The sequence below is a fragment of the Paraburkholderia sp. genome, from assembly GCF_004298475.1.
In the GTDB taxonomy this organism is placed as follows: Bacteria; Pseudomonadota; Gammaproteobacteria; order Burkholderiales; family Burkholderiaceae; genus Paraburkholderia; species Paraburkholderia denitrificans.
On the sequence record NZ_SCRP01000002.1, the window covers coordinates 230,536 to 340,874 of the forward strand.

The 110,339-nt window shown below is 64.6% G+C and carries 119 protein-coding genes, 1 tRNA gene and 1 pseudogene (1 of these 121 running past the window's edge); 40 read left to right on the plus strand and 81 right to left on the minus strand.

Annotation, left to right across the window (positions count from 1 at the left end; translation table 11 throughout):
- The 5 genes from hisS to ndk all read right to left on the minus strand — a co-directional run.
- A protein-coding gene (hisS, locus tag EPN59_RS01175) for a histidine--tRNA ligase (RefSeq protein WP_293034085.1) crosses the window boundary here: on the minus strand, positions 1 to 1,126 show its 5' portion. It extends 212 nt beyond the left edge of the window; the window shows 1,126 of its 1,338 coding nt (coding positions 1-1,126); the start codon lies at positions 1,124 to 1,126; its stop codon lies off the left edge, out of view.
- Between the two features lie 68 nt (positions 1,127 to 1,194).
- Complete coding sequence (gene ispG / locus EPN59_RS01180; protein WP_293034097.1) at positions 1,195 to 2,502, minus strand: flavodoxin-dependent (E)-4-hydroxy-3-methylbut-2-enyl-diphosphate synthase; 1,308 nt, start codon at positions 2,500 to 2,502, stop codon at positions 1,195 to 1,197.
- A 104-nt stretch (positions 2,503 to 2,606) separates the two neighbouring features.
- Positions 2,607 to 3,788 carry a helix-turn-helix domain-containing protein gene (locus tag EPN59_RS01185; RefSeq protein ID WP_293034086.1) on the minus strand — a complete coding sequence of 394 codons (1,182 nt, stop codon included), beginning with the start codon at positions 3,786 to 3,788 and terminating at the stop codon, positions 2,607 to 2,609.
- 212 nt (positions 3,789 to 4,000) lie between these two features.
- Complete coding sequence (gene rlmN / locus EPN59_RS01190; protein WP_293034087.1) at positions 4,001 to 5,155, minus strand: 23S rRNA (adenine(2503)-C(2))-methyltransferase RlmN; 1,155 nt, start codon at positions 5,153 to 5,155, stop codon at positions 4,001 to 4,003.
- Positions 5,156 to 5,294: 139 nt separating this feature from the next.
- Entirely contained in the window at positions 5,295 to 5,720 is a 426-nt protein-coding gene (gene ndk, locus EPN59_RS01195; protein ID WP_293034088.1) for a nucleoside-diphosphate kinase, read from the minus strand.
- Positions 5,721 to 6,091: 371 nt separating this feature from the next.
- Here ndk and EPN59_RS01200 point away from each other — a divergent pair, with 371 nt between their 5' ends.
- A complete protein-coding gene (locus tag EPN59_RS01200; protein WP_293034089.1) occupies positions 6,092 to 6,790 on the plus strand; it encodes a Bax inhibitor-1/YccA family protein in 699 nt (232 codons plus the stop codon).
- Between the two features lie 137 nt (positions 6,791 to 6,927).
- On the opposite strand, the gene EPN59_RS01205 is transcribed toward EPN59_RS01200, so the two are convergent.
- From EPN59_RS01205 to EPN59_RS01250, 10 genes are all read right to left on the minus strand, one after another.
- Entirely contained in the window at positions 6,928 to 7,701 is a 774-nt protein-coding gene (locus tag EPN59_RS01205; RefSeq protein WP_293034090.1) for an MBL fold metallo-hydrolase, read from the minus strand.
- Positions 7,702 to 7,711: 10 nt separating this feature from the next.
- Positions 7,712 to 8,854 carry an outer membrane protein assembly factor BamC gene (bamC, locus tag EPN59_RS01210; protein WP_293034091.1) on the minus strand — a complete coding sequence of 381 codons (1,143 nt, stop codon included), beginning with the start codon at positions 8,852 to 8,854 and terminating at the stop codon, positions 7,712 to 7,714.
- 117 nt (positions 8,855 to 8,971) lie between these two features.
- Positions 8,972 to 9,877, minus strand: a complete 906-nt coding sequence (gene dapA / locus EPN59_RS01215; RefSeq protein ID WP_293034092.1) for a 4-hydroxy-tetrahydrodipicolinate synthase — start codon at positions 9,875 to 9,877, stop codon at positions 8,972 to 8,974.
- Between the two features lie 43 nt (positions 9,878 to 9,920).
- Positions 9,921 to 10,556, minus strand: a complete 636-nt coding sequence (locus EPN59_RS01220) for a methyltransferase domain-containing protein (protein WP_293034093.1) — start codon at positions 10,554 to 10,556, stop codon at positions 9,921 to 9,923.
- Positions 10,557 to 10,566: 10 nt separating this feature from the next.
- Positions 10,567 to 11,769 (minus strand): tryptophan--tRNA ligase, encoded by a 1,203-nt coding sequence (locus tag EPN59_RS01225; RefSeq protein WP_293034094.1) that lies wholly within the window; start codon positions 11,767 to 11,769, stop codon positions 10,567 to 10,569.
- 4 nt (positions 11,770 to 11,773) lie between these two features.
- Complete coding sequence (locus EPN59_RS01230; protein ID WP_293034095.1) at positions 11,774 to 12,439, minus strand: site-2 protease family protein; 666 nt, start codon at positions 12,437 to 12,439, stop codon at positions 11,774 to 11,776.
- A gap of 126 nt (positions 12,440 to 12,565) precedes the next feature.
- Entirely contained in the window at positions 12,566 to 13,201 is a 636-nt protein-coding gene (locus tag EPN59_RS01235) for an L-threonylcarbamoyladenylate synthase (protein ID WP_293037341.1), read from the minus strand.
- Between the two features lie 141 nt (positions 13,202 to 13,342).
- Positions 13,343 to 14,173, minus strand: coding sequence for a PHP domain-containing protein (locus EPN59_RS01240; RefSeq protein ID WP_293037339.1), 831 nt, complete (start codon positions 14,171 to 14,173; stop codon positions 13,343 to 13,345).
- A gap of 137 nt (positions 14,174 to 14,310) precedes the next feature.
- Complete coding sequence (locus EPN59_RS01245; RefSeq protein ID WP_293045374.1) at positions 14,311 to 15,195, minus strand: alpha/beta hydrolase; 885 nt, start codon at positions 15,193 to 15,195, stop codon at positions 14,311 to 14,313.
- Between the two features lie 81 nt (positions 15,196 to 15,276).
- A complete protein-coding gene (locus EPN59_RS01250; protein WP_293045377.1) occupies positions 15,277 to 16,209 on the minus strand; it encodes a ferritin-like domain-containing protein in 933 nt (310 codons plus the stop codon).
- 172 nt (positions 16,210 to 16,381) lie between these two features.
- Between EPN59_RS01250 and EPN59_RS01255 the strand changes: the two genes are divergently transcribed.
- The 3 genes from EPN59_RS01255 (at position 16,382) to EPN59_RS01265 (ending at position 18,474) form a co-directional block, all read left to right on the plus strand.
- Positions 16,382 to 16,906: a gamma carbonic anhydrase family protein gene (locus EPN59_RS01255; RefSeq protein WP_293042480.1), complete on the plus strand. Its 525-nt coding sequence runs from the start codon at positions 16,382 to 16,384 to the stop codon at positions 16,904 to 16,906.
- Between the two features lie 53 nt (positions 16,907 to 16,959).
- A complete protein-coding gene (locus tag EPN59_RS01260) occupies positions 16,960 to 17,922 on the plus strand; it encodes an Hsp33 family molecular chaperone HslO (protein WP_293042483.1) in 963 nt (320 codons plus the stop codon).
- A 213-nt stretch (positions 17,923 to 18,135) separates the two neighbouring features.
- On the plus strand, positions 18,136 to 18,474 hold the full coding sequence (locus tag EPN59_RS01265) for a hypothetical protein (protein ID WP_293042491.1): 339 nt from the start codon (positions 18,136 to 18,138) through the stop codon (positions 18,472 to 18,474).
- A 91-nt stretch (positions 18,475 to 18,565) separates the two neighbouring features.
- On the opposite strand, the gene ftsB is transcribed toward EPN59_RS01265, so the two are convergent.
- The 9 genes from ftsB to EPN59_RS01310 form a co-directional block, all read right to left on the minus strand.
- Positions 18,566 to 19,039, minus strand: coding sequence for a cell division protein FtsB (gene ftsB / locus EPN59_RS01270; protein ID WP_293042486.1), 474 nt, complete (start codon positions 19,037 to 19,039; stop codon positions 18,566 to 18,568).
- A gap of 113 nt (positions 19,040 to 19,152) precedes the next feature.
- Entirely contained in the window at positions 19,153 to 20,436 is a 1,284-nt protein-coding gene (gene eno, locus EPN59_RS01275) for a phosphopyruvate hydratase (RefSeq protein ID WP_293045379.1), read from the minus strand.
- Positions 20,437 to 20,773: 337 nt separating this feature from the next.
- A complete protein-coding gene (gene kdsA / locus EPN59_RS01280) occupies positions 20,774 to 21,628 on the minus strand; it encodes a 3-deoxy-8-phosphooctulonate synthase (protein ID WP_293042393.1) in 855 nt (284 codons plus the stop codon).
- The gene (locus EPN59_RS01285; protein WP_293042390.1) at positions 21,625 to 23,286 is read right to left on the minus strand and encodes a CTP synthase; all 1,662 of its coding nucleotides are present in this window, start codon (positions 23,284 to 23,286) and stop codon (positions 21,625 to 21,627) included. Before EPN59_RS01285 ends, kdsA begins: the two co-directional genes overlap by 4 nt.
- Before the next feature lie 245 nt (positions 23,287 to 23,531).
- Complete coding sequence (locus EPN59_RS01290) at positions 23,532 to 24,335, minus strand: alpha/beta hydrolase (protein ID WP_293042387.1); 804 nt, start codon at positions 24,333 to 24,335, stop codon at positions 23,532 to 23,534.
- A gap of 33 nt (positions 24,336 to 24,368) precedes the next feature.
- Positions 24,369 to 27,047, minus strand: coding sequence for a DNA internalization-related competence protein ComEC/Rec2 (locus EPN59_RS01295; protein ID WP_293042384.1), 2,679 nt, complete (start codon positions 27,045 to 27,047; stop codon positions 24,369 to 24,371).
- 110 nt (positions 27,048 to 27,157) lie between these two features.
- Positions 27,158 to 27,946: a TatD family hydrolase gene (locus EPN59_RS01300; protein ID WP_293042381.1), complete on the minus strand. Its 789-nt coding sequence runs from the start codon at positions 27,944 to 27,946 to the stop codon at positions 27,158 to 27,160.
- Between the two features lie 7 nt (positions 27,947 to 27,953).
- On the minus strand, positions 27,954 to 28,685 hold the full coding sequence (lolD, locus tag EPN59_RS01305) for a lipoprotein-releasing ABC transporter ATP-binding protein LolD (protein WP_293042378.1): 732 nt from the start codon (positions 28,683 to 28,685) through the stop codon (positions 27,954 to 27,956).
- The gene (locus tag EPN59_RS01310; RefSeq protein WP_293042375.1) at positions 28,678 to 29,931 is read right to left on the minus strand and encodes a lipoprotein-releasing ABC transporter permease subunit; all 1,254 of its coding nucleotides are present in this window, start codon (positions 29,929 to 29,931) and stop codon (positions 28,678 to 28,680) included. The genes lolD and EPN59_RS01310 overlap by 8 nt, the downstream gene beginning before the upstream one ends.
- A gap of 366 nt (positions 29,932 to 30,297) precedes the next feature.
- Here EPN59_RS01310 and EPN59_RS01315 point away from each other — a divergent pair, with 366 nt between their 5' ends.
- From EPN59_RS01315 to EPN59_RS01335, 5 genes are all read left to right on the plus strand, one after another.
- Positions 30,298 to 31,413 carry a regulator gene (locus tag EPN59_RS01315; RefSeq protein WP_293042399.1) on the plus strand — a complete coding sequence of 372 codons (1,116 nt, stop codon included), beginning with the start codon at positions 30,298 to 30,300 and terminating at the stop codon, positions 31,411 to 31,413.
- A 22-nt stretch (positions 31,414 to 31,435) separates the two neighbouring features.
- A complete protein-coding gene (gene recJ, locus EPN59_RS01320) occupies positions 31,436 to 33,166 on the plus strand; it encodes a single-stranded-DNA-specific exonuclease RecJ (protein ID WP_293042372.1) in 1,731 nt (576 codons plus the stop codon).
- A 141-nt stretch (positions 33,167 to 33,307) separates the two neighbouring features.
- Positions 33,308 to 34,412 (plus strand): peptide chain release factor 2 gene (gene prfB / locus EPN59_RS01325; protein ID WP_293042369.1). Its coding sequence is split into 2 segments (ribosomal slippage): positions 33,308 to 33,388 and positions 33,390 to 34,412, totalling 1,104 coding nucleotides; the frame shifts between segments, so codons are not numbered across the junction.
- A 110-nt stretch (positions 34,413 to 34,522) separates the two neighbouring features.
- Complete coding sequence (gene lysS / locus EPN59_RS01330; protein ID WP_293042367.1) at positions 34,523 to 36,058, plus strand: lysine--tRNA ligase; 1,536 nt, start codon at positions 34,523 to 34,525, stop codon at positions 36,056 to 36,058.
- A 313-nt stretch (positions 36,059 to 36,371) separates the two neighbouring features.
- Positions 36,372 to 37,169: a glycine zipper 2TM domain-containing protein gene (locus EPN59_RS01335; protein WP_293042364.1), complete on the plus strand. Its 798-nt coding sequence runs from the start codon at positions 36,372 to 36,374 to the stop codon at positions 37,167 to 37,169.
- Between the two features lie 101 nt (positions 37,170 to 37,270).
- Here the strand turns inward: EPN59_RS01335 and iscX are convergent, their stop codons facing one another.
- The 12 genes from iscX to EPN59_RS01395 all read right to left on the minus strand — a co-directional run bounded on the left by iscX (position 37,271) and on the right by EPN59_RS01395 (position 46,811).
- On the minus strand, positions 37,271 to 37,468 hold the full coding sequence (gene iscX, locus EPN59_RS01340; RefSeq protein WP_293042362.1) for a Fe-S cluster assembly protein IscX: 198 nt from the start codon (positions 37,466 to 37,468) through the stop codon (positions 37,271 to 37,273).
- Between the two features lie 22 nt (positions 37,469 to 37,490).
- Complete coding sequence (gene fdx, locus EPN59_RS01345; protein WP_293042359.1) at positions 37,491 to 37,832, minus strand: ISC system 2Fe-2S type ferredoxin; 342 nt, start codon at positions 37,830 to 37,832, stop codon at positions 37,491 to 37,493.
- 208 nt (positions 37,833 to 38,040) lie between these two features.
- A complete protein-coding gene (gene hscA / locus EPN59_RS01350; protein ID WP_293042356.1) occupies positions 38,041 to 39,912 on the minus strand; it encodes a Fe-S protein assembly chaperone HscA in 1,872 nt (623 codons plus the stop codon).
- Positions 39,913 to 40,003: 91 nt separating this feature from the next.
- Positions 40,004 to 40,540, minus strand: coding sequence for a Fe-S protein assembly co-chaperone HscB (gene hscB / locus EPN59_RS01355; protein WP_293042353.1), 537 nt, complete (start codon positions 40,538 to 40,540; stop codon positions 40,004 to 40,006).
- A 114-nt stretch (positions 40,541 to 40,654) separates the two neighbouring features.
- A complete protein-coding gene (gene iscA / locus EPN59_RS01360; protein ID WP_293042350.1) occupies positions 40,655 to 40,978 on the minus strand; it encodes an iron-sulfur cluster assembly protein IscA in 324 nt (107 codons plus the stop codon).
- A 154-nt stretch (positions 40,979 to 41,132) separates the two neighbouring features.
- Positions 41,133 to 41,537, minus strand: coding sequence for a Fe-S cluster assembly scaffold IscU (gene iscU / locus EPN59_RS01365; RefSeq protein ID WP_293042347.1), 405 nt, complete (start codon positions 41,535 to 41,537; stop codon positions 41,133 to 41,135).
- Positions 41,538 to 41,621: 84 nt separating this feature from the next.
- Entirely contained in the window at positions 41,622 to 42,845 is a 1,224-nt protein-coding gene (locus EPN59_RS01370) for an IscS subfamily cysteine desulfurase (RefSeq protein ID WP_293042344.1), read from the minus strand.
- Between the two features lie 59 nt (positions 42,846 to 42,904).
- A complete protein-coding gene (gene iscR, locus EPN59_RS01375) occupies positions 42,905 to 43,438 on the minus strand; it encodes a Fe-S cluster assembly transcriptional regulator IscR (RefSeq protein ID WP_293042341.1) in 534 nt (177 codons plus the stop codon).
- Positions 43,439 to 43,601: 163 nt separating this feature from the next.
- A complete protein-coding gene (locus EPN59_RS01380; RefSeq protein WP_293042338.1) occupies positions 43,602 to 44,084 on the minus strand; it encodes a low molecular weight protein-tyrosine-phosphatase in 483 nt (160 codons plus the stop codon).
- A 92-nt stretch (positions 44,085 to 44,176) separates the two neighbouring features.
- Complete coding sequence (locus EPN59_RS01385) at positions 44,177 to 44,395, minus strand: hypothetical protein (RefSeq protein WP_293042336.1); 219 nt, start codon at positions 44,393 to 44,395, stop codon at positions 44,177 to 44,179.
- A 153-nt stretch (positions 44,396 to 44,548) separates the two neighbouring features.
- Entirely contained in the window at positions 44,549 to 45,988 is a 1,440-nt protein-coding gene (locus EPN59_RS01390; RefSeq protein ID WP_293042334.1) for a lactate utilization protein B, read from the minus strand.
- Between the two features lie 100 nt (positions 45,989 to 46,088).
- Positions 46,089 to 46,811 carry a (Fe-S)-binding protein gene (locus EPN59_RS01395; RefSeq protein ID WP_293042332.1) on the minus strand — a complete coding sequence of 241 codons (723 nt, stop codon included), beginning with the start codon at positions 46,809 to 46,811 and terminating at the stop codon, positions 46,089 to 46,091.
- Between the two features lie 176 nt (positions 46,812 to 46,987).
- Between EPN59_RS01395 and EPN59_RS01400 the strand changes: the two genes are divergently transcribed.
- On the plus strand, positions 46,988 to 47,794 hold the full coding sequence (locus tag EPN59_RS01400) for an IclR family transcriptional regulator (RefSeq protein ID WP_293042329.1): 807 nt from the start codon (positions 46,988 to 46,990) through the stop codon (positions 47,792 to 47,794).
- 108 nt (positions 47,795 to 47,902) lie between these two features.
- Here EPN59_RS01400 and pbpG read toward each other — a convergent pair whose 3' ends face one another.
- Positions 47,903 to 49,132 (minus strand): D-alanyl-D-alanine endopeptidase, encoded by a 1,230-nt coding sequence (gene pbpG, locus EPN59_RS01405; RefSeq protein ID WP_293042326.1) that lies wholly within the window; start codon positions 49,130 to 49,132, stop codon positions 47,903 to 47,905.
- Positions 49,133 to 49,806: 674 nt separating this feature from the next.
- On the opposite strand from pbpG, the gene EPN59_RS01410 reads away from it, so the two are divergent.
- Positions 49,807 to 50,382 (plus strand): phasin family protein, encoded by a 576-nt coding sequence (locus EPN59_RS01410; protein ID WP_293042324.1) that lies wholly within the window; start codon positions 49,807 to 49,809, stop codon positions 50,380 to 50,382.
- 276 nt (positions 50,383 to 50,658) lie between these two features.
- On the opposite strand, the gene lpdA is transcribed toward EPN59_RS01410, so the two are convergent.
- From lpdA to aceE, 3 genes are all read right to left on the minus strand, one after another.
- Entirely contained in the window at positions 50,659 to 52,428 is a 1,770-nt protein-coding gene (gene lpdA / locus EPN59_RS01415) for a dihydrolipoyl dehydrogenase (RefSeq protein WP_293045383.1), read from the minus strand.
- A 106-nt stretch (positions 52,429 to 52,534) separates the two neighbouring features.
- A complete protein-coding gene (aceF, locus tag EPN59_RS01420) occupies positions 52,535 to 54,199 on the minus strand; it encodes a dihydrolipoyllysine-residue acetyltransferase (RefSeq protein ID WP_293042318.1) in 1,665 nt (554 codons plus the stop codon).
- Positions 54,200 to 54,280: 81 nt separating this feature from the next.
- On the minus strand, positions 54,281 to 56,977 hold the full coding sequence (gene aceE / locus EPN59_RS01425) for a pyruvate dehydrogenase (acetyl-transferring), homodimeric type (protein WP_293042315.1): 2,697 nt from the start codon (positions 56,975 to 56,977) through the stop codon (positions 54,281 to 54,283).
- A 292-nt stretch (positions 56,978 to 57,269) separates the two neighbouring features.
- Here aceE and fixL point away from each other — a divergent pair, with 292 nt between their 5' ends.
- The 4 genes from fixL to EPN59_RS01445 all read left to right on the plus strand — a co-directional run bounded on the left by fixL (position 57,270) and on the right by EPN59_RS01445 (position 63,990).
- Complete coding sequence (gene fixL / locus EPN59_RS01430; RefSeq protein ID WP_293042311.1) at positions 57,270 to 59,795, plus strand: oxygen sensor histidine kinase FixL; 2,526 nt, start codon at positions 57,270 to 57,272, stop codon at positions 59,793 to 59,795.
- Positions 59,792 to 60,439 carry an oxygen response regulator transcription factor FixJ gene (fixJ, locus tag EPN59_RS01435; protein WP_293042308.1) on the plus strand — a complete coding sequence of 216 codons (648 nt, stop codon included), beginning with the start codon at positions 59,792 to 59,794 and terminating at the stop codon, positions 60,437 to 60,439. The genes fixL and fixJ overlap by 4 nt, the downstream gene beginning before the upstream one ends.
- 258 nt (positions 60,440 to 60,697) lie before the next feature.
- Positions 60,698 to 61,555, plus strand: a complete 858-nt coding sequence (folD, locus tag EPN59_RS01440) for a bifunctional methylenetetrahydrofolate dehydrogenase/methenyltetrahydrofolate cyclohydrolase FolD (protein WP_293042305.1) — start codon at positions 60,698 to 60,700, stop codon at positions 61,553 to 61,555.
- Between the two features lie 335 nt (positions 61,556 to 61,890).
- Positions 61,891 to 63,990, plus strand: coding sequence for a M3 family metallopeptidase (locus tag EPN59_RS01445; protein WP_293042302.1), 2,100 nt, complete (start codon positions 61,891 to 61,893; stop codon positions 63,988 to 63,990).
- Between the two features lie 172 nt (positions 63,991 to 64,162).
- On the opposite strand, the gene dinB is transcribed toward EPN59_RS01445, so the two are convergent.
- Positions 64,163 to 65,389: a DNA polymerase IV gene (dinB, locus tag EPN59_RS01450; RefSeq protein WP_293042299.1), complete on the minus strand. Its 1,227-nt coding sequence runs from the start codon at positions 65,387 to 65,389 to the stop codon at positions 64,163 to 64,165.
- Between the two features lie 123 nt (positions 65,390 to 65,512).
- Between dinB and EPN59_RS01455 the strand changes: the two genes are divergently transcribed.
- A complete protein-coding gene (locus EPN59_RS01455; protein WP_293042396.1) occupies positions 65,513 to 65,833 on the plus strand; it encodes an aspartate/glutamate racemase family protein in 321 nt (106 codons plus the stop codon).
- A gap of 86 nt (positions 65,834 to 65,919) precedes the next feature.
- Here EPN59_RS01455 and EPN59_RS01460 read toward each other — a convergent pair.
- Positions 65,920 to 65,996: transfer RNA gene (locus EPN59_RS01460), tRNA-Met, on the minus strand.
- Positions 65,997 to 66,120: 124 nt separating this feature from the next.
- Positions 66,121 to 66,702, minus strand: coding sequence for a PadR family transcriptional regulator (locus EPN59_RS01465; RefSeq protein WP_293042296.1), 582 nt, complete (start codon positions 66,700 to 66,702; stop codon positions 66,121 to 66,123).
- A 224-nt stretch (positions 66,703 to 66,926) separates the two neighbouring features.
- Between EPN59_RS01465 and EPN59_RS01470 the strand changes: the two genes are divergently transcribed.
- Positions 66,927 to 67,937 carry a nitronate monooxygenase family protein gene (locus EPN59_RS01470; protein WP_293042293.1) on the plus strand — a complete coding sequence of 337 codons (1,011 nt, stop codon included), beginning with the start codon at positions 66,927 to 66,929 and terminating at the stop codon, positions 67,935 to 67,937.
- A 49-nt stretch (positions 67,938 to 67,986) separates the two neighbouring features.
- Here the strand turns inward: EPN59_RS01470 and EPN59_RS01475 are convergent, their stop codons facing one another.
- Positions 67,987 to 68,166, minus strand: a complete 180-nt coding sequence (locus EPN59_RS01475; RefSeq protein ID WP_293042290.1) for a hypothetical protein — start codon at positions 68,164 to 68,166, stop codon at positions 67,987 to 67,989.
- A gap of 259 nt (positions 68,167 to 68,425) precedes the next feature.
- On the opposite strand from EPN59_RS01475, the gene EPN59_RS01480 reads away from it, so the two are divergent.
- Positions 68,426 to 69,685 carry a site-specific integrase gene (locus EPN59_RS01480; protein WP_293042287.1) on the plus strand — a complete coding sequence of 420 codons (1,260 nt, stop codon included), beginning with the start codon at positions 68,426 to 68,428 and terminating at the stop codon, positions 69,683 to 69,685.
- A 4-nt stretch (positions 69,686 to 69,689) separates the two neighbouring features.
- Here EPN59_RS01480 and EPN59_RS01485 read toward each other — a convergent pair whose 3' ends face one another.
- The 6 genes from EPN59_RS01485 to EPN59_RS01510 are packed head-to-tail and all read right to left on the minus strand — an operon-like array spanning position 69,690 to position 77,179.
- Complete coding sequence (locus EPN59_RS01485; RefSeq protein ID WP_293045386.1) at positions 69,690 to 70,271, minus strand: hypothetical protein; 582 nt, start codon at positions 70,269 to 70,271, stop codon at positions 69,690 to 69,692.
- Between the two features lies 1 nt (position 70,272).
- Complete coding sequence (locus EPN59_RS01490) at positions 70,273 to 70,755, minus strand: glycosyl hydrolase 108 family protein (RefSeq protein ID WP_293042281.1); 483 nt, start codon at positions 70,753 to 70,755, stop codon at positions 70,273 to 70,275.
- A complete protein-coding gene (locus EPN59_RS01495) occupies positions 70,752 to 70,955 on the minus strand; it encodes a hypothetical protein (protein ID WP_293042278.1) in 204 nt (67 codons plus the stop codon). Before EPN59_RS01495 ends, EPN59_RS01490 begins: the two co-directional genes overlap by 4 nt.
- A 21-nt stretch (positions 70,956 to 70,976) precedes the next feature.
- On the minus strand, positions 70,977 to 71,198 hold the full coding sequence (locus EPN59_RS01500; protein ID WP_293042276.1) for a hypothetical protein: 222 nt from the start codon (positions 71,196 to 71,198) through the stop codon (positions 70,977 to 70,979).
- Positions 71,198 to 73,318: a phage tailspike protein gene (locus EPN59_RS01505; protein WP_293042273.1), complete on the minus strand. Its 2,121-nt coding sequence runs from the start codon at positions 73,316 to 73,318 to the stop codon at positions 71,198 to 71,200. The genes EPN59_RS01500 and EPN59_RS01505 overlap by 1 nt, the downstream gene beginning before the upstream one ends.
- Before the next feature lie 3 nt (positions 73,319 to 73,321).
- On the minus strand, positions 73,322 to 77,179 hold the full coding sequence (locus EPN59_RS01510) for a transglycosylase SLT domain-containing protein (protein ID WP_363928526.1): 3,858 nt from the start codon (positions 77,177 to 77,179) through the stop codon (positions 73,322 to 73,324).
- A gap of 13 nt (positions 77,180 to 77,192) precedes the next feature.
- On the opposite strand from EPN59_RS01510, the gene EPN59_RS01515 reads away from it, so the two are divergent.
- On the plus strand, positions 77,193 to 77,561 hold the full coding sequence (locus EPN59_RS01515; protein WP_293034018.1) for an NUMOD4 domain-containing protein: 369 nt from the start codon (positions 77,193 to 77,195) through the stop codon (positions 77,559 to 77,561).
- Between the two features lie 32 nt (positions 77,562 to 77,593).
- Here the strand turns inward: EPN59_RS01515 and EPN59_RS01520 are convergent, their stop codons facing one another.
- The 30 genes from EPN59_RS01520 to EPN59_RS01665 form a co-directional block, all read right to left on the minus strand.
- Entirely contained in the window at positions 77,594 to 79,051 is a 1,458-nt protein-coding gene (locus tag EPN59_RS01520) for a hypothetical protein (RefSeq protein ID WP_293034017.1), read from the minus strand.
- 10 nt (positions 79,052 to 79,061) lie between these two features.
- Positions 79,062 to 79,943 carry a hypothetical protein gene (locus EPN59_RS01525; protein ID WP_293034016.1) on the minus strand — a complete coding sequence of 294 codons (882 nt, stop codon included), beginning with the start codon at positions 79,941 to 79,943 and terminating at the stop codon, positions 79,062 to 79,064.
- A 2-nt stretch (positions 79,944 to 79,945) separates the two neighbouring features.
- On the minus strand, positions 79,946 to 80,443 hold the full coding sequence (locus EPN59_RS01530; RefSeq protein WP_293034015.1) for a hypothetical protein: 498 nt from the start codon (positions 80,441 to 80,443) through the stop codon (positions 79,946 to 79,948).
- 153 nt (positions 80,444 to 80,596) lie between these two features.
- Positions 80,597 to 80,926 carry a hypothetical protein gene (locus tag EPN59_RS01535; RefSeq protein ID WP_293034014.1) on the minus strand — a complete coding sequence of 110 codons (330 nt, stop codon included), beginning with the start codon at positions 80,924 to 80,926 and terminating at the stop codon, positions 80,597 to 80,599.
- A gap of 9 nt (positions 80,927 to 80,935) precedes the next feature.
- Positions 80,936 to 81,775 carry a hypothetical protein gene (locus EPN59_RS01540; RefSeq protein ID WP_293034013.1) on the minus strand — a complete coding sequence of 280 codons (840 nt, stop codon included), beginning with the start codon at positions 81,773 to 81,775 and terminating at the stop codon, positions 80,936 to 80,938.
- Positions 81,772 to 83,229, minus strand: a complete 1,458-nt coding sequence (locus EPN59_RS01545) for a packaged DNA stabilization protein (protein WP_293034012.1) — start codon at positions 83,227 to 83,229, stop codon at positions 81,772 to 81,774. Before EPN59_RS01545 ends, EPN59_RS01540 begins: the two co-directional genes overlap by 4 nt.
- A gap of 1 nt (position 83,230) precedes the next feature.
- Positions 83,231 to 83,569, minus strand: a complete 339-nt coding sequence (locus EPN59_RS01550) for a hypothetical protein (protein WP_293034011.1) — start codon at positions 83,567 to 83,569, stop codon at positions 83,231 to 83,233.
- A gap of 3 nt (positions 83,570 to 83,572) precedes the next feature.
- Positions 83,573 to 84,202: a hypothetical protein gene (locus EPN59_RS01555; protein ID WP_293034010.1), complete on the minus strand. Its 630-nt coding sequence runs from the start codon at positions 84,200 to 84,202 to the stop codon at positions 83,573 to 83,575.
- Between the two features lie 9 nt (positions 84,203 to 84,211).
- Positions 84,212 to 84,706: a packaged DNA stabilization gp4 family protein gene (locus EPN59_RS01560; RefSeq protein ID WP_293034009.1), complete on the minus strand. Its 495-nt coding sequence runs from the start codon at positions 84,704 to 84,706 to the stop codon at positions 84,212 to 84,214.
- Between the two features lie 3 nt (positions 84,707 to 84,709).
- Positions 84,710 to 85,114: a hypothetical protein gene (locus EPN59_RS01565; protein WP_293034008.1), complete on the minus strand. Its 405-nt coding sequence runs from the start codon at positions 85,112 to 85,114 to the stop codon at positions 84,710 to 84,712.
- A 48-nt stretch (positions 85,115 to 85,162) separates the two neighbouring features.
- Positions 85,163 to 85,855, minus strand: coding sequence for a hypothetical protein (locus EPN59_RS01570; protein ID WP_293034007.1), 693 nt, complete (start codon positions 85,853 to 85,855; stop codon positions 85,163 to 85,165).
- A gap of 15 nt (positions 85,856 to 85,870) precedes the next feature.
- The gene (locus EPN59_RS01575) at positions 85,871 to 87,124 is read right to left on the minus strand and encodes a P22 phage major capsid protein family protein (RefSeq protein WP_293034006.1); all 1,254 of its coding nucleotides are present in this window, start codon (positions 87,122 to 87,124) and stop codon (positions 85,871 to 85,873) included.
- A 43-nt stretch (positions 87,125 to 87,167) separates the two neighbouring features.
- Positions 87,168 to 88,103, minus strand: coding sequence for a hypothetical protein (locus EPN59_RS01580; protein ID WP_293034005.1), 936 nt, complete (start codon positions 88,101 to 88,103; stop codon positions 87,168 to 87,170).
- A gap of 89 nt (positions 88,104 to 88,192) precedes the next feature.
- The gene (locus EPN59_RS01585; RefSeq protein WP_293034004.1) at positions 88,193 to 88,372 is read right to left on the minus strand and encodes a hypothetical protein; all 180 of its coding nucleotides are present in this window, start codon (positions 88,370 to 88,372) and stop codon (positions 88,193 to 88,195) included.
- A 1-nt stretch (position 88,373) separates the two neighbouring features.
- Entirely contained in the window at positions 88,374 to 90,491 is a 2,118-nt protein-coding gene (locus tag EPN59_RS01590; protein ID WP_293034003.1) for a portal protein, read from the minus strand.
- A 12-nt stretch (positions 90,492 to 90,503) separates the two neighbouring features.
- A complete protein-coding gene (locus tag EPN59_RS01595; RefSeq protein ID WP_293034002.1) occupies positions 90,504 to 92,015 on the minus strand; it encodes a terminase in 1,512 nt (503 codons plus the stop codon).
- The gene (locus EPN59_RS01600; protein WP_293034001.1) at positions 92,015 to 92,386 is read right to left on the minus strand and encodes a hypothetical protein; all 372 of its coding nucleotides are present in this window, start codon (positions 92,384 to 92,386) and stop codon (positions 92,015 to 92,017) included. The genes EPN59_RS01595 and EPN59_RS01600 overlap by 1 nt, the downstream gene beginning before the upstream one ends.
- Positions 92,386 to 92,568, minus strand: a complete 183-nt coding sequence (locus tag EPN59_RS01605) for a hypothetical protein (RefSeq protein WP_293034000.1) — start codon at positions 92,566 to 92,568, stop codon at positions 92,386 to 92,388. The genes EPN59_RS01600 and EPN59_RS01605 overlap by 1 nt, the downstream gene beginning before the upstream one ends.
- The gene (locus EPN59_RS01610; protein ID WP_293033999.1) at positions 92,537 to 92,791 is read right to left on the minus strand and encodes a hypothetical protein; all 255 of its coding nucleotides are present in this window, start codon (positions 92,789 to 92,791) and stop codon (positions 92,537 to 92,539) included. Before EPN59_RS01610 ends, EPN59_RS01605 begins: the two co-directional genes overlap by 32 nt.
- Before the next feature lie 13 nt (positions 92,792 to 92,804).
- Positions 92,805 to 93,611, minus strand: coding sequence for a hypothetical protein (locus EPN59_RS01615; protein ID WP_293033998.1), 807 nt, complete (start codon positions 93,609 to 93,611; stop codon positions 92,805 to 92,807).
- Positions 93,612 to 93,652: 41 nt separating this feature from the next.
- Positions 93,653 to 94,039 carry a Gp49 family protein gene (locus tag EPN59_RS01620; RefSeq protein ID WP_363928527.1) on the minus strand — a complete coding sequence of 129 codons (387 nt, stop codon included), beginning with the start codon at positions 94,037 to 94,039 and terminating at the stop codon, positions 93,653 to 93,655.
- Between the two features lie 95 nt (positions 94,040 to 94,134).
- The gene (locus tag EPN59_RS01625; RefSeq protein WP_293033996.1) at positions 94,135 to 94,587 is read right to left on the minus strand and encodes a DUF2829 domain-containing protein; all 453 of its coding nucleotides are present in this window, start codon (positions 94,585 to 94,587) and stop codon (positions 94,135 to 94,137) included.
- Positions 94,588 to 94,596: 9 nt separating this feature from the next.
- Positions 94,597 to 94,842, minus strand: coding sequence for a hypothetical protein (locus tag EPN59_RS01630; protein ID WP_293033995.1), 246 nt, complete (start codon positions 94,840 to 94,842; stop codon positions 94,597 to 94,599).
- On the minus strand, positions 94,842 to 94,985 hold the full coding sequence (locus EPN59_RS01635; RefSeq protein WP_293033994.1) for a hypothetical protein: 144 nt from the start codon (positions 94,983 to 94,985) through the stop codon (positions 94,842 to 94,844). The genes EPN59_RS01630 and EPN59_RS01635 overlap by 1 nt, the downstream gene beginning before the upstream one ends.
- Positions 94,985 to 95,311 carry a hypothetical protein gene (locus EPN59_RS01640; RefSeq protein ID WP_293033993.1) on the minus strand — a complete coding sequence of 109 codons (327 nt, stop codon included), beginning with the start codon at positions 95,309 to 95,311 and terminating at the stop codon, positions 94,985 to 94,987. The genes EPN59_RS01635 and EPN59_RS01640 overlap by 1 nt, the downstream gene beginning before the upstream one ends.
- 1 nt (position 95,312) lies before the next feature.
- On the minus strand, positions 95,313 to 95,777 hold the full coding sequence (locus EPN59_RS01645; RefSeq protein WP_293033992.1) for a RusA family crossover junction endodeoxyribonuclease: 465 nt from the start codon (positions 95,775 to 95,777) through the stop codon (positions 95,313 to 95,315).
- Positions 95,771 to 96,097: a hypothetical protein gene (locus tag EPN59_RS01650; RefSeq protein ID WP_293033991.1), complete on the minus strand. Its 327-nt coding sequence runs from the start codon at positions 96,095 to 96,097 to the stop codon at positions 95,771 to 95,773. The genes EPN59_RS01645 and EPN59_RS01650 overlap by 7 nt, the downstream gene beginning before the upstream one ends.
- Positions 96,094 to 96,546, minus strand: coding sequence for a hypothetical protein (locus tag EPN59_RS01655; RefSeq protein WP_293033990.1), 453 nt, complete (start codon positions 96,544 to 96,546; stop codon positions 96,094 to 96,096). The genes EPN59_RS01650 and EPN59_RS01655 overlap by 4 nt, the downstream gene beginning before the upstream one ends.
- Positions 96,543 to 97,571, minus strand: a complete 1,029-nt coding sequence (locus tag EPN59_RS01660) for a YdaU family protein (RefSeq protein ID WP_293033989.1) — start codon at positions 97,569 to 97,571, stop codon at positions 96,543 to 96,545. The genes EPN59_RS01655 and EPN59_RS01660 overlap by 4 nt, the downstream gene beginning before the upstream one ends.
- A gap of 421 nt (positions 97,572 to 97,992) precedes the next feature.
- The gene (locus tag EPN59_RS01665) at positions 97,993 to 98,226 is read right to left on the minus strand and encodes a ribbon-helix-helix protein, CopG family (protein ID WP_293033988.1); all 234 of its coding nucleotides are present in this window, start codon (positions 98,224 to 98,226) and stop codon (positions 97,993 to 97,995) included.
- 170 nt (positions 98,227 to 98,396) lie between these two features.
- On the opposite strand from EPN59_RS01665, the gene EPN59_RS01670 reads away from it, so the two are divergent.
- The gene (locus EPN59_RS01670) at positions 98,397 to 98,714 is read left to right on the plus strand and encodes a hypothetical protein (protein WP_293033987.1); all 318 of its coding nucleotides are present in this window, start codon (positions 98,397 to 98,399) and stop codon (positions 98,712 to 98,714) included.
- Between the two features lie 7 nt (positions 98,715 to 98,721).
- On the opposite strand, the gene EPN59_RS01675 is transcribed toward EPN59_RS01670, so the two are convergent.
- Positions 98,722 to 98,961, minus strand: a complete 240-nt coding sequence (locus EPN59_RS01675) for a hypothetical protein (protein WP_293033986.1) — start codon at positions 98,959 to 98,961, stop codon at positions 98,722 to 98,724.
- Between the two features lie 117 nt (positions 98,962 to 99,078).
- Here EPN59_RS01675 and EPN59_RS01680 point away from each other — a divergent pair, with 117 nt between their 5' ends.
- From EPN59_RS01680 to xth, 20 genes and pseudogenes are all read left to right on the plus strand, one after another.
- Complete coding sequence (locus EPN59_RS01680; RefSeq protein ID WP_293033985.1) at positions 99,079 to 99,792, plus strand: LexA family transcriptional regulator; 714 nt, start codon at positions 99,079 to 99,081, stop codon at positions 99,790 to 99,792.
- Between the two features lie 443 nt (positions 99,793 to 100,235).
- Positions 100,236 to 100,430 carry a hypothetical protein gene (locus EPN59_RS01685; RefSeq protein WP_293033984.1) on the plus strand — a complete coding sequence of 65 codons (195 nt, stop codon included), beginning with the start codon at positions 100,236 to 100,238 and terminating at the stop codon, positions 100,428 to 100,430.
- A gap of 10 nt (positions 100,431 to 100,440) precedes the next feature.
- Positions 100,441 to 100,650 (plus strand): hypothetical protein, encoded by a 210-nt coding sequence (locus EPN59_RS01690; protein ID WP_293033983.1) that lies wholly within the window; start codon positions 100,441 to 100,443, stop codon positions 100,648 to 100,650.
- Positions 100,651 to 100,665: 15 nt separating this feature from the next.
- The gene (locus EPN59_RS01695; RefSeq protein ID WP_293033982.1) at positions 100,666 to 100,998 is read left to right on the plus strand and encodes a hypothetical protein; all 333 of its coding nucleotides are present in this window, start codon (positions 100,666 to 100,668) and stop codon (positions 100,996 to 100,998) included.
- A 135-nt stretch (positions 100,999 to 101,133) separates the two neighbouring features.
- A complete protein-coding gene (locus tag EPN59_RS01700; RefSeq protein WP_293033981.1) occupies positions 101,134 to 101,580 on the plus strand; it encodes a hypothetical protein in 447 nt (148 codons plus the stop codon).
- Entirely contained in the window at positions 101,577 to 101,882 is a 306-nt protein-coding gene (locus EPN59_RS01705) for a hypothetical protein (protein ID WP_293033980.1), read from the plus strand. Before EPN59_RS01700 ends, EPN59_RS01705 begins: the two co-directional genes overlap by 4 nt.
- A 109-nt stretch (positions 101,883 to 101,991) precedes the next feature.
- Positions 101,992 to 102,159, plus strand: a complete 168-nt coding sequence (locus EPN59_RS01710; RefSeq protein ID WP_293033979.1) for a hypothetical protein — start codon at positions 101,992 to 101,994, stop codon at positions 102,157 to 102,159.
- A complete protein-coding gene (locus EPN59_RS01715) occupies positions 102,156 to 103,532 on the plus strand; it encodes a hypothetical protein (protein WP_293033978.1) in 1,377 nt (458 codons plus the stop codon). The genes EPN59_RS01710 and EPN59_RS01715 overlap by 4 nt, the downstream gene beginning before the upstream one ends.
- Before the next feature lie 53 nt (positions 103,533 to 103,585).
- Entirely contained in the window at positions 103,586 to 104,428 is an 843-nt protein-coding gene (locus EPN59_RS01720; protein WP_293033977.1) for a hypothetical protein, read from the plus strand.
- Positions 104,421 to 104,624, plus strand: coding sequence for a hypothetical protein (locus EPN59_RS01725; RefSeq protein WP_293033976.1), 204 nt, complete (start codon positions 104,421 to 104,423; stop codon positions 104,622 to 104,624). The genes EPN59_RS01720 and EPN59_RS01725 overlap by 8 nt, the downstream gene beginning before the upstream one ends.
- The gene (locus EPN59_RS01730; protein ID WP_293033975.1) at positions 104,621 to 105,301 is read left to right on the plus strand and encodes a lambda exonuclease family protein; all 681 of its coding nucleotides are present in this window, start codon (positions 104,621 to 104,623) and stop codon (positions 105,299 to 105,301) included. Before EPN59_RS01725 ends, EPN59_RS01730 begins: the two co-directional genes overlap by 4 nt.
- Entirely contained in the window at positions 105,298 to 105,666 is a 369-nt protein-coding gene (locus tag EPN59_RS01735) for a hypothetical protein (protein ID WP_293033974.1), read from the plus strand. Before EPN59_RS01730 ends, EPN59_RS01735 begins: the two co-directional genes overlap by 4 nt.
- Before the next feature lie 26 nt (positions 105,667 to 105,692).
- Entirely contained in the window at positions 105,693 to 106,379 is a 687-nt protein-coding gene (locus EPN59_RS01740; protein WP_293033973.1) for a hypothetical protein, read from the plus strand.
- 36 nt (positions 106,380 to 106,415) lie between these two features.
- Positions 106,416 to 106,775, plus strand: coding sequence for a DUF1566 domain-containing protein (locus tag EPN59_RS01745; RefSeq protein WP_293033972.1), 360 nt, complete (start codon positions 106,416 to 106,418; stop codon positions 106,773 to 106,775).
- 27 nt (positions 106,776 to 106,802) lie between these two features.
- The gene (locus EPN59_RS01750; protein WP_293033971.1) at positions 106,803 to 107,264 is read left to right on the plus strand and encodes a DUF1566 domain-containing protein; all 462 of its coding nucleotides are present in this window, start codon (positions 106,803 to 106,805) and stop codon (positions 107,262 to 107,264) included.
- A gap of 20 nt (positions 107,265 to 107,284) precedes the next feature.
- On the plus strand, positions 107,285 to 107,659 hold the full coding sequence (locus EPN59_RS01755) for a four helix bundle protein (protein WP_293033970.1): 375 nt from the start codon (positions 107,285 to 107,287) through the stop codon (positions 107,657 to 107,659).
- A 328-nt stretch (positions 107,660 to 107,987) separates the two neighbouring features.
- Positions 107,988 to 108,745: pseudogene (locus tag EPN59_RS01760) on the plus strand (reverse transcriptase).
- Positions 108,745 to 109,194 carry a hypothetical protein gene (locus EPN59_RS01765; RefSeq protein WP_293033969.1) on the plus strand — a complete coding sequence of 150 codons (450 nt, stop codon included), beginning with the start codon at positions 108,745 to 108,747 and terminating at the stop codon, positions 109,192 to 109,194. Before EPN59_RS01760 ends, EPN59_RS01765 begins: the two are co-directional and overlap by 1 nt.
- Positions 109,194 to 109,439 carry a helix-turn-helix domain-containing protein gene (locus EPN59_RS01770; protein WP_293033968.1) on the plus strand — a complete coding sequence of 82 codons (246 nt, stop codon included), beginning with the start codon at positions 109,194 to 109,196 and terminating at the stop codon, positions 109,437 to 109,439. Before EPN59_RS01765 ends, EPN59_RS01770 begins: the two co-directional genes overlap by 1 nt.
- Positions 109,440 to 109,546: 107 nt before the next feature.
- The gene (xth, locus tag EPN59_RS01775) at positions 109,547 to 110,332 is read left to right on the plus strand and encodes an exodeoxyribonuclease III (protein ID WP_293033967.1); all 786 of its coding nucleotides are present in this window, start codon (positions 109,547 to 109,549) and stop codon (positions 110,330 to 110,332) included.
- Positions 110,333 to 110,339 lie beyond the last annotated feature (7 nt).

The window sequence follows — 110,339 nt, forward strand, 5'->3', positions numbered from 1 at the left end:
AGCTCGCTGCCTGGCCGTCGGCGCTGCAGTGCAGGATCACGTCGAGACCGGTGTCGCGCAGACGCTCCGCCACGATGAAGGCCTGCTCGCGCGCCGCGTCGCCCTGATGGACAACGTAGACATCGCAACCTTCTGCTTCCGACACGAGGTCGTCTTCCTTGAGCAGTTCGAGGATGCGCTCGACACCCATCGCCCAGCCGCAAGCCGCCGTCGGCTTGCCGCCCAGTTGCTCGATCAGCGGATCGTAGCGGCCACCCGCGGCAACCGTGCCCTGCGCGCCGAGCTTGTCAGTAACCCACTCGAACACGGTCAGATTGTAGTAATCGAGACCGCGCACGAGACGCGGGTTGACCGTGAAGGGAATGTTGTTCGCCTTGAGGATGCGCTGGAGCCCCTCGAAGTGAGCACGCGACTGCTCGCCGAGGTAATCGATCAGCTTCGGCGCGTTGTTCGCCACTTCCTGCAGCGCCGGGTTCTTCGTGTCGAGCACGCGCAGCGGGTTGGTGTAGAGACGACGCTTGCCGTCCTCGTCGAGCAGCTCGGCGTGTTGCTCCAGATACCTGATCAGCTCGACGCGATGCGCGGCACGCTCTTCGGCAAGGCCCAGCGAATTGAGTTCGAGCTTGATGCCGGTGAGACCGAGGTCGTCCCACAGGCGCTGGCACATCAGGATGATTTCCGCGTCGGCATCCGGGCCCGCGAAGCCGAGCGCCTCGACGCCGACCTGGTGAAACTGGCGATAGCGCCCGCGCTGCGGACGCTCATGGCGAAACATCGGGCCGATGTACCACAGGCGCTTCGGGCCGTCGTAGAGCATGTTGTGCTCGATCGACGCGCGCACCACCGCCGCCGTGTTCTCCGGGCGCAGCGTGAGATTTTCGCCGTTCAGCGCGTCGGTGAAGCTGTACATCTCCTTTTCGACGATGTCGGTCACTTCGCCGATGCCGCGCGTAAAGAGTTGCGTGTGCTCGAGGATCGGCGTGCGGATGTTCTGGTATCCGTACGAACGGAGCATCGACTTCACGGTTGCTTCGAAGAATTCCCACAGCCCGGCTTCCTGCGGCAGGATGTCGTTCATGCCCTTCACGCCGGCGAGCTTTTCGGGCTTACTTTTCTGTTCAGTCATCTGATTGCGATTGACGATGTTCGGTTGTGCGTCGCGTCGATGCCGTGCTGCGTGCACGCATCCGTGCTTTAAGCCGTGGCTTCGGAGTTGCCGTACTTGCGCACGACGTAGTCGCTCACGATCTTCTGGAACTCTTCGGCAATGTGTTCGCCGCGCAGCGTCTTGACCTTCTCGCCGTCGATGAACACCGGCGCCGCCGGGTTCTCGCCCGAGCCGGGCAGACTGATGCCGATGTTCGCGTGCTTCGACTCGCCCGGACCGTTCACGATGCAGCCCATCACGGCGACGTTCATCGTCTCGACGCCCGGATATTCGCTGCGCCATACCGGCATTTGCGCGCGCAGGTAGTTCTGGATCTGCGACGCGAGTTCCTGGAAGAGCGTGCTGGTCGTGCGGCCGCAACCCGGGCAGGCGATGACCATCGGCATGAACGAGCGCAGGCCCATGGTCTGCAGGATTTCCTGGCCGACGATCACTTCGCCCGTGCGCGATGCACCCGGCTCCGGCGTGAGCGAAATACGGATCGTGTCGCCGATGCCTTGCTGCAGCAGCACCGAAAGCGCAGCCGTCGAAGCGACGATGCCCTTCGAGCCCATGCCCGCCTCGGTCAGGCCGAGGTGCAGCGCGAACGCGCAACGCTTCGAGAGTTGCTGGTACACGGCGATCAGATCCTGCACGCCGCTGACCTTGCACGACAGGATGATCTTGTCGCGGCCGAGGCCCAGTTCGACGGCGCGCTCCGCGGAACCGATCGCCGACTGGATCAGCGCTTCGTACATCACGCTTTGCGCTTCCCACGGCTCGCTGCGCACGGCGTTCTCGTCCATCATCTTCGCGAGCAGATCCTGGTCGAGACTGCCCCAGTTCACGCCGATGCGCACCGGCTTGTCGTATTTGATGGCCGCTTCGATCATCTGCGCGAACTGCGTATCGCGCTTGGCGCCCTGGCCGACATTGCCCGGATTGATCCGGTACTTCGAGAGCGACTCGGCACAGCCCGGATAGTCGCGCAGCAGCAGATGGCCGTTGTAGTGGAAGTCGCCGATGAGCGGCACCGACACGCCCATGCGGTCGAGCTGCTCGCGGACCGCCGGAACCGCAGCGGCCGCTTCCGGCGTGTTCACGGTGATGCGCACCAGCTCGGAACCGGCCTGGGCGAGTTCCTTGATCTGGATGGCGGTGCCGATCGCGTCGGCGGTATCGGTGTTCGTCATCGACTGCACGCGCACGGGCGCGTCGCCGCCGATCGTCACGAGGTTGCCGCCCCAGCGCACATGAACACCATGCGACTTGCGGCGCGGCGCGTGACCGCCAAGGATCGGCTCGTTCGAACAGATCTGGCTGATGCTGGACGGGGATTGCTGTTCGGTTTGCATCGGGAAACCCATTTACATCTCACGCGCACCGCAGATGCAGCCACGCGCGAATTGAAAAAGCGCCGCCGCCGGTATAGCCGGCCGCGACGCATGCCATATCTCTATCAGGGCAGCACGAAGCGCGCGACATTCCCGCGCGCCGACGCGTATTTCGACGCGTCGACCGGCTGGCCGTCGATCGTCATCGATTCGATGCCGGCCTTGTTGCCCACCGTAATCTTCAACGGTCCGGTGCCCGCGATCTCGCGCGCGTCGCTGCCGTGGATCAGGCCGGAGAATACCTCCTTGCCGTCCTTCTGGCGCACGCTGACCCAGGTGTCCTGCGTCACGCGGATCGCGAACGTCGATGTGTCCGCGCCCGAGGCTTGTGTCGTTGCTGCCGGCGTCGTTGCTGCGGCCGGTGCAGCCGGTGCGCTCGCGGCCGGTGCGTGCGCCGCAGGCGCCGCGCTAGCGGGCGCTGCGTTTGCACGTGCTGCACTAGCCGGAGCTGCATTCGCCGGAGCCGCATTTACCGGAGCCGCATTGGCCGGTGCTGCGTTAGTCGGTGCTGCATTCGCCGGAGCCGCCGGAGCTGCCACAGCCGCCTGCGGCGCGCTGCCCGCAGCAGCAGGCGCGGCGCTGGCCGGAGCGGCGTCGCTCGCCTGGGCATCCGCCGGAGCCTGCGCCTGATCGCCCTGCGCCGCCGATGCGCCAGTCGTCTGGCCTTCGGTCACCGTCGCGGCGTTGGGTTGCACATGCGCGTCGTTCGCCATCGACTTCAGGCGCGCAAACCACGCCGACGATTCACCGCTGTTCGTATGCCACATGGCGATCGCGATCACCGCAACGATCACCGCCGCCACGCCCCACAGCCACGAACCGCGGCGCGATGGGCCGCTGCCGCCGAGCGAGACCGAGACGCGGCCGCGCGGCAGTCCGCCGCCCGCCGAAGCCGGCATCGACAGATCCTGCTGCAGCACGCCGCGCTCGCGGCGCAGCGCCTGCGTGAACGGGGTCGGATCCGCGTCGAGCATCTTCGCGTAGCTGCGCACGACGCCCAGCGCGAACGTCGTATCCGGCAACTGGGTCAAATCGCCTGCTTCGAGCGCGCGCAGCTTGCTGATCGACACCTTCAGCCGCGCCGACACGTCCTCGACCGCCCATCCCTTTGCCTCGCGAAGCTGCGCAAAGCGCGCACCCGCTGCGGCCAACGTGTCGGGCACGGCCTGCACCGGCGATGGCGCACTGCCAGGCGTCGGACGGTCTGCATTGGACTCTGTCCCGAAAGGGTGCTGCGGCTCGCTCATCCCTAAATCCTTGCGTCGATTCTTTTCATTCCTGGAATCTGCCGGGTGCTTCGTGCCCCACCCCGATTCGCAGACCGTTTATATCAAAATGCACGGCTTCTGTGCCGCTTCCGATCGCTTCTGCAACTGTCCTTCACTACCTGTCTTTCACTACTACCGATGATGGCCTGTGCCCCCGGGCAACCGCACGGGCCTCATCCCTGCCGGTGCGCTCAATGCGGCACCGGCCTCACTTCAATGACCCTGCGCGCGCTGCGTTCGGCAAGGTGCGTGCGGTCCTTCACTTCGCCTGCAAGCTGCCCGCAGGCCGCATCGATGTCGTCGCCGCGCGTCTTGCGCACGGTCGTGACGACGCCCGCATCCATCAGGATCTGCGCAAAGCGCTTGATCTGCTCCGGTTTCGAGCGCAGCAGGCCCGATTCGGGGAACGGATTGAACGGGATCAGATTGAGTTTGCACGGCACGTCCCGCGTCAGCGCGAGCAATTCGCGCGCGTGCTGTTCCGTGTCGTTGACGCCGTCGAGCATGCAGTACTCGAACGTGATGAAGTCGCGCGGCGCGACTTTCAGATACCGCTGGCACGCGGCCATCAGGTCGCGCAGCGGATGCTTGCGGTTGAGCGGCACGAGTTCGTCGCGCAGCGCGTCGTTCGGCGCGTGCAGCGAAACGGCGAGCGCCACCGGCAACTCCGCGCCGAGACGGTCCATCATCGGCACGACGCCCGAAGTCGACAGCGTGACGCGCCGGCGCGACAAGCCGTAGGCGTTGTCGTCGAGCATCAGCCGCATCGCGGGCACGACTGCTTCGTAGTTCAGGAGCGGCTCGCCCATGCCCATCATCACGACGTTCGTGATGACGCGCTCGCCCTTGCCTTCACCGCCGGTCGCCTTGCCGCCCGCTTCGCCCAGAAGGGACGCGCGCAGCGCGAACTCCGCCATGCGAAGCTGGCCGATGATTTCGGCGGTGGTGAGATTGCGGGAGAATCCTTGCTTGCCGGTGGAGCAGAACCGGCAGTTGACCGCGCATCCCGCCTGCGAGGACACGCACAGCGTGCCGCGCGTCTCTTCGGGGATGAACACGGTTTCGACGGCGTTGCCGTTGCCCACGTCGACGAGCCACTTGCGCGTGCCGTCGGCGGAGACGTGATCGCTGATGATGCCGGGCATGCCGATGACGGCACGGCCTTTGAGCTTTTCGCGCAGCGATTTCGCCAGATCCGTCATGCCGTCGAAGTCGGCGGCGTTGTACTGATGGATCCAGCGTTGCAGCTGTTTGGCGCGAAACGGCTTCTCGCCGAGGCTTTCGCAGTATGCGACGAGGCCTTGGGCGTCGAGATCGAGAAGGTTGACGGTGGAACTGCTCGTCATGGTCAATCCTGCCATTTCAGTGCGAACCGAGTGAACCCGCGGGCTCACCGGCCGGCCATGCGGCTCGTCTTGCGAGCCTTCGGACGGACGGTGAACGCCATTGCCGTTCGCGCAACCTGGTGCTGCTTCGTCGGCTCGCTTAGCGCGAGTAGACGTTGACCTGCGGGAAGAAGAACGCGACTTCGACAGCAGCCGTTTCAGCGGCGTCCGAGCCGTGCACGGCGTTGGCGTCGATGCTGTCGGCGAAGTCGGCGCGGATCGTGCCCTTTTCCGCCTTCTTCGGGTCCGTAGCGCCCATCAGTTCGCGGTTCTTCAGGATGGCGTCCTCGCCTTCCAGCGCCTGCACCATCACCGGACCCGAGATCATGAATTCGACGAGGTCCTTGAAGAACGGACGCTCTGCGTGAACAGCATAGAACTTCTCAGCGTCGGCGCGCGAGAGGTGGACCATGCGGGCGGCAATGATCTTCAGGCCAGCGTTTTCGAAGCGGCTGTAGATCTGGCCGATCACGTTCTTTGCCACTGCGTCCGGCTTGATAATCGACAGGGTGCGTTCGATCGCCATAAAAACTCCAGAAAATTAATAGGTTACAGGTCCAAACGAATCGTCAATTGTAGCATGTTCCCATGTATGATTGCGATTGGACCCCGTTACCGGGGTGCGAAGTCCGGTCACAGGGCCGAGCAAGGGACCTGGAAAAGGGCAAGAATGGGCAAAAACCGGTGAAAAACCGGTGAAAAGCGCCCTGACAGCCCCCCAGACGGGCGCCCACGCCCACCGCCCGTGACGCGGCGGCCCGTGTACGCGGGCCCGCAAAGAAGTGCGCCGACCCGTTGAAACTCCAGGGCTGCGCGCATATCTTACGAGGGAGCGGATCGCAGGATCCGCCCCTGGCGCCTCCATCAAAACCGGCGCCTCTCACGCAAGGAGAAAGCATGAACCAGTATCCGTATAACTTCGGCCGCGGCGGATCCGTCATCACGGCCGAGGCCCGCAACCGCGTACTGCGCAACACCTACTGGCTGCTCGCGCTGTCGATGGTGCCAACGGTGCTCGGCGCGTGGGTGGGCGTCGTCACCGGTTTCACGCTGTTTTCGGCCACGAGCCCGGCCATGAGCCTGCTTGCGTTCTTCGCAATCGCCTTCGGCTTCATGTTCGCGATCGAGCGCACCAAGGACAGCGCCGTCGGCGTATTCGTGCTGCTCGGCTTCACGTTCTTCATGGGCCTGATGCTCTCGCGGCTCCTGACGGTCATCCTGCACTTTTCGAACGGCCCGTCGCTCATCATGCTCGCCTTCGGCGGCACCGGCATCATCTTCGCCGCCATGGCCACCGTCGCGACGGTCAGCAAGCGCGATTTCGCGGGCCTCGGCCGTTGGCTGTTCATGGGCGTGATCGTGCTGCTGCTCGCCGGCGTCGCGAATATCTTCCTGCAACTGCCCGCGCTGATGCTCACCTTCTCGGTGATGGCCATCGTCATTTTCTCGGCCTACATGCTGGTCGACGTGCAACGCGTGGTGAACGGCGGCGAGACCAACTACATCACGGCCACGCTTGCAATCTATCTGGATCTCTATAACGTCTTCACGAACCTGCTCGCCCTGCTCGGCATCTTCGGCGGTAACCGCAACTGAGCGTAACTGAGCGCAGCCAGGCGCGCAGACCTGCCCCGCTTGCTGGCCCTCTCGGCCCGCAAGCGATTCATGAAAAAGCCCATGACACTCCTGTCATGGGCTTTTTTGTTCCTGATCGCTCAGCAAAGATCGGCGGCTCAGAGTGCCACCCAGTCGAACCCCTCGTCCTGCGACGCCACCCCAATTTCTGTCGCCGCGTTGCCCAGCACGCCGTCCATCGCCGCGCGCGCCAGTTCGGGCGTGTTGTTTTGCTGACTCAGGTGGGCGGCGACGAGATAGCGCAGCTTCGAGCGGTCGAGTCCGGCCAGAATCCGCGCAGCGGCCTCGTTGTTCAGGTGCCCGTGCGAGCCGCCGATGCGCGCCTTCAGCGACGGCGGATAGCGGCTCGCCGCGAGCAGCGCGACATCGTGGTTGCATTCGAGGACGAGCGCATCGCAGCCTCCGAGCACCGCGCCGATGTGCGGCGTCGATTCGCCGACGTCGGTCAGCACGCCGAGCCGGCTCGCCCCGTCGTTGAAGACAAACTGCAGCGGCTCGCGCGCATCGTGCGGGACCGTATAAGGCAGGACGCCCACAGCGCCGATCTCGACCGCTTCGTCGCTCCACAGGACGTGCAGATCGACGCCCGCAGTGTCCGCGCCGACGGCCTGCGCCGTGCCCCAGCTCGTGTAGAGCGGAATCGACCAGCGGCGCGCGAGCGTGAGCGCGCCGCCGATATGGTCGCTGTGTTCGTGGGTGATGAGGATGGCGTGGAGCGTATCGGCGGCCAGGCCCGCTCGCGCGAGCCGCCGCTCGACTTCCTTCGCCGAGAAACCGCAGTCGAGCAGCACGCGCGTGGGGCTCGCGCCGCCGCCTGCTTCTACGACCAGCGCGTTGCCCTCGCTCCCGCTGCCGAGGCTTGCAAAGCGCACGGCGGCTGCGTCAGTTGAGCTGGGCGTGCAGCGCCGTCACGATGCGCTGCGCTTGCGTCGACGTGTCCACCTGACCGTTCTGGTCGAGCACGGCGATCTGCGTTTGCACATCGCTCTTGGCGCGAACGGCGATGAGGAACTCCGCCCCCTGATTCTTCGCAGCCGACTTCGGGCTGTAGAACAGCTTGCCGAGCAGACCGTCGCCCTTTAGTTCCTGCATCGAATCGGCGTAGCGGACGTAGTAGATGCCCTTCGCGCGGTCGCGGTTGTCGACCGTGAAGTTGGTGCGGTCGAGCGCGAGGCCGACGCGCAGCCACGCGCGGTCGAACGACTCGGGCAGATCGAGCGTGGCGCCGCCCGCAGTGTTGTCGATTTTCGCGACGACCGTCGACGTGCGTGCGTCCGTCAGCAATTGCTTCGACTGTGCGTCTGTGAGGCCGAACTTCTGCATCAGCTTCGAGAGGAACAGCGCTTCGAGAGCGGGATCGCGCGGGCGCTCGACCCACTTCGACCCCGTCTTCTCCTGCCCCGTCAGCATTTCTTCCATCGCGGAATGCGTGATGGAGATGTCGGTCTGGCCGTCTGCGCCGCGCGTCACGAGCGTGCGGAAGCGGTCGCGCGTGCCCGACGAATACGCGAAGTCGATCACGCGGCCGATCGTGCGGCGGAACCAGTCATCCGGAATGTTGGCGCGGTTTTCCGCCCAGCCGGTCGTCATGATGCCGGTGGACGACGAGTCGGTCGCCAGCGCGAAGCCGTTTTCCTGCCAGAAGGTCTGCAGGATCGGCCAGACGTCGTCCGGCGTGCGGCCGTCGATCACGAGCCAGCGGCGGTCGCCGTCGCGCTCGATGTGCATGCCGAGCGGATCCTGCGCGGTCGGCGTACCGAGCGTGGTATTGCCCGCGCTCGTCACCGTGCCCTTCGGCGCATTGCCGAGCCCGGCCTGCGGCGGCGGTGCGACGTACTTCTGCTCGGTCGGCGCCGACGAGAGATCCTGCGGCACGGTGAGCGGCGGCGCGCTCGGCGTGTCCTTGTAGTTGACATGATCCGGCGCGAGCACGTCGTTCAGCGACTCGCAGCCTGCGAGCGAACCAATAGCCAGCGCCAGCACCGCCATTCGGGTGGCGTGAAGGGAGAGAGCGGAACGTTTCATGGAGACCTTCGTGATACTGGTGCGCAAAGCCGGGATCTGTCGTGGATACGGGCGGTGGCGGCGTCGGTTAATAATCGGGCTTGGCCGGGCTCTTGATCGGGCTTGTTTACCGGCAAATCAGCCGATCAGACCGGCTTCGCGCAATGCCGTGCGCACCACGTCGTGGTAGCGGGCGTCGAGCGGCGTGAGCGGCAGGCGAATGCCGCCTTCGATGCGGCCGAGTTCCTGCAGCGCCCACTTCACGGGAATCGGGTTCGATTCGATGAACAGATTCTTGTGCAGCGACAAAAGCTTCATGTGGATCGCACGCGCGGTCTTCACGTCGCCTTCGAGCGCTGCCTTGCACAGGTCGCTCATCTGGCGCGGCGCAACGTTCGCAGTCACCGAAATATTGCCGTGGCCGCCGAGCAGCATCAGCGCAATCGCCGTAGGATCGTCACCGCTGAAAATGCTGAAACCCTCGGGCGCGTGCTTGATGAGGTGTGCGGCACGGTCGATGTTGCCCGTCGCTTCCTTCACGCCCACGATGCCCGGCACCTGCGCAAGGCGCAGGATCGTCTCGTTCGACATGTCCGCAACGGTGCGGCCCGGCACGTTGTACAGCACGACCGGCAGATCGACCGTCTCGGCGATCTTCGAGAAGTGGCGGTACATGCCTTCCTGGGTCGGCTTGTTGTAATACGGCACGACCTGGAGCGAAGCGTGCGCGCCAACGGCCCTGGCCTGGCGCGTCAGTTCGATCGCTTCAGCAGTGGAATTGCCGCCTGAACCGGCGATGATCGGCATGCGGCCAGCGGCGTGCTCAACCGCCGTCTTGACCATCAGGATGTGCTCTTCGACGTCGAGCGTGGCGGACTCCCCGCTCGTGCCGACGACGACGAGGGCATCCGTCCCCTCTTCGACATGCCAGTCGATCAGTTTGCGGAACGCCGGCAGGTCGAGACTGCCGTCCTCGTGCATGGGGGTGACGATCGCGGGGATACTGCCGCGCAACGTGATGCCGTCCTGGGTGCCGTTAGCCATGAAACGTCTAAAAATGAGTACGTTAAATTGCGATTGTAGCGGATTAGCCGGTCAGATCGTACCGCCGTACGGGAAGTACCTGAGCCGCGCCTCTACTACCGGCCGTTACAGCAGGGCTCGTCGCATGCGTCTCGCGCACCGCGCAGATCCGCTGGATGAACGCCTCGCGCGGCTCGGCGAGAAAGCCGTCCTGATACGCGATCACCCGCAGCGCGGGCGTGCACGCCGCCAGCAGTTCGCCCGGCGCGAGCAGGAAAGCGGGATTGGACGGCTTGCCGACAGTCTCGTTGCCTTGCGCAAAAGTCTCGTAGATCAGCACGCCGCCCGGCGCCAGTGCGTCGATTAAACGCGGCATGAGCGGCCGGTGCAGATAGTGGGTCACGACCACCGCCGTAAATTGCCGCTGTGGCGCGAGCGGCCAGGGCGCGCCTTCGAGGTCGCATTCGAGCGTCTCGATTCCCGCCACGCCGGCCATCGTCGCCAGTGCGGCGGCGTCGCGATCGAGCGCCAATACCGGGTGGCCGCGCTGCGCGAAGAACCGGGCGTTGCGCCCCATCCCCGACGCCACCTCGAGCACCGCCTGCCCCGGCGCGACGAGATGCGCCCACTGGCGCACCCAGCGCGACGGTTCGGCGAGCGCGCCGTGCGGCGCGCCGGCAGCGGATACGGGCGTCGTCACGCGAGCGCCCTCAGTTGTACGAGAGGCCCATCGCCTCGCGCACGTCGCGCATGGCCTCGCTCGCGAACTTGCGCGCCTTGTCGCAGCCGTCGGCGACGATTGCACGCAGGAGCGACGGGTCGTCCATGTACTTCTGCGCCCGCTCCAGCATCGGCTGCTGCTCGCGCAGGATGCCGTCGATCACGGGCTGCTTGCACTCGAGGCAGCCAATCCCCGCCGAACGGCAACCCTTTTGCACCCAGTCGTGCGTCGCTTCGTCCGTGTAGACCTGGTGCAGCTGCCACACCGGGCACTTGTCCGGATCGCCCGGATCGGTGCGGCGCACGCGCGCCGGGTCGGTCGGCATCGTGCGGACTTTCTTCGTGATCGACTCGGCGTCTTCGCGCAGGCCGATCGTGTTGCCGTACGACTTCGACATCTTCTGGCCGTCGAGGCCCGGCATGCGCGACGCTTCCGTGAGCAGCACCTGCGGCTCCGGCAGAATGATCTTGCGCGAGCCTTCGAGGTAGCCGAAGAGGCGTTCGCGGTCGCTCATCGACAGGCTCTGCGACTCCGACAGCATCGCGCGCGCCTGTTCGAGCGCCTCTTCGTCGCCCTCCTGCTGATACGCGTTGCGCAGCTCGTGGTAGAGCTTCGAGCGCTTGCCGCCGAGCTTCTTCGCGGCTTCATTCGCCTTGTCCTCGAAGCCGGGCTCGCGGCCGTACATGTAATTGAAGCGGCGCGCCATCTCGCGCGCCATCTCGACGTGCGGCACCTGGTCCTCGCCGACCGGCACGAGCGACGCGCGGTACAGCAGGATGTCGGCGGCCATGAGCACCGGATAGCCGAGGAAGCCGTAGGTGCCGAGATCCTTGTCGCGCAGCTTCTCGATCTGCTCCTTGTAGGTCGGCACGCGTTCGAGCCAGGACAGCGGCGTGCTCATGCCGAGCAGCAGCGCCAGTTCGGCGTGCTCGGGCACGCGGCTCTGGATGAACAGCGTCGCCTGGTTCGGATCGATGCCGGACGCCAGCCAGTCGATCAGCACGTCCCAGACGTTTTTCTCGATGACCTCGGGCGTTTCGTAGTGCGTCGTGAGCGCATGCCAGTCGACCACGCAGAAAAAGCACGGGTACTCGGACTGCAGCCGCACCCAGTTTTTCAGCACGCCGTGATAGTGGCCGAGGTGCAGCGACCCGGTGGGCCGCATGCCGGAGAAGATACGGTCAGGGAACATGATGTTATGAAAAGAGCGACATAAGTGGAGTAAGGATGACCGTGACCACGTCGTAGCCGAAGCTCACGAGCGGACGCAGCCAGAATCGTGTAAATACGCCTGTCACGAGCAGCGCCATCACGATGATGAAACCATAGGGCTCGAGCCGCGAGAGCGCAATGCTCGCGCGCGTCGGCAAAAGTGCCGCGAGAACGCGGCCGCCGTCGAGCGGCGGCAGCGGAAAGAGGTTGAGCACGCCGAGCACGAGATTCACGCCGACGCCGGCCTGCGCCATGCGCGTGAAGAACGGCTCGTCGATGCCGAACGCCAGTAGCGCGACAGTGACGAGCCCCCACACGAGCGCCTGGACGAAATTGCAGCCCGGCCCGGCCGCCGCGACCCAGAGCGTGCCCCAGCGCGGATTGCGCAGATTGCCGAACGAAATCGGCACGGGCTTCGCGTAGCCGAACACGAACGCGCCGCTCGTGAGGAAATAAAGGATGAGCGGCATCGCGATCGTTCCGACCGGATCGATATGGCGCATCGGATTGAGCGAGACGCGGCCGAGAACATATGCCGTGTTGTCGCCGAGCGCGCGCGCGACATAGCCGTGCGCGGCCTCGTGCAGCGTGATGGCGAAGATGACCGGAAGGGCGTAGACGGCGATCGTCTGTATCAGTGAAGCATCCATGGCGCGGTATTGTATCAATGCCCCGGGGCGCGGCCCGGGCGGTCAAGCGATGGCGTAACGATCGCGGAAGCGGCGGATGGTGGCGAATGGCGGCGCGTGGCGGCCGAAGAGTGACAAAGGCGTGCCTCATGCCTCCTGTTCGAGGCCGAACGGCGCGAGGCTGCCGCGCCCCGCGCGCACGAGCACCGGCTCGCGGCCCGTAAGATCGATGACCGTCGAAGGCTCGCACGGGCATGCGCCGCCGTCGATCACCAGATCGAGCTGTTTTTCGAGCCGCTCGCGGATCTCTTCGGGTTCGTTGAGCGGTTCGGTGTCGGGCGGCAGGATCAGCGTCGTCGCGAGCAGCGGCTCGCCAAGCTCTTCGAGAATCCCGAGCGGAATCGCATGACCCGGCACACGCAGCCCGATCGTCTTGCGTGACGGATGCGAGAGCCGCCGCGGCACTTCTTTCGTGGCCTGGAGCACGAACACGTACGGCCCCGGCGTCACCGACTTGATGAGCCGGTACTGCTGGTTGTCCACCATCGCGAAATTGGCCAGCTCGGACAGGTCCCGCACCATCAACGAGAGCAGCGCCCGCTCGTCCAGAGCGCGAATCCGGCGCAGACGCTCGGCAGCGTGCTTGTCGTCGATGCGGGCCGCCAGCGCGTAGCTCGAATCGGTGGGCAGCGCGATCAGGCCGCCCTCGCGGACGATCTGCGCGGCCTGCTTGAGCAGGCGCGGCTGCGGATTATCGGGGTGAAGCCGAAAGTACTGGGACATGGGCTCGATCAGCTATCAGGGGGCAAAACGCCGAAGCAGCGCCGACATATCGTACGACACTGCGGTACAACACTGCGGTACGACGCCGCGACACGTTCCGGCGCGACGGTAGGCCAGGGTTGCGGGCCGCGCAAGCGCGGCCTACAGCCATCGTTCCCAGACTGGCTTGAGATCGGAGGGAAGCGGCGGCAGGCTGCCGGGCGCGATCGAATCGGGTCCGGGCGCATGGAAGTCCGATCCGCGCGACGCCTCGAAGCCGAAACGGCGCGCGACGGCGGCGTACTCGGCGTATTGATCCGGCGTATGGCTGCCGGTGACGACCTCGATGGCCTTGCCGCCCCGGTCGATGAACTCACCGAAGAACGTGTCGAATTCGAGCGGCGTGTAGAGGTAGCGGCCCGGATGCGCGACGACGGCCTCGCCGCCCGCGGCCTTGATCCATGCGACCGCGTCGCCGAGCTTCGCCCAGCGGTGCCCGATATAGCCGGGCTTGCCCTCGCCGAGCCAGCGCGAAAACGCGTCCTGGGTGTTCTTCGCACGGCCCGACTCGACGAGAAAACGTGCGAAGTGGGTGCGCGAGATCAGATCGGGATTGGAGACGTAGCGCAGCGCGCCGTCATAGGCGTCGGCAATGCCGAGTTCGCCGAGCCGCTCGCCGATCGCAACCGCACGCGCGGCGCGGCCGTTACGCGTCTGCACGAGCCCTTCCACGAGCGCGGGGCATTCGGGATCGACGTTCAAACCGACGATGTGCACGGTGCGCGACGCCCACGTCACCGAGATCTCGACGCCGCACAGATAGCGCATGCCGAGCGCCTCGGCCGCTGCGCGCGCCTCGCGCTGGCCGCCGACCTCATCGTGATCGGTGAGCGCCCACAGCGTGACGCCGCCCGACTGCGCCAGCCGCGCGACAGCGGCGGGGGCCATCTGGCCGTCCGAAACGGTGGAGTGACAGTGCAGATCGGCGTTCATCGCTAGCGTGAAAAAGTCAGGCGTCGATTCTACTGCAATGCAGTGACGCCGTCCGGGCGCGGCCGACGCGGTGCGCGCCACCGGCCTGCGATGTCATCGGCAAAGCATCGGCAACGATGCCCGACTCGGTCTCGCCGCTACGCGCAGAAGGCTTCGATCAGCCGGGCGATTTGCTCGGGCTGGTCGTGGTGGATCATGTGCCCGGCATCGTCGACGATGCGCTCGCGCCAGTCGGGGAACGCCTCGAATCGCGTCTTGAATTCGCCGATCGGCACGGCGCCCGCCAGCCGCGCAAGCGTTTCGGAGTGGGCCGCCTCGACGTGCAGCACCTTGGCGCTTACGTGCGACCAGATCGCCATCACCTCGTCGATGCGGTAAAGCAGCGGGCTGCGCATTTTGTGAGCCGCATCGGCGAGCAGCAGGTAGCCGCCTTCGCCGTCCGGTTTCGACCAGTGCTGCGCGAGAAAGCGCGCACGCAGTGCGGCGAGCCGCGGATTCGTCTTCACGAGGCGCGCGGCCACGTCGTCGAGCGACGCATAACGACGCATCGCGGGCGGCTCGCGCAATTCGTCGAGCCACGCGCGCACGCGCCTCGGCGCTTCGGCGGCGGCCGGCGCAGGCATGCCGAATCCTTCCAGATCGACCACGCGGCGCACGCGCTGTGGCCGCACGCCCGCATAGAGACACGCGATGTTCGCGCCCATGCTGTGGCCGACGAGGTTGACCGCACCGGTCGGCGCGTAACGATCGAGCAGCACATCCAGATCGGCGAGGTAGTCGTAAAACCAGTAACTGCCGCCGCCCTGCTCCGCAACCGGCCAGTCCGAGAGACCGAAGCCGCGCATGTCCGGCGCGATGACCTGCCAGTCGCCGCCCAGCGCATCGACGACGAACTGAAACGACGCCGCGACATCCATCCAGCCGTGCAGCATGAAGAGGACCGGCGCGTCGGCGGCGCCCCAGCACCGCACGTGCAGCCGGATGCCATTGACTTCAACGAATTCGGATCGGGAAACGTTCATGCGTGAAGGTGGAAAATACAGGTAGAAAAGAATGGTCGTTCGATTATATCGACAGATGCTGACCCGCATCTGACTGCGCCCTTATTCATCTTTGTCGTCGTCACGCAGCCGCGCATCCGCTGCGGCCTGTTCCGGCGCATCCTGGGACGCGAGTGTGTCGAGTTCCGCGTCGTCGAAGCCCGCCGAGCGGCGCGCCTCGAAGTTGAACGGCCCGCGCATCTTCGGCGCGCGGTACTGCTGTGCGAGCGTGAGCCACGCCGCGTGCGGATCCAGTCCGCGCGCTTCGCACAGGAAGCGGAACCAGCGATTGCCGATGCGCACATGCCCTACCTCATCACGCAGGATCACATCGAGCACTGCTGCAGACTGGTCGTCGCCCGCCTGCTTCAGGCGCGCGCGGATCGGCGGCGCAGCATCGAGCCCGCGCGCCTCCAGCACGCGCGGCACGAGCGCCATGCGCGCGAGGACATCGTCGCGCGTGCGCTCGCACATCTCCCACAGGCCGTTGTGGGCCGGAAAATCGCCGTAGGCGTGACCGTAGTCCGCGAGGCGCGCGCCGAGCAGCGAGAAGTGAAAGGCTTCTTCGGCAGCGACCGTCAGCCAGTCGGCGTAGAACGCGTCGGGCATGCCGGGGAAACGCCAGACGGCGTCGAGTGCGAGATTGATCGCGTTGAATTCGATGTGCGCGAGCGCGTGCAGCAGGACCACGCGGCCTTGCGGCGTGCTCATGCTGCGCCGCTCCAGCTGGCGCGGCTCGACCAGCACAGGACGAGCCGGCCGCCCCGGCAGATCCGCGGGCGCGTCGATTTCGCGCTGCGCATCCCAGCACGATATGTGATTCGACATGCCATTCGATATGCCGTCCTGCACGAGCGCATGGAGCGCCTGCACGGCTTCGGCTTTCGCGCCGGGATCGCGCTCACGCAGCGCATCGAGCGCGGCAAGACGCCAGTTACCGGGCACGCCGATACGTTGGGCACACAGCTTGGAATCGACTGAAGCAATGGAAGTCATCGGGAACGAACGAGAAAGCGCAGAAATAGTCCAGGTCGCGGCACCGCGCGGCACGCCAGGCGGTCCGCGCGCGACCGTTTACAATACGCGATTCACCTGCCGTGCGCCCTGCCCTGACGCAACGACGCCGCATCCGCACCGCAGCCCCCCCGACCTCAGGAGACGCAACACCGTGGCCATCTACAAGCTTGGCGAAGCCGCACCCACTATTCACGAAAGCGTGTTCGTCGCGGACAACGCAACCGTCATCGGCACGGTGACCCTGGCCGAGGACGCGAGCGTCTGGTTCGGCGCGACGCTGCGCGGCGACAACGAGCCGATCACGGTCGGCGAGCGCACCAATATCCAGGAAGGCGCGGTGCTGCACACGGATCCCGGCTACCCGCTCACGCTCGAAGCGAACGTGACGGTGGGCCACCAGGCCATGCTGCACGGCTGCACGGTGAAGGAAGGCGCGCTCATCGGGATTCAGGCCGTGGTCTTGAACGGCGCGGTGATCGGCCGCAACTGTCTGGTCGGCGCGGGCGCGGTGGTCACCGAGGGCAAGGTGTTCCCCGACAACTCGCTGATTCTCGGCGCACCGGCGAAAGTGGTGCGCGAACTCACCGAGGCCGACATCGCGGGACTCAAGCGCAACGCGGATGTCTACGCGAAGCGTCGCGAATATTTCAAGGCGCAGCTCGTGCGCATCGGCTAGGCCTGTCTGCCCATGCGCGCCGCGCCGTATGAATCGAAACGAAGGAAAAGATTGTGAACGACCAGTTGCAGAAATTCTTGTTCAGCGCCGCCCCGGTGCGTGGTGAGATCGTCTCCCTGCGCAGTACGTGGCAAGAGGTGCTCACGCGCCGTCAATATCCCGCGCCGGTGCAGACCGTGCTCGGCGAGATGATGGCGGCGTGCGCGCTGCTGTCGGCCAATCTGAAGTTCGACGGCACGCTGATCATGCAGATTTTCGGCGACGGTCCCGTGCGCATGCTGGTCGTGCAGTGCGCCTCGGATCTCTCGATGCGCGCGACCGCGCGGCTCGCCGACGGTCTCACGGCCGACGACGCCGCGGCGCTGCCCGATGACATGACGATCGCCGGCCTCATCAACGTGAGCGGCAATGCGCGCTGCGTCATCACGCTTGACCCGGCCAGCAAGCAGCCGGGCCAGCAGCCGTATCAGGGCATCGTGCCGCTGAACGGCACGGACGGCCCGCTCCATTCGATTTCCGAGGTCCTCGAGCACTACATGCATCACTCGGAGCAGCTCGACACGCGCATGTGGCTCGCGGCCAACGGCGAGCGCGCGGTCGGCGTGATGCTGCAGAAGCTGCCCGGCGACGGCGGGATCGTGCCGCACGCAGGCGAACTCGACACCGATACGTGGGACCGCGTCTGCACGCTCGGCGGCACGCTGTCTCGCGCGGAACTGCTCGAACAGGAACCCGAGGTGCTGTTCCGCCGCCTCTTCTGGCAGGAGAACGTGCACCACTTCGAACCCGCGCAGACGCGCTTTCAGTGCAGCTGCTCGCGCGAGAAGGTCGGCGCGATGCTGAAGATGCTGGGGCGCGGCGAAGTGGACGGCGTGATCGAGGAACGCGGCCACGTCGAAATCCACTGCGACTACTGCAACCAGCGCTACGAGTTCGATCCCGTGGACGTGGCGCAACTTTTCGCGGCGCCCGGCCTCTCGGAAGGCATTGCGCCCGCAGCGGACCGGCGCCACTGAGCGCTGCGACGATCATCGGGGAACGCGCTGCCGTGCCGGCGGCAGCGCGTGTGATTGCGGCGAGATTGAGCCGAAATTCAGGCTGACATTCGGATGCCCGGCATGCGTATGATTTGCTTAGGCATCCGACGGATGGAGAAGAGCATGAGCGGGAAAAACAGCCGCGAAAGTCTGCGGCGCAACGTGCAGCCGCGCCTTTCGGCAATCGCGACGATGATGGTGCTCGGCGCGGGCATCGCATTGACAAGCGGCTGCGTGATGGCCCCGCCAGGTCCGTCACCGATCCTGAGCCGGCTCAGCCCCGAGCAGTCGGGCGTGTCCGCGAACGCACATCCGCTCACGCCCGCGGAACGCGCGCGCTACGACGCCATCGACCGCCAGGCGCTCGCCGACCAGGAGCGCGCGATAGCCGCCGAAGCAGCCGCGCAGGCCTGGGCACGCACCGTTGCGCCGCCCGTCACGACGTTCGGCAGCTACTACGGTGGCAACTACGGCGGCTACTACGGCGGAGGCTGGGGCTATGGCTACCCGGGCTGGGGATGGGGCTGGTGAACCGATAGCAGAAAGTAAAAAAGCGCGGCTGACTGCCGCGCTTTTTCATTGAATCCAGCCGTGCCGAACAGTCCGGCGAATCTGGCAACCGTCAGGTCCGCCCGGCCTTTTTCTTCGCTTCCGACTTCTTCGCGTCGACCTTCTTCGTATCCGTCTTCTTCGCGTCCTTCGCGCGCCCACGCTTCCTTTCGGGCACGCGCGACACCGGGTTCGGCACGACCTTCACGGGCGCATCCGACATCACGCCGCGCGTCGACGTGTTCGACGACGCGCTGGGCGCGGGCGGCGGCTGGTTCGGCGAGACGAACTGCACGAACACCTCGCCGTCCTTCACCATGCCCATTTCGTAGCGCGCGCGCTCTTCAACGGCGGCAGTCCCGTTCTGGAGATCCTGCACTTCGCCCGCAATGCGGTCGTTGCGCGTTTTCTCGTCCTCGTTCTGCTTGAGCTGCTGGGCGAGTTGCCCCTGAATTTCGTGCACGCGCAGCCACCCGCCCCGTCCCCACCAGAGCGGGTACTGGACCAGCGCCAGCAGAATGATCAGGACGACAGTGACAAGCCGCATGAAGGATGCCGGATAAATACACGCCGCCCCGCGCAGAACGCGGGGCGGCGAAGACACGAGCCGAAGGAGGACAGCAAGGCTGTTACCAGCGTGCTCTGCGTATCAATACACCATCAGCGCAGATTGTAGAACGCCGACTTGCCCGGATAGGTTGCGATATCGCCGAGATCTTCCTCGATTCGCAGCAGCTGGTTGTACTTCGAGATGCGGTCGCTGCGCGAGAGCGAGCCGGTCTTGATCTGTCCCGCGTTCAGGCCGACGGCGATGTCCGCGATCGTCGAGTCTTCGGTTTCGCCCGAGCGGTGCGAGATCACGGCCGTGTAGCCCGCGCGCTTGGCCATTTCGATTGCCGCGAAGGTTTCCGTCAGCGTGCCGATCTGGTTGATCTTGATGAGGATCGAGTTCGCGATGCCCTTCTCGATGCCCTCTTTCAGGATGCGCGTGTTCGTGACGAACAGGTCGTCGCCGACGAGCTGGATCTTCTTGCCGAGCTTGTCGGTCAGCAGCTTCCAGCCGGCCCAGTCGCTCTCGTGCATGCCGTCTTCGATCGAGACGATCGGGAACTTGTCGGCGAGCGTCGCGAGGTAGTCGCTGAATTCCGCCGACGACAGTTGCAGGCCTTCGCCCGCCAGCTGGTACTTGCCGTCGTGGTAGAACTCGCTGGCCGCGCAGTCGAGCGCGAGCAGCACGTCTTCGCCCGCGCGGTAGCCGGCCTTCTCGATGGCTTGCAGGATGGTCGACAGGCATTCGTCATTGCTGCCGAAGTTCGGCGCGAAGCCGCCTTCGTCGCCGACTGCCGTGCTCATGCCGCGATCCGAGAGGATCTTCTTGAGCGCGTGGAACACTTCCGCGCCGCAACGCAGCGCTTCGCGGAAGGTCGGCTGGCTCACCGGCACGATCATGAATTCCTGGATGTCGAGGCTGTTGTTCGCGTGCGCGCCGCCGTTGACGATGTTCATCATCGGCACCGGCAGTTGCATCGCGCCCGAGCCGCCGAAGTAGCGGTACAGCGGCAGGCCGGCTTCTTCAGCGGCGGCCTTCGCGACGGCCATCGAAACGGCCAGCATCGCGTTCGCGCCGAGGCGCGACTTGTTGTCGGTGCCGTCGAGCTCGAGCAGGGTCTTGTCGAGGAAAGCCTGTTCCGAAGCGTCGAGGCCCATGATCGCCTCGGAGATTTCCGTATTGATGTGCTCGACCGCCTTCAGCACGCCCTTACCGTTGTAGCGGCCGGCTTCGCCGTCGCGCAGCTCGATCGCTTCGCGCGAGCCCGTCGACGCGCCCGACGGCACAGCCGCGCGGCCCATCGTGCCCGATTCGAGCAGCACGTCGCATTCGACGGTGGGGTTGCCGCGAGAATCGAGAATCTCTCGACCGATGATATCTACGATTGCACTCATGGTTTCCTCAGGAAATGACAGTAATTCTTGCGCGACCGGCGCCGCCTGCATGGATCCGCAAGGCGCAGCTTCTGCACGTACGGAATGCCCTGTCGCGTGGGACAGGCGGCGCGTGGGTCGGGTTCAACTTGTGCAGCGCGGCGCACGCTTCGGCGCCGCTGCGCGGCCGATCGTGCGCCGCGTTTCTACTTCCGCGTTTCTCCTCCATCACGCCGCTCGTGCATCCAAAGCGGCGCGCACTACGTCACTGCAGCCAATTACTCAAATGCTGTCGCAAAACCACACGCAACCGGGCGCAATTACAAGTGACCACAAGTAACTGCGCCCGGCTGCGTAATCAGTTGAAATCGCTTTCGAGGAACGGTGCGCGCTTGACCGCCTGGTCGAGCGTCACGAGCGTTTCGAGCAAGTCTGCCATGCGGTTGAGCGGCACGGCGTTCGGACCATCCGATTTCGCCTCGGAAGGCTTCGGATGCGTTTCCATGAAGAGACCCGCCACGCCCGTCGCCACGGCCGCGCGCGCGAGCACCGGCACGAATTCGCGCTGGCCGCCCGAGCTCGTGCCCTGTCCGCCCGGCAGTTGCACCGAGTGAGTCGCATCGAACACGACCGGCGCGCCGGTCTCGCGCATGATCGCAAGCGAGCGCATATCCGAGACGAGATTGTTGTAACCGAACGAAACGCCGCGTTCGCACGCCATGAAGCGGTCTTCGGAGAGACCCGCTTCACGCGCGGCGTCGCGCGCCTTGTCGATGACATTCTTCATGTCGTGCGGCGCGAGAAACTGGCCTTTCTTGATGTTGACCGGCTTGCCCGAGCGCGCGCACGCGTGGATGAAGTCGGTCTGGCGGCACAGGAACGCAGGCGTTTGCAGCACGTCCACGACCGAGGCAACGGGTCCGATCTCTTCTTCGGTGTGCACGTCGGTCAGCACGGGCAGACCGAGCTGGCGCTTCACTTCGGACAGGATGCGCAGGCCCTCGTCCATCCCGAGGCCGCGAAACGACTTGCCGCTCGAGCGATTGGCCTTGTCGTACGACGACTTGTAGATGAACGGAATGCCGAGCTTCTCCGTGATTTCCTTCAGGCGGCCGGCGGTGTCGATCGTCATCTGCTCCGATTCGACGACACACGTGCCCGCGATCAGGAAAAACGGGCGGGAGAGCCCGACCTCGAAACCGCACAGATTCATGCTTTCTCCTCGGCACGCGAGAGCTGGTGCGCGAGCGCCGCTTCCACATACGCCTTGAAGAGCGGATGGCCGTCGCGCGGCGTGGACGTGAATTCGGGGTGGAACTGGACGCCGACAAACCACGGGTGCATCTCGCGCGACAGTTCCATCATCTCCGGCAGATCTTCGGTCGGCGTGCGGGCGCTGATGACGAGGCCGCCTGCTTCGAGCTTGGGCACGTAACCGTTGTTGACCTCATAACGGTGGCGGTGACGCTCGTTCACGTCCTTGCCGTAGATCTGCGATGCGAGCGTGCCGGGCTTGATCGGGCAGCGCTGCGAACCGAGGCGCATCGTGCCGCCGAGATCCGAGTTTTCGCTGCGCTTTTCGACCTTGCCTTCGCGGTCGGCCCATTCGGTGATGAGAGCGACCACGCGGTCGGGCGTATCCGGGTTGAATTCCGTGCTGTTCGCTTGCGCGAGGCCCACCACGTCGCGCGCGAACTCGATCACCGCGAGCTGCATGCCGAGGCAGATGCCGAGATACGGCACCTTCGCCTCGCGGGCGTAGCGGATCGCCTTGATCTTGCCTTCGGTGCCGCGACGGCCGAAGCCGCCCGGCACGAGGATCGCGTCGAGGTGCTTGAGGCTGTCCACGCCCTCTTCGTCGATCTGCTCGGAATCGATGTACTCGATGTTCACCTTCGTCGACGTCTTGATCGACGCGTGACGCAGCGCTTCGATGAGCGACTTGTACGACTCGGTCAGATCGACGTACTTGCCGACCATGCCGATCGTGACTTCGTGCTTCGGATGTTCGAGCTTCTCGACCATCTCCGCCCACATCGACAGGTCGGCGGGCTTCGGGGAGAGCTTGAGTTCTTCGCAGACGATCGAGTCGAGCCCCTGGTCGTGCAGCATCTGCGGGATCTTGTAGATGCTGTCCGCGTCCCAGACCGAGATCACGGCGTCCTGCGGCACGTTCGAGAAGAGCGAGATCTTCTGGCGCTCGTCGTCCGGAATCGGACGGTCGGCGCGGCACAGCAGCACGTTCGGATAGATACCGATTTCGCGCAGCTTCTGCACGCTGTGCTGGGTGGGCTTGGTCTTCAGCTCGCCCGCCGTCGCGATGAACGGCACGAGCGTGAGGTGCACGAAGCACGCACTGTTGCGGCCGAGGCGCAGGCTCATCTGACGCACGGCTTCGAGGAACGGCAGCGATTCGATGTCGCCCACCGTGCCGCCGATCTCGACGATCGCGACATCGGGCTCGCCGCACGTCGCGGATGCCGCGCCGCGCTCGACGAATGCCTGGATCTCGTTCGTGATGTGCGGGATGACCTGCACGGTCTTGCCCAGATAATCGCCGCGGCGCTCCTTGCGGATCACCGATTCGTAGATCTGGCCCGTGGTGAAGTTGTTGGCCTTGCGCATCTTCGTGCTGATGAAGCGCTCATAGTGGCCGAGGTCGAGGTCGGTTTCCGCTCCGTCTTCCGTCACGAACACTTCGCCGTGCTGAAACGGGCTCATCGTGCCGGGGTCGACGTTGATGTAGGGATCGAGCTTGAGGAGGGTGACTTTGAGACCGCGCGATTCGAGAATCGCGGCGAGGGAGGCGGCGGCAATACCCTTGCCAAGGGACGAAACTACGCCGCCGGTGACGAAAACATATTTGGTCATCGCTGAATGCTCGCGGGAAAAACGGATTATACCGTAAAGGCAGGGCTAACCCGGCTTTTCGCGCGAGCGGCGCAAGCCGCGATCAGGGCGCGATGTCGCACGCCCGTTCGGGAGCGGGAAGCGGCCTGAACCTCCCGTTGCCGCGTTGTGCGCGTGCACCCGCATACACCCGCATGCACCCGCGCGCGCCATGAACGCGCGGCCTCGGGCAGCGTCATGCAGCATCAGGCAGACGTCATACAGCATCAAGCGCCGTCGCCCATCGCGAACAGGAGCCGCTGCACGGCGCGGGCCGTTTCGATGGGCCGCTCCATCGGGTAAAGGTGGCTTCCCTCGATCCATTCGAAGCGCTCGCCCGCGACGCGTCGTGTCGCGTCGAGCCCGACCTGCCGGATCTCCCGCGACTTCGTGCCGGCGATGAACCCGACCGGCACGGGCGAGCCGTGGACGAGACGCGTGCCGAGCGTGTGCGGCAGCGTGCGATAGATCAAATACTCGGTGCGGCGATCGAACGCAAGCGTGCGCGTGCCGTCCGCCGAAGTCTGCGGAATGCCGAAGTCGACATAGTCGGACAGCACGCGCTCGTCCCAGCGCGCGAAGGCGGGCTTCGCATGGAAGTGCTGCCAGGCCTCGTCGCGGCTCTTCCAGGTCGTGCGGCGATTGCGCGTGACAGCCGCGGGCGAAAGGTGTTCGTCGAGCCCCGCCCACTGCGACATTCTGAGCATGCTGCTGCGCCATCCCGCGATCACCGGCGAATCGAGCATCACCACCCCGCGCACCCACTGCGGCCTCCTGAGCGCCGCCATCAGCGAAAGATAGCCGCCGAGCGAATGGCCCACGAGCCACACCGGATGCTCATAGTTGCGCTCGATGTCCTCCAGCAGCTGCTCGACGAGATGCGGCCAGTCGCGCGTGACCGGAAAGCGCGTGTCGTGCCCGATGCGCTCGATATAGCGCAACGCGTGGCCGTCGCCGAGTTCGGCGAACAGCGTGCGATAAGTCGAGGCCGGAAAGCCGTTAGCGTGGGAAAAGTGAATGACGTTCTTCAAAGGCTCGTTGTCTCCGTGTTGTTATAACCGCGGTTATATCGGCTCGACATCCGGTGCATCCATCCAGTAGCGGCGTTGCGTGTCGATGAAGCGCTCGACTGCGAGATCGCCCGGCCGGGCCTCGACGCGCACGGCGCCGTCGATATCGCTGCGCGCGAGGACGATGTCGCGCATGGCGTAGCGCGCGTACACGCCGGGATGCGGATGGTGAAAGCGGTTCAGGTAGCCTACCTGAAAAATGGCGACGAGCGGCCAGACAGAGTCGAGGAACGGCTCGGTCGACGACGTCCGGCTGCCGTGATGCGGCACGACGAGCACCTGGGCGCGCAGGCGATCGGGCGCACGGGAGACGAGCGTGCGTTCGGCGGCCGCTTCGATGTCGGCGGCAAGCAGCGCGGCGCTCGGCTCTCCGGGCGCGGTGGTCGAAACCCGCAGCACGCAGCTATGCGCATTCGGCTTGTGCACGAGCGGCCCGGCATCCGGCCAGAGCATTTCGAAGTCGACGCCGTCCCAGCGCCAGCGCTGGCCCGCCGCGCATTGCACGACTTGCGCGCCGGTTCGCCGTGCGCTTGTCAGTAACGGATGTTCCGGCCTGATGGCGGCGACGAACTGGTTCACCGCGATCTCGTCGAGCACGGCCTGCACGCCGCCCGAATGATCGGAGTCGTCGTGGCTGACGATCAGCATGTCGAGGCGCTCGACGCCGTGCGCGTGCAGATACGGCACCACGATGCGTTCACCGGCGTGAGTCGACTCCGGCCCCGGCCCGGCGTCGAAGAGCAGCGCGTGGCGGGCGGTTTGCACGAGCACCGATGTGCCCTGTCCGATATCGAGCGCAGTGAGGCGAAACGTGCCGGATGGCGGCCCCGCAGGCGCCGGAGCCAGGAGCGGCAGCCACATGAACGGCGCGATCCAGCGCAGCGGCCAGCCGCGCGGCGCGAGGCGCCACGCGACGCCCAATGCCGCGCAGGCGAGCGTCCATGCGTGCGGTTGCGGCAGGCGCAGCACGGCCCACGGCACGCTTTCGAACCGGCCCAGCACGACGGCAAGCACTTCGAGCAACGCGTGCGCCGCGCGCAACGCGAATGCATCGAGCGGCGGCGCAATCGCGACGCTCACAAGCACGGCGGGCGTCACGAGCGCGCTGACGATGGGAATGGCGAGCGCGTTCGCGAACGGGCCAACCAGCGGGATCTGCGCGAACCAGTATGCGGTGAGCGGCGCGAGCGCGATCGTCACGGCCCATTGCACGCGCGCGCCTCCCGTCAGTCGGCTCATCAACCGGTTCACCAGTCCGCGCGCGGCACCCGCAAGACCCGCGAGGAAACGGCGCTTGCGGGCGGCATCCGGCGGCGCATCCGGCGCATCGTCTGCCGGATAGACGAGTTCCGCCACATCGTCCGGACGGTTGTCCCAACGTGCGCCGGGCGCGCCTGTCACGACGAAGAGGATCGCCGCCACGGCGCAGAACGAGAGCCAGAACCCCGCCGCCGTCACAGCCCAAGGATCGCGGATCAGCACGAGCCCGAGCGCCCACGCGAGCACCTGCGAACGCGCCACATTGCGCCCGGTAAGCAGCGCGGCCGCAGCCACCGCCAGCATCCACAGCGCGCGCTGGACCGGCACGTTGAAGCCCGCGAGCGCGGCATGAACGGCCGCTGCGCACACCGCGCCCGCCACCGCGACTTTCTGGGCGGGGACGATCAGCGGCGCGTCGATTCCACGCCAGCGCGCACGCCGCCAGAGCGCACCCGCCGCCCAGCCCGCGAGCCCCGCGACGAATGCGAGATGCAGTCCCGAAATGGCCACGAGGTGGCTCGTGCCGGTATTGCGCAGCAGCCGCCAGTCGGCGGCGCTCACGGCGTCCTGTGCGCCAGTCGCCAGCGCGACGACGATGCCGCGATGCGGTTTGCCCGCCAGCACGGCGTCGATCCGTGCGCGCACCGCCGCGCGCCAGCGCTCGATCGCCGTGCCGATGCCACCCGCTTCGCCGGGCAATCGCAGCGCGCGCAGCGGTTCGCTCACATAGCCGGTCGCGCGGACACCGCGCGCGAGCAGCGCCGCTTCGGCGTCGCGCAAGCCGAAGTTACGCTCGCCGTGCGGACGTTTCAGGCGCACCGGCAAGCACCAGCGCGCGCCGGGCACGAGCGGCGGCAGCGGCGCGTCGCGCGCGACCCACGTGAGCTGGATCGTACGGGGAAGCACGGCGCCCGCATCAGGCGTGCCCCATGACTGCACCGCAAAGAGAAAACGTGCACGGCCTTCGGCGTAAGACGGCAGCCCGGCGACATAGCCCGTGACGTCGATATCGCGCTTCTCCCAGGCTGCGGGCAATGCGACGGCGAGGCGAAGTTGCGCACGGTACGCCGCGTATCCAAAGCCGATGCACGCCGCCGCGAGCCATACGGCCAGCCAGCCGCTCCAGCGCCGCCAGCGCCTCCTGCAACCGTAGTACCGGCCCGCCAGCGGGCGAGCACAGCACGCGCCCGCATCATCCGGACGACCACGCCCAAGCGAAACATCATGCAGATCGTTGTGCCTGCCGCACCCGCAGCCCGCCGCACCGGCCAACGCCCGTGCCGTCAATGCAGCCCAGGAGACGGCCGCCAGCGTCGCAACGACGAGCAAGAACCAGCCGTCTCGGCCTGGCAGCGCCGCCTGCCACTGAAGAAAGAGCACGCCGAGTGCAAATCCACCCCACACCGCCCGCATCCGGACTCCTCGCATCGAGGCGGCGCGAATCCTATGAACGATATGAACGGCGCGAACGACACGAACGCACCCTGCGCGGCCCCATCGCGCCGCATGCCGCCGTCGAACGATTATGCAGACGAAAGCGCAAGTCGCGGCAGCGCAGCCGCAACGTTAGCCGTTGTGCCAAGAGCGAGTTCTTCGGGCGTCAGGCCGCGCAGGCCTGCGAGCACCGCGCCGATACGCGGCACCTGGTCGGGCGTATTGCGCTCGCGATAAAGCCAGGCGGGCGCAATGTCCGGCGCATCGGTTTCCATCACGATCGCTTCGAGCGGCAATTGCTGTGCGAGCCGCCGGATCTGCAACGCGCGCTCGAACGTGACGTTGCCGCCGAAACCCAGATGGATCCCGTGATCGATGAAGGCATTCGCCTGCTGGAAGCTGCCGTTGAACGCGTGCGCGATGCCGCGATGCACGCCGTTGCGGCGCAGGCCTTTGAGCACCTGGTCCTGCGACTTGCGCACATGGCAGATCGCGGGCAGGTCGAATTCGCGCGCGAGCTTGAGTTGCGCGTCGTAGAAATGCTGCTGCCGGGCGTCGTCGAGTTCCGGCACGAAATAGTCGAGGCCAATCTCGCCGATGCCGACAAAGCGCGGATCGTCGAGACTCGCTTCGATCTCGCGGCGCAGCGCGTCGAGATCCTCGTCGCGCGCGCCGGGCGTATAGAGCGGATGAATGCCGAGCGCGTAGACCGCGCCCGGCACGCGATGCGCGAGCGCGCGCACCGTTGCGAACTTCTCGCGCGCAACCGCGGGAATCACGATGCGCGACACCCCCGCCGCGCGCGCCGCCGACACGACCGCATCGCGGTCCGCATCGAATTCGGCGGCGTCGAGATGGCAGTGCGTGTCGATCCACATGGCGCGCTCACACCGGGACGACCGGCTCCTCGTGCAGCACGCCGTCGCGCAGCCGCACGGTGCGGTCGCAGCGGGCTGCGAGATCCGGGTCGTGCGTGACGATCACGAAGCTCGTGTCGAACATATCGGACAGTTCGAGCATCAGGTTGAACACGGTGTCGGCGGTGCTGCCGTCGAGGTTGCCGGTCGGCTCGTCGGCCAGCACACACGCGGGCTTGGTCACGAGCGCGCGGGCAATCGCCACGCGCTGCCGCTCGCCGCCCGACAGTTGTCCGGGACGGTGCTTCGCGCGATGCGCGAGCCCCACGCGATCGAGCGTCGCGAGCGCCTCGCGGCGCGCGTCGTCCTGGGTCATGCGGCGAATCCGCAGCGGCATCGCGACGTTGTCGAGCGCCGTGAACTCCGGCAGCAGATGGTGGAACTGATAGACGAAGCCGAGCGCGCGGTTGCGCAGATCGTTGCGCTCGCGCTCGGAGAGTTCGGTAAACGGCTTGCCGAGCACCGAAACCTTGCCCGTGCCCGGCTCGTCGAGGCCGCCCAGCACGTGCAGCAGCGTGCTCTTGCCGGAGCCCGACGCGCCCACGATCGCGAGCTTCTCGCCGCGCCGCACCTTGAGTTCGGTGTGCCGGAGCACCTGCACTTCGAGCCCGCCCTGGCTGAACGTCTTCGAGATGCCATGCGCTTCGAGCACATAGGGATAATCGCCCGCAGCAGCGAGCAGCGATTGACGGTCATTCATAGCGCAGTGCCTCCGCAGGACGAACCTTGGCCGCGCGCCAGCTCGGATAGAGCGTCGCAAGCGCGGACAGCACGAACGCAATCAGGCCGATGCGGATCACGTCGGAGGCGACGAGTTCCGAAGGCAGCTCGCTGATGAAGTAGACGGAAGGCGGCAGGAACTGCACGCCGAGCACGTGCTCGATCATCGGCACGAGCCACGGAATGCTCCACGCGATCAGGCAGCCGAGCGCGATGCCGATGCCGGTCCCGACGAAGCCGATCGTCACGCCCTGCACGACGAAGATCTTCATGATCGACCCGGGCTGCGCGCCGAGCGTGCGCAAGATGGCGATGTCGGCCTGCTTGTTGGTGACGGTCATCACGAGCGACGACACGAGATTGAACGCGGCCACGGCAATGATGAGCGTGAGGATGATGAACATCATGCGCTTTTCGATCTGCACCGCCGAGAACCACGTCTTGTTCTGCTGGGTCCAGTCGCGGATGTACAGGTCGCCCGTCAGCGTGTGTACGAGCTGGCGCGCGACCGTGGGCGCGCGCTGCATGTCCTTCAGGCGCAGGCGCACGCCGGTCGGCGCGGGCAGGCGGTAGAGCACCTGGGCATCGCGGATATTCACGAGCGCGAGCGTGCTGTCGTACTCGTAGTGCCCCGATTCGAACACGCCGGCCACCGTGAACTGCTTCAGGCGCGGCAGCATGCCCGCAGGCGTGATCGATCCTTCGGGCGCGACGAGCGTGACCTTGTCGCCGGTCTGCACGCCGAGGCTCGACGCGAGATCGGCGCCCAGCACGATGCTGAAACTGCCCGGCGTCAGGTCGTTCAGGCTGCCCGCTTTCATTTCCTTGCCGATGTCGGAGACTTGCGGCTCCTCCGATGGCTCGACCCCGCGCAGCGCGACGCCGCTCACGCTGTCACCGCGCGTGAGCAGCGCCTGCGCATCCACGTAGGGCGCGGCGCCGATCACCTCGGGATTGGCCTTCGCCTCTTTCGCGGTCAGTTGCCAGTCGGGCATCGAACCGGCCGGGGAGAAAATCTCGATGTGCGCGAGCACGGAGAGCATGCGGTCGCGCACGTCGCGCTGGAACCCGTTCATCACCGAGAGCACGACGATCAGCGCCGCGACGCCGAGCGCGATCCCCGACATCGAAACGAGCGCGATGAACGAGATGAACCCGTTGCCGGACGTGCGCTTGCCGGCGCGGGTGTAGCGCCAGCCTATCTGCCATTCGTAGGGAAGTTTCAAGCGAATCCTTATCTGCGTCTTCATGATGCGGCCGAGGCGGCGCGTGCGTGCGCACCGCCGCTGCGCCTGGTCAAACCAAGTACCAACCAGGCACCAGCCAGGCACCGACCGCTGACTGCCACCCCGCTTGCGCGGCGCGGCGGCCAAACGCGAAGTTTGCCACATCGGCACACCAATACGCCCCATGAACCGGTGGCGCGCGAACCGCACGCACCTCTTTCGAGCAAAAATTCGCACACAAGTGCCGGATACATACGACGGGACGCATTCTGGACACGCACTGAACACACACTGGACACGCACAGCGGCGCGCGATCGGGCTACACGATGCCGCGGCATGCCCCGCAGCCGGAGCGCCGAAGTACAATTCCGCCCATCATGCCCGTTGACCGACTTCACCTTCTCATTCCGTTCGCGCTGCCGTCTGCGGCAGTGGCCTCAACCGCCCTCGCCGGTCTCGACACGCCCGCGCTCGACAAACTCATCGCTCGCGCCAGTTCGGGCGAAACCGTCATCGGCGAGGATTTTCAGCGCACCCTGCCGCACGAGCGCTGGGTGGCCAAGCAATTCGGCGTGACCGGCGCGGCAAACACGTCCGCTGCCGCCGACGAAGCGCCGCTCGCTCCCTACATGCTGCTTGCCGACGGCGGCACGCCCGGCGACACCGCCTGGGCGTGCGTGCAGCCGGTGCACGTGCGCATCGCGCACGACCATCTGGTCCTGATCGACCCGGCCGCGCTCGATCTCACCGATGCCGACGCCGCCACGCTCTACGCCGCAGCGAAGCCGCTGATCGAAGAACTCGGCGTGCAGGTCGTCGCGCCGACGCCGTATCGCTGGTATCTCGCGAGCGACGCGTTCGGCATGCTCACCGGCGCGTCGCCGCTGCGCGCGAGCGGGCGCAACATCGAAATCTGGCTTCCGCACGAGGCCGGTTCGGGCAAGCGTTCGCGCGCCTGGATGAAGGCGCAGAACGAAGTGCAGATGGCATGGCACGAGCACCCCGTCAACGAGGCGCGCGAAGCGCATGGCCTGCCCGCCGTCAATTCGATCTGGCTGCATGCCCAGGGCACGATGCGCCCGGTGCAAAGCCCGTTCGCGCGCGTGCGCTCCGATGCCGCCGCCACACGCGGGCTCGCGCTTGCGGCAGGCGTCGATGCGGGCAGCGCGCCCTCGACCTTCGCCGCGTTCGCCACGTCCGCGTCCGGCTCGACAGGCACCAGCGGCGGCACGACGCTCGTCGAACTCGACCCGTTTTCCGCGCCGTTCATCGACCAGGACTGGGGCCGCTGGAACGCGGCCTTCGCCGATCTGGAGCGCGAGTGGTTCGCGCCCGCGCTCGCGGCGCTGCAGACGGGCGAGCTTCGCGCGCTCGGCCTCACGCTGTGCGGCGACACCGGCTCGGTCGATCTCACGATCACGCGCGGCGATCTGCGCAAGCTCTGGCGGCGGCGCGTCCTTGCCTCGCTCTTCATCGAATAACCTCCCGACCGAGCCGTCCCGCATGACCCGAATCGTCACCCGCGCCTCCGCCCCCGCGGACACCGAAGCGCTCGTTCGCCACGGCCTGCATCCGGTCCTCGCACGGCTCTATGCGTCGCGCGGCGTCTGCCAGCCCGACGAAATCGAAACCGGCCTCGCGCGCCTCATGCCGCCCGCCGCGATGAAGGGCGTCGACGAAGCCGCCGTGCTGCTCGCCGACGCGCTCGCCGCGAACCGCCGCATGCTGGTCGTCGCCGACTACGACTGCGACGGCGCGACCGCCTGCGCCGTGGCCGTGCGCGGGCTGCGCATGCTCGGCGCGCAGATCGACTACCTCGTGCCGAACCGCTTCGAGTACGGCTACGGCCTCACGCCGGAGATCGTCGCGCTCGCGACGCAGCGCCGGGAGGGCACGCCCGGCACGTTCGGCACACAGCGGCCCGAGCTGCTGATTACCGTCGACAACGGTATCGCAAGCGTCGAGGGCGTAGCCGCGGCCAACGCACTCGGCATCGACGTGCTCGTCACCGATCACCACCTGCCCGGCGACACGCTGCCCGCCGCGCGCGCGATCGTGAATCCGAACCAGCCTGGGTGCACGTTCGAAAGCAAGTGCATCGCGGGCGTCGGCGTGATGTTCTACGTGCTGCTCGCGCTGCGCGCGGAACTGCGCCGCCGCGGCGTGTTCACCGAAGCGCGCCCCGAACCGCGCCTCGACGGCCTGCTCGATCTCGTGGCGCTCGGCACCATCGCCGACGTCGTGAAGCTCGATGCCAACAACCGCGTACTGGTCGCGCAAGGGCTCCAGCGCATTCGCAACGGCCGCATGCAGCCCGGCATCGCGGCCCTCTTTCGCGCCGCGGGCCGCGAAGCGCGGACCGCGTCGGGATTCGACCTCGGCTTCGCGCTCGGGCCGCGCCTGAATGCGGCGGGCCGCCTCTCCGACATGTCGCTCGGCATCGAGTGCCTGACCACCGACGATGTCGGCCGCGCGTGGGCGCTCGCACAACAGCTCGACGCCATGAACCGCGAGCGCCGCGAAATCGAGGCCGGGATGCAGCAGCAGGCGCTCGCCGATCTCGCCGACGTCGATCCCGAGGGCACCGCCACGCTCACCCTCTTCAATCCGGCGTGGCATCAGGGCGTGATCGGGATCGTCGCGGGCCGGCTCAAGGAGAAATTCCATCGCCCGTCCTTTACGTTCGCACTTGCCGACGACGGCGGCGCATGCGTAAAGGGCTCGGGCCGCTCGATCCCCGGGTTCCATCTGCGCGACGCGGTCGATCTGATCAGCAAGCGCGAGCCGGGCCTCATCCACAAGTTCGGCGGCCACGCGATGGCGGCCGGCCTCACGATCGCCACGGCCGACGTGCCGCGCTTCGCCGCCGCGTTCGAGCGCGTGGGCCGCGAGTGGCTCTCGGCCGAGGCGCTCGCACGCACCGTCGAGACCGACGGCGACCTCGAAGACGCCTATTTCACGCCGGATTTCGTCGAGATGCTCGACGCGGCAGTTTGGGGCCAGGGCTTCCCGGCGCCGATGTTCGCGGGCGAATTCGAGGTGGCGTCGCAGGCGCTCGTGAAGGACAAGCATCTGAAGCTGCAACTGTTGCGCGGACGCCAGCGCTTCAACGCGATCTGGTTCAATCACACGGAATCGCTGCCGCAGCACACGACGCTCGCCTACCGGCTCGTGCGCGACACGTGGAACGGCGTGTCGCGCGTGCAGCTCGTCGTGGAGCACGCTGCGGACTGAGCGGGGCGCGAGGTCGGGTGGACAGCCAGGCGCACAGCCGGACGCAGGGCCAGATGCACAGCCGGGCGGGCGGCGGCGGCCCCCTTGGAGAGGGGGCAATCGGCTATAATTGCGTGTTTTACGCCCCGGATTACGACACAAATGGAAGCGGAACGTCTTAACGCGATCGAAGCCTCTTTGGCGGACCTGCGCACGCGCGCAGGCGAGCTACGGGGGTATCTTTGACTACGATGCCAAGTCCACGCGTCTAGTCGAAGTCAACCGCGAACTCGAAGACCCCGACGTCTGGAACGACGCGAAGCACGCACAGTCGCTCGGCAAGGAAAAGAAGCTGCTCGAGAACGTGGTGCTGGCGCTCGCGGGCATCGAGAACGACGTGCGCGACACCCAGGATCTCTTCGACATGGCGCGCGAGGAAGGCGACGAAGCCACGCTCGCCGCCTGCGAAGCCGACGCGGCAGCGATCGAGAAGCGCGTCGCCGACGTCGAGTTCCGCCGCATGTTCGCGAACCCGGCCGACCCCAATAACGCATTCATCGACATCCAGGCCGGCGCGGGCGGCACCGAAGCCTGCGACTGGGCTTCGATGCTGCTGCGCCAGTACCTGCGCTACTGCGAGCGCAAGGGCTTCAAGACCGAAGTGCTCGAAGAGTCCGAAGGCGACGTCGCGGGCATCAAGAGCGCGACCATCAAGGTCGAAGGCGAATACGCCTACGGCTTCCTGCGCACCGAAACCGGCATTCACCGCCTCGTGCGCAAGTCGCCGTTCGATTCGTCGGGCGGACGCCATACGTCGTTCTCGTCGGTGTTCGTCTACCCCGAGGTCGACGAGTCGTTCGAGATCGACGTCAACCCGGCCGATCTGCGCATCGACACGTTCCGCGCGTCCGGCGCGGGCGGTCAGCACATCAACAAGACCGACTCCGCCGTGCGTATCACGCACATGCCCTCGGGGATCGTCGTGCAGTGCCAGAACGACCGCTCGCAGCACCGCAACCGCGCGGAAGCCATGGCAATGCTCAAGTCGCGCCTCTACGAAGCCGAGATTCGCAAGCGCCAGGCGGAGCAGGACAAGCTCGAAGCGGGCAAATCGGACGTGGGCTGGGGTCACCAGATCCGCTCCTACGTGCTCGACAACAGCCGCATCAAAGACCTGCGCACCAACGTCGAAATCAGCAACACCAAGGCCGTGCTCGACGGCGATCTCGACGATTTCATCAGCGCGAGCCTGAAACAGGGCGTCTAAGCGGGCGTCTAACGCGCCGTCGCGGCTTTCCTGGCCGCGACGGCGCAATCCGTGCAGCACGGCACGCCTTGCGCGGACCATCGAATCCGAATCACCGAACCGAAGCCATCATGACCGAACCGACCCAGCCGACCGCAGCCAGCCCCGCGCCCGAACTGGACGACAACCAGATCATCGCCGAGCGCCGCGAAAAGCTGCGCGCGCTGCGCGAGGCCGGTGTCGCCTACCCCAACGACTTCCGTCCGGAACACCGCGCCGCCGACCTGCAGCGCGAACACGCCGACACCGACAAGGACGCACTCGAAGCACAGGCGCTGGAAGTCTCGATCGCGGGCCGCATGATGCTCAAGCGCGTGATGGGCAAGGCGAGCTTCGCCACGGTGCGCGACGGCTCGGGCCAGATCCAGTTCTTCGTCACGCCCGCCGATGTCGGCGAAGCGACTTACGAAGCGTTCAAGAAGTGGGACCTGGGCGACATCGTCGCCGCGCGCGGCGTGCTGTTCCGCACGAACAAGGGCGAGCTGTCGGTGCGCTGCACCGAACTGCGTCTGCTCGCGAAGGCGTTGCGTCCGCTTCCGGACAAGTTCCACGGCCTCGCCGATCAGGAGATGCGCTATCGCCAGCGCTACGTCGACCTGATCGTCACGCCCGAATCGCGCAAGACGTTCGTTGCGCGCACGAAGGCCATTTCGTCGGTGCGCCGCTTCATGGCCGACGCCGACTTCATGGAAGTCGAAACGCCGATGCTGCACCCGATCCCGGGCGGCGCGGCAGCCAAGCCGTTCGTCACGCATCACAATGCGCTCGACATGCAGATGTTCATGCGCATCGCGCCCGAGCTTTATCTGAAGCGCCTCGTTGTCGGCGGCTTCGAGCGCGTCTTCGAGATCAACCGGAATTTCCGTAACGAAGGCGTGTCGCCGCGTCACAATCCGGAATTCACGATGATGGAGTTCTACGCCGCGTACACGGACTACACGTGGCTCATGGACTTCACCGAAGCGCTGATCCGCCAGGCCGCGATCGACGCGCTCGGCAGCGCCGTCGTGACCTATCAGGGCCGCGAACTCGATCTGTCGAAGCCGTTCCACCGCCTGACGATCACGCAGGCGATCCAGAAGTACGCGCCGCAGTACACCGACGCGCAACTCGCCGACGCCGCCTTCCTGCGCACCGAACTGAAGAAGTTCGGCGTCGATGCAAACCAGCCCGCGTTCCTGAACGCCGGTGTCGGCTCGCTGCAGCTTGCGCTGTTCGAAGAGACGGCCGAGTCGCAACTGTGGGAGCCGACCTATATCATCGACTACCCGGTGGAAGTGTCGCCGCTCGCGCGCGCATCGGACACGCAGGCGGGCATCACCGAACGCTTCGAGCTCTTCATCACGGGCCGCGAAATCGCAAACGGCTTCTCGGAACTCAACGACCCGGAAGACCAGGCCGCGCGCTTCAAGAAGCAGGTCGAGCAGAAGGACGCAGGCGACGAGGAAGCCATGTACTACGACGCCGACTACATCCGTGCGCTCGAGTACGGCATGCCCCCGACGGGCGGCTGCGGCATCGGCATCGACCGCCTCGTGATGCTGCTCACGGACAGCCCGAGCATCCGCGACGTCATTCTCTTCCCGCACCTGCGCCGCGAAGACTAAGCCGACTGCACCAAGCCGACTGCGCCGACTAAGCTACCAGGCGCAGTTCGCCAGAACGCCATCGGGGCGCATGCGGTTCAGGCCGCATGCGCCCCGATCGTTTGTAACCATCGGTAAAAGCTACCAGGGTCCGTCCCCTGCCCGGTACGGCGCTTGAATCGGTAGAGCAAGCAGGCATGCGCTGCGGCAGCTTCCGGTGCGTCGGTGAGTCATGCCGGCCGAGGGCATGCGTTACAAATTGAAACGCGCCCTGATTCGATCTGGCTCACACTGGCGTTTATACGCAGCAACTCTGCGATAGACGGAGCCTGTTATGAACCAGACCGATCCGAACCTCATCCCCAAGCGCCGATTGAACCCGCTGATCGCGACGGCAGCAGCCGCCGTCATCGTGGCGAGCCTCGCGGCCACCGCAGCCATTACCGGCGTCTTCCCGAAGGCGTCCAGCAACACCGGACAAACCGATCAGACGCAAACCGGCCAGACGGCCATGATGGCGTCGCCGTCGGTGATCGATTCGACGCAGCCTGCGCCGAAGGTCCAAGGCGCGCAGATCGCGCAGAACGGCGCGCCTGCTACCGGCCAGGCGACGGCCACGACGGGTGCACCGCCCGCTCAATACGCACAGCAGCCGCAGCCGACACAGCAGCCGACGCAGCAGCCGACGCAGCAGCCGATGCAGCAGCAGCTGCAGCCGACACAGCAGCCGACACAGCAGCCGACGCAACAACCGATGCAACAGCAGTACGGGCAGCAAGGGCGGCAAGCCCACGCGCCGTGCGAGTCGTGCGGCACGGTCGAAGCCATTTCCGCGGTCAAGCATGAAGGCCACGGCACCGGCATCGGCGCGGTGGGCGGCGCAGTGGCAGGCGGCGTGGTCGGCAACCAGTTCGGCTCTGGCAACGGCCGCGTGGCGATGACGCTGCTCGGCGCACTCGGCGGCGGCGTGGGCGGCAACGCAATCGAAAAGCACCTGCGGAGCACCACGAGCTATTCGGTGCGCGTGCACATGGACAGCGGCAAGACGCGCTACTTCAGCTACCGGCAGCCGCCGCCGTTCCAGCAAGGCGAGCACGTGCGCATCTCGCACGGCACGCTGGTCGCGGGCTGACGCCAGTTTGTCCTGACGCCGCTGCAAAGAAAAAAGGCGATTCGCCCGTGGGGCGAATCGCCTTTCTCACTTCCTGAAGCCGGGAAAACCCAGAGGAAGTCTCAGTAGTCCGCGTCTTCGATCCAGGCAGCCTGAATCGCCTCCAGGATCTTTTCGTTCGAGCGCTCCGGATCGTCATCGAAGCCTGTTAGCTCCATGATCCAGCGGTGCAGGTCGGTGAAGCGCACATACTGCGGATCGACTTCCGGGTGCGTGTCCGTCAATGCCATCGCGATATCCTGCGTATCGGTCCATTTCATGGCTGCCCGCTCCTCTTTTGTCTCAGTGGTTTTCCTTCGCATGATTGATCGAGTAACGCGGAATCTCGATCACCAGGTCGCCTTCTTCCGGCACGATGGTCTGACACGACAAACGCGAAGTCGGTTCGAGACCCCATGCCTTGTCGAGCAAGTCGTCCTCGGCGTCGTCGGACGGTTCGAGTGTGTTGAAGCCTTCGCGCACGATCACGTGACAGGTCGTGCACGCGCAAGACTGCTCGCACGCATGCTCGATCTCGATCCCATGTTCGAGCAGCGTGCTGCACACGCTCTCGCCCGCTTTCGCCTCGATTACCGCGCCCTCCGGGCACAGTTCGGCATGGGGCAGCACCACGATTTGAGGCATTGTGAATTCCGTTTCCAATAGCGTTGGTACCGGGCGCTGTGCCCCGTCTCAGACGGCGGCCTGCGTCCATTCTACTGGCGCGCTGCGTTTTTCCACATCGGGAAAGCACGCACGCGCCGCTTCACTCATGTTTCATTCATGCCCGATCTGCTCGCGCTTCACGGGCGTACTTCACGGGCGTACTTAACAGGCCTTATTTCAACGGCATTCAGCCGATTTCGTCGAGCCGCTTGCCCGCCAGCGCCCGCTTGATGCCCTTGTTCATGCGGCGCGCGGCGAAATCGTCGGTGCCTTCGGACAGCGCCTTCGTCGCGGCCTCGATCGCGTTCGTATCCTCGCCCTGCGCGATCGTGCGCAACGCATCGATCAGGGCGTCGAGCTGCTGGCGCTCGTCGGCGTCGAGCAGTTCGCCGTCGGTGGCGAGCGCCGCCACGGTCGCCTCGATGATGCGTTCGGCTTCCACCTGCGCCTCGCGCAGCGCACGCGCGCGCATGTCGACTTCAGCGGTCTTGAAGCTGTCTTCGAGCATCCTCGCGATGTCGTCGTCGGCGAGGCCATAGGACGGCTTCACCACCACCGACGCCTCCACGCCCGAATGCTGCTCGCGCGCGAACACCGAAAGCAGGCCGTCCGCATCGACCTGATAGGTCACGCGGATGCGCGCCGCGCCCGCGGCCATCGGCGGAATGCCGCGCAGCTCGAAGCGTGCGAGCGAGCGGCAGTCGGCAACCAGCTCGCGCTCGCCCTGGACGACGTGAATCGCCATCGCCGTCTGGCCGTCCTTGAACGTCGTGAAGTCCTGGCCACGCGCGACCGGAATGGTCGAGTTGCGCGGGATGATCTTCTCGACGAGGCCGCCCATCGTCTCCACGCCGAGCGACAGCGGGATCACGTCGAGCAGCAGCCAGTCTTCTTCGCGCCCGCGGTTGCCCGCGAGCAGGTCGGCCTGAATCGCCGCGCCGAGCGCAACGACCTGGTCGGGGTCGAGATTCGTGAGCGGCGGCTGGCCGAAGAACCGCTCGACCGCGCGGCGGATCACCGGCATGCGCGTCGCGCCGCCCACCAGCACCACGCCCTTCACGTCCTTCGGCGTGACCTTCGCGTCGCGCAGCGCCTTTCGCGTCGGCGTGAGCGTGCGTTGCACGAGCGTTTGCGTGAGCGCTTCGAAGCGCGGCTCGTCGATCGTTAGCGTGATCTGCCTGCCGCTCGACAGTGTGACGTCGATGCGTGCCTCGGACGCCGACGAGAGCGCTTCCTTGGCGTCACGCGCGCGATCGAGCATGAAGCGCACGTCTTCGGGCGCGAGCGTGGCCGCGTCGATGCCGGCCTGCTCCAGCACGTAAGCGAACAGCGCCTGATCGAAGTCGTCGCCGCCGAGAGCCGAATCGCCGCCCGCCGCGAGCACTTCGAAGACGCCCTTCGTGAGCTTGAGGATCGACAGGTCGAACGTGCCGCCGCCGAGATCGTAGACCGCGTAGAGGCCTTCCGCGCCGTTGTCGAGGCCGTAGGCAATCGCCGCCGCCGTCGGTTCGTTCAGGAGGCGCAGGACGTTCAGTCCTGCAAGACGCGCGGCGTCTTTCGTCGCCTGGCGCTGCGCCTCGTCGAAATACGCGGGCACCGTGATGACCGCGCCCACGAGGTCGTCGCCGAGCGTGTCTTCGGCGCGCTGGCGCAGCGTCGCGAGGATTTCCGCCGAGACTTCGACGGGGCTCTTCACGCCGTCGACGGTCTGGATCTGCACCATGCCCGGCGCATCGACGAATTCATACGGCGCGTTCACGGCCCCTTCGACATCGGCCTTGCCGCGGCCCATGAAACGCTTGACCGAGACGATCGTGTTGCGCGGATCGCTCGCGGCTTCCGCCTTCGCCGTGCGGCCGATGCGGCGGCCGCCGTTCGCGAGATAGCGGACCACGGAGGGCAGCAGCACGTGGCCTGCCTCGTCGGGCAGCACGTCGGGCACGCCGCTGCGCACCGCGGCGACCAGCGAGTTCGTCGTGCCGAGGTCGATGCCGACCGCGAGTCGCCGTTGATGCGGCGCCGGCGCCATGCCGGGTTCGGAGATTTGAAGTAATGCCATCTGTGTGATCTTTTGCTGGCCTCGCGGCCCTTCTAATCCGTGTTTTACTTCCTGCCTGCCGCACTAGCCCCGTCAGCCGGCCCCTGCGTATTCAACCTTCGAGTCGCTCGATCTGCACGTCGATCTCATGCAGCACGCGCTCGATGAACATCAGCTGGCGCACCGCTTCCGCCGCCGGCTGATTCGCGCCGCTGTCGAGCAGCGCCACGAGCTTCGCGATGCGCACGCGCTCGTCGTCGCGCAGTTCGGCTGCGAGCGCATCGAGCGCATCGACGTTCTTCGCGCGGTACGCGTCCTCGATCGCTTCGCGCCACTCCATCTGCTGCATGAGGAACGCGGGCTCCATCGCCGTGTTGCTCTCGATGCCGACGTCGATGCCGCGCAGATGCAGCAGATACTTCGCGCGCTTGAGCGGGTCGCGCAGCGTCTGGTACGCCTCGTTCGTGCGCGTGGCCCACTGCATCGCGATGCGCTTTTGCGCATCGCCGGCCGCGGCGAAGCGGTCGGGGTGCACCTGCGCCTGCACGGTGCGGTAGGCGTGATCGAGCGTGGCCGCGTCGATCGTGAACTGCTCGGGCAGGCCGAACAGAACGAAATGGCTATCGGAGAGCGAAGAAAGCGAGGTCATCGCGAGGTAATCGAAAAGTGCCGCCCCGGCGGGGCTTCGTCGGCATGCGCCGCGCGCATGCCATTAAAAGTCAAAAAGGCGGCCTGTGCCGCCTTTTTCCCGCATCGGGCGGGCTCAAATACGGAAGGACTCGCCGCAGCCGCACTCGTCCTTCACGTTCGGATTGTTGAATTTGAACCCTTCGTTGAGCCCGTCGCGCACGAAGTCGAGCTCCGTGCCGTCGATGTACGCAAGACTTTTCGGATCGACGATGACCCTTACGCCATGGCACTCGAACACGCTGTCTTCGGGTGCCAGATCATCCACGTACTCGAGCTTGTACGCAAGACCCGAACAGCCCGTCGTGCGCACGCCAAGGCGCAGGCCCACGCCCTTGCCACGCCGCACCAGGTACCTTTCCACCTGCTGTGCTGCCTTTTCCGTCAACGTAATTGCCATAGCGTTCTTGCAGCGCCCTCGAGCCGTGTGGTCCGGATCAGCCGTCCCGTCAAGCCGTAGCGCAACCCTTGCATGCATTCAAAGTCGTTAGCGTCGCAGCGGATCGACTGCCGTCCGCTGCACTCCTGATGCCTGTTCTGCGTGAAGCGCGGTCTCAGGCCGCGCTCGCGTCCGCCTGCTCCGTGTGGCGCTGGCGATAGTCGGCGACCGCTGCCTTGATCGCATCTTCCGCGAGAATCGAGCAGTGGATCTTGACCGGCGGCAACGCGAGTTCTTCCGCGATGTGCGTGTTCTTGATCGCGAGCGCCTGATCGAGCGTCTTGCCCTTGACCCACTCGGTCACGAGCGAGCTGGATGCAATCGCCGAGCCGCAGCCGTAGGTCTTGAACTTCGCATCCTCGATCACGCCGTCCGCGCCCACGCGAATCTGCAGCTTCATCACGTCGCCGCAGGCCGGTGCGCCGACCATGCCGGTGCCCACTGTGTCGTCGTCCTTCGCGAACGAGCCGACGTTACGCGGGTTTTCGTAGTGGTCCAGAACCTTTTCGCTATATGCCATGATCACACTCCTTCAATTCGTCGGCCGCGCTGCACGCGTTTTATCGCCGTTGCGCTGCGGCCTTGTCTGATTACGTCCGCGCGCTCAGTGCGCGGCCCACTGGATTTTCGACAGATCGATACCGTCCTGATGCATCTCCCACAACGGCGAGAGTTCGCGCAGCTTGGCGATCTTCGTCTTCAGCAGGTTGATCACGTAATCGACATCCGCTTCGGTCGTGAAGCGGCCCACGGTGAAACGAATCGAACTGTGAGCCAGTTCATCGTTGCGGCCGAGCGCGCGCAGCACATACGACGGTTCCAGCGACGCCGACGTGCACGCCGAGCCCGACGACACCGCCACGTCCTTCACCGCCATGATCAGCGACTCGCCTTCGACGAAATTAAAGCTGATGTTCAGGTTGTGCGGGACACGCCGTTCCATGTCGCCGTTCACGTAGGTTTCTTCGATTGCCTGCAGGCCGCGCAGCAGCTTGTCGCGCAGCATGCGCACGCGCTCGTTTTCCGTCGCCATTTCTTCACGCGCGATACGGAACGCTTCGCCCATGCCGACGATCTGGTGCGTGGCGAGCGTGCCCGAGCGCATGCCGCGCTCGTGGCCGCCGCCGTGCATCTGCGCTTCGATGCGCACGCGCGGCTTGCGGCGCACGTACAGCGCGCCGATGCCCTTCGGGCCGTAAGTCTTGTGCGCCGAGAACGACATCAGGTCGACCTTGAGCTTTTGCAGGTCGATGGGTGCCTTGCCCGTCGATTGCGCGGCGTCGACGTGGAAAATAATGCCCTTCTCGCGGCAGATCTCGCCGATCGTCTCGATGTCCTGGATCACGCCGATCTCGTTGTTCACGTGCATGACGGAAACGAGGATCGTGTCGGGGCGCAGCGCGGCCTTGAACGCTTCGAGGTCGATCAGGCCGTTGTCGAGCACGCTCAGATACGTGAGGTCGTAGCCTTCGCGTTCGAGTTCGCGGCAGGTGTCGAGCACGGCCTTGTGCTCGGTCTTCACCGTGATGATGTGCTTGCCCTTGCTCTTGTAGAAGTGCGCGGCGCCCTTGAGTGCGAGGTTATCCGACTCGGTTGCACCGGACGTCCAGATGATTTCACGCGGATCGGCGTTCACGAGCGCGGCGACCTGTTCGCGCGCTTCCTCGACCGCACGCTCCGCGGCCCAGCCATAAGCATGGCTGCGCGAAGCCGGATTGCCGAACTGCTCGCGCAAATACGGGATCATCTTGTCCACCACGCGCGGATCGACGGGCGTCGTCGCGCTGTAGTCCATGTAAATGGGCAGGTGGGGAATGTCGTTATTCATCAATTGCTCCGGGGAATCTGTGTGCTGCTTTTGTATATTGCGCCAGCCGTCGTCACGCTTCAGGAGCCGGCCATGTTGAATATCGAGTTCGGCCCGAGAGGCATGGCGCGCAGCGGCTCGACCGCCGGAGCATCCGTGCGGCGGTCGCGCAGCACAGCCGGCGCGACACCTTCGCGGGAGCGTTGCTTGTCGACGAGATCCTTGAGCGACACCGAATCGAGGTACTCGACCATCTTCTGGTTCAGCGTCGACCACAGTTCGTGCGTCATGCAGTGGCCGTCGTGCGCCTTGGTGCCCTCGCACGAGCCCTTGCCGCCGCACTGGGTGGCGTCGAGCGGCTCGTCGACGGCAATGATGATGTCCGCGACCGTGACATCCTCCGCACGACGCGCGAGATTGTAGCCGCCGCCCGGCCCGCGGACCGATTCGACGATCTCGTGCCGGCGCAGTTTGCCGAAAAGCTGCTCGAGGTAGGACAGTGAAATGTGCTGCCGCTGGCTGATGCCGGCGAGCGTCACCGGGCCCTGCTCCTGGCGCAGCGCCAGGTCAATCATCGCCGTGACGGCGAAACGGCCTTTAGTGGTGAGTCTCATGATGTGGGAAAACCGCGATGCCTGACAATTTTGGTCAAGTATAAATACATGAGCAAATTAGTCAAGTATCCGCACCGCCATTTGGGTTATTCGCCATGCAGTTAATAGCCCAAAACGGCGCAAATCGTGCTATGGGGGATTTCTCTGTCATGGCGGGCCGGCGCTAGTCGGCGAGCCGGGTGCGCAGCGCGGCCAGGAGGCCCGCACAGGCCGTTTCGCACTGGTCGAGCACCGTTTCGAAGCCCGCATCGCCACCAAAATAGGGATCCGCGACCACGCGCGCATTAAGCTGCGGCGCAAATTCCATCAGCAGACGGACCTTTTCGCGCGCCTGTGCAGGACACACGTCCTCCAGCGCGCTCAGATTCGCGTCGTCCATCGCTAGGACGAAATCGAAACGCAGGAAATCGTCCGCTTCTATCTGACGGGCGCGCAGCGGCGCCAGATCGTAGCCGCGCCGGCCTCCGGCGCGCTGGGCGCGTGCGTCGGGCGCCTCGCCGATGTGCCAGTCTCCGGTGCCCGCCGAATCGACGTCGATGCGCTCCGTGAGCCCCGCCTCCTCGACCAGATGCCGCATCACGGCCTCAGCGGTGGGCGAGCGGCAGATGTTGCCGAGGCAAACGAAGCAAACGGAAACCTTTTTCATCGTATCGAAGGGCAGTGCCAATAACGTCAACTCGAAGCCAAATCGAGGTCAGCCGACGATTATACAAAGAAGACGGACACTCGATCCGAGGGCTACGGCCGCAACGCCGCGCCGGTGCGCACGACTGCGATCGATTCGGCCCCATCGCTGCTGACGTAGCCATACGACACGGCGCGCGAAAGCTCGGCGCTCAGTTGCTCCACGGCGAGCGGCGTCTGCTGTTGGGCCGCTTGCCATGCGTGAATCCATGCGATTGCCGCGAACGGCACGATGACGGCCAGTGGCCAGTACGCCGATATTTTCTTTCTCATGATGCGGATCTCTCCCGGCTGGGCGATCAGCGCAGGACGCACTATCGCCAGCCGAAATGGTATAGATTTCCACAATCACGAAAAACCGGTTCGCGTCGAACACACTGTTTCCTCCCGATAAACAGTGCGCGCGGGAAGCCTGAGCACGCCGGCTCAGCTCGCGTTCGATCGACGGCCGGTCGTGTCGAGATGGGTGTGCCGTGCAGCGTACAGCTCGCGGAACGTCCGCCCGACCGGCGCCGGCATATCGCGGCCATCGGTCCAGCCTTGCGCGAACGGCAGCTTGCGGATCAGCCGCGCCTGCCCGCCCATGCGCTCCAGCACGCGCACGCCAAGCTTCGTCAAGAGCGCATACGCCCGCGGATGCAGCGCCAGCCAGCCCCAGAGCGCCAGCGCCGCGCGTTCGCGCCACGGCCGCAGGTGCCGCTCCACCTGTTTCTCGCGCAGCTTGCGCAGCAGGTCGGAGATGGGAATCCCGACCGGGCAGACGCTGTTGCACTCGCCGCAAAGCGTGGCGGCCTGAGGCAGATCGAGCGCCTTGTCGACGCCGACGTAGCTCGGCGTCAGCACCGAGCCCATCGGCCCCGGATAGACCCAGCCGTAAGCGTGCCCGCCCACCTTCTGATAGACCGGGCAGTGATTCATGCACGCGCCGCAGCGGATGCAGCGCAGCATCTCCTGGAACTCCCCGCCGATCAGCCCGGTGCGGCCGCCGTCGACGAGCACGACGTACATGTGCTCGGGCCCGTCCTGGTCGTCCGTGCCACGCGGCCCGGTCAGCAAGGAAAAATAGTTCGAGATCGCCTGCCCGGTTGCCGAGCGCGGCAACAGACGCATGGCCGTCGCCAGATCCTCGAGCGTCGGCAGCACTTTTTCGATCCCGGTCACCGCGACGTGCACGCGCGGCATCACCGTGCACATGCCCTCGTTGCCCTCGTTCGTGACCAGCGCGACGGAGCCCGTCTGCGCGATGAGAAAGTTGCCGCCCGTCACGCCCATGTCCGCCGAGAGGAAGTGCGGGCGCAGCATCTCGCGCGCCTCGCGCGTCATGTCGGGGATTTCGGTCAAGCGCGGCTTGTGGTGCGTCTTCGCGAAGAGATCGGCGATCTCGTCCTTGTCCTTGTGGACGACGGGCGCAATGATGTGGCTCGGCGGCTCGTTGCCGTTGATCTGGAGGATGTACTCGCCGAGATCGGTCTCGACCGACTGGACGCCCATCTCTTCGAGCACCGTGTTCAGCCGCATCTCCTCGGACACCATCGACTTCGTCTTGATGACCTTGCGCACGTTGTGCTTGCGCGCGATATCGGCGACGAGCTTCGCCGCATCGCGCGCCGTCTCGGCATAGAGCACCGTGACGCCGCGGCGCGTCGCTTCGGTCTCGAACTGTTCCAGCCAGACGTCGAGATTGTCGAGTGCACGATTGCGGCTCGCCTTGAGCGCCGTGCGCGTCGCCTGAAAGTCGATGGCGGTGATCGCCTGCGCGCGCGCCGAGACGAACTTCGTCGAGAGCTTGGTGAGGTTCTGCTGGAGACGCTGGTCAGCGAGCTTCTGACCGGCGCGCGCCTTGAAGTGCATCGACTGGACTTGCATGGGCCGGGATCCTGGCAGTTAAACCTGGTAAATGAGCCTGGTAAATGAGCCTGGTAAATAAGCCTGGCAAATGAGCGGGACGGAAGCGATGGGCGGCGCGTCAGGCGTCGCCCGCCAGCACCTGGGCGACGTGCAGCACGCGCGTCGCGCTGTCGCCGGTGCGGCGCAAGCGCCCTTCGATGTTGAGCATGCAGCCGAGGTCGCCGAGCACCACCGCGCCCGTGCCGCTCGCTTGCACGTTCGCGCACTTTTCGTCGGCGATGGCGGTCGAGATCGCCCCGTACTTCACCGCGAACGTGCCGCCAAAGCCGCAGCAGTGCTCGCAACCCGTCATCTCGCGCACTTCGACGCCGCGTTGCGCGAGCAGCGCGCGCGGCTGTTCCTTCACGCCGAGTTCGCGCAGGCCCGAGCAGCAATCGTGATAGGTGACCGGCCCGGCGAATTCGCCCGCAGGCAGCGACACCTTCACGACGTTGACGAGGAAATCGGTCAGTTCGTAGACCCGCTCGCGCAGCTTGCCGTAGCGGCCCATGAGTTCGGGGTCGTCGCGAAACAGGTCGCCGTAATGCACGCGGATCATGCCGCCGCATGAACCCGACGGCACCACCACGTAGTCGAACGGCTCGAATTCGCGCAGCGTTTTCTCCGCGAGATTGCGCGCGAGCGCGCGCTCGCCGGAGTTGTACGCGGGCTGTCCGCAGCACGTCTGGGCAGGCGGCACAATCACTTCGCAGCCGGCCTGCTCCAGGAGCTTGAGCGCCGAAAACCCGATCTCGGGACGCATCGTGTCGATCAGACAGGTGACGAATAAACCGACTCGCATGGAAGCTCCTCCGTTAAACCGTCCCCGATTATCCGACGTTTCGCGCACGTGACCAACGCGTCATTTCCAGAGGCCGGGGCGATGCGTTGCTGCACGTATGTCGGACAGACGCTGTCTTTTTTCACAATACGATATACAATGCCCTCTCCGCTTCACGCGACTACCGAATACGAACTATGAGCGAAAGTGGCAACACACCCGATCAGAAGACCTCCATTCAGGTAATCGAGCGGATGATGCGCCTGCTCGACGCGCTCGCCTCGCACAGCGACCCGGTCAGCCTCAAGGAGCTCGCGAAGCGCACGGAACTCCATCCGTCCACCGCGCACCGCATCCTCAACGACATGGTGAGCTGCCGGCTCGTCGACCGTTCCGACCCCGGCACCTATCGGCTCGGCATGCGCCTGCTCGAACTCGGCAACCTCGTAAAGGCACGTCTGTCGGTACGCGACGCCGCCCTCATGCCCATGCGCGAACTGCATCGCCTCACCGGCCAGACGGTCAACCTGTCGGTGCGGCAGGGCGACGAGATCGTCTATATCGAGCGCGCGTACTCGGAGCGCTCGGGCATGCAGGTGGTGCGGGCAATCGGCGGGCGCGCGCCGCTGCATCTCACTTCGGTCGGCAAGCTCTTTCTCGCCGCAGACGAAGCGAACCGCGTGCGCGCCTACGCCACGCGCACCGGCCTCTCGGGCCACACGCGCAACAGCATCACCGACCTGAGCCGCCTCGAGCGCGAACTCGCGTACGTGCGCCAGCAGTCATGCGCGCGCGACAACGAGGAGCTGGAACTGGGCGTGCGCTGCATCGCAGCCGGCATCTACGACGATACCGGCAAGCTGGTCGCGGGGCTCTCGCTGTCGGCGCCCGCCGACCGCCTGCAGGACTCGTGGCTCGGCCAGCTCAGCAAGACCGCGCTCGTCATTTCCGAATCGCTCGGCTACCGCCCCGAGCCCGCCGAAGGCAGCCCGCAGTCCGCGTAAGCGCGGCTTTGCACGGCCTTCCGCCGCCTTGCACGAATTACGGCTGGACAAATAAGAACGCCCCGCAAAATTTGCGGGGCGTTTCGCTTTGGCGGACGTTTTCTACGCTCAGGTTCCCGCGCCGCTCGCGTCCGCGCTCGTGATGTGCGGCTGCTGATCGGCGCCGCCATTGTCGAGCCATGTACGCACGCGCACTGCGTCGGCAAAGCGCGAGTATTTGCCGCTCGAATCGAGCAGCACCATGATCACCGGACGGTTGTGAATCGTCGCCTGCATGACGAGGCACTCGCCCGCTTCGTTGATGAACCCGGTCTTCTGCAGGCCGATGTCCCACGACGAATTGGCACTGCGGATCAGCGCGTTCGTGCTGTTGTAGGCGATGTTGCGCTTGCCCGTGAACACTTCATAGCTGTGGTCCGTCGAGAACTTGCGGATCAGCGGATATTGATACGCCGCGTTGACCATCTTCGCGAGATCGCGCCCGCTCGACACGTTCTGGCTGGACAGGCCGGTCGAATTCTCGAAGTGCGTATCGGTCATGCCGAGCTGCTTCGCCTTCGCGTTCATCGCCGCGACAAACGCCGGGCGGCCGCCCGGATAGTAGCGCGAGAGCGCAGCCGCAGCGCGGTTCTCCGACGCCATCAGCGCGATGTGCAGCATGTCCTCGCGCGAGAGCACCGAGCCCACCGAGAGGCGCGAACCCGTGTTCTTCTCGAAGTCGCGATCCTGGTCGGTCACTTCGATCTGCTCGGTGAGCGGTTCCTTCGAGTCGAGCACGACCATCGCGGTCATCAGCTTCGAAATCGAGGCGATCGGCACGACGGAATGCGAATTCTTGTCGAAGAGCGGCTCAAGCGTGTTCTGGTCGACCACGTAGGCGACGCCCGAGCGCAGCATCAGCGCGTCGCCCGATTCGTGCAGGCCGAATGCCTGGCTGTTGCGCGGCTCGAACGCGACGCGGCGCACCGCCGTGTGGTGGCGGCCGTTCGCCCGGTAGCTCACGCGCCGTTTCTTCACGGCAGGGCGTGCATCGTGCTCGGCGGCCGCGGCAGTGCGCGTGGCTTTCGCCGGGGCCTGCGCGACCTTCGCCGATGCCGGCGCGGCTTTCGCCGGGGTCTGCGAGGCCTCGGCGGGCACCGCCTTCGTGACCTTGCGAGTGGCCTTTTTCGCCTTTTTAGCCTTCGTCGTGTTGGCCGGTGCTGCATCTTGCGTTGCAGCGAAGGCGTTCACGGGCGCGGCGATCGTCGCGCTGATGGCGACGGATACAGCCACCGACAGCGCGGTGCTGAGCAACGCACCGTGCATCAGTCTGAACGACAGGGGTTTGTCGGATTTCATTGGTGTTCTGAATGGAGCGGCGGGACTTTCGCCAAGTGTAGTAAAGCTACGAAAAATTCGCAAATTGAAGCACTTACCGGCGCTCATTAAACCGAAGTATGACCTCCGATTGAAGCAGTCGACAGGCTCCAGCTATCCGATGGAAACCAGCAATCGAAGTGTGCGGCCCACCCCTCCGACACGGCACCGCATTCGTCTGCATGACGTTTACGGCACGAGCAGGGCCAAACTTGATGCTGGGGAAAATACCGGGGAACGAACGCGTCCACAGTGCGCATTCGACTGCGATGGCTCTTTAACGTTCCATCTCGAATTTAGGTGGACGCAACTCGTGCAATTCCGTATCTGCCCGTAGTAATTCTGACATGTGTATCGGATAGAGCAAGTGCATCTTGCCAGATGCAGCGCGCCTTTGCCTTGAGCAAGCAACAGGATTACCGCCCGCGTCTCGCGAAGCGCAGCGATACGGTCCTAATCACGCCGCATAAGTAGTTGTTTAATAGCAGAGTATTTACATTGTGCGACGCACAAATAATCCTTGACTTCCTGTCATACCATCCTAAAATCATTGTCAATGTTGCGACGCACAAAGTGCGCGGCAGAGTCCCCGAAGTCTTGCCATTTACTTACACGGACCGCATCAGACGGCCCGTCACCCATCCAGGAGCGTAAACATGAGTCTGCTGACCCCTGAGCAATTCGTCGCCGCCCAGAAGGCCAATCTCGAAACCCTCTTCGGTTTGACCGGCAAGGCGTTCGAGGGCGTGGAAAAACTCGTCGAATTGAATCTTCAGGCTGTCCGCTCGAATCTCGCGGAATCGCAAGAGCACGCACAACGCGCGCTGTCGGCGAAAGACGCGCAGGAGCTGCTCGCCCTGCAAACGAGCTACGCCCAGCCGCTGACCGAGAAGCTGCTCTCGTACGGCCGTCACGTGTATGAGATCGCATCGGCCACGCAAGCCGAATTCGCGAAGGTCGCCGAAGCTCACTATGAAGAGCAGAGCCGCAAGGTGCAGTCGCTCGTCGACAACGTCGCGAAGAACGCACCGGCCGGTTCGGAAACGGCCGTCGCCGTGATCAAGTCGGCGATCAACGCCGCGAACACGACGTACGAAACGGTTCAGAAGGCCACGAAGCAAGCGGTCGAAATGGCCGAAAGCAACTTCAACGCCGCCACGGCTGCAGCAAGCAAGGCTGCTGCACAAGCTTCGCGTTCGGCTGCCGCCGGTGCGGCCAAGAAGCCTGCCTGATAGCTGGCGCCTCGCACCAGACGCCAACCAGGCACCTCGCTGGCGCCTGGCGCGGAAGGTACGCGGGAGCACAAGCGACGTAACGCTCCCATTTCGCTGGAATTGACGCTCCGGCACGCCCGAACGGTGTGCCGCTTGCCCGGTCTGCCCTGACCGGGAATTTTTTACGCTCCGGCCTGTACCGCTGAATCCATGAAAAAACGGCGCACCCCTCGCGGGGTGCGCCGTTTCTATTTGGCAGAACCGGGCAGAACCGAAAACTGCGCTTCAGGTCGCTTACTTCTTCTTTTGCGGCGGCAAGTCCGTGCAAACGCCTTCGTACAGTTCGGCGGCCATGCTGATCGATTCGCCGAGCGTCGGGTGCGGGTGAATCGTCCTGCCGATATCGGTTGCGTCGGCACCCATCTCGACCGCGAGACAGACCTCGCTGATGAGGTCGCCCGCGTTCAGGCCGACGATGCCGCCGCCGATCACGCGATGCGTCTCTTCGTCGAAGATCAGCTTCGTAAAGCCTTCGTCGCGGCCGTTGGCGATTGCGCGGCCCGACGCGGCCCACGGGAACACCGCCTTGCCGTACTTGATGCCCTCGGCCTTGCACTGGTCTTCGGTCTTGCCGGCCCACGCCACTTCCGGATCGGTATAGGCCACCGAAGGAATCTGCAGCGCGTCGAAGTACGCCTTCTCGCCGTGCGCCGCCTCGGCCGCCACGTGGCCTTCATGCACGGCCTTGTGCGCGAGCATCGGCTGGCCGATCACGTCGCCGATCGCGAAGATGTGCGGCACGTTGGTGCGCATCTGCTTGTCGACGTCGATGAAGCCACGGTCGGTCACCGCAACACCGGCCTTGTCCGCGCCGATCTTCTTGCCATTGGGCGAACGGCCCACGGCGACCAGCACGAGATCGTAGCGCTGCGCGCCGCCAGCGGGCGCCTGCTCGCCTTCGAACGTGACGTAAATGCCGTCTTCCTTCGCTTCGGCCTTCGTCGTCTTCGTCTTGAGCATGACGTTCGCAAAGCGCTTCGCGTTGTACTTCTCCCAGACCTTCACGAGATCGCGGTCCGCGCCGGCCATCAGGCCGTCGAGCATTTCCACGACATCGATCTGCGCGCCGAGCGTCGAATAGACCGTCGCCATTTCGAGGCCGATAATGCCGCCGCCGATCACCAGCATTTTCTGCGGAATCTGGCGCAGTTCGAGCGCGCCGGTCGAATCGACCACACGCGGATCTTCAGGCATGAACGGCAGGTTCACAGCCTGCGAACCGGCGGCGATGATCGCCTGGGCGAACTTCACGACCTTCTTGCCGCCCTCGCCCACCACTTCCATGTGATGCGGATCGACGAAGGTGCCGACGCCGGTCACGACCTCGACCTTACGCGCCTTCGCGATGCCGGCGAGACCGCCCGTGAGCTTCTTGACCACGCTCGACTTGAAGTCGCGGAGCTTGTCGAGATCGACTTGCGGCTTGCCGAACGTGATGCCGTGCGCGGCCAGTGCTTCGGCCTCCTCGACAACCAGCGCCGTGTGCAGCAGCGCTTTCGACGGAATGCAGCCGACGTTCAGGCACACGCCGCCGAGCGTCGAATAACGCTCGACGAGCACGGTCTTCATGCCGAGATCGGCCGAGCGGAACGCAGCCGAGTAGCCGCCGGGGCCTGCGCCCAGCACGAGCATGTCGCATTCGATATCGACGGCGCCGCTATAGCTGCCGGCCTGCGGCGCGGGCGCTGCAGCCGTCGGCGCCGGTGCCGCGGCCTTGGGCGCTTCGGCCTTCGGCGCCGGTGCGCTTGCCGGTGCGGCGGCAGCCGCCGACACTTCGACCAGCGCGATCACGGTGCCCTGCGCAACCTTGTCGCCCGGCTTGAGCTTCACTTCCTTGACGGTGCCCGCAACATCGCTCGGCACTTCCATCGTGGCCTTGTCGGATTCGAGCGCGAGCAGCGCCTGTTCTTTTTCGATGACGTCGCCGGCCTTGATGTTGACCTCGATGACATCGACCTCCTTGAAGTCACCGATGTCCGGCACTTTCACTTCGACGAGACTCATGGTGTCCCCTTGTCAACCGGAGCCCGCGCGAACGCGCCGACTCCGGTCCCATGCAATAAGGTTGCTGTGGAGCGATCGGACGCCGCCGCGCGGCGGCGGTTGCCGATCAGAGAATGACGCGGCGGAAATCGCCGAGAATCGAAGCGAGATACGCATTGAAGCGCGCCGCTTCGGCCCCGTCGATCACGCGGTGGTCGTACGAGAGCGACAGCGGCAGCGTGAGACGCGGCACGAACATCTCGCCGTCCCAGACCGGCTTCATCTGGCTGCGCGACAACCCGAGGATCGCGACTTCCGGCGCGTTGATGATCGGCGTGAAGGTCGTGCCGCCGATACCGCCGAGCGACGAAATCGAGAAGCAGCCGCCCTGCATCTGTTCAGGCTTAAGCTTGCCTTCGCGCGCGAGCTTCGACAGCTCGGTCATTTCCTTCGCGATGTCGACGAGTCCCTTCTTGTCCGCGTCGCGGATCACCGGAACGACGAGGCCGTTCGGCGTGTCGGCGGCGAAGCCCACGTGGTAGTACTGCTTGAAGACGAGATTGTCGCCGTCGAGGCTGGCGTTGAAGGTCGGGAACTTCTTCAGTGCCGCGACACAGGCCTTGATGACGAACGCGAGCATCGTGAACTTCACGCCCGCCTTCTCGTTTTCCTTGTTCAGTTGCACGCGCAACGCTTCGAGGTCGGTGATGTCCGCTTCGTCGTTGTTCGTGACGTGCGGAATCATGACCCAGTTGCGATGCAGGTTCGCGCCCGAGATCTTCTTGATGCGCGAGAGCGGCTTCGGATCGACCGGGCCGAACTTCGTGAAATCGATCTTCGGCCACGGCAGCAGATTCAGTTCTCCGCCCGTGCCGCCGGCCGGCGCAGCCGCGCCAGCGGGCGCTGCCAGCGCACCCGTCATCACGCCCTTCACAAATGCGGTGATGTCATCCTGGGTGATGCGGCCCTTCGGGCCCGTGCCCGCGACGCGGGCAACGTCGACGCCCAGTTCGCGCGAGAACTTGCGCACGGACGGCGATGCATGGCTCGAACGGCGCGTGCCGTCGCCTGCCGGCATGATCGGCGCCTGCGCGAGCGCCGACGGGGCGGCGGGCGCGGGTTGTGCCGCTGCGGGCGCCGGTGCGTCCGACGGCACTTCGACCGGGTGCTTCGGCGCAGGCGCGGCAGTGCTCGCGGCTGCACCTTCGGCCTCGATCACGAAGATTTCGGTGCCTTCGGAAACCGTGTCGCCGACCTTGACCAGGATGGCCTTGACGACGCCGGCCGCCGGGCTCGGCACGTCCATGGTCGCCTTGTCCGATTCGAGCGTGACGAGCGACTGCTCCTTCTCGACGCGCTCGCCGATCTTCACGGCGATTTCGATGACGGGCACATTCTTGTAGTCGCCGATATCGGGGACCTTCACCGACTGCACGCCGCCGCCTGCGGCAGCGGGAGCCGCCTGCGGCGCGCTTGCCGCAGCCGGTGCGCTCGCAACGGTCTTCTCTGCGGCAGCGGGTGCAGCAGCAGGCGCAGCGGGTGTGGCAACGGCAGCGCCGTCCAGCAGGAGCACGAGCGTGCCTTCGGACACGTTGTCGCCCACCTTGAGCTTCACTTCCTTCACCGTGCCCGACGCGGGGCTCGGCACGTCCATGGTGGCCTTGTCCGACTCCAGCGTGACGAGCGATTGCTCTTTTTCGACGGTATCGCCCGCCTTGACCAGCACCTCGATCACAGGAATGTTCTTGTAATCGCCGATGTCCGGCACTTTTACTTCGATCGCTTGACTCATTGTTGTGTCTCCGGGGCTGCATGCGCGCCGCGCCCGCTTTGGGCGGGCGCAGCGCACATGCGACGCACAGGGGGTGATGCGTTAGACGGTCATCGGGTTGGGTTTGGACGGATCGAGGTTGTACTTCGCAAGAGCGTCAGCGACGACCTTGCGCTCGATCTTGCCTTCGTCCGCGAGCGCGTTGAGCGCCGCAACCGTCGTCCAGTAACGATCGATTTCGAAGAAATGACGCAGCTTGGCGCGCGTGTCCGAGCGGCCGAAACCGTCGGTGCCGAGCACCGTGAACTTGCGCGGAACGAGGCCGCGGATCTGGTCGACGAGCGCACGCACATAGTCGGTCGATGCGATCACAGGACCTTGCGTGTCCTTGAGCAGCTTCTCGACGTGCGATTCGCGACGCGGCTCGGCCGGATGCAGCAGATTCCAGCGCTCCACTTCATGGCCTTCGCGCGCGAGTTGCGTGAAGCTCGGCACGCTCCAGAGGTCGGCTTCGACGCCCCAGTCGTTCTTCAGCAGGTCGGCGGCGGCGATCACTTCGTTGAAGATCGTGCCCGCGCCCATCAGCTGCACGCGCGGCGCCGTGGCGCTTTCCGCGCCCTTGCGGAACGAGTACATGCCCTTGATGATGTCGGCCGCCACGTGCTCGCCCTGCGGCATCGCCGGGTGCTCGTAGTTCTCGTTCATCAGGGTGACGTAATAGAACACGTCTTCCTGTTCCTGGATCATGCGGCGCAGACCGTCTTGCATGATGACCGCGACTTCGTAGCTGAACGTCGGATCGTAGCTCACGCAGTTCGGCACCGACGCGGCCCACATGAGCGAGTGGCCGTCTTCGTGCTGCAGGCCTTCGCCGTTGAGGGTCGTGCGGCCAGCCGTGCCGCCCATCAGGAAGCCGCGCGAACGCATGTCGCCCGCGGCCCACGCCAGATCGCCGATGCGCTGGAAGCCGAACATCGAATAGAAGGCGTAGAACGGCACCATGATCTCGCCGTGCGTCGAGTACGACGTCGCCGCTGCGATCCAGTCCGCCATGCCGCCCGCTTCGTTGATGCCTTCCTGCAGGATCTGGCCGGTCTGCGATTCCTTGTAGAACATCAGCTGGTCGGAATCTTCCGGCACGTACTTCTGGCCTTCCTGATTCCAGATGCCGATCTGGCGGAACAGACCTTCCATGCCGAACGTACGCGACTCGTCGGGCACGATCGGCACGACGCGCTTGCCGAGGGTCTTGTCCTTCAGCAGGATGTTCAGGATCCGCACGAACGCCATCGTCGTGGAAATCTCGCGGCCTTCGCCCGTGCCCTTGAGCAGCGGCTCGAACGCTTCGAGCGCCGGCACCGGCAGCGATTGCGCCTTGCGGCGGCGCGCGGGCAGGTAGCCGCCGAGTTCCTGGCGGCGCTGGCGCATGTACTCGAGTTCCTTCGAGCCTTCCTCGAACGTGAGGTACGGCACGTCGACGATCTGCTCGTCCGTGATCGGCAGACGGAACTGGTCGCGGAACTTCTTGAGCTGATCCACCTGCATCTTCTTTTGCTGGTGGGTGATGTTCATTGCCTGACCGGCTTCGCCCATGCCGTAGCCCTTGATCGTCTTCGCGAGGATGACGGTCGGCTGGCCCTTGGCGTTGCTCGCCTGCTGGAACGCGGCGTAGATCTTGTGCGGGTCGTGGCCGCCGCGGTTCAGGTTCCAGATGTCGTCGTCGGACCAGTCCGCGACGAGCGCCTTCAGCTCGGGCGAGTTGAAGAAGTGCTCGCGCACGTAAGCGCCCGATTCCGACTTGTACGTCTGGTATTCGCCGTCGACGACTTCCATCATGCGGCGCATCAGCGCGCCCGATTTGTCGCGCGCGAAGAGCGCATCCCAGCGGCTGCCCCAGATGACCTTGATGACATTCCAGCCGGCGCCGCGGAACTCGCTTTCGAGCTCCTGGATGATCTTGCCGTTGCCGCGCACCGGGCCGTCGAGACGCTGCAGGTTGCAGTTGATGACGAACACGAGGTTGTCGAGCCGCTCGCGGCCGGCCATGCCGATTGCGCCGAGCGATTCCGGTTCGTCCGTTTCGCCGTCGCCGAGGAAGGCCCAGACCTTGCGGCCCTCGGTCTTCGCGATGCCGCGCGAATGCAGGTACTTCATGAAGCGTGCCTGATAGATCGCCATGATGGGGCCGAGGCCCATCGAGACGGTCGGGAACTGCCAGAAGTCCGGCATCAGCCACGGATGCGGATACGACGAGATGCCCTCGCCGCCCACTTCCTGGCGGAAGTTGTCGAGCTGCTTCTCGCTCAGGCGGCCGAGCAGGAACGCGCGCGAGTAGACACCCGGCGACGAATGGCCCTGCACGAAAACGAGGTCGCCGCCATGCTCGGGCGACGGCGCGCGCCAGAAGTGGTTGTAGCCGACGTCGTAGAGCGTCGCAGCCGAGGCGAACGAAGCGATGTGGCCGCCGACGTTCGTGTGCTTGCCCGCGCGCAGCACCATTGCCATGGCGTTCCAGCGGGTGTACGAGCGGATGCGGTGTTCGATGTCCTGGTCGCCGGGGTTCTTGGCCTGGTTGGCGACCGGAATGGTGTTGATGTACGGCGTGTTCGCCGAGAACGGCAGATGTTCGCCATGCACGCGGGCGAATTCGATCTGCTTTTCGATCAGATAGTGGGCGCGGTCGGGGCCGACAGCCGAAATGACGCCGTCCAGTGCCTCCAGCCATTCGGCGGTTTCCTGGGGATCTTCGTCCTTCTCGGCGGCTACGTACTTCAGGACTTCGTCGGGTACAGCGGACATGCTCGTCTCCTGATCTGGGGAACGCTGTTGATCGGGCCATGCGGGCGGCAGCTTCGGGACGAGCCGGGGCCAGCCGCAGCAGCTTCCAGGCGATTGTAATGACCCCCATCGATCTCGCGCAACAAAATTTTCGAATTGCGAGATGTGATTTTATAATATGGGAAATTGTTGCGATGCACGCTGAATCGTTCACGCCCCTTCTGCGATATCGGTCAGTTTGCGCCCGTTTATCTGCGATTTGCCGCTTTTTTCATGGCATTTCAGTGTCTTACGCTGCGCTACAATCCTTGCCATGTTGACCGATCGGCTTTTCGCACGCTCGGCGCGGCCGCCCGGTTCGCCCGGCGACTCGTCGCCGTCTCGCTGGCACCACGGACCCTGGTGGTCCAATTCCTATTTGCTGACGCCGCTCCTGTCGATCCTGGTGTTTCTGGTCGTCATGAGCCTGATCCTGTGGAGCCTGAACCGGCGCGAACAGCAACAGCAGGAAGACACGCTCTACCGCAACGTCGCCTGGGCCCAGCAGCAGATCCGCCTCTCCATGACGGGAGCGCAGGAACAGCTTCAGGCGCTCGCGCGCGATATCGCAGCCGGGCACGCCGATCCCCAGTCGTTTCAGGTGTCCACCACGGACATCATGCAGGGTCATCCCGAGATCCTCTATCTGAACTGGTATACGAGCACGCAACAGCCGCGCTGGCCGAATACGGCCATGCCGGTGTTCGGCCAGCGCCTCGCCAAACCCACCGATCCGCAGATGGACGAAGCGGTCAAGGCCGCCTTCGCCGAGGCGCGTGCGACGCGCCGCCAGGTGTATTCGCCGCTCATTTACGACGATCTCGGCAACGGCTACATCACCCTTCAAACGCCTGTATACCGCGATCGGGAATTTCTCGGCTCGATCGCAGCCGTGTTCTCGGTCGAAGGGATCCTGAAACACGACATCCCACCCGAGCTGTCGGCCAAGTACAAGATCTCGATTCTCGACGCGAACGGCGCAAACGACCGCGAACTCGCGACGACCTCGACGCGCCCCCGCCTGCCGCACGACGTCTATTACGACCTGCCGCTCGATCCGCCGGGCCAGGGCTTGTCGGTGCGCGTGTACTCGTATCCGCAGATGACCAACTTCACGAACAACACGCTCGTGTGGCTGGTCGCGGGTCTGTCGTGCTTCGTGCTGTGGAGCCTCTGGAGCCTGTGGAAGCACACGCGCCAGCGTTTCGAGGCGCAGCAGGCGCTCTACGCGGAAGCGTTCTTCCGGCGCGCGATGGAAAATTCGGTGCTGATCGGCATGCGCGTGCTCGACATGCACGGGCGCATCACGCACGTGAATCCGGCATTCTGCCGCATGACCGGCTGGGACGAAAGCGACCTCGTCGGCAAGAACGCGCCGTTCCCGTACTGGCCGCGCGACACCTACCCCGAAATGCAGCGCCAGCTCGACATGACGCTGCGCGGCAAGGCGCCGTCGTCGGGGTTCGAACTGCGCGTGCGCCGCAAGGACGGCTCGCAGTTCCATGCCCGGCTTTACGTCTCGCCGCTCATCGACAGCTCGGGCCGGCAGACCGGCTGGATGTCGTCGATGACCGACATCACCGAGCCGAGACGCGCACGCGAAGAACTCGCCGCCGCGCACGAACGCTTCACGACCGTGCTGGAGAGCCTCGACGCCGCCGTGTCCGTGCTCGCCGCCGACGAAGCCGAACTGCTGTTTGCAAACCGCTACTACCGTCACCTCTTCGGCATCCGGCCGGACGGCCACCTGGAACTGGCGGGCGGCGGCGGGTTCGATTCGGCGAACGCGTCGTCGGACTCGATCGACATGGTCGACGCGTTCGCGGGCCTGCCCGCCACGGCGCTCACCGAGAGCACCGCCGACGCGCAGGAGGTGTATGTCGAGAGCATCCAGAAGTGGTTCGAGGTGCGGCGCCAGTACATCCAGTGGGTGGACGGCCACCTCGCGCAGATGCAGATCGCGACCGACATCACCACGCGCAAGCAGGCCCAGGAGCTCGCGCGGCAGCAAGACGAGAAGCTGCAGTTCACGAGCCGCCTGATGACGATGGGCGAAATGGCGTCGTCGCTCGCGCACGAACTGAACCAGCCGCTCGCCGCGATCAACAACTACGCGTCGGGCACCGTCGCGCTCGTCAAGTCGGGCCGCGCCGCGCCCGACAACCTGCTGCCCGTGCTCGAAAAGACCGCCCAGCAGGCGGTGCGCGCGGGCATGATCATCAAGCGCATCCGCGAATTCGTGAAGCGCTCCGAGCCGAAACGCCAGGCCACGCGCGTCGCCGATATCGTCGCCGACGCCGTGGGTCTCGCCGAACTCGAAGCGCGCAAGCGCCGCATCCGCATCCTGACCGACATGCGCTCGCGCATGCCCGTGATCTACGTCGATCCGGTGCTGATCGAGCAGGTGCTCGTCAATCTATTGAAGAACGCTGCCGAAGCGATGTCCGAAGCCCGTCCGAACGCCATGGATCCGCTGATCCGCGTGATCGTGAAGCGCGACGGCGGCCACGTGTGCATCAGCGTCGTGGATCAGGGTCCGGGCGTGGACGAAGCCACGGCCGAACGCCTCTTCGAACCGTTCTACAGCACCAAGTCCGACGGCATGGGCATGGGGCTGAACATTTGCCGTTCGATCATCGAATCGCACCGTGGGCGCCTGTGGGTCGTCAATAACATCGAAGCCGACGGCCGCATCAGCGGCGCCACGTTCCATTGCAGTCTGCCGATTGGCGAAGCGGACACACCGTCACGCGACGGCGCCGACGAGCCGACTCCATCAACCGTTACGGGAGAGCCATGAACAGCCCAGTTACCACCCAGGAAACCGTCTTTGTTGTCGACGATGATGAGGCAGTAAGAGATTCCTTGCGCTGGCTGCTCGAAGCGAACGGCTACCGGGTGCAGTGCTTCCTGAGCGCCGAAGAGTTTCTCGACGCGTATCAGCCGGCCCAGCACGCCGGACAGATCGCCTGCCTGATTCTGGACGTCCGGATGTCGGGCATGAGCGGGCTCGAATTGCAGGAACGCCTGATCGCCGAAAACGCCTCGCTGCCGATCATTTTCGTGACCGGCCACGGCGACGTGCCGATGGCGGTCTCAACGATGAAGAAAGGCGCGATGGACTTCATCGAAAAGCCGTTCGACGAAGCCGAACTGCGCAAGCTCGTCGAGCGCATGCTCGACAAGGCACGCAGCGAGAGCACCAACGTGCAGCAGCAGCGCGCCACCGCCGAGCGCCTCGGCAAGCTGACCGCACGCGAGCACCAGGTACTCGAGCGCATCATCGCGGGCCGCCTGAACAAGCAGATCGCAGACGATCTCGGCATCAGCATCAAGACCGTCGAAGCGCACCGCGCGAACATCATGGAAAAGCTGAACGTCAACACGGTCGCCGACCTGCTGCGTCTCGCACTCTCCAACAAGCCGAACCAGCCGCAAGCGTAAGCATTCGTCAGCGCCCTTAGCGGCACTTAAGCGGCCTTAAGCGTCCCATAGGCGGCCTTAAGCGCCCATCAGCGCTTGCCCTGCCCGATGCCGCTGTGCGCGGCACGCGATATCGCTGCACATCGCCGCGCAACCCCAGGCACGCCGAAGCGCGTGCGCCGCGACGGTATAATGTGACGCTTCGCAACAAGCGCGCCCGGCTCTCGCCGGGCGCGCTTTCCATTGCCCCCGCACTGCACACTCTCATCTCGACCGACCATGACAGCCACCCTCATCGACGGCAACGCCCTGTCCAAACAATTGCGCGCCGACGTCGCCACGCGCGCCGCCGCCCTCACCGCCCGCGGCCATCAGCCGGGCCTTGCCGTCGTCCTGGTCGGCGACAACCCGGCAAGCGAAGTCTACGTGCGCAACAAGGTGAAGGCCTGCGAGGACAACGGCTTTTATTCGTCGTACGACCGCTATCCGGCCACGCTCTCCGAAGCCGCCCTGCTCAAGCGCATCGACGAGCTGAACAACGATCCGAAGATCCACGGCATTCTTGTGCAGTTGCCGGTGCCGAAGCACATCGACAGCCACAAGGTGATCGAGGCAATCGCGCCCGAAAAGGACGTGGATGGCTTTCACGTCGCCAACGCCGGCGCGCTGATGACCGGCCAGCCGCTCTTTCGCCCGTGCACGCCCTATGGCGTGATGAAGATGTTCGAGGCGTACGGCATTCCGCTCGCGGGCGCCAACGCGGTCGTGATCGGCCGCTCGAACATCGTCGGCAAGCCGATGGCGATGCTGCTGCTCGAAGCAGGCGCGACGGTCACGATCTGCCATAGCAAGACGCGCGATCTCACCGCGCACACGCGCACGGCGGATATCGTCGTGGCGGCCGTGGGCAAGCGCAACATCCTCACCGCCGACATGGTGAAGCCGGGCGTGACGGTGATCGACGTCGGCATGAACCGCGACGACAACGGCAAGCTGTGCGGCGACGTCGACTTCGCCGGGCTCAAGGAAGTGGCCGGTCACATCACGCCGGTGCCGGGCGGCGTCGGTCCGATGACGATCACGATGCTGCTCGTCAACACGATCGAAGCGGCCGAGCGCGCCGCCGCGAACGCGTAACACCGCACCTTTCAGTCGGGTGGCCCGCGTCGCAGCAATTGCGCGCGGCCAGTGAAAAGCGGCCTTGCTTCGAAGGCCGCTTTTTTTGCGCCCGCTCCCTGCGCAATGCCAAGCGGTACCGGGCGGTGCATCGCTTCGTGCCTCGCGCGGCAGCCGCATCGCGTGAAGCACCGTTTCGCCATCGCATCCCGACATCTGTTAATTTTGCAGACATCGCCCGGTTGGAAAGCGCGCGCCGCGCCCCAATAACTCACACATTGGGGTACGCGCCGCGTGCACGTTCATCGGCCGGACACCCTCCCTCGAACCGCGACAGACAGGACACAGGACGCATCATGGCTACTTCTTCCTCCGATAATCCGCTGCTCGATTTCACCGGCCTGCCGCGCTTTGGCGAAATTCGCCCCGAACACGTGACGCCCGCACTCGACGTGCTGCTCGCCGACGCAAGCGCCGCAGTCGAACGCTCGGCCCAGCCGATGACACCCGCGCAATGGAGCGACGTGGTCGAACCGGTCGAGCGCGCCACCGAGCCGCTCTCGCGCGCGTGGAGCGTGGTCGGACATCTGAACGCCGTCGCCGATACGCCGGAGTTGCGCGCCGTCTATGGCGAGAACCTGCCGCGCGTGACCGAGTTCTGGTCGAGCGTCGGCCAGAATCTCGCGCTCTACGAGAAGTACAAGGCGATCACCACGCACGACACGTTTGCGCTGCTTTCGGGCGAGCGCAAGAAGATCCTCGACAATGCGCTGCGCGACTTCCGCCTGTCCGGCGCCGAGTTGCCCGAAGACCAGAAACCGCGTTTCGCCGAACTGCAGGAGCGCCAGGCGGCGCTCTCGAAGGCGTTCTCCGATCACGTGCTCGACGCGACCAACGGCTATGCGTTCTATGCGACGAGCGAAGCCGAGCTGGCCGGATTGCCCGACGATGTGATCGCGGCAGCACAGGAAGCCGCCGAGCGCGAAAACAAGGAAGGCTGGAAGTTCACGCTGCATTTCCCGTCGTATTTTCCGGTGCTGCAATATTCGGAAAACCGCGCCATGCGCGAGACGATGTACCGCGCGTACGTCACGCGCGCCTCGGAACTCGGCCCGACGTACGGCAGCGGCAACGCGGAGTGGGACAACACGGCAATCGTCGACGAGCAATTGAAGCTGCGCGCCGAAGAAGCGAAGATGCTCGGCTACGACAACTTCGCCGAAGTCTCGCTCACGCCGAAGATGGCCGAGTCGCCGCAACAGGTGATGAGCTTCCTCGAAGACCTCGCGACGCGGGCACGCCCGCACGCCGAAAAAGACTGGCAAGAACTGCGCGAATTCGCCGCGAGCGAGCTGGGTCTCGCGCAGATCGAGCCGTGGGACATGGCGTTCGCTGCCGAGCGTCTGCGCGAGAAGCGCTACTCGTTCTCCGAGAACGAGGTGAAGCAGTACTTCCCCGAGGACTTCGTCCTGCAAGGCCTGTTCAAGGTCACCGAGACGCTGTTCGGCGTGCGCATCCGTGACGACAGCGCGCCCGTGTGGCATCCGGATGTGCGCTTTTTCCGCGTCGAAAACACCGATGGCACGCTCGTCGCGCAGTTCTATCTCGACCTCTATGCGCGCGAAGGCAAGCGCGGCGGCGCGTGGATGGACGACGCGCGCTCGCGCCGCAAGCTCGAAGGCAATGCCGTGCAGACGCCGGTTGCGTACCTCACCTGCAACTTCTCCGCGCCGGTCGGCGGCAAGCCCGCGTGCTTCACGCACGACGAAGTCATCACGCTGTTCCATGAGTTCGGTCACGGCCTGCATCACATGCTCACGCGCGTGGACGAGCTGGCCGTGTCGGGCATCAACGGCGTCGAATGGGACGCCGTCGAATTGCCGTCGCAGTTCATGGAAAACTTCTGCTGGGAGTGGGACGTGCTGTGCGAAATGACCTCGCACGTCGATACCGCCAAACCGCTGCCGCGCGAACTGTTCGACAAGATGCTGGCCGCGAAGAACTTCCAGAGCGGCCTCGCCACGCTGCGCCAGATCGTGTTCTCGATGTTCGACATGGCCTTGCACGTCGACTTCGTGGCCTCCGCAGGCAAGAGCGCGAACGATCTCGCGCGCGAAATCAACGCGCGCTATCACGTCATCCCGCAAGCCGCGTTCTCGCGCTGGCCGAACACGTTCAGCCATATCTTCGCGGGCGGCTACGCGGCGGGCTACTACAGCTACAAGTGGGCTGAAGTGCTCTCCGCCGATGCCTACGCCGCGTTCGAAGAAGCGGCGCAGGCGGCGAAGTCGAGCGTGCTCGATGTGGCCACCGGCACGCGCTATCGTCAGGAAATTCTGGAGGTGGGCGGCAGCCGCCCGGCGATGGAATCGTTCAAGGCGTTCCGCGGACGCGAGCCGCGCATCGACGCGCTGCTGCGTCACAACGGCATGGAAGAGCCGCCGGCGCAGCAGTAAAGCGGGCGTCGAGACGCATCGGAACGAGCCGCGCACGGGAGCCATCCCGTGCGCGGTTTTTTATCGCCCGCACGGCTCGTGCGATGCAGTCTGAACACGCCGCGCTTCGATAGATATCCGAATGACTTTGCAGCGCGATATCGATAATCAGGCTCACCCGCCAGCGCACCCTCTACGCGTCGGGCGTGAGGAGGCCGTCGTTGGGATCTGCGTTGGGATCTGCGTTGGGATCTGCGTTGGGATCTGCGTTGGGATCTGCGTTGGGATCTGCGTTGGGATCTGCGTTGGGATCTGCGTTGGGATTTTCGTCGGGATCTTCATCAAAGAGCGCGAACTGGCCGCGCAGCGCGGCATTCTCCTCTTCGAGCCGCACGCCCACACCGAGCAGACGCACCGCTTGCTTGCGCCGCGCAAGGCCCTTTTCGAGCATGGCGAGGAATATCGGCAGGCCGGTTGCATCACCGACGCACTCGACCGTCGTACGCTGAAAATTCGCGAAGCGGATCTTCACGAACAGCTTGCGCACCGCATGCGCGCAACCCGCGCGCTCGATGCGCGCATCGAGTTGCACGGCGAGCGGCTCAAGCGCTGCGCAGCATGCTTCGAGCGTGAGCAGATCGTTGACGTAAGTCGTCTCGACGCTCACCGATTTGCGCTCCTGGTCCGCGCGCACGGGCCGCTCGTCGATGCCGCGCGACAGTTCGTAAAGCCGCTTGCCGAACACGCCGAACTGACGATGCAGATCGATCAGCGACCACGTGCGCAACTGCGCGCACGTCGAGAGCCCGAGCTTTTCGAGCTTCGCGGCCGTCACCTTGCCGACGCCGTGAATCTTGCGTACCGGCAACGCCGCCACGAACGCATCGACTTCGTGCGGGCGCACGACGCAAAGGCCATCGGGCTTGTTCCAGTCGGAGGCGATCTTCGCGATGAATTTGCTCGGCCCGACGCCCGCAGAAACCGTGACGCCCACCGTCGCGCGCACGCGCTCGCGGATTTCCTGTGCGATCAGCGTGGCGCTGCCCTTGCAGCGCGTGGCGTGCGTTACGTCGAGATAGGCCTCGTCGAGCGAGAGCGGCTCCACGTCGGGCGTGTAGTCGCGATAGATCGCCATGATCTGACGTGACGCGATGCGGTACTTTTCCATCGCCGTCGGCAGAATCAGCAGATCCGGGCACTTGCGCATGGCGAGCGCCGACGACATCGCCGAATGAATGCCGAAGCGCCGCGCCTCGTAATTGCAGGTGGCGATGACGCCGCGCTGGTCGGGCCGCCCGCCGACGGCGAGCGCGCGCCCGCGCAACGACGGATCGTCGCGCATTTCGACCGACGCATAGAAACAGTCGCAGTCGCAGTGGATGATCTTGCGAGCGGAGCCTGATGCGGCCGGCGGCGGCATAGCGGAAGATGACGCGTTCAAGGTATCGATACTGTACAAAAATACAGTATTCTTTTCAAGACAACTGTCAGCGAGCCGTCCCCAGGCTGTACCGCTGCCGTGACGGCATACCGTACCTGTACGCTGTTGGACGCGAGCCTATACTCGTGCGGACCAGACGGCTTGCGGACGAAAGAACGAGATCGAGCAGAAGTGCATCGGATCATCTACGACGAGCTTTGCCACGGCATCGTGAAAGCAGATTCGCGGCGTGTTTATCAGCGTGTGATCGAAGACCTGAAGGCGCGCAGTGCGCAGGCGGTGATTCTCGGCTGCACGGAAATCACGCTGCTGATCGGGGCCGACGATTCGGCACTGCCCGTGTTTGATACCACGGCATTGCATGCGCGCGCGGCCGTCGATTGGGCGATTGGTGCGTCGACTGGTGCGTCGATTGATACGTAAAACGCGGTGCGAAATGCGCAGTGAAAATGAAAAAGCCCGCATGACTTGCATCATGCGGGCTTTGCGAAACTTGCTGACGACCAGCTTGGTTGCGGGGGTAGGATTTGAACCTACGACCTTCGGGTTATGAGCCCGACGAGCTGCCAGACTGCTCCACCCCGCGTCCGTCAGAGATAAAGATTATAGTCAGCTACAATCATGATGTCAAACATTTTCTCGATGCGGGTGAATAGCGCGGTATCAAACGTGCCGCCTGTCCAAACGTTTATGCACACAGCGCGCGAGACTTAATCTGCACTGCGAAGCGGATCACAACACCGCTTCTCATCGGAATCGGCATCGACATCGAGCAACGGCAGCACGTCCGCGGCCCATTCGAGCCACACCTCCTGCGCGCGTATCCCCGCCTTCAGAATCGCATACTGCAATTGCTGGCCGCGCGTGAGCGACGGCGTTCCGAAGTCGCGCTGCTCGATCTCGCGGTACAAAACGAGCTGCGCCCGGTTCTCGTCGATCAAGCGCAACAGTTCGTCGCGAAGACCAAGCGGGCCGACCACCGCATCCGCGCGCAGCTTCAGCAGGAACGCATTTCGATCCTCGCGCCCGAGCGGCGTCTCGCGCACCCAGCGCACGACTTCCTCGCGCCCCACTGCCAGCACGCAATAAACCTTTCGGCGCGTTGCGGCCTCGGCCTCGTCTTCGACGACGGCGACCCACCCCGCCTCCACCATGCGACCGAGTTCGCGATAGATCTGCTGATGCGTGGCGCGCCAGAAAAAACCAATCGCGCGATCGAAGCGCCGCGCGAGGTCGTAGCCGCTGGCCGGCTTTTCCAGCAAGGCGATCAGAATGGCGTGGGGTGTCGACATCCGCTGATTCTAAACCACGGGCTGCGCCGCACCGTCCCTCAAATCATTCGAATACGGGCACTATGCAACTGGTTGCATAGTGCCCGTCCGTTTGCTATGTTTATCCGGTCGAGCCGCCGCGCGCCCCGCCGCGCCGCGGTCTTGGCGCCTTCCGAATACCACGAGAAGAACATGAACATGACGGCGCCCGCGTCCGGCCGCCGTCGCCCTCCCAGGAGATATGGATGTCCCTGCCCGCCGTGCTGCGACGCGGCCTGTCGATTCCGGTCGTCGGCTCGCCGCTCTTCATCATTTCGAACCCCGATCTCGTCATCGCGCAGTGCAAGGCGGGCGTCGTCGGCTCATTCCCGGCGCTCAACGCGCGGCCCGCGCACGTGCTCGGCGAATGGCTGGATCGCATCACGACCGAACTCGCCGACTACAACGCCAAACATCCCGACCAGCCCGCCGCGCCGTTCGCGGTGAATCAGATCGTCCACAAGTCGAATGACCGCCTCCAGCACGATCTCGGCGTCTGCGCCGAGTACAAGGTGCCCATCGTCATCACGTCGCTCGGCGCGCGCGAGGAAGTCAATCACGCCGTGCATGCGTGGGGCGGCATCGTGCTGCACGACATCATCAACAATACGTTCGCGAAGAAGGCCATCGAGAAAGGCGCCGACGGCCTGATCGCCGTCGCCGCGGGCGCAGGCGGCCACGCAGGCACGCTCTCGCCGTTCGCGCTGATTCACGAGATTCGCGAATGGTTCGACGGGCCGCTGCTGCTGTCGGGCGCCATCGGCAATGGCAATGCGATCCTCGCCGCACAGGCCGCGGGCGCCGATCTCGCCTATATCGGCTCGGCGTTCATCGCAACGAACGAAGCGAACGCCGTCGAGGCGTACAAGCAGATGATCGTCGACAGCAACGCGAGCGACATCGTCTACTCCAATCTTTTCACGGGCGTTTACGGCAACTATCTGCGCCAGAGCATCGCGGCGAGCGGGCTCGATCCGGACGCCCTGCCCGTGTCCGATCCGTCGAAGATGAACTTCGGCTCGGCGAACGCGAAAGCGTGGAAAGACATCTGGGGTTCGGGCCAGGGCATCGGCGCGGTGAAGAGCGTCGTGCCGGCCGCCGAACTGATCGCGCGTCTTAAGCGCGAGTACGATGCCGCGCGCGAGCGCCTCGGCGTCGCGGCCACTGCGGCCACTGCGGCCACTGCGGCCGCTACGGCCGAGACGGTCACGGCATAAGCCGCCCGGAGAAGCACAAACGCGAAGCCGGTATATGTCGGCTTCGCGTTCATCCCCTCTGCGCCTCGATGCGCACGATCTCGGATTCCACCGCTTCTTTCACGGCATCTTCGACATCACGCGCGCGCGTCGGCACCGCAAGCGCGCAAACGCAGCCCGCAGCCGAGCCGCGACAGACGGTGACGCGATTCACGCCGGCTGTCCGAAGCAGTTCATAATGACGCGTCATGCGCGCCCGCCGCTGCGGCGCGCGTTCTGTTTCAACGCAGTCAGCCGACCGAGCCTTACATGAAAATCGCCACCTGCAATCCGCAGGGGAATCCCGGCGTGTATCTCGGTGTCTCAAAAGCCGCGCCCCGCTTGGCGATCGTCCGGTTTTCATGCTCCCGCGTGTCTCAGTTTGCAGCTACCTAGCACGCCCGAAACGGGTAGCTAGGTGGGTAGCTAGCCTATAATCGGCCCCGGCTACCCACCAGCTACCCACCCCCATGGCGAAAACCACCAACAATCTCGACGACATCCAGATCCGGCGCTGGATCGCCGCCGGCGAGCCGGTCGCGAAGTCAGACGGCGACGGCCTGACCTTCACACTTTCGAAAGCCGGGACGGCAGCCTGGGTGCTCCGGTACCGGATCGGTGGCGGCCGCCGGCGCGAGCTGACGCTCGGCAACTATCCAGACGTTTCGCTCGCCGCCGCGCGCAAGCTGGCGCGCACGCACCGGGCCGCGATCGACGCCGGCGCCGATCCGGCCACCGAGAAGAAGACGCAGAAGGCTCGCTCGGTCGCCGCGTGGACGGTCGCGATGCTGGCCGACGACTTCGAGGACAAGGTGCTGAAGGCACCCCTTGCCGACGGCACGATCTACTACCGGAAGTGGGATCTGAACAACGTCATGCGGCCGAAGCTCGGTTCGATGGAAGTGCGCGCGGTACAGGCGGCCGACGTCGTGCACATGATCGAGGGCGCGGGCCGGTCGTGGACGGTCAGCAAGCGCATCCTGACGACCGCGACGCAGCTGTTCGAACACGCGGCCGGCAAGCGCATGATCGACGCGAACCCGTGCGCCGGCATCAAGCTGAAGGCGATCATGGGCCCGCGGCCGCCGGTCAAGGCGCGCGTAATGCTGACCGAGGACGAGCTGCGCACGTTGCTCGTCGACGTCGACACGACGATCGGCCGAGAGAATGGCCTCGCGCTGCGCATCCTGCTTGCGACGTGCGTGCGCTCGGTCGAGCTCGCGAAGGCCCGGTGGGAATACGTCGACTTCGAGCGCAACACCTGGTTCGTGCCGGACGGCAACGTGAAGACGCGCACCGGCTTCCTCGTCCCAGTCACGCCGACCGTGCGGCACTGGTTCGAATGCCTGAAGGCGATCGCGGGTGATTCGGAGTGGGTGCTGCCCGCGCGCACGTCGATCCGCCGGAACAAGCACGGCGACACGCATGTCGGCGCGACGACGCTATGGGCGGCGATCGACCGCGCCTTCACGCGCGGCGGCCTCGATATCCGGCGCTTCACCCCGCACGACACGCGCAGCACGGCCAAGGGGCACATGCGCAACATGAAGATCGCGAACGAGATCACCGAACTCGCACTGAACCACAAGCTGAAGGGGATGGAGCGGATCTACGACGTGCGGGAAGATATTCCGGAGCGACGCGCTGCGCTCGAGCTGTGGGCCGCGTTCATCGTGTCGTGCGCCGAGGGCCGACAGTGGAACGTCATCTCGATGAACGCAGCCGCGTGACGCGCTACCCGCGATTGTCGGTCGGAATGCGCGGGTCAGCCTGCATCTTGCCGCGGAAGTAGCTGGCGACACCGAGGATCGGCAACGCAGTGCCATTGAGCGCCGCTTGCGCCGTCAGCATCTGGGGGATCAGCGACAGGATGTCGGGCTTCACGCCGAAGAACATGACGGCCAGATAGGCAACCGTGATATTCAATCCCGCCGTCACCATGTTGAGCGCGAACGCGAACCCGATCGCCGGTCGCCAGCTGTATGTCGGCCAGTGATCCGCCTTCGCCTCGACCTGCATCGTCTGGTTGACCGCCGCGGTATCGGCCGTATCGGCCGCGAGTTCGGCCTTCGTGATGTCGGCAGCGATCTGCGCCATCTCGACCTGCGACTCGACGACCTTCGTTTGGAATTGCATGGCGAGGTCTGGGTTAGCTTGGATCGCGGCGAGCGCGGCGTCCGGCGTTGACGTGCCGGTGACGGCCTGCGCCACGCCGACGACCTTCTGCGCTACGTTCTCGGCCTTCGAGCCGCCGAGCCATCCGGCGATCATGGGTGCGAACTGGGCCAGCGCCATGGCGATGGGAATGAGCGGCATGTCAGGAAGCTCCTTTCAGCAGGTTTGCAGAGGTGCGGTGGATCCAGCCGCGCCCGAACGTCGGCCACGGCTTGCAGGCGGTGAGGTAGTTCTGCCGGACGGCAATGAAGCGCATGATGAAGCGCGAGGGATCGGCGCTCTTGACCGCGGCGATCGTGGCCGGACCGAGCACGCCATCGGCGCGCACGCCAGCCGCCTGCTGCATCCACAGCACGACATGTCCGCCGTTATAGTTCGCGTCGAGCAGCTGGAAGCCAATGCGCGGGTCGTACTCGTCGCAGTGCAGTGGATCCCAATACAGGTGCTTGGCGATCGCCTTCGCCGTCTCGCGCGGCAGCTCGCGCATCGGGCCGGTATAGCCGCTCGCACGCGCGACACGCTCTGTCACGCCCCACATCGTCTCGCCGCCCGGATCCTTCGGGTTGTTCGAATAGCCGCCCTCGTTGCCAATCAGCGCATCAAACGCATCGTCGAAGCTGCTCATCGCGCACCTTCCTTTCTCGGAAAGAGCCGGTCGCGGATCTGCAGCAGCAGCACGACGATTGTCAGCAGACCGACGTACCATGAAATGTCGTGTCCATTCAGCCACGTCCAGAACGTCACGATGCCGCCGGCGGGCGCGGCAATGGGTGACGTTGCACTTGCAACTGCGCTCGCCGCGCTATCAAGCAGTTCTTTTTTCATGGGTTCCCCGGTTCGTCAGTGTTATGGCGACATTGCCGCCTTGCGTTTTTGCGCAAATCTGTCCTCGAGCCGCTTCGAATATTTTTTCGGCTTCGGCATGGCTGCCAGTCGCGCCCTTGCTTCGGCGCGGCGTTGCTCGCGCTCCGCGATAGACTCCGGATCATGCGGCGAGCGATATTCCACCCGGTTCCAATAATCCTGCACGTCCTCGATGAGGAAGGTCACCGGCAGTTCGCGCATCATCACCATCCCTGTTGAGTTTCGGTCCACATGATCGTGGCGCGATAGGCGGCGCTCGCCGTGCCGCCGGTTGCGTTGAGGTTCGTGCCGTCGATATAACCGAGCGTCAACGGCCGCATTTCGCCCGACGCGCCCTTGTAAAACGCCTGCGCCATCAGGCCCTTCTGCTGGGCGCTGGTGATGCCGTGCGCAACCGTCAGATTGCCCGAACCGTCGAGCGTGCCGGTCAGGCGCTTGGTCTTCATCGCGCCGGTCAGGTAGCCGTTCGTGAAGTCGTTCCCGGGCGGACCGCTGTTGTTCGACACCACCATGTTGACCATCGTGGCGGGCAGCGACATGCCCCAGCCAAGCAGCGCGTTATCCTCGATGACGTGGTTTTCGTCGACGACCACCTGAACGAAGTTTCCGGTACCGGTGCCCTTATCGGTCGCACGGCAATTCGTGATAGTCGCGCGACCGCCGGCGGCCACCGCGATAACGGCGTTCGCGGGGCTGGTGTTCTGCGGCAGCGTGAACTGCACGCCATCTACAATCAGCTGGTTCGTGCCGGAGCTGGCCGCCACGCTCACCGCTTGCGCGTCGCCCGAGATCCGGATCATGCCGCCGACAATCGACAGATATCCCGACGAGATCGTTCCGGGACCGGACAGCTGAATCAGCGGATTCGTGGTCGCGACGGCCGCCTCGATTTCGCAGCCAGCAACCTTCAGCATGCCGCCGGTCTGATAGATCGCCTGGTTGGCCGCGAAACCGACCGACATGAAGCAGGCCGACATCGAGATATCGCCAGCGGACATGTAGAGTCCGCCGTACGTATCGAAGTCGGTGTTGATGACCTCGCCGAACGTGCTGCCGCTTGCGCTCGACGTGAAGTTGACCTGCTTACCGTTGTTGATCAACAGGCTGTCTGACAGGCGGAAGTCATCGCAGCGGGCCGACTGGACGCCGGTCGTGTTGCCGTCGTTGAAGATCGCCACCTGGTTCGTCGTGAGATCGAAGTTCCAAAAATGCAGCTTGTTGATCCGCACCGAATCCTGCGCGCCATCGATATTGACGCCGAAGTTGTACGCCGACATCTCGAGCTGCGTGATGAACGCGCCGCCCGAGTTGGTGCCGCCGGCCATATCGATGCCGGTCATGGCCTGCGTAATGGCCATGTTCTCAACGGTGAAGCGCGGCGTGCTGCGCATGTACAGCGCAGGCGGAAAGTTCGTCAGGTTCGCGCGCGTTCCCGTATCCGGCTGAACGAAGGTGATCTTCAGGTTGCGGAAGTGCGGGCCTTCCTCCCCCGTGTTACCGATGAACACACCCAGCGCGGACAGGTTGAACGTCGCGAGCGCCTTGAAGACCGAGATCTGACGGCCATCGCCCTCGAAGATCTGGCCTTTCGTCGTGTACGAAATGCCGTTCGTGAGCCCGTAGAACGCGCTCGGCTTCGGAGCGAAGATGCGCAGCCCAGTTGCAACGGCGTTCTGGATCGGGGTCGTGTCGTCGGATCCGTCGCCCTTCGCGCCGGCCTGCATCAACGAGATGCGTCCGAGGTGCTGCAGCTTCCAGCGGCCGCCGTCCGTCGGGTTGACGATGATCGTGACGCCATTGTCTGCACTGGCCGTATCGTTCGGATCGTACTGATACGGGCCGCCCCCACCATCATGGGCGGCATAATAGCCCGTCACGAACGCACGGGTGTAGGTCGCCTTCGAGATCGTGCGCAGCACGGCAATCGAATCGACAACACGATTCACGCGATTCGCAAACTGCTGGTCAAGCGTCGTGCCATCGAAGCCGATTTGCCCCGCGCCGCCGGAGCCGACCTGGTTCGCTAGCGGATTCGTGTAGTTCGGAATCGACAGGCAGAGGTTGCCGTTCGAGTCGTTCACCAGCAGCGCGTACGAGGCGGCGTTCACGAAGAAGGGCTGCGGCGATCCGTTGAGCGAAACGAAGCCATTCGTCGTCGTGAGCGGCTGCGTCATCGGGATCGTCATCGCCGCGTCCTGGTACACCGTCAGCTGGTTCGTCACCGGATTGGTGTTAGCGGTGCCGATGTAGACGCTGCCCTTCTGCAGCGGCTTGCCGAGCAGGTCAGTGAAAAACGCGATCGGATTGACAACCATGTTGCCCATAGGTCACCTGTTCGTGTTGCTGTTGGCCGCGGGCTCCGCAGCGTTGACGATGCCGAGCAGCCAGCGCTCGCGCGATGCGGGATCGTTGGCGCCCATTGCGCTGCGCGCGAGGTCGTAGAAGCGGCGGAATGTCGAGGAGTTGGCAGCGGCCTTCACTACCTGCGGCGCGGGCGCGGCGCCGGACTTCGCAAGCTGCTGAAACTCGGGCGAGACGATCAGCTCGTCGGCCGCCTTCATGACGTCGGGCTTCCCTTTCGACAGCGCGCTGATCACTGCATGACTGAGGCCAGCGCCAATAGGCCCAGCGACGCTCGCAGCACCCGCCGCGGCCGCGGTACCGATATGGCCGACTGCTGCCTGGCGAGCGGTATTCATGACCTTTGAGACGAGGCCGTCGGCATGCGCGTTGAGCTCTTCGCGGGCGGCCATGATGCGGCCCGTTGTGATGTTCTCGCGTGTCGCGTTCGAGATGCCGCGCGAGACCTTTGCGAGGTCTGCGAGTTGCTGACGACTCTCAGCCGGCAGATTCGCCAGCACTGCATTCGCGGCCTGAGAATTTTTCATCAGGCCATCCCACCAGTCGGCGAAGGTCTTGAAGTTGAGGTCGCCGTTTTTCGTGGCTTTGCCGAAGGCGTATGCGAGGCCGCTCGACGTCACCTGCTGGCGCATGCCAGACGGCACGGCCTTGATGATGTCGACGAACTTCGAGACGTCGCCCTTCGGCAGCGCCGCCATCGCCGTGCCGAGCTTGCCGACGAGCGAGTCGCCGAGCTGCTTGCCGTAGAGGGAGGTGAGATCGTCCTCGATGCTCTTGCGCATCTGGACCGTCGCGCGGGCCGTGTCGAACTTCTCGAGCGCGCCTGGAACGGTCGAAAGCGCGCCGCGCTGCGCCTCTGAGATGCGCCCATAGAGCGCCTTCAGCAGCCCGGTGTCTGCATCCTTGAACGGCCCCTGATTGCGCAGGCCCGCGCCGACGTTCTTGCGCACGTCGTCGAGCAGCGCATAGGTCGGGTTCTTCACCTGAGGCTTGAGACCGAGCGTGGCCGGATCGATCTCCTGGCCGCCGACCATCATCGGCACCTTCGCGGGCGTGAGCTTCGATTGGATCATGCGCTCGACTGGCGAGAGGTTCTTCGCGCCGCCCAGCTCATCGGCCCGCTGTGCGATGAAGTCGAGTACGGGCGACGGATCGACGTCCATCTTCGCCGGCACGCTCTTGCGCAGATCGTCGTACAGCCCCTCGGCCTTCTGGTCGAGCTGCTGCTGCGTGTTCATGAGGTCGTTCTTCACCGAGGCAGACAGCTGACTCAGATCACTCATGCCGCCCGCATCCTCGACAATCTTCTGCCCGCGCTGCGCGACCTGCTGAAGGCCCTGCATCTCCTCAGCACGCGCGAGGCTGCCCGGCGTCGATTTGATCGCCTGCGCGAGCTCGATCGCAGCCTGGTTCGTTGTGAGGTGGTCGGGTTGCAGGTTGTCGGCGATACCGAGACGCTCGGCGGCCGCCAAACGCTCAGCATCGGGCGCCATCTGGGCTGCAAGCGTCTGCTGCGCCGTTTGCTTCCCGATGCCGAATGGCGCGCGGCCGGCGCCGACCGCGATGCGCGTTTGCGCGGCGAGCTGGTCGGCGGGCAGGAACTCATGTGAGGCGGACGTGAGCGGCGATGCTGCCGGATTCACCGGTGACTCCGCGCGGGCCGCGCTTTCTTCTGCGGCAGCCGGCGGCGTCATGGCGGCCGTAGCCTCCGGCGCAGCGCTCGCCGCGGCTTCCGGCGCTTGAGCAGCCGCCGCCGGTGCAGGCGCCTCCATCGCGCCGCGCGCGGCCGCCGCCATCGGATTCTGTTGCGCGGGCACCGTGCGCGGCATTGAGGCGAGCTGCTGGTCGATTTCCTGCACGCGCTGGAGCGCGCGCGAGCCTTCGGCCTGCTGGGCATGCGCTGCCTGAAGACGGACCATCTGATCCTGATACGCGCTCATCTCGCCCGAGAGCTGCTTTTGCGCGAGCGCGCGCGCGTCGCCGAACTTCATGCCCTGTTGCTGCTGCAGCATCTTCGTGCGGTCCGCCACGGAATCGAACGACTTCCCTTCCAGCGACGCGATCTGATCCTGCACGGATGTATCGCCCTTCTGGGGCGCGTTGGCCGCTGTCTGGATAAGTTGCTCGCGCTCGGCCTGCAGCGCCTCAATCGCGGGGTTCGGAACCTGCGGCGCGCCGGGGTTGAGCGTCGTGGCGAGGTTGGCCGGCGCCGATGATCCAGCGGGAGCCGCGCTAGCGCTGGGCTGTGCGGTGGCTGGAACACTTTCGGCCGCAGATGTTCCAGTCGGCGAACCACCCTCTTGTGCTGCGGCCATCGTCGGCTCGATGCGTTCGGCGCCGGCTGCTGCTGCCTGCGGCAGTTCTTTCGCGAGTGCGGCCATGACCTTCGACGCCGCTGCGGGCGAAAGCGCGGTCGTGAGAAGGTTCACGGCCATGCCCAGCATCGGGCTGCCAGTTGCCTGATGCACCGCTTCGCCAACCGTGCCGCCTGCCGCGCCTGCCGCGATCATGCCGGGGATCGCCTTCAGCGCCATGCCCGGGACCGGCACTGTCAGCGCGCCTGCGCCCTGCGCGGCCGATTGCAGCACCTTCTCGCGTGGTGTCTGTGCAGTCGGCATGCCGTTGCGATCCATGACTGCCGTGGCCGTCTCGCCGACGCTTGGAATGGCTTCGCCGATCTGCGTTGCTCCGACGCCCGTTTGCTGCGTCGGAATCGGTGCTGATCCAGCCAGATGCGTTCCGAGCGCTTGATCGATTGCAGGCAGTACGGGTCCCTGAGCGATCGCATTCACCATACGAGTGGGCGCATCGATCAAACCTTTTGCCCTATCGACGAGACCGCCCGCTGCATCGGAAAGACCTTGCACATAGCCGCGCGCCGCAATGCCCCCCTCACGCCCGGGCGTCGCCGGCGGCGGCCCAGTCAGGTTGGCGCCCGGCGGCAACGTGATCGCGCCGCTCTGCACGTCCTTCTGAAGCTGCGCGACGTCCTCGGGTGACATCAGGCCACTATTGAATGCGCTCACGAGTTGCTGCGGTGCGACCGGTGCCTGCGGCGCAGGAGGATTGACGCCCATGCCAGACGGCAGCACGATGCGGCCGCTGTTCACGTCCTGCTCGAACGCGGCCTTGTCCTCGGGACTCATCTGGCCGGACTTGTACGCGTCGTAGATGCGCGCGAGCGGAGATGGCCCGTTGCTGCCGCTGTCAAGTGCACCCGGAGCCGAGCCGATGTTCGGCAGCGGCGCGACCGCATAGGGATTCGACGACGACGGCGAGAACGACGACTGCGGCGCGCTGTCCGGAAGCGAGCCGGGCGCAGCGCCGATGTTCGGCAGCGGCTGCACCTGGTACGCGCTCGACGGGTTGCCGAACGACGGCGTCGCATCAGCGTTGTTCGGCGATGCGCCCGTCACGCGCTTCGTGTAGGCCATCGTCTTCGGCCCCCACTGGCTTTGATCGTTGCCGCCGTGGTACGCCGCCGTCGCGAGCACGGCATTGCCGCCGTAGCGCCCGAGGTTTTGCTTGAGCAGGTAGGCAGCACCGTACGCGGCCATCTGCGGGTTCAGATACGGATCAACGCCGGTCTGATCGATGATGGCCTGCCGTGTCGCCGGTACTATCTGATATGGAGTTTTCGCAGACGCGCTGCTAACCTGATCGGCGTTCGACCGCTCGCCTTTCGTTCGAATGTTGGTAAGCCATGCGGAAGGAATTCCAATAGCAGAAGACGCTGCCTGATCGGCGGCGTCATAGGCTGGATCCTTATAACTCGTCGGAAATGCGCTGGGATCGTAATCAGCCATTTGCGCGCTCCCCCACATATCGAGGAATCAAATGGAAGAGTGGCGTCCCGTTGTCGGTTTCGAAGGCCTTTACGACGTTTCCAGCCACGGTCGAATCAGAACCGTCGCCCATCAGGTCAATTACAAAAACATCAAGAAGCGCACTATTCCAAGCCGCCTTCGATCCACGAAGGCGCTCCTCAAGGGATATCCGGCCGTGAATCTCTCGAACGGAAAAATCACAAAGATGCGCACTGTCCACGTGATGGTGCTTGAGGCATTCGTCGGACCGCGTCCATCGCAGGCTCATGACGGTTTCCATGAAGACGGAAATCCATTGAATGCCCGTCTTGACAACTTGCAGTGGAAAGAAAAGAAGTACGTGAAGCGCGCATCGATCGCGCGCGCCCTGCGTGGGTGATGCTCCGCATCGGGGGGGCATTCGATTCGTCATCATTGCCCCGTCAGATATTTGCTGTAGCGCGCGAGCGGTCCCGACATGTTGCCGCCCGGCTGCCCGTTCGGCTGCGTGAAGGTCTGCGGCCCGATCTGGACACCGGGCGCGGCGGTGGGCGCAGCAAACGCCGACGGTGCACCGGAATTCGCCGACAGGCTGCTCTTCATGAACTGCGCGAACGTGGTGCCTTTCGCGATCTGCACGCCGCCGACATTCGCGTCGTATTTCGCCGGGCCCATCCAGCCGAATGTGCCGGCCCATGACGACGAGCCATCGCTGATGCGCGCGGCGCGCAGCGATGCATTGCGCATCGAACCGAGGAACTGCACGATCTGGTCGGGATTCGCGTTCTTCGCAGGAAGCCCCTGCTCGAGCACCTTGCGATCAGCGTCCGAGAGGCCGGCCTGCCCGTAGCCAGAGACGCCCTTCATGATCGACTGGTACTCGTTGCGCAGCGAACTGACGTTGTCCTGCGAGCCCCAGATGTTCTGCCAGAAGTTGCGCACGTCCTCGGGCTTGCCCGACACCCACTGGCCGTTCTGGTTGAGCGTCGCGACGTTCGACAGCAGCGTGCCGACGCGGTCCGCCATCTGCCCGTGCTGCACGCTGTCGAGCGCGCCGGACGTGACGATGTTCCGCGTGTTCTCGTCCATGTTCGGTGCCGTCTGCGTGTAATTGAGGTCACGCAACTTGAGCTGCAGATCGGCGAGGAACTTGTTCTGGTCGAGCTGGAAGGTCGCTGCGCGGTTCTGGATCACGCTCTGGAGATCCTGCGCCTGCGCGTTGGTCAGGCCGACGCTCGCGAGCGCCTGCGCGGGCGCGTATTGGGCCGCTGCGATCGTCGACGGCATCATGGCGCCCTGACCGAAATGGAACATGAAGTCCTGCGGACCTTGAGCCGCAGCAGCGGTGCCGTAAAGCTGGGCGAGCGCCGCCTTCGGATTGCTCTCGATCGTGGAAAGCATCTGCTTTGCGCCGGCGAGATCCTGCTGCATCTGCGGATCCTTCTCGTATCCCGGCGTGTTCGTGATCGCGTCAATATGCTGCTGTACGAGATTGGTCGCGAGGTCGCCGCGCCCGTTTTGCAGGGACGAAACGATCGGCGCGATGAAGTCGAGCTTCTGCTGCCGCTGTTGCTCGTTGAAGCCATTCCATGCGCCCTGGACCTGCTGGGCCCACTCTGGATTCGACATGGCCATCTGCACCGCGCCCTGCGGCGTCGGGTTCTGGCTGAACTGCTGCCACTGCTGCTGGAAGTTCTGCTGCCGCTGCGCAGCCAATGAGCGCAGCAGCGCGCTTTGCTGCACGTCCTGTGCCTGCGCGTTGAGCAGCCCCGTCTGCGCCTGCGTGTTTTGTAGCGCCGCGGCCTTCTGGAATGCTCCGATCGGATCGGCTTGAATCTGAAGGCCGGTGTAGTTCACCGGCTGCGGCGGCATCGCCATGATGTCGGACATGGTTCGCTCCTTACCTGAGGTTCATTCCGGCGCCCACGCCATACAGGCCGGCTGGCGATGAGCTGCCAATGCCGGCGGCATTCAGATAGGCAGGCAATGCGAATTGATACGATCCGGATGGCGATGGATTCAGATAGTTGCCAAGTGCCGACGTGAGGTTGTTGATGCCTCCCGTGATCGCGTTCGAGGTGCCGAGAATGCCGCCAGCCTGCGCGGCGCCCTGCTGCCCGATCAGGCTTGTGATGTTGTTGCCGGTCGTCATCGCAGCCTGCCCCGTTCCAGCGGCCGCGTTCTCGCCGAGATTGACGAGGTTGCCTTGCTGCGTGACTGCATTTCCAAGGGCCGACAACAGGCCGCCCTGTCCGTTGAGCGAGGTACCGAGGTTGCCGATCTGCGTCTGCATGACGTTCGATAGCACCTGGCCCGGTAGATAGCCGAGCGATGCAATCGTGTTGCCGCCGCGTAGGCCGCCCGTAGCGCTCGCATTCGCGAGGATTGATTGCTGACCGAGCTGCATCGAGGTCGTATAGAGCGGATTGGACGTCAGGCCATTGATCGCCGACTGTTGTGCGCCCGAACCGTTCGCACCGGTCAGACTGTTGAGCTGTGAGAGGACGCCACGGTAGCCGCCGAGGCCGCCCTGATAGTCGCTCATCGCGCCGTTATAGCCGGTGAGCGCGCCCGTACCGGCATCGACGTAGGGCTTCAGCAGATCCCGAATCTTGTTGAATTCGTAGTTCTGCTCTTGGACGCCAGCCTGCGCCGCACCAGCCTGCGTATCGGCGGCAGATTGCGCGGCATTGCCGCCAATCACTGCGCCCGCAACGCTGCCAGCCGCCGCAAGTCCGCCCCCGATCAGCGCAGCAGTACCCGCAGAAATTCCGAAGGCCATGATTAGTCCTCGATACGGTTAGCGATTAATTGCTTGTTCTCGCTGCCGCCGAGCAGCTCGCAGGCCTTCGATTCAGTCAACAGTTCAACCAGCTTTTCCGGATCGGTTTCATCCGTCGGAAAGAAGTTGGTCCATACCGAGTCCTCAAGCGCATAGGCGGCATTCTTCTGCCCGGGCATAACCGTCAACATGTGCGGTGCCGCGATTTCGACGATTCCGTTATCCGTTACCAGTTTCAGACGCCCAGCGGACAACACTGCAAGGTTCTGCGTCTTATGAATCGCGCCAGTAATCACGGTGCCTTTCGGGATCGTTATCTCGCGCGCGGCCATGCCGGGCGCGAAATACCAGCGCGCCGGACAATCGGTTTGCGGAAGCTTCTGGAGTTCGCGCTCGAGCGCGTCGACGCGCGCCCGCATCGGCGGTAGCGCGCGGCCGGTGAAGCTCGAGGCGGGAGAGTAGTCGGGATGCATGTGCGTCGAGTCGGTCGGTTGCGACATGCGGATGCATGCCGACATGAAACTGACTCGCGTCGCACTGCCTATAGGAAATTGCCCGATACGCGGCTACGGACAACAATTTGTTGCGTCGAACACTACATCAATCGGCGTTTAATTTCAAGGAAACGCCATTTAAAGCATTCAGTTATCGCGTCACGATGCGACGGCCCCGGAAACTGTCAGAGTCGCGCCGTTCGTGCTCGCATAGAGCGACATGCCGGAGGTCAGCTTCTGGTTGATCGCGTTGATCAGCGGCAGCGCGGCGCCCGGCGGGACCGACACGCGGTCGATGTGCGTCGCATCGGCGGCGCTCGTGCCGATGTACAGGTCGACGACCGCATTGCTCGCCGCACCCACTGGGTTCCATGCACTTGCCGCGGTAATCGATACCTGCGAGCCATTCGGCACGGCCCCATAAACGGCGGCCGCACTTGCCGCATTGACTACCTGACAGAGCTGCGCCCAGTTCATTTGCGTCGGCATGATGTTCTCCTATAGACCGGGTCGGGCCTTGATGTAGCCGTCCGCCGTCATGGTTGAGGTGGTGAAGGTCGCCTGCGCGACGAGGTACACAGTTGCGGCGCTCGCGAGCACGATGCGCGTGAGCGGGACCGGCACGTCGTAAGAGCCGCCCGTGATCGCCTCCTGAAACTTCGTCTGCGTGTCGGGCGTACCGAGCGCTCCGGATGACGTCGAAACGCCGCCCGCGATCTGCTGCACGACCGTCGTGGCGGCCGCATTGAAAACGATAGAGCCGGATAGGTCCCACGTGCCGGCGGCCAGCTGGATGCTCGCGACGTTTGCAGCGGTGCCCGAGGTGAGCGACGTGCCGGTCGTAGAGGCTTGCTGGAACGCGACGAGCGGCTGCTGCTTCAGGTAGTTGCCGGGCGCCTGTCCGATATTGCTCGCGATCTCCAGACGAGCGAGAACGCCGCCCTGTGCCGATGTGGCCGGAACCGGAACCGACGACTGCGCCGCGAGCATCGCGAGCAGGCCAGCAGGGATGCCCTGCGCCGGCGCCTGCGCATTCGCACCCATCGACAGGAATGCGGAAAGCGCGGGATTCTGCGGCACGGATACCGACGAGTTTGCCCCCATCGACAATAGCGCGAACGGCGCGGCGCTCTGCGGGGGCGTTACCTGCGCATTCGCGCCCATCGAGACGAACTGGATCGCCGCCGTGTTGTTGTCGATCCCCTGCGGCAGGTTCTTCGTGACGTCCAGCGTGATCGTCTCGAGTCGGCGCACAGCCGACTGATTCATGCCGAACGCTTCCGCCAACTCCTTGCGGTTCGGGGGAGAGGTCTGGATGTTATAGCTGCGCGCGGTCATGCCATCAGCGGCTCGCCGTCCGCCTCGAGTGCCGCAAATGAGATCGGCGCGGCGTTGTAGCCGGCGAACCGATAGCCGCGGAAGTTCCGGAACTTATGCTTCGGACGCCATTGCGCGCGCTTTTGCGTCTGCCCCTGCGCACCCATCGAGATGTAGCGCGGCGTGCTCCAGATGCGTCCGTCGTCCGTGTACTGCAGGCTCATCATGTCCTGTTCGCCGAGCGCGGCGCGGCCGTAGGTGCCGATCAGCTCGAGCATTGTCACGAGGAAGCCGTGCGCCTTGTTGTAGGCGAACATCGTGTCGAACTGCCAGCGCGCGTCGACGCCGTACTGTGCGGCTGTCGTGCGATCGATGAAGCCGACGCGCTGGTCGTACTTGTCGCCCATCACGAACTTGCCGTAGCAATAGACCGGGTGCCACGCACGCCACGCGCCGTTGCCGTCGGCGCTCGAATCGAGCAGAAACCAGAGTGGCTCCTGCGCGGCCTGTGAGCCGGCCACGTCATAGACCAGCGTGTAGTCGGACAGATGCAGGTAGATGAACTGCTGCTCTTTCTCCGCGCGATATTCGAGCGTCGCGCTGCCGTAAAGCTGCAGCTCGGTGTACTGCCCGAGGATCATCTCGACCTCGCGCGTGGCGATCTTCGTCGCGATACCGAGGCCGACCGATAGCCAGACGCTCGGCGCTTCTTCCTCATCGCCGCCCACGAATGCGAATCCCTGACTCGTGCGGCACTTCGCATACGGTCCGATCACACCCTTCTGGATCGTCGCGCCCGTATTCTCGGTGAACGGGAAGCCCGTACCGCCGGTATTGTCGAACACCGCGATCGTGTAGCGATTGCACATGTACAGCTCGTTGCGGAACTTCAGCACCGCGTAGAGCGAATCCTGCGCATTGCTATCGTTGCCGAAGAGCTGCGAATTGATCGTGAACTGGTTGGCGAGCTGCGTGACATAGCACTGCGTGCCGTCGGTCATCACGAAATAGCCCCCCATCCAGAGCAGATCGATCGGCGAGCCGACATTCGGGTCGGTGCATTTCTGGAGGGCCGGCGCGCCCAGCGTCGTGCCGGCAAGCGTCTGGATCGTATAGAAGAACAACTGCTTCGCGCTGACGATGCCAATGCCCTGGTTCGTGTAGCCGCGCGCCATCGCGACCGGGCTGCCATCGTCTGGTACCTGGCCGAGCACCGTCACCATGCCGCTCGCATTCACCGAGACGAAGTTCGTGCCGATCACGCGGTAGCACGTGCCCTGCCAGACGATCGCGCCGCGGTCGTGGCCGGCGAGCGCCGGTGCGCCGACGTCGAAGCGCGTCAGTCCTTCTGCGGAGCGGAAGAACATGCTGCTGATGCCAGTCTTCTTCATGACCGGCACCATGTTGCGCGGGTAGGACGTCCGGAACTCCGCGCCGACGTCGGTATACGTGCCCGAGGAGATCGGGATCTGCATGTCAGGCGGCGGCGCTCTGGAAGCCTTCGCCCGGCGTCACGTAGACGGTGCCGGTGTTCGCGCCGGTCGTGACGAGGGACATGCCGCCGAAGGTGTCGCTCTTCGTGATCACCTCCGACGAGTTCGGGCCGATCGGATAGTCGCCTTGCGTGGCGCCGGCTGCGGCGACCGCTGGCGTCGCAGGAGACACTCCTGAGCACCGCACGAACACCGTGAACGCGTTCGGGTTCAGCACGCGCACCTGCTTGGCGGCCGGATCGACGCCGATTTCCGTGTGCGTGCTGCTGACGGTGACGGCCTGCGTTTGTGCGTAGGCCGGCGAGAAGGGTTGGTTCAGCATGGTTCAGACTCCGTCGAGCGGCTGCACGATGAGGCTCGCGCGGCTGATGGAAAGCGTCGTTGCGGCGTCCGCCGATGCGACGAGCTGGATGATGTCGCCCAGGTTGAGCTGGCTGTTGACGTTATTCGGGTTCTGCAAGATCCCCGAGAACGTGTAGCACTGGTTCGCGCCGGTGCCCGTGGCGATCGCCTCGAACTCGGACGTGAAGAACGGTCCGCCGACCGGGCCCGTCTGCAGCGCCAGCGTCAGCACGCGCGGCGACGGCAGCGAGCCGATGAGCGACACCCAGAAAGCGCAGGCCTTGATCGCACGCGTAGCCTGCAGGAGGCCCGTCGTCACGTTCTGCGTGAGCGATTGACCGTCCGCGCTGAGCACCGAATTGCCGTTCGCGTCGTAGGGCGTGACGATGGCCGGCGTCGTCGTGAGCGCGAGCGTCTCGGCCTGCGTGCGGCGCAGTGCGTAGAGCGAGCCAGCCAGCAGCAGGCCGCCGGCCGAGAACGTGAAGGCCGACTGGAAGAGCGAGAGCAGCGACGAGAGCGAGGCGTACCGCGGCTGTCCGTTGCCGGTGTTCCAGATCGCGATTAGATCTGAGACCGAGAGCTGCGTGTCTTGCGAAAGCTGATTGATGTTCATGGACGGTCCTTAATTGCTGTCGGGCCATGGATCGCCGCTCGGCTCGAGCAGCGCATCGGTCGTCGTTGTGACGCGGTCGACCGGCGCGAAGAACTGCTGATTCTTCGTGTTGCGGCGGTTGCCGAGACCGATCGGCATATGACGCGGCATCTGCATCTGGGGGATCGACTGTGCAGCGACGAGGCAGAGCGTGCGATAGCCCTCGGTGGCCGCGCGGATGGTGTCGGCGTGCAGCTGCTTGCCGAGCGTCGACGCCAGCCGGCGCGCAAGGTTCGTATAGAACGCTTCCTCGGCCCAGTCCGGGATGCCGACGTTATCGTTGACCGATGCCTGGCTGCCGGCGAGGTTATAGCCGAGACGGATACCGCGGGCGTCCCAGCCAGCCGCCATGCGTTCGAGCCGCATGAGCGCGGTATTGCGCTCTTCCGGCGTCACGTCGAAGACGTAGCCGGCGAGCGCGATTTCCTCGTATGCAGCGTTGACGAGATCGCCCTTGGTGGTCATGGCTTACTTCCCGTCGGCAGCCGGCTTGGTCTGCTTGGCCTGCTTGCCAGCATCAGCAGTGGCCGCCGCGGTCGCGCGCTCGAGCTCGGCGAGGCGACGCTCGATCTCTTCCTGCATGGCCGTGAGTTTCAGTTCGCGCGCATCCAGATCGGCGCGGCGCGCGTCGTCTTCGGCTGCCTGACGTTCGCGCTCGGCGCGCTCCTGCTCGGCACGCGCAGCAGCGGCGCGATGCTCGGCTTCACCAGCATGCTCGCCCTTGCCTGCCTCGGTCGGCGTACGGAACCAGCCTTGATCGAGGAACTCATCGACCTGGTGCTCGTCGACGATCAGCCAGTCGACGTGCACGTCGTGAATACGTTCCTGCGTGCCCTTGCGATACAGCATCGTGGGCGCTCTCATCGGGACCATTCGAATCTCCTGAAAGGGAAAAAGCCGCCCCGAAGGGCGGCCCAAGAATTACCGCGGAACGAAGCTCATCGTCGGCGCGACCGAGTAGGTCGTGATGACCTGATCGCCCGCGCTGACCGGCACCACAGCCGGCGTCGCCGCGGCGATCTGGATCGTCGTCGCGCCGCGCTTGAGCTGGATATTGGTCACGGTGCCGCCCGTGACGACGACAAAGCCGGCGGCCGTCGCCGTGTAGGCCGAGCCGCTGGCCGGGGGCGTGATCGATGCGATCGCGCCGATATGCCCCCACGCCGCCGAGTTCGCGCCGCCGATGCACTGCCACACCGATGCATCGCAGCGCGTCTCGAAGATCGCGTTGTTCGCGTTCAGCGACTGGCTTGCCGCGCCCTCGACGTTGTTGCCGGCTGCATCGATGAGCGTCACCGCATTCGCCGAGGCAAACGCCGCGTCGGCGCGCTTGACCATCAGGTAACGGCCCTGCGAGACGGTGGCGTTCGGAAACACGACCTGCACGTTCTGGCTCGATGCGTCGACCTCAATGAAGGCGTCGTCCTTGGTCACCGTGTACACGTACGGGTTCGGGTCGGTCGAGGCCGCCACAACCTTGGTGACCGAGGCGAACACATAGCCTGCGGCGCCCGCCGGACCGACACTGGATCCAGCCTGACCGCTGCCGCCCAAGCCGTTGGCGAGGGAGCCAGCGACGACGATATCCTGCTTGTAACGAGTAATGGTTGCCATGATCTCGCGCTCCCCTTAGACCTGGTTGAAGAGCTCGACACCGCACATCTCGGTGTTGAGGACGGCCACGCCGAAGAAGATGTCCGCGCGGTACTTGATGAGCTTCGTGTTGATGTCCTGGAACTTCGACAGCTCGACCTCGATACCCTGCTCGGTCGTCGCACGCAGCACTTGCACGCCGGCATCCGTCGGCGTCGCGAAGCGGCCCGGCAGCAGCTCGACTGCGTCGCGCTTCCAGTGCGGGTTGAGCGCCGAACCTGCGGTGTTCAGCCACGTGATGGCCGCACCGTTGGCCGGCGTCGCCGAGACGTTCTGGTAGCAGAGCTCGGCGTTCGAGCCGCCCTGGCCGCTGATGAACGGAGGCGTGATCTGCAGGTGCGTGCCGTCGACCACCGACACGACACGGAAGGTCTTCGGCTGACCGGTGTCCTGCTTGGTGATGTGGTGCACCGAATCGACGCCCGCAACCTGGAAGCAGTCACCCGCCGCGATGCTGGCCGTCGCGCTGACCTGGATCGTCTGGAAGCGGTTGTCGACGTTCGTCACTTCGCCATACGACGAAGCGATGGTCGCCTGCGGCGTGTAGTACTGGTTCGCCGCGCCGATCGTGATGGCACCGCCGGCTGCCGCGATGATGCGCGGCGCGTAGTCCATCTTGTACACGTCGAAGTTCGCGACCTCGCCGATGTACGCCTTGTCGTACGCGGTTTCCGGACGACCCTGCAGCGTCTGACGCGCCGCGAGGTTGCTCGCCATCGAGTTGTAGTCGCGCGACGAGTAGGCCGAGAAGCGCTCGCCCATGCCGAGGCCTTGCTCGTTGTAGACCGAGTCGATCGCGGCGACGTCGTCGAAGCCGGAGGCGGCCGACGTGCGCTTGATCACCAGCGAGCCGAGCGACGTGACGGCGTTGTTCACGGCAACGTTGATGTCCGACGCCAGCTTCTGCTTTGCGGCGTCGCCGAGGCGGTTTTCCTGCAGCGCGTCGCGCAATTCGAGCGCCGTCATCGTCCACGGCACCGAACGCGGCTGGTTGATGGATGCCGGCACCGACAGCTGCGTGTAGCTGTTGAAGTTGCCGGTCATGTCCGTGCCCGCGTACGACTGGGCGATGTACGGCATCGGACGCCAGATGATGTTGATCGAGCGTTCCATCGCTTGCTGGTCGGTGTTGTACTTCCGGACCATGCGCGACAGAACCATCGCATCTTCGAAGCCCTCGAGCAGTTGCTCGAAGGCTACCCGTTCCTCTTTCGAGAAGTTGTTCGACATTTCAGCTGCTCCTGTCCAAATTGGCGGAGAGCAGCTGCGTCACCTACTTGCGCGCTTGCGCTTGTTTCAGTTGCCGTTTATAGGCGTGGACCTTCGAGTAATCGCCGGTCTTCTCCGCCTCGGCCCGCAGCTGCTCGAGTTTCTTCTCGCCGCCGCCGGCCGCCGGAGCGCCAGCAGATGACGAGACGCGCCCTTCTGGCGCGGCTTTGTTGTTCGCAGTACGGGACGTGGACACTTTCAACTCTCCTTCGAGCTTGCCAGCCGCGAACGCGAACCGGACGGGATCTTTGATTTGAGCCAGCTGCTTCAGCTTGTTCGGGTACTTCCCGAGCGCGGCAACGAGGTATTCGGGCTTCTCGGCGCCAGCCAGCAGCACACCCTGCTGCGTGACGTCGAGTGCATCGACCACATCGTCTTCCAGCTCCCGGAAACCCTTGATACGCGCGGCGCCCGCGCGATAGGAGTTCTGACGCTCTTCAAGCGCTTGCTTGCGCTTGCCTTCCGCTGCTTGCTGTTCGGCCTGCGCGGCATCGACCTGGCGCTTCGTCTCGTACCACTTGCCGAGCGCTTCGTCGAACTTGCCTTCGTCGTAGTCGAAATCCTCGAGCTTCGGCTTCGCGCCGAGCGTCGGGACTTGTACCTGCTGCGGTTGCTGCGTCTGTTCCTTCGCTTCGAACTGCCGGACCGTGCGATTCAGTTCGGCAATGCGCTTGCGCATATCGCGGATGGTGCTGTTCTCACCTTCCGAGCCTTGGCTCTCTGAGGCCGGCGGGACCTCGTCGCCGAATTGCAGGCTGAACTCCTCTTCGCCTTCGCCTTCGCCTGACGTGCCTTCGGTCCCGCCTTCGGGGGGATCGGTCTGCTCGCCATTTGCGGCGCTGCCGGGGCCTTCCGTGCCGTTTCCGGCACCAAGGCCATCCGAACCTGCGTCAAGGAGGTCGTTTTCCTGCGTTTCCAGCGTTTCTGCCGTGGTTTCCATTCGATCACCGTGTCGACTCGCGATATCAGGCTTCGCGGAAAGCCTGTCGCATTGTTAGCAATAAATTGCGGCTATTTCAAGTTATTTCGCTACATCTGCCACTTCACATCGACTTCTTCGTATTTTCGCCACGAAACACCCTTCGCGATCGCTTCGCGCACCGTGATCACGAGCGTCGCGTAGCGGTGCGTGGCATCGTCGAGCCGCCACATGCCGTCCTGGCGATAGAGGTGCTGCTTGCCCGGCTTCTTCTGCTTGCAATGGGACATGTCAGGCTCCTTGTGCGGCAGGCTGCCCGGCGGCCGCGGAGGCTGCGGGCGCCGTCTGACGGATCAGCATTTCGAGCACATCGATCGCCGAGCCGATGTCGCCTTGACGCGCATTCGCGAGCTTCGCGATCGCATCCGCACGGCTGTTAGCGGCATCGGCAAACGTCTTGATGGTGTCGGCGTGCTCCTTGCCGGCCGCCGCCTGCTCGCGCTGCGCGGCTGCGAGGTAGTACTGCGACTGCGGATCGGGCGGCTGCTGCGCCTGATGTTGCTGCTGCGCGGTGATCTGCTTCTGCTCTTGCTCGGTCGGCTTGACGACGCCCAGGCGCACGAGCTGCATGCGCAGGAACTCCTGCAGGTCGTCGAGGCCTTCGCCATCCATGTTCGTGAGCGCGAGCGAGACGATGATCTGAGCGAGCTGCGGGTCCTGCACGAACTGCAGCATCGAGACGAGCGCGCGCACGGTCTTGTCACGCCGGCTCTTGAACGCCGGGCCCACATCGACGGTCGCTTCGAACTTGCCCTTCGACGGATCGTTGATGATCTGCGTCGCGCCGTCGACGATCCGCGGCTGGCGCAGCACCGCCTTGCCGCGTTTGCCATCCTTGCCGACGGTCGTGATCTGCCGGCCTTCCTCGTCGGCGATCTCGCGAAACATCCCGATCCAGATCTCGCCGGAGCGCTGCATCGACTTCGCCATGTTGTCCATGTAGATGAAGGCCATCATGTCGACCTTCTCCTGCACACGCTCCATAAGCGCATCCGAGATATTCGACGCGACCTGCTCACCGGCCTCCTGATTGCCGAGCACCTCCTTGAGGGTCGCGTCGGTGATCTGGACCAGCGCAGCGAGCGGCTCCGGCACATTGGGCGGTTCGGTGTAGCCGACCGGGCCCGCCGGCGTCGCGCTGCCGTCCGGATTCGCGATGCCGTTGACGAGCAGGAACGGGTTGTCGTCGATGTTGTCGTTCGCCCATGTCACCGAATGGCCGAGAACCTGCTCGGGCGTGAAGATCGGTTTGCGGCGCGGCGACAGCGCCGTGAGGATCGCAAGCAGCGAGATCTGCATGTTGAAGAGGCGCTGCGCGTCCTTCCCGAGGCGGATGTGCGACATGATCCGCTCTTGGTTATCGATGTAGGCGCGCTTGCCGTAGAACGGCACGATCGGGATGTTCGGCCCGGCGATGAAGCCGCAGTCTTCAAGCACGCGCGCGCCATCGTGGACCCACTTGTGCACGCGGCGGCGCTTCACCGTGCGCGTGCGAATGTGCTCGTACCCCTGCGCTTTCATGTCCTCGCGCATCTCGTCATCGAGCTTGTCGTTCTCGATTTTCACGTCCCGCTTGTTCTGGTTCGGCTGGCGGAACACGTGCACCTTCTTCTTCGCGTCCTCGACGACGTAGTACTCGGCCACGTAGACGACGTCCGGCGTGTACCAGTCGAACTCGGTCATGTGCTGGACCTTGCGGAACGTATTCGCTTTGCCGCCGTTCGGATTGGCGAAAGGATCGCTCGGATCGGTCTCGCCGTAGGTATCCGCGTACTCCTCGCGGGACATTGACGTGATCACCCAGCAGCGCTTCGCGTCGCTCTTGTCGTAGCGCTTGCCGCCGAGGTCCCAGAACACCGAGGAGTCGGCATCGTAGATCGGCTCGAAGACGATCTTCTGCGTGTCGTCCTCCTCGTCGTATTCGTCCGTGTACACGTTGCGCAGGCGCCATGCGCCCATGCCACCGGCGACACCCTCTTCGAAGGCGTTGTCGTAGGCCTCCTGACCACCGGAGCGAACCTCATCGGCGCGGTACGCACCCTCGAGCATGTCGGCCGTCTGCTGGTCCGCATCGTCGTCGCTGGGATCGAACTGCACGCTGATGCGGTTCGCACGGTACTCGTTGAAGATCCGCACGCAGGCCATGTGCAGCTTGTTCACCTCGAAGCGAGGCTTGTTGTCGAACTGCAGGCGCAGCGCGTCTTCCCACTGCGCGCCGTCGACGAACACGAAGCGCCGATCCTGCAGGCACTTGAGCCGGATCTCCTGCTGCGACGAGTAGGCCATGTTGAATTGCCGGGTCGATTCGTCGACGACATCGGCTTCGATTTCTGCTTTCGGTCGGGTCATAGTTCGTCCTTCTTATCGACGGGTATTCCAGTGATTGACGGTCTTCGGAATGGCGACCGGCTCGGGCGGCTTCTTCGGACCGAGCAGCGTCTTATGCTTCTGCCCCCACTGGCGCAGCGCATCGGCGCCGTTCGAATGCGTGTCGTGCTTCGGATAGTCCTTCCATGTGCCCGCGCGCTCGTCCCATTCCTTCGAATACTTCTCGACGTGGTCGAGGCCTTCCTTGCAGTTCTCCTCGTCGAAGAACGCAGTCGAGAGCGCCATGCGGGTCTGGTTGATGCCAACGGTGACGTCATCAATACGCGGCACGATGAACGTGCCCGTCACGCCGAGGCCGTGTAGCATCTCCTCGACTGACTGGTTTTTGTAGCCGGTACCAAGGCGCTTATGGCCGGCGTCGTGCGGCAGATACGCAGTCCCGAACGTGTAGCCGGTGTCCTTCATGATCTGCACGTAATGGTCGAGCGTGCGGCCGCTGTTCTCGTAGTAGCGCAGGAAGCGGTCCTCGGGACCGACGCGCTGATGAAACCAGATCGCGTTGAGGTCGTTCGCGCCGATGTCCCAGAACGTGTTGACGAGCACGCTGCGGTCATACGGCACGCGGCAGATGCGGCCTTCGCTGCGCAGAGTGTCGAACTGCTCGCGATACCATGCGCCCTCGTTCGCGGCCTCGAAGGCTTCGTCCGGAGTGCTCGGGAATTCGCGCTTCATGTCAGCGCCGAGGCGGCGTTTCGTGAGCACGTACCAGGCGCGCTTGCGCGGCGAGAGCGTGACGCCTGTCTTCTTCTCGATCTTCTCGAAGTACTCGGCTTCCTTGGCCGAGATCACGACGCCATCCGGATCGGTCTCGTACTCGTCGCGCACGAACCACGGGAAGAAGTGGAACTTCTCCTCGAGCGGCTGGTGATGATGGCCGATGCGCTTGCGAGATTCCTCGCACATCTTGTAGAACTCACCGTCGCGGCCTTCGGCCGTCGATTCGATGAACAGCATGCCGTCTGGCGCGAGCGCAGGGATTGCACCCGTGACGATTTCACGCGCGCGCTTCGGGTCCTCCGCACAGATCTTCCCGAACTCGGACACGTGCAGGTATTGCAGCGTGCCGGAACGCATCGACGTGCCGACACGCACGCTGCTGTTGTTCGAGAGCAGCAGCTCGGTCGTGCTATCCGTCTCGGGGAAACGTCGCTCGCGGATGCCGCTCGGCAGTCGGTCGTAGGCGAAGCGGATCTTGTCGCGGAAGATGATCTCGGCGTTCGGCTTCGTATCGGCGATGACGCCCGCGCGGATATTCGACGTGAACACGGCCTGGTCGAGGAACATCAGCTGGATCAGCGTCGAGAAGCCGAGCTGCCGCGCCTTCAGAATGACGTTGCGATAGTGCAGGTCTTCGAGGAACTGCGTCTGCTCGGCGTTCGGCCGGAACTTGACGACCTGGTTGCGCTTGTCCGTGATCCAGTAGAGGTTGTGCAACCGCCAGACGGGGTTGCCCCATTCCTCGAGCTTGAGACGCGGATCACCCATCAGGCGCGATCCTTCGGCATGAACGTCGTGCCCTCGACATCAGCAAGCAGCTCGTCGATGGGCGAGATGCCGACCTTCGCGACCACGTCGGTGCGATCGCGCCAGCCCATTTTGTTTTTCTGCCACCAGATGATCGCGGTCACATCACCTTCCATGCAGCGATCGAAGAGGCGCCCGGTCACCTTCGCATTGGCGTGACGCGAGCCCTCTACGATCGCCGCGGCGAACTCCGGCTGCTTCTTCTTCCAGTTCCGGATGGTGCGATCGCTCACGCCGAAGAAGCCGCCGAGCTCTTCCTCGGTCGCGCCGAGCAGGCAGTAGTTGCGCGCGAGCTCGGCGTATTCGGGTTTGTAGTCGGTCGGGCGAGACATCACTTGCTCCCGGTCTTGCTCACCTTCGAATACTTCGCGGCTTCCTTCGAGGCGTGCGCTTTCGCTGCGCCATGCCGGGCCTTGTCGCCCATGATTTCCTGTGCGCGGGCGAGCGTGTCAGCGTCCGATTGCGCGCGCCAGCGCTTCTCGTCAGCGGACATTGCGGGTTTGCGGGTTGCCATGACTGCTCTCCTTGTTGGCCGGAGCCGGCTTCGGCTCCGTGATGATTCCGTTCGTGTACGCGCACGCGCGCCATGCGGACCACATGACGGTGCGCAGCGTGTCGACGTGCTCCGGTGACATGCCAGGCTTCACGACCTCGGTATCGAAGACGGTCAGGAACAGCTGCCATTGCGTCTGCACCTCGTTGCGTCGCCGGGCCAGCACCTCGCGAAATTTCGACACGCCGCGCCTCCCGTTACTTGAAGATCGACTCGAGCGCGTCGAGCTCGGCGTGCAGGTCGGCCACGGCCGCGCGGTCGAACGTCCAGAGGTGTTTGCGGATCTTCTGGATGCTCTTCAACGAGCGATCAGCGAGGGATGCGGAATTTCCGAGCACCGCGGTGCCGGCCGCGAGCGATACATTCGCTGCAGACGATGCCGAGGCGTCGGCGGCTGCGCTTTCCACACCCGATGCACCGACGTTTGGGTCGTCACCAGCCGCAGCGTCTGCGGAAGCATTCGCGGCAGTACCAGTAGCGGAGTCCGCACCATCCCCATGCTCTTCCGAGTGGATGGCTGACTCCGCACCCGCGTTTCCCTCACCACCATCAGAGCCCGTGCCCTGCGCCTGCGCCAAGGGCTGCAGCTGCGACGAGCCAGCATCCGACGTCGACGATGAGAGGGATGCGATGCCCGCGCCACTCACGTTTCCCGCGTCACCGGCACCGCCGGAATCGGACTGGTTTTCCGTCGACGAGCCTGAAGATCCAGCCGCGTCGCCAGAGATCGGCGCACTCGTCGTGGAGGCGTCGCTGTGCTCGGCAAGGACCGGTGCATTCGCAGAGGCAGGGGCTTCGGCAGAGGTGACAGACTCCCCCGTTGCGGCCGTGCCAGCCTCCGCAACTTCCGGTTTTGCCACCTCCGATGCGGGCTCGCTGCTGCTCGGCGCGTTGTCGCTCTCGGCCGGATGGAGGAAGGTCTCGACCTTCTGCTCGAGGTTGTGCAGGCCCTCGACGATCTCGCCGACGATGCCCGTCGGCTGGCTGGTTTGCGTGTCGCTCATGGTGTTTTCGCGTTGAGGTTGAAAAACCGGAAGTGCGGCGCTTACGCGCCCTCGTGCAGCCGCTGCTTCAACAGGTAGCCTTCGAGCGGCCAGAACTTCTCGATGGCCTTCGCGCGCGCCACCTTGCGGCCGATCTCGGCGTCGAAGTTCTCGGGCGATGCGCACGCGCTCTCGCCGGTCACCGTGAAGCCGTTGCGCAGCACAAGCACGCAGAAGGTCAGCAGACCGAGTGACTGCCAAGGCAGTGTGGAATCGCCCTGCGACACCGGATCCGCGCCCGCGACGCCATCAGCCGCCGTGAAGTAGTGCTCGCTGACGATCGCTGCCTCGATCTCAGCCAGCGTCACGCGCGCTGCCGTCTTGCCCTTGCGCTGGATCTCCTGCTCGATCGCCTCGTCATCGCTACGCGGGGCTGCTTGAGTTGCCATGTTCATGTCCGTTTTCTCCGATTGATTCGAGGGCTGCCCGGGGTCTTACGCGCTACGTCCGCTGCCCATGGGTGCTTCCGCTCGCGGGGTGTTGGTTATTCGACGATCATCCAGTCGTCGGCCAGCATGTCGGTCTGCGAGGCGAGCCAGCCCATCAGGATCTCGCCGCCTGCCGTCTTCATCGTGATGCACGGCAGAACGTCCGCGCAGCCGTCTTCGCGCGTGTCCGCATAGTCGCGGTTCGGGCCAGCCCAGAACTTGCCAGCCGGCAGTGCTTTCGCGCCCGGCGAATACGCGAGCCACATGCCCTTGCCGTTCCAGCCCGCGCGTGCGACACGCAGACCCTTCTTCAGAGCCTCGATAGCGAGGCCAAACGGCATACCATCGGCTGGACGGTAAGCCTCCTCGAAGGCTGCCTTCGGGCTCCAGCTTGTGTAGCCATCCGGATACACAACCGAATAGCCGGGCTCGCCATGCTGCTCAGACGGGCCGTAGTTTTTGGCGCGCGGTTCAGCGTGGATGATCTTGGTTCCGATAAAGCGCTGCATCGATTGCTCCTATGCGGGTTGGCACTGCTGATCACGCCAGGCCACGAACGGCCGGCGCAGAAACTGGTGGAAGCGCTGCTCGGCAGCGCGGTCGGTGGCGAGCTGCTTGCGGCTGTCGATCTCGCAAACGGTGCGGATGAAGGCCGCGGCGGTGTCGACGTCGACCTCGCGCGGCGGGACCATCCATTGGCTGACCCAAGCGCGGAATGCTGGGTCGCGCGGAAGCATGCCGGCGAGCTGAAGGACGGATGCCATCAGTCGGCCCCCAGCGCGGATGCGAGCCGCGATGCAATGCGCACGACCAGGCGCCCGGGCAGCATGAGCAGCTGGCCCGTAAGCCAGAGCAGCGCCACGCAAGCGTTGCAGGTGAGCCAGACAAGGCAGGCGATCAGCGCCATCAGTCGCACTCTCCGCCGTCGCTGTCGCATTCGACGCGGCCAAGCGACCACTCCACGGGCGCAACGAGGAGCAGCGGCTCTGGCACGTAACGCACCGCATCCGGCCCGAGGTCGATTGTGTTCGGGTCGACGCTCTGCCAGTAGGCGCGCAGCTGCTCATTGCGATGCAGCTGCTCTTCCGCGTCGAGAGTCCCGCAGCGTCCCCGCTGGCTGCAGTAGGCCGGTGACACGCAGCGATCGCAGCGCGTGAATGGGACGGCGCCGAGACCACCAAGGCCACCTAGCATCCCGTAGATGGCCGCGCCGATGAGGTCGTAACCGAACATGTCACGCCTCCGCGAACAGTGCAGCCTGCGGCTGCTCGACGACGATCGGCGTGATCGTCACCACGACGCGGGCCTCGCCGTCGGGCTCTGCGCGCTCGGCCGTGATCCGACGCACCCAGGCGTCATCCTCGAACGCGATGCCCTTCATCGCGTCGAGAAGCACCTTCTGCGCGTTGTCGAGGTCCAGGCATTGCACCGTGTCGTCCCACGTGGCGCCGAGCTTGCGCTGACGCGTCTGCCAGTCCTGCGGCCGGTGCGGATAGAGCGTGTAGGCGATCGCGACGCGGCCCGCGATCGGCTCGCGCACACCAGCTGCACGCAGCAGCCAGCCCACCTCTTCCTTGAACGCCTTCGCCTCGGCGCTGACGTAGGTGCTGACGATCGCCGGGCCGGCCTTCGGCTTGATCACGCGCGTACGCCAATAGCGGTTCGCCGAGATCGGGTACGGCAGCTTGACGGTCAGCATGTCGCCACCTCCGCACGCCGCGCTTCCTCGACACGCCGCATGCGCTCGGCGATACCGCGCAGCACCTCGCACTCGGCATCGGTCAGCGCGAGACCAGGCGCGTTCAGCTGGATCTCGGCGCAGCGGATCGTGATCGCCGGTCGGATCGGTTCAGCGGCGACCTGGATTGCACTGAGCACGGCGTGCTGGACCGCGTCGACGAACTGCGCCGGCTTCAGCTTCGAGCGATCGATGTCGGCGATGCCGCGCGCAACGTCCCACGCATAGCGATCGAATTTTTCGGGCGGAAGAATCACGCGCGCGGGCGTAGTGGGCGTCATTGCTCGATCTCCGAGTAGTGCTGCATGGCGTGGGTCGGCCCGATGATGGGCGCGGTGGGAACGGTCGACGGAATACGCTTCTGCTCGCCGATGTCGGCCGTCGCGTTGATCAGATGCCGCTCGAGACGGAGCAGCCAGCCGCGCGCAGTGACGTCGGCCTCGCGCTTGAATCGCAGCTCTGCACCGAGTGGATGCTCCTTCAAGGCCTTCGCGGCGGTAGCCATGCGCGGCGACGTATCACCGGACAGGCTGCATGCCCGAATCGCGAGCGTCATGTCGACGACGGCAATCTCGTCCTCGCGCAGCACGCGGGTGATCGAGTCGTTGAAGACCGAAGGCTTGCCGACGTGGCAGAAGCAGAACCACTTCCCGTCCGATCCGACGGTGCCGAGCAGCGGGCAGCCGTACGCTGCGCACATGCCCCATGCTTGACCTTGGACGTCGCTCATGCCGCCGCTCCCTGCTGCTCACGCTTGCGCAGCTCTTCCCAGATCCGCTCTTTGAGCGAGTCGTAGCTCTCGTTGCCGCGGCCAGACATGCCGAGCTCGCGCGCCTTTCGGTCGATGCCAGCCGGCGATTTGTGCCAGTCGTCGTAACGCTGGTTTGCCGCCTTTGCCGGCTTAGGATTGAGCAGGTCGGCAATGATCCCGACGAGGTAGTTCGGGCCCGGGGCCTTCTCGAGCTTGCGGTTTGCGACGACCGAGAGCGCTGCGTCGAGGATCTCGTTCGTCACCCGGACGTCGTCACCCCATGCCGCGATGTTCGGATTCGCACTATTCGCGCCGACGATTCCCCGCTGTCGCAGGTAGACCGCGATCTCGATCGATCTCGAAACCGGCGAAGCGATGTTCGCCAGCATGCCGGGGCCACCTACGTTTGATGCTTGCTGCTGCTCTTCTTCTGGAGTCTGGAGTCTGGAGTCTGGAGTCTGGCTGTTGGTAGCCGTAACGTTATGCGTCTCATCCGTAACGCGTGACGCATCGTTATCCGTAACGCGTTGCGCATCAGGAATAACGCGTTGCGTCTCAGTGGCGCGTAACAGAGCGTCTTGCAGATCATCCATCGACGCATCGAACGGCATGGTCACACCAAGGCTGGAAAGCCTGTCAAACATGGCTTTGCGGCGTTCGCGGTAGCGTTTTTGACGTTCGGCTTTGCCGGAACGAGGCGTCTCATCCGTTACGCCTTCAGGCTTCACCCCGGCTGAACGGATCTCGCGCTCGCATCGATCTTGAATCCACACGTCACCGTCACTGCCCGTAACGCATTCGAAGAACTCGCATAACACGTTACGTAACGCGAGCGTCTCTTCGTCGGAACGTGCACCGATGAGACGGGCCGCTTGAGCAGCCGGAATTGCGGCCTCGCGTGTGTAGTACACGTCGAGCAGGCGGGCATAGACGCCGTGCTCGAGCAGCGACAGGTGCGCCGTATCCTTCAGATAGTCGCCGATGTGGCGCTTGTAGAAATTCACGAGCGCCTCCGGCGGAATGTGCCGTCCATCTTTGCGCGCGCACGCTCGCGATCCTGCCGGTTCGCTTCGTGCTGGCACTCGACGCAATAACCATTCAGCGTATATCGCTCGGCGATATGGCCGGCCGGACATGGTGTGCCAGTGAAGTAACGGCGCGAGCCGCGCTCAATCGCTTCTTCGCGAGACGCTGGCGCCTGTGCAGGGGTGAGAGGATTCGGGAGGTCGTTCACTTCACCGCCCGCGCAAGAAACCGACGACGAGTGCGCCGAAGAACAGCCAGCAAATGACAGCGATTGCCATGACAACCTCACAAATGACGGACGCCTTATTGAAGGCCGATTCGCACGCAAAATCGAGGGTAGGAATAGGGCAGGAATTGGCCACAAATCGGCCCTCAAAATGGCCTTGACAAAGCCGCTGTCTACTCGCTGTCATTCCGCTCGATTCCCGCCATCCGATCTAGACGCGCCTTATGTAATCTGGCAAGACGTTCCAGACCGTGCACATGGATCATGATGAGATCGCGCAAGTACTCCGAAATGCTCATGCCCTCGGCCGCTGCCAGGCGCAAGACTTCGTCTTTTGTGTCGTCATCGACGGCTGTTCGGATCTCCGCCGTCAGCTTTTTGAGCGCGCTGCTCGATTTGATCGCCATCCCTTCACCTATCTGTCTGTCGTCCACGTACGCGGCCCCGGATGAATCACGTTGCTCCCTGATGCTTCTGTCGTTATGTGGTGCTGCTTGCGGCCACTTCGGCCAAAAATCGGAGACGCCTTCAGCTATGTCAGAATCGCTGGCACTAACCAATCTCACCGGGGAAACATATGAATGCCTGGTTCAGCTTGTTCGCCTTGGTGGTATTCGCCGCCGCACTCACGCGCAACGATTGGCGCAAGCTCAGGCGACCCAAAGTCGAGCCAGCCGTAATGGACCTGCTCGTCGAGCACCAAGCCCGGCTCGATGTGCACATGGCAGCGACGCGCCTTTTGTTAAAGACGCATCCAAACCGGGACGAGGCCGCAGCGCTATTGAGCGAGGCGGCAACGCGGCTCCGCGCCAACTCCGTGCGGGAATTTCCCGATACGCACGCCGCATACAGCCAAGGGCTGGACATCGCGCTGCAGGCACTTATCGGCGAATAAGGCCGCATTACGCAGCCTCTGCGCTCGCCGATTGCACTACTGGCGCGGCGTTGGCAGCGGCTTGTGTAACCTCCGCATGTACGCGTTGGATTGCCAAAAGTGCCTTGGACGAGCAGCTCGGCTGGCCGCGCAAAATCCGGTTGACGGTCGGCTGCGAGATACCGAGACGCTTGGCCAGGGCGATTTCGCCCTCCTTCGTGGCCTCCTTGATCTCGACGAGCAACTCATTGGGAGTGCGCAGGTTCATGGCTTGACTCGAACAGTTATTCACCTATACGCAATCTATACGATGATGAATAGTTCTGTCAATGCGACACCGGATAGCGAGTTGAGAAATTCTTATTCGGTTGCGTATAGTTCGGGCATGAACCTAGCCGAACGACTCGATTTCGCGATGAAGGCCAGGCGCGTCGAAAGCCAGAGCGCGCTGAGCCGGGCGTCTGGCGTGCCGCAGCCGACCATCAATCGCATCCTGAAGGGAACGACGACCAAGCCTGATACAGATACATTACAAAAGCTTGCGGATGCCTTAGAAGTCTCACTAGCATGGCTCGTCGACGAGACTGGAGACGGCCCCCATGCGCCGAAAAGCAGCGGAAAAAGGCTCCTTCCCAAGGACAAGGGAAACGTTGTCGTATGGGATAATCCCGCCGACCTCGAACCGGATGAGGAACGAATTTGGATTGACCGGTTCGACTACCATTTTTCGGCGGGGAATGGTTTGATTCAATGGGAAGTGCGGGAGAAGAAAGCGCTGCCATTCAATGCCGCGTTTTTCAAGGCGAAGGGCGCCCGTCCGCAAGACTGTAAGCTGTTGATTCTTCGCGGCGACAGCATGGAGCCGTGGGCTGAAGACAAGAACATGATCATGATCGACGTGACGTCGACCCGCATTCTTGACGGGGAGCGATACGCGATCTACTTCGAGGACGAGCCGCTCGTCAAGCAGATATTCAAGGAGGTAGGCGGCAGCCTGCGCCTGCATTCTTACAATCAGAAATATCCCGACAAGCTTGTAGCGCCGGACAAGCTCGAATTCGTGCATATCGTCGGGCGTGTGATCTATCGCTCCGGCTGAAATCGTTTCGGGGGACACGATGAAAAGATTGATTGTGGCTGCAGCAGCGCCGCTACTGTTCGCAGTAGCGCTGCCGGCGCACGCTGAATGCGAATGTCGTTGCGTCGGCGGCCAGAACAGACCAATTTGCTCGAGCACCATGGAATTGCCACCCCTATGCCCGGTGACGATGTGTCCAATGGAGCCGCTGCAGATGCAGCCGATGGCACCTCTGTCGCTCCCTCCAATTGGAACGAGCTCATGCTCGATGCAGCAAGTTTACAATCCATACACAAGACAGTATCAATGGCAACGCCTTTGTCAGTAGTCAAGCTTCAGTGAGACCAGTGCCCGCCCGAAGCGGGCATTTTTTCGCATCAACCTATTCACTGTCGTATTGACTTATCTATTCATCGTCGTATACTTGCCTCACACCGTCACCACCCGACGCAACGAGGCAAACGATGTTCACCTTCACGATCCTGTACCAAGACGCCGAGGTCGCCTGCGCCGAAGCTGAACGCTTCGAAGATGCACGCGAGCAGGCGATCGAAGAAGCCCGCGATGGCTTCTACGCATCGGTCCTGCGCGACTGCCAGTTCTCGTCGACGAGCGACCGCGGCGTGATCCGCAAGGTCACCGGCCCGCTCTTCATCTGAGGTGCCGGCCATGACCACCGACCGCCAAACCGGCTGGACCACCTCGGCCGAAATCGACTTCATCGACCAACTCGCGAGCAAGCACAACGCGATCGCGCTGCTGCAGGGATATCTCGCGGGCATGAGCCGCCGCGTGGACTTCGGCCAGATGGATCCGCTGCGCGTGACCGCCTACGCGCACGAGCGCCTCGACGCGATGCTGCGCAAGCTCGCCGCCTGACTTCAGGAGCCAGCCATGCTCAACCCTACTGTCACCGCGCGCTCGGCCGAATTCTGGACCGACCGCCAGCTGCAGCAGTTCAACGACGCGGCCGACACTGAACATTCGCATAAAGAACTTGTCGCGCAGATCACGAAGGAACGGCTGAAGGCGAAGCTCGCCGCGCTTTCGTTCGACGACCTGATCGGCGGCATGCACAGCGTCTCGCAGGAGAAGCACGGTCGCGCGCTCCAGATTGCATTCCGCGAGTCGCCTGAAGCGTTCGGTGATCTCGTGATGACGATCATCGTGCACGCGATGAGCGAGGACGCCGAACTCGAGGCGATCACGATTGCTGGGGACTGCTGACATGGCCCGCTTCGTCATCAGCGTTCTCGCCCTGCTCGTCCTGACGCTCGTGATCCTGATCATCGACGCGATCAAGCGCATCGACAAAGACGACCACCATCGCGGCTGAGACCGCGCACCACAACGAGGGACCACATGGAAAAGATCAAGCACACGCCGGGGCGCTGGATTCGCGACCACCTGACGATCATCGCGGAAGCGAACGGCCATGTCATCGCACGCGTCGGCGATGCACATCACATGCTTCGTGGTTCCGAGAAGCGTGAGATGCAGCGGGAATGCATCGAGAACGCCAAGGTGATGCATGCGGCTTCCGACATGCTCATGGTCCTCGAACTGATCGCCGCCGAGGACGATGCAGCGCGGAATCGCAACAGGAAGCCGCTGCTCACGAGCGCCGTGCGCATGACCCTCGACGCCGCCCTGATCAAGGCCGGTCGCAAGGCTGCGCCGCAACCGCGCTTCGCCTCGACCTCGTGCTCGTCATGCGGTACCGACCTCGGCCCGGGAAACGCAGGCGTGAGCAGCTGCGCGGATCACGCGCCGGTGAAGTGCGTGCGCATCTGCGGGGAGGGTCTGTGAACATTCGCGCCCTGCTCCCGGAAGAAATGAAGGCTCGACTCGATTCGGGCGTCTGCATCTCATGCGGCCAGCCGTTCACGTCCGACAACGTGTTCACCGAGGCCGGCCGCCGCGAGGCGCAGATCTCTCAGACCTGCGAAAAGTGCTTCGACGCGCTGTTCGACGGCGAAGAGGAGGACGAGGCCGATCACACGTGGTCGCTCCAGTCCGCAACGTTCGCACATCCCGAGGTCGCGGTTTGCGTGAAGTGCGGCGCTCAGGAAGGGATGCCCGAAGAATACCAGCCGTGCGGGGGCCAGTGATGCGCTCCCTCCTTTCCCGCGACTGGCTGCCGCTCGTGGCACTGGCCGCGCTCTATTTCATCGCGGCGGCTGTGGCACCGGCTGTCGAGCTGCTGACCGGAGGTGCGAAGTGACGCCCTTCGACTACCTCGGCGCTCTGCTCGACCGCATCCACGCGCGCAGCCCGATCGCCGCCTACCTGGTCGCGCTGCTGATTGCCGCCGTGTGCGCGATCGCACTCGCCCTTCTCAACGCTGACGGATCGTCTGTCAGCACCATCCCTGTGAGGACAGCATGAGCCATGAAAACACCACCCTTACCGTCGTCGAGCGCGCGGCCGTCGCGCTGGGCGCGAGCGAGCGCGAGACGTCGCTGCGCGAGCTCGTCGCGAAATCGATCGATCTTGTCGAGATCAAGAACGCCGGCGCGCGCGACCAGGTGCACGGCGCCGCGATGACGCTGCGCACCGCGCGCACCGACATCCAGAAGGCTGCGAAGGCCGCGCGCGACGACGCGAACAACTTCTCGAAGGCGGTCATCGCCGAAGAGAAGCGCCTGATCGCGATCACCGAGCCGGAAGAGAACCGCCTGATCGCGCTGCGCGATGTGTGGGACGAGGCGCGCGAGGCCGAGCGCCGCGCGAAGCTTGAGGCCGAGCAGCGGCGCGTCGCGGCGATCCGTGCGCGAATTGACGAGATCCGGGTGGTTGTCTCGGCGGTCGCCGGGCGCCCTTCGGACTATATCAACGCCGAGATTCAGGCGCTCGTCGCGCTGTCGATCGACGTCGAGCACTTCGCCGAGCTGACCGGCGAAGCCGAAATGGCGCGCGGCACGACGCTCGACAAGCTGCGTGAGCTGCACGCGGCAGCCGTCGCGCAGGAAGCCGAAGCGGCGCGTCTTGCTGCTGAACGTGAAGCGATCGAGCGCGAGCGCGCCGAACTGGAAGCGCAACGCCAGCGCGAAGAGGCCGAGCGGGCTGAACGCGAGCGCGTCGAAGCCGCTGCCCGCGCCGATCGTGAGCGTGCCGAGGCCGCCGCGCGTGCGGAGCAGGAGCGCATCGACCGCGAGAAGCGCGAGGCCGCAGAAGCCGCGCGCCGGGCGCAGCAGGAGCGCGAAGATGCGGAGCGCCGGGCCGTGATCGCTGCCGAGGAAAAGCGGCTCGCCGAAGAGCGTGCAGAGATGGCACGCCGTCAGGCTGAACTCGATCGCGCAGAGCGCGAGCAGCGGGAACGCGAGCAAGCAGCACTGCGCGAAATGGAAGAGCAACGCGCGCGCGCCGAGCGCGAACAGCAGGAGCGTCAGCGCGCCGAGAACCTTGCCGCACGCAATGCCCCGGAACCGACAGGCGGCACGTGGTCGGTCGGAAAGACAGGCGGCTGCATCGTGACGACGGAAGAGATCGCTGGCGCACCTGGTAGCGGCCACAACGATCCCGAGTACTACGGCGGCAACCTCATCTGCGAAAGCGTCTGGCGTCCCGCCGACGCGCGCGTGCTCGCGGCAGCGCGCGAGTTGCTGCGCCTTGCGCAAACGGTCTGCGCCCTTGACGGTGATCGCATCCACCTTCCGATGGATGTGCGCGCCGAGCTTGACCGCACGATCGAAGCAGCAACCGGCGTCAAGCCGAATTCGCCTGTCGTTCGAATCGGCGACGAACAGGTCGCCGCCTAATCCACCCTCACCCACAACGCGCGGCCGAGTCTCGCGCACATGGAGAAAACGCAATGTCCGACAACGCAATCACGACCACCGGCAGCTTTGATCTGTCGCCGCGCTCGCTCGAAGAGGCGCTGCGGTTCGCAGATTACCTCGCCGACAGCGATCTCGTGCCCAAAGATTTCAAGGGCAAGCCCGGCAACGTGCTGGTGGCCATGCAGTGGGGCGCTGAACTCGGCCTCAAGCCGATGCAGTCCCTGCAGAACATCGCCGTGATCAACGGGCGCCCGGCGCTGTGGGGCGATGCGGTCCTCGCGCTGGTGCTCGCATCTCCCGCATGTGAATACATTGAGGAATGGGAAGAGAGCGGCACGGCCTATTGCAAGGCCAAGCGCCGCGGCAAGCCGGAGGACATCCAGACATTTAGCGATGAGGATGCGAAGAAGGCCGGCCTGATCGGCAAGCAAGGCCCGTGGTCGCAATACCCCAAGCGCATGAAGAAGATGCGCGCTCGGGCCTTCACGCTGCGCGACAACTTCGCGGACGTGCTGAAGGGCATTCCGATCGCCGAAGACATCATGGACATCGAGCCGGTCGAGCGCGACATCACGCCGCGCGCCACGCCCACGCAGATCGCGCAGAAGGCCGCCGACAGCACGCGCGTCGAGCGCACCGACCGGCACGCCGATATCGTCAAGCACCTCGAAGAGGTCGCCAACCAGTACGGCTCCGACGCGCTCGCCGAATCGTGGGGCAAGCTCACGAAGGAAGACCGCAAGGCGATCGGCACCGACGAGCTCAACCGCCTGAAGAAGCTCGCGGTCGTCGACGTTCAGACGCAGCAGCAGAGCGACGAAACGCCGCCCGCGGAGGACGACGGCCAGCGCGAACCAGGTGCCGACGATGAGTGACGCCATCGAAACCTACAAGGTGATGGGAGAGCACCGAAAGGCATTGCGCGCGAAATATGGCGTGCCGTGCCCGCGCTGCGCAACGGCGCGACCGAAGGCCCACCCATCGATCCTGATGCCGCAGCAACGCTGCCGCGTCGACGGCTACGTTGATCCGCGGCCCGAGCTCACCGACGAGCAATGGAGCCAGGCATGAGCACGACCATCGACCAGCGCAGCGACGCGTGGTTCGCCGCGCGCGCCGGCAAGATCACGGCGAGCCGCTTCGCGGACGCGATCTCGTTCACCGGCGGCGAGCCGGGCGACCTGTACAAATCCGGCCCGAAGAAGGGCCAGCCGAAGCCGCGCCAGTCGTCCGGCGCGCGCGAGAAGTACATGCGCGAGATCGTGTTCGAGCGGCTCGCTGAGACGTCGACGCACGAGGTCGGCGGACGCGCGACGAAATGGGGCGAGGAAGTTGAGGGGTTCGGGCGCGAAGCCGTCGAGCTCGAAACGGGCTTCATCATCCGGCAGGCCGAGTTCGTCACGCACCCGCGCTATCCGTTCATCGGCGCATCGCCGGACGGCCTGATCGAAGCCGACGGCGGCTACGAATCGAAGTGCCCGATGGATGAGGCCGTGCACGTCAACACGCTGCTGTGTGGCATGCCGGACGACCACATCGCGCAGGTGCAGGGCGGGATGCTCGTCACCGAGCGCCGCTGGTGGCTGTTCGCCTCTTACGACCCGCGCATGTGCGCCGATCTGCGCCTCTACACGCAGCGGATCGAACGCGATGACGAGTACATCAACAGCGTGCTGCTGCCCGGCCTCCTGCAGTTCGAGGCCGAGGTGAACGCCATGATCAAACGACTGAAGGAGCGTGCCGCATGAACACGGAAAAGTTTGAGCAATGGGCGCTCGTCGAACTGTTCGGCCACCAGCGCATCGCGGGCCGCGTCAGCGAGCAAACGGTCGGCGGCTGCGCTTTCGTGCGCGTCGATGTGCCGGCGTGCGAAGCGCAGGACGGCGAGACCAAGTTCCATTCGCCCGAGCCCGCCACGCAGCCGATGACGAAGCTGTTCGGTCAGGGTGCGATCTACGCGATGACGTTTGTCGACGAGCCGACCGCACGCATGTTCGCGTGCCAGCTGCGCGTGCAGCCGATCAGCACTTTCGAGCTGCGCCGCGCAATGCAGGACCTGCCGGCAATCGGCCACGACTCGCAGCGCAATACCGACGAAGAAATCCCCTACTGACCGCCCCGCGTACAGGAGATACCCCAATGAAGATGTTCGAGATCGACCGCGAGCTCGTGAAGGTCCGCAGCGTCACCAACGTGCCCGAGTTCAAGGGCGAAAAGCGCGAGCATGCGTGCTCGGTGAAGTTCGAATTCCAGACCGACAACACGGTGCTCGACGTGCTCGAGCCGGGCCTGCGCAAAGCCTTCTACGAGAAGGACAACGGCAAAGCGAAGACGAACGACGAGGGCCAGGGCGAACTGGCACTTCCGCGGCAGGATCTCGACCTGACGCAGCGCAAGCTGCCGCTCGTGCACATGCCGCTCAAGCTCAAGAAGGACTTCGCCGGCTACCGCCTCGTCTATCACTGCGGCGCGAGCGAAGCATCCGAGATCAAGCTCGGCGAGGTGGCGCTATCCGACTTCTCGGTCGACATGCAGCCGGGCGGCTCGGTGCTCGTGACGTTCAGCTCGTACTCGAAGCCGGGCGCGGACGTGCAGGGACGCATCGACCACATGGCGCAGACCGAGATCGAGATCAGCCTTCTGCCGCCCGAGGAAAAGCAGACGGACCTGGTCGACAAGGGCAGCAAGGGATCGAAGAAAAAGACCGCAGCCGAGAAGGTTGGCGGAGACGACGATCCGTTCGCCGGCAGCGACCTCGCGCGCGACGCACAGGACGAGCAGTCCGAAGGCGACGAGCAGCCCGACGAAGCAGAAGCCACCGAGTAACCGAACGCAGTTCCCTTTCATCACAAAGGAGCAACCATGCAACAGATCCAACTCCCGCCGCTCGCAGAAGGCGAGGTCTATGTCGGCGCGATCGGCGACAAGAATGGCGACTTCCACCACATCATCCTCCTGCCGGGCGATAACGCTGAGGCCACGTGGCAAGAGCAGATGGACTGGGCGAAGTCGATCGGCGGCGATCTGCCGAACCGCATCGAGCAAGCCATGCTCTGGGCGAACCATCGCGACCAGTTCGAGCAGGACTGGTACTGGAGCAACGAAACGCATCACCGTGAATCCGGTTGGGCCTGGTGTCAGGACTTCCTCGACGGCAGCCAGGACCGCAACGGCAATAGCGCCGCGCTCCGCGCGCGCGCCGTCCGCAGATTGTCCATTTAATCCTTCATCCATTTTCGGAGCATCGCAATGACGATCACGCTTGAAGCACTGAAGGCCGAGCACACGAAGTTCGGCGAAATGATCGCGGCGTTCGAGAAGCAAGCCGCCAGCGAGTACCGCGTCGAGGGCATCACGATCGCCCTCGCGCCCGGCGAGCGCTACGCGGGCCTCGTGCTCGGCGAGAACGGCGACGCCGACTATCACCTGATCCTGTTGCCCGGCGAGGCCGAGGAAATCACGTGGGCCGATGCTGTCGAGTGGGCCGAGGAACAGGACGGCTCGCTGCCGACGCGTCGCGAGCAGTCGCTGTTGTTCGCGAACCTGAAGGGCGAGTTTCAGCACGCCTACTACTGGTCGAACGAGCAGCACGAGACCAACTCCGGTTGGGCCTGGTATCAGCACTTCTACGGCGGCAGCCAGGGCGGCAACGACAAGAGCGCCGCGCTCCGCGCGCGCGCCGTCCGCAGATTTATCCCTTCGGTAATTTGATCATTTGAATTTGAGCTAGCATGGCCACCCACAACCAGCTTCCCATTTACAAGGTCGCCTACACCCTGCTCGACGTGGTGACGGACCTGGTAAAGAACATGCAGCGTGATTTCAAACGGAGCATCGGCGAGAAGATCAGCGTCGAGTGCATCGAGATCACGGTTCTCGTGTTCCGCGCCAACGTCGCGCAGGACAAAGCGCCGCATCTGATGGAACTGCTCGAGCGCCTGCAGGTGATCGAGCTGCTGCTTCGACTCGCGATGGACAAGCGGCTCATCAGTAAGCCCGCATACGCCAACGCGATCGAGCACACGACCAGCATCGGGAAGCAGGCCAACGGGTGGCGTCGCGCCGCAAATCGCCCGCTTCATGGAGGTCAAGGCCGCCATGACTGAGCGAGTTTTCAATCTGGTCGTGCCGCTGCCCCACAAGGGCACCGCCATGCGCGTAACGGATACCGACCGCCGGCGTGCGGTTCGGTCCGGCGCAGTTTCTCCGCTGATCGGCGAGGGCCTTCAGCAGAGCGACGTAGATAGCACGATCGATCCGGTTGGGCCTGGTATCAGAACTTCAACAACGGCAACCAGAACAACAACGACAAGAGCGCCGCGCTCCGCGCGCGCGCCGTCCGCAGATTGGAATGCACATGCTGGTGTCTCATTCACCGAACTCGTCGAGGCATATCTCGACTGCCGGCGCACGAAGCGCAACACCGCGACTGCGCTGGCATTCGAAGCGAACCTCGAACGCAACCTGCGGGACCTGTACGACGATCTGTCCGACGGCAGCTACACGCCGGGCCGCTCGATCTGCTTCGTCATCACGCGACCGAAGCCGCGCGAGGTCTGGGCCGCGACATTCCGCGACCGCGTGGTGCATCACCTGCTGTACAACCGCATAGGCGCGCGCTTCGAAAGCGCGTTCGTCGCGGATTCGTGCGCATGCATCCCGGGCCGCGGCACGCTGTACGCGGCAGAGCGCCTCGAGGCGAAGGTGCGAAGCATCACGCAGAACTGGTCGCGGCCCGCGTATTACCTGAAGGCGGATCTCGCGAATTTCTTCGTGTCGATCGACAAGACGATTACTACATCCGCTACGTCGACGATTTCGTGTTCCTGCATGAATCGGCCGACTGGCTGAATCACGTGCTCGCCGACGTGACGGCGTTCCTTCCCGAGCGCCTCGGCGTGCGCATCAATCCGCGCAAGACCATCCTGCAGCCGATCGATCGTGGCGTCGACTTCGTCGGCCATGTCATCCGGCCATGGGCACGCTCGACGCGCAAGCGCACGCGCAATGAAGCGCTGCGCTGCGTCGCTGCCGCGCCGGCCGACGAGCTGATGCAGCTCGCCAACAGCTATTTCGGGCTGCTTCGCCAGTCGCCGGCCAGCCATCATGATCGTGCTCGGCTCGCTAACGTCGTGCGCTCGCGCGGGAAGGCGGTCGACCGCGATTTCACGAAAACCTATCGAGGTGCGTAATGCCGATCAAACCTGAGAACCGAGGCCGCTACCCGGCCAACTGGCCCGAGATTCGCGCACGCATCCTCGCGCGGGCGGGCAACCGCTGCGAACAATGCCGCGTCGCGAACGGCGACCACATCGTCCGCGGCATCGACAAAGACGCCGGCACGTTCCAGCGCTTCGAAGGCGACGGCGAGGTCTACGCGGCCGACGACGGTCGAATGCTCGGCTACTGCAAGGCGTCGGAGTACTGCGGCAACCGATGGACGAAGGTCGTCCTCACGATCGCGCACCTGGACCACGTGCCGGAGCACTGCGACGACGACAACCTGAAGGCGCTATGCCAGCGCTGCCATTTGGCCTACGACGCCGAGCATCACCGGATCAACGCCGCCGCGACGCGCCGCGCGCGCAAGGCGATCGGCGACCTTTTCGACGCGGACACCGCGCACGCAGGAGCAAACTGATGACCACCACGCACACCCCGACCGCCAACATCACGCGCCTCGAGAAACCGGCCGCACCGAAGCCGACGGCGATCCCCAAGCTCTACCGCATCAGCGAGGTCATGCAGCAGCTCAGCGTGTCACGCGCGACGATTTATCGTATGGTTGCGGCTGGCAAGCTGCGCCTCGTGAAGGTCGGCACCCAGGGTAGCCGGATCACCGCCGAAAGCATCGATGCATTGCTATCCCCCGACGCCTCGCAGTAGGATGGGCGCCTACCCCGCGAGCGGCGGGTAGCTAGATGGGTAGCCAGAGCGCCTGCCGCCGCCAAAATCGCCCGCAAACCCTTACCCCACAAGCCGAAGAATTCTCCGTGAAGATAGCCACCTGGAACGTCAATTCGCTAAAGGTCCGTCTACAGCACGTCATCGACTGGCTCAAGGAAAGCGGCACCGACGTTCTGTGCCTCCAGGAACTAAAGCTCCCGAACGAAAAATTCCCCACGGCCGAACTCGAAGCGCAGGGTTACCGCAGCTGGTTCACCGGCCAGAAGACCTATAACGGCGTGGCGATTCTCGTGCGCGACGGTCTTGTCGTCGACGAAGCGACGGTCGTGCGCAACATTCCCGGCTTCGAGGATCCGCAGCAGCGCGTGATTGCCACGACGATCGGCGGCGTGCGCGTCGTGAGCGCATATTTCCCCAACGGCCAGGCGCCGGGCACGGAGAAGTTCGCCTACAAGCTCGCGTGGCTCGACGCGATGCACGACTGGCTCGCGCAGGAAATGCAAAGCTATCCGATGCTCGCGCTGCTGGGCGACTACAACATCGCCCCCGAAGACCGCGACGTGCACGATCCGAAAGCGTGGGAAGGCCAGAACCTCGTCTCGCCGGAAGAACGCGCGCAGTTTGCGCGGCTGATCGATCTCGGCCTCGTCGATGCGTTTCGCCAGTTCGAGCAGCCCGAAAAGACCTTCACGTGGTGGGACTACCGCATGTTCGCGTTTCGCCGCAACGCGGGCGTGCGCATCGACCACATCCTGCTCTCACCGGCACTCGCACCGCTGTGCCAGGCCGTTGAGGTCGACAAGACGCCGCGCAAGTGGGAGCAGCCGTCCGATCACACGCCGGTCGTCGCGCAACTCGACGTCGCGGGCTAAGCGGCGC

What these genes read in the sequence shown, in the direction of transcription:
- ispG (WP_293034097.1), bottom strand. Translation starts at nt 2,502, where the DNA reads ATGCAAACCGAACAGCAATCCCCGTCCAGCATCAGCCAGATCTGTTCG.
- EPN59_RS01185 (WP_293034086.1), bottom strand. Translation starts at nt 3,788, where the DNA reads ATGAGCGAGCCGCAGCACCCTTTCGGGACAGAGTCCAATGCAGACCGT.
- rlmN (WP_293034087.1), bottom strand. Translation starts at nt 5,155, where the DNA reads ATGACGAGCAGTTCCACCGTCAACCTTCTCGATCTCGACGCCCAAGGC.
- ndk (WP_293034088.1), bottom strand. Translation starts at nt 5,720, where the DNA reads ATGGCGATCGAACGCACCCTGTCGATTATCAAGCCGGACGCAGTGGCA.
- EPN59_RS01200 (WP_293034089.1), top strand. Translation starts at nt 6,092, where the DNA reads ATGAACCAGTATCCGTATAACTTCGGCCGCGGCGGATCCGTCATCACG.
- bamC (WP_293034091.1), bottom strand. Translation starts at nt 8,854, where the DNA reads ATGAAACGTTCCGCTCTCTCCCTTCACGCCACCCGAATGGCGGTGCTG.
- dapA (WP_293034092.1), bottom strand. Translation starts at nt 9,877, where the DNA reads ATGGCTAACGGCACCCAGGACGGCATCACGTTGCGCGGCAGTATCCCC.
- EPN59_RS01225 (WP_293034094.1), bottom strand. Translation starts at nt 11,769, where the DNA reads ATGTTCCCTGACCGTATCTTCTCCGGCATGCGGCCCACCGGGTCGCTG.
- EPN59_RS01230 (WP_293034095.1), bottom strand. Translation starts at nt 12,439, where the DNA reads ATGGATGCTTCACTGATACAGACGATCGCCGTCTACGCCCTTCCGGTC.
- EPN59_RS01235 (WP_293037341.1), bottom strand. Translation starts at nt 13,201, where the DNA reads ATGTCCCAGTACTTTCGGCTTCACCCCGATAATCCGCAGCCGCGCCTG.
- EPN59_RS01240 (WP_293037339.1), bottom strand. Translation starts at nt 14,173, where the DNA reads ATGAACGCCGATCTGCACTGTCACTCCACCGTTTCGGACGGCCAGATG.
- EPN59_RS01245 (WP_293045374.1), bottom strand. Translation starts at nt 15,195, where the DNA reads ATGAACGTTTCCCGATCCGAATTCGTTGAAGTCAATGGCATCCGGCTG.
- EPN59_RS01250 (WP_293045377.1), bottom strand. Translation starts at nt 16,209, where the DNA reads ATGACTTCCATTGCTTCAGTCGATTCCAAGCTGTGTGCCCAACGTATC.
- EPN59_RS01265 (WP_293042491.1), top strand. Translation starts at nt 18,136, where the DNA reads ATGATGGTGCTCGGCGCGGGCATCGCATTGACAAGCGGCTGCGTGATG.
- ftsB (WP_293042486.1), bottom strand. Translation starts at nt 19,039, where the DNA reads ATGCGGCTTGTCACTGTCGTCCTGATCATTCTGCTGGCGCTGGTCCAG.
- eno (WP_293045379.1), bottom strand. Translation starts at nt 20,436, where the DNA reads ATGAGTGCAATCGTAGATATCATCGGTCGAGAGATTCTCGATTCTCGC.
- kdsA (WP_293042393.1), bottom strand. Translation starts at nt 21,628, where the DNA reads ATGAATCTGTGCGGTTTCGAGGTCGGGCTCTCCCGCCCGTTTTTCCTG.
- EPN59_RS01285 (WP_293042390.1), bottom strand. Translation starts at nt 23,286, where the DNA reads ATGACCAAATATGTTTTCGTCACCGGCGGCGTAGTTTCGTCCCTTGGC.
- EPN59_RS01295 (WP_293042384.1), bottom strand. Translation starts at nt 27,047, where the DNA reads ATGCGGGCGGTGTGGGGTGGATTTGCACTCGGCGTGCTCTTTCTTCAG.
- EPN59_RS01300 (WP_293042381.1), bottom strand. Translation starts at nt 27,946, where the DNA reads ATGTGGATCGACACGCACTGCCATCTCGACGCCGCCGAATTCGATGCG.
- lolD (WP_293042378.1), bottom strand. Translation starts at nt 28,685, where the DNA reads ATGAATGACCGTCAATCGCTGCTCGCTGCTGCGGGCGATTATCCCTAT.
- recJ (WP_293042372.1), top strand. Translation starts at nt 31,436, where the DNA reads ATGACCCGAATCGTCACCCGCGCCTCCGCCCCCGCGGACACCGAAGCG.
- lysS (WP_293042367.1), top strand. Translation starts at nt 34,523, where the DNA reads ATGACCGAACCGACCCAGCCGACCGCAGCCAGCCCCGCGCCCGAACTG.
- EPN59_RS01335 (WP_293042364.1), top strand. Translation starts at nt 36,372, where the DNA reads ATGAACCAGACCGATCCGAACCTCATCCCCAAGCGCCGATTGAACCCG.
- iscX (WP_293042362.1), bottom strand. Translation starts at nt 37,468, where the DNA reads ATGAAATGGACCGATACGCAGGATATCGCGATGGCATTGACGGACACG.
- fdx (WP_293042359.1), bottom strand. Translation starts at nt 37,832, where the DNA reads ATGCCTCAAATCGTGGTGCTGCCCCATGCCGAACTGTGCCCGGAGGGC.
- hscA (WP_293042356.1), bottom strand. Translation starts at nt 39,912, where the DNA reads ATGGCATTACTTCAAATCTCCGAACCCGGCATGGCGCCGGCGCCGCAT.
- hscB (WP_293042353.1), bottom strand. Translation starts at nt 40,540, where the DNA reads ATGACCTCGCTTTCTTCGCTCTCCGATAGCCATTTCGTTCTGTTCGGC.
- iscA (WP_293042350.1), bottom strand. Translation starts at nt 40,978, where the DNA reads ATGGCAATTACGTTGACGGAAAAGGCAGCACAGCAGGTGGAAAGGTAC.
- iscU (WP_293042347.1), bottom strand. Translation starts at nt 41,537, where the DNA reads ATGGCATATAGCGAAAAGGTTCTGGACCACTACGAAAACCCGCGTAAC.
- EPN59_RS01370 (WP_293042344.1), bottom strand. Translation starts at nt 42,845, where the DNA reads ATGAATAACGACATTCCCCACCTGCCCATTTACATGGACTACAGCGCG.
- iscR (WP_293042341.1), bottom strand. Translation starts at nt 43,438, where the DNA reads ATGAGACTCACCACTAAAGGCCGTTTCGCCGTCACGGCGATGATTGAC.
- EPN59_RS01380 (WP_293042338.1), bottom strand. Translation starts at nt 44,084, where the DNA reads ATGAAAAAGGTTTCCGTTTGCTTCGTTTGCCTCGGCAACATCTGCCGC.
- EPN59_RS01385 (WP_293042336.1), bottom strand. Translation starts at nt 44,395, where the DNA reads ATGAGAAAGAAAATATCGGCGTACTGGCCACTGGCCGTCATCGTGCCG.
- EPN59_RS01390 (WP_293042334.1), bottom strand. Translation starts at nt 45,988, where the DNA reads ATGCAAGTCCAGTCGATGCACTTCAAGGCGCGCGCCGGTCAGAAGCTC.
- EPN59_RS01395 (WP_293042332.1), bottom strand. Translation starts at nt 46,811, where the DNA reads ATGCGAGTCGGTTTATTCGTCACCTGTCTGATCGACACGATGCGTCCC.
- EPN59_RS01400 (WP_293042329.1), top strand. Translation starts at nt 46,988, where the DNA reads ATGAGCGAAAGTGGCAACACACCCGATCAGAAGACCTCCATTCAGGTA.
- pbpG (WP_293042326.1), bottom strand. Translation starts at nt 49,132, where the DNA reads ATGAAATCCGACAAACCCCTGTCGTTCAGACTGATGCACGGTGCGTTG.
- EPN59_RS01410 (WP_293042324.1), top strand. Translation starts at nt 49,807, where the DNA reads ATGAGTCTGCTGACCCCTGAGCAATTCGTCGCCGCCCAGAAGGCCAAT.
- lpdA (WP_293045383.1), bottom strand. Translation starts at nt 52,428, where the DNA reads ATGAGTCTCGTCGAAGTGAAAGTGCCGGACATCGGTGACTTCAAGGAG.
- aceF (WP_293042318.1), bottom strand. Translation starts at nt 54,199, where the DNA reads ATGAGTCAAGCGATCGAAGTAAAAGTGCCGGACATCGGCGATTACAAG.
- aceE (WP_293042315.1), bottom strand. Translation starts at nt 56,977, where the DNA reads ATGTCCGCTGTACCCGACGAAGTCCTGAAGTACGTAGCCGCCGAGAAG.
- fixL (WP_293042311.1), top strand. Translation starts at nt 57,270, where the DNA reads ATGTTGACCGATCGGCTTTTCGCACGCTCGGCGCGGCCGCCCGGTTCG.
- fixJ (WP_293042308.1), top strand. Translation starts at nt 59,792, where the DNA reads ATGAACAGCCCAGTTACCACCCAGGAAACCGTCTTTGTTGTCGACGAT.
- folD (WP_293042305.1), top strand. Translation starts at nt 60,698, where the DNA reads ATGACAGCCACCCTCATCGACGGCAACGCCCTGTCCAAACAATTGCGC.
- EPN59_RS01445 (WP_293042302.1), top strand. Translation starts at nt 61,891, where the DNA reads ATGGCTACTTCTTCCTCCGATAATCCGCTGCTCGATTTCACCGGCCTG.
- dinB (WP_293042299.1), bottom strand. Translation starts at nt 65,389, where the DNA reads ATGCCGCCGCCGGCCGCATCAGGCTCCGCTCGCAAGATCATCCACTGC.
- EPN59_RS01465 (WP_293042296.1), bottom strand. Translation starts at nt 66,702, where the DNA reads ATGTCGACACCCCACGCCATTCTGATCGCCTTGCTGGAAAAGCCGGCC.
- EPN59_RS01470 (WP_293042293.1), top strand. Translation starts at nt 66,927, where the DNA reads ATGTCCCTGCCCGCCGTGCTGCGACGCGGCCTGTCGATTCCGGTCGTC.
- EPN59_RS01475 (WP_293042290.1), bottom strand. Translation starts at nt 68,166, where the DNA reads ATGACGCGTCATTATGAACTGCTTCGGACAGCCGGCGTGAATCGCGTC.
- EPN59_RS01480 (WP_293042287.1), top strand. Translation starts at nt 68,426, where the DNA reads ATGGCGAAAACCACCAACAATCTCGACGACATCCAGATCCGGCGCTGG.
- EPN59_RS01485 (WP_293045386.1), bottom strand. Translation starts at nt 70,271, where the DNA reads ATGCCGCTCATTCCCATCGCCATGGCGCTGGCCCAGTTCGCACCCATG.
- EPN59_RS01490 (WP_293042281.1), bottom strand. Translation starts at nt 70,755, where the DNA reads ATGAGCAGCTTCGACGATGCGTTTGATGCGCTGATTGGCAACGAGGGC.
- EPN59_RS01495 (WP_293042278.1), bottom strand. Translation starts at nt 70,955, where the DNA reads ATGAAAAAAGAACTGCTTGATAGCGCGGCGAGCGCAGTTGCAAGTGCA.
- EPN59_RS01500 (WP_293042276.1), bottom strand. Translation starts at nt 71,198, where the DNA reads ATGATGCGCGAACTGCCGGTGACCTTCCTCATCGAGGACGTGCAGGAT.
- EPN59_RS01505 (WP_293042273.1), bottom strand. Translation starts at nt 73,318, where the DNA reads ATGGGCAACATGGTTGTCAATCCGATCGCGTTTTTCACTGACCTGCTC.
- EPN59_RS01510 (WP_363928526.1), bottom strand. Translation starts at nt 77,179, where the DNA reads ATGTGGGGGAGCGCGCAAATGGCTGATTACGATCCCAGCGCATTTCCG.
- EPN59_RS01515 (WP_293034018.1), top strand. Translation starts at nt 77,193, where the DNA reads ATGGAAGAGTGGCGTCCCGTTGTCGGTTTCGAAGGCCTTTACGACGTT.
- EPN59_RS01520 (WP_293034017.1), bottom strand. Translation starts at nt 79,051, where the DNA reads ATGTCCGACATCATGGCGATGCCGCCGCAGCCGGTGAACTACACCGGC.
- EPN59_RS01525 (WP_293034016.1), bottom strand. Translation starts at nt 79,943, where the DNA reads ATGGCCTTCGGAATTTCTGCGGGTACTGCTGCGCTGATCGGGGGCGGA.
- EPN59_RS01530 (WP_293034015.1), bottom strand. Translation starts at nt 80,443, where the DNA reads ATGTCGCAACCGACCGACTCGACGCACATGCATCCCGACTACTCTCCC.
- EPN59_RS01535 (WP_293034014.1), bottom strand. Translation starts at nt 80,926, where the DNA reads ATGCCGACGCAAATGAACTGGGCGCAGCTCTGTCAGGTAGTCAATGCG.
- EPN59_RS01540 (WP_293034013.1), bottom strand. Translation starts at nt 81,775, where the DNA reads ATGACCGCGCGCAGCTATAACATCCAGACCTCTCCCCCGAACCGCAAG.
- EPN59_RS01545 (WP_293034012.1), bottom strand. Translation starts at nt 83,229, where the DNA reads ATGCAGATCCCGATCTCCTCGGGCACGTATACCGACGTCGGCGCGGAG.
- EPN59_RS01550 (WP_293034011.1), bottom strand. Translation starts at nt 83,569, where the DNA reads ATGCTGAACCAACCCTTCTCGCCGGCCTACGCACAAACGCAGGCCGTC.
- EPN59_RS01555 (WP_293034010.1), bottom strand. Translation starts at nt 84,202, where the DNA reads ATGAACATCAATCAGCTTTCGCAAGACACGCAGCTCTCGGTCTCAGAT.
- EPN59_RS01560 (WP_293034009.1), bottom strand. Translation starts at nt 84,706, where the DNA reads ATGACCACCAAGGGCGATCTCGTCAACGCTGCATACGAGGAAATCGCG.
- EPN59_RS01565 (WP_293034008.1), bottom strand. Translation starts at nt 85,114, where the DNA reads ATGGTCCCGATGAGAGCGCCCACGATGCTGTATCGCAAGGGCACGCAG.
- EPN59_RS01570 (WP_293034007.1), bottom strand. Translation starts at nt 85,855, where the DNA reads ATGGCAACCATTACTCGTTACAAGCAGGATATCGTCGTCGCTGGCTCC.
- EPN59_RS01575 (WP_293034006.1), bottom strand. Translation starts at nt 87,124, where the DNA reads ATGTCGAACAACTTCTCGAAAGAGGAACGGGTAGCCTTCGAGCAACTG.
- EPN59_RS01580 (WP_293034005.1), bottom strand. Translation starts at nt 88,103, where the DNA reads ATGGAAACCACGGCAGAAACGCTGGAAACGCAGGAAAACGACCTCCTT.
- EPN59_RS01585 (WP_293034004.1), bottom strand. Translation starts at nt 88,372, where the DNA reads ATGTCCCATTGCAAGCAGAAGAAGCCGGGCAAGCAGCACCTCTATCGC.
- EPN59_RS01590 (WP_293034003.1), bottom strand. Translation starts at nt 90,491, where the DNA reads ATGACCCGACCGAAAGCAGAAATCGAAGCCGATGTCGTCGACGAATCG.
- EPN59_RS01595 (WP_293034002.1), bottom strand. Translation starts at nt 92,015, where the DNA reads ATGGGTGATCCGCGTCTCAAGCTCGAGGAATGGGGCAACCCCGTCTGG.
- EPN59_RS01600 (WP_293034001.1), bottom strand. Translation starts at nt 92,386, where the DNA reads ATGTCTCGCCCGACCGACTACAAACCCGAATACGCCGAGCTCGCGCGC.
- EPN59_RS01605 (WP_293034000.1), bottom strand. Translation starts at nt 92,568, where the DNA reads ATGGCAACCCGCAAACCCGCAATGTCCGCTGACGAGAAGCGCTGGCGC.
- EPN59_RS01615 (WP_293033998.1), bottom strand. Translation starts at nt 93,611, where the DNA reads ATGAGCGACACGCAAACCAGCCAGCCGACGGGCATCGTCGGCGAGATC.
- EPN59_RS01620 (WP_363928527.1), bottom strand. Translation starts at nt 94,039, where the DNA reads ATGGCAACTCAAGCAGCCCCGCGTAGCGATGACGAGGCGATCGAGCAG.
- EPN59_RS01625 (WP_293033996.1), bottom strand. Translation starts at nt 94,587, where the DNA reads ATGCAGCGCTTTATCGGAACCAAGATCATCCACGCTGAACCGCGCGCC.
- EPN59_RS01630 (WP_293033995.1), bottom strand. Translation starts at nt 94,842, where the DNA reads ATGGCATCCGTCCTTCAGCTCGCCGGCATGCTTCCGCGCGACCCAGCA.
- EPN59_RS01635 (WP_293033994.1), bottom strand. Translation starts at nt 94,985, where the DNA reads ATGGCGCTGATCGCCTGCCTTGTCTGGCTCACCTGCAACGCTTGCGTG.
- EPN59_RS01640 (WP_293033993.1), bottom strand. Translation starts at nt 95,311, where the DNA reads ATGTTCGGTTACGACCTCATCGGCGCGGCCATCTACGGGATGCTAGGT.
- EPN59_RS01645 (WP_293033992.1), bottom strand. Translation starts at nt 95,777, where the DNA reads ATGCTGACCGTCAAGCTGCCGTACCCGATCTCGGCGAACCGCTATTGG.
- EPN59_RS01650 (WP_293033991.1), bottom strand. Translation starts at nt 96,097, where the DNA reads ATGACGCCCACTACGCCCGCGCGCGTGATTCTTCCGCCCGAAAAATTC.
- EPN59_RS01655 (WP_293033990.1), bottom strand. Translation starts at nt 96,546, where the DNA reads ATGAGCGACGTCCAAGGTCAAGCATGGGGCATGTGCGCAGCGTACGGC.
- EPN59_RS01665 (WP_293033988.1), bottom strand. Translation starts at nt 98,226, where the DNA reads ATGGCGATCAAATCGAGCAGCGCGCTCAAAAAGCTGACGGCGGAGATC.
- EPN59_RS01670 (WP_293033987.1), top strand. Translation starts at nt 98,397, where the DNA reads ATGAATGCCTGGTTCAGCTTGTTCGCCTTGGTGGTATTCGCCGCCGCA.
- EPN59_RS01675 (WP_293033986.1), bottom strand. Translation starts at nt 98,961, where the DNA reads ATGAACCTGCGCACTCCCAATGAGTTGCTCGTCGAGATCAAGGAGGCC.
- EPN59_RS01680 (WP_293033985.1), top strand. Translation starts at nt 99,079, where the DNA reads ATGAACCTAGCCGAACGACTCGATTTCGCGATGAAGGCCAGGCGCGTC.
- EPN59_RS01685 (WP_293033984.1), top strand. Translation starts at nt 100,236, where the DNA reads ATGTTCACCTTCACGATCCTGTACCAAGACGCCGAGGTCGCCTGCGCC.
- EPN59_RS01690 (WP_293033983.1), top strand. Translation starts at nt 100,441, where the DNA reads ATGACCACCGACCGCCAAACCGGCTGGACCACCTCGGCCGAAATCGAC.
- EPN59_RS01695 (WP_293033982.1), top strand. Translation starts at nt 100,666, where the DNA reads ATGCTCAACCCTACTGTCACCGCGCGCTCGGCCGAATTCTGGACCGAC.
- EPN59_RS01700 (WP_293033981.1), top strand. Translation starts at nt 101,134, where the DNA reads ATGGAAAAGATCAAGCACACGCCGGGGCGCTGGATTCGCGACCACCTG.
- EPN59_RS01715 (WP_293033978.1), top strand. Translation starts at nt 102,156, where the DNA reads ATGAGCCATGAAAACACCACCCTTACCGTCGTCGAGCGCGCGGCCGTC.
- EPN59_RS01720 (WP_293033977.1), top strand. Translation starts at nt 103,586, where the DNA reads ATGTCCGACAACGCAATCACGACCACCGGCAGCTTTGATCTGTCGCCG.
- EPN59_RS01725 (WP_293033976.1), top strand. Translation starts at nt 104,421, where the DNA reads ATGAGTGACGCCATCGAAACCTACAAGGTGATGGGAGAGCACCGAAAG.
- EPN59_RS01730 (WP_293033975.1), top strand. Translation starts at nt 104,621, where the DNA reads ATGAGCACGACCATCGACCAGCGCAGCGACGCGTGGTTCGCCGCGCGC.
- EPN59_RS01735 (WP_293033974.1), top strand. Translation starts at nt 105,298, where the DNA reads ATGAACACGGAAAAGTTTGAGCAATGGGCGCTCGTCGAACTGTTCGGC.
- EPN59_RS01740 (WP_293033973.1), top strand. Translation starts at nt 105,693, where the DNA reads ATGAAGATGTTCGAGATCGACCGCGAGCTCGTGAAGGTCCGCAGCGTC.
- EPN59_RS01745 (WP_293033972.1), top strand. Translation starts at nt 106,416, where the DNA reads ATGCAACAGATCCAACTCCCGCCGCTCGCAGAAGGCGAGGTCTATGTC.
- EPN59_RS01750 (WP_293033971.1), top strand. Translation starts at nt 106,803, where the DNA reads ATGACGATCACGCTTGAAGCACTGAAGGCCGAGCACACGAAGTTCGGC.
- EPN59_RS01755 (WP_293033970.1), top strand. Translation starts at nt 107,285, where the DNA reads ATGGCCACCCACAACCAGCTTCCCATTTACAAGGTCGCCTACACCCTG.
- EPN59_RS01765 (WP_293033969.1), top strand. Translation starts at nt 108,745, where the DNA reads ATGCCGATCAAACCTGAGAACCGAGGCCGCTACCCGGCCAACTGGCCC.
- EPN59_RS01770 (WP_293033968.1), top strand. Translation starts at nt 109,194, where the DNA reads ATGACCACCACGCACACCCCGACCGCCAACATCACGCGCCTCGAGAAA.